General features: G+C 72.7%; 100 protein-coding genes and 2 pseudogenes (1 of these 102 cut by a window edge). 55 read left to right on the top strand and 47 right to left on the bottom strand.

All coding sequences use genetic code 11. From position 1 onward, the window contains the following. The 10 genes from FEF34_RS06635 to FEF34_RS06680 form a co-directional block, all read right to left on the bottom strand. A protein-coding gene (locus FEF34_RS06635) for a cation:proton antiporter (protein ID WP_138052292.1) crosses the window boundary here: on the bottom strand, positions 1-643 show its beginning. Its footprint begins 1,157 nt before the window's first position; only the first 643 of its 1,800 coding nucleotides appear in the window; it begins with the start codon at positions 641-643; its stop codon lies beyond the left edge, outside the window. A 9-nt stretch (positions 644-652) separates the two neighbouring features. Further along, complete coding sequence (locus tag FEF34_RS06640; RefSeq protein ID WP_138052293.1) at positions 653-1,705, bottom strand: cytochrome d ubiquinol oxidase subunit II; 1,053 nt, start codon at positions 1,703-1,705, stop codon at positions 653-655. Further along, positions 1,702-3,207: a cytochrome ubiquinol oxidase subunit I gene (locus tag FEF34_RS06645; protein ID WP_138052294.1), complete on the bottom strand. Its 1,506-nt coding sequence runs from the start codon at positions 3,205-3,207 to the stop codon at positions 1,702-1,704. Before FEF34_RS06645 ends, FEF34_RS06640 begins: the two co-directional genes overlap by 4 nt. A gap of 42 nt (positions 3,208-3,249) precedes the next feature. Then, positions 3,250-4,044: an SDR family oxidoreductase gene (locus FEF34_RS06650; protein WP_138057327.1), complete on the bottom strand. Its 795-nt coding sequence runs from the start codon at positions 4,042-4,044 to the stop codon at positions 3,250-3,252. Between the two features lie 190 nt (positions 4,045-4,234). Then, positions 4,235-5,818 (bottom strand): GMC oxidoreductase, encoded by a 1,584-nt coding sequence (locus FEF34_RS06655; RefSeq protein ID WP_138052295.1) that lies wholly within the window; start codon positions 5,816-5,818, stop codon positions 4,235-4,237. A 169-nt stretch (positions 5,819-5,987) separates the two neighbouring features. After that, a complete protein-coding gene (locus FEF34_RS06660; protein WP_138057328.1) occupies positions 5,988-6,902 on the bottom strand; it encodes a cyclase family protein in 915 nt (304 codons plus the stop codon). A gap of 8 nt (positions 6,903-6,910) precedes the next feature. Beyond that, complete coding sequence (locus FEF34_RS06665; protein ID WP_138052296.1) at positions 6,911-8,302, bottom strand: chloride channel protein; 1,392 nt, start codon at positions 8,300-8,302, stop codon at positions 6,911-6,913. 12 nt (positions 8,303-8,314) lie between these two features. Then, positions 8,315-8,641, bottom strand: a complete 327-nt coding sequence (locus tag FEF34_RS06670) for an SHOCT domain-containing protein (protein WP_138052297.1) — start codon at positions 8,639-8,641, stop codon at positions 8,315-8,317. 110 nt (positions 8,642-8,751) lie between these two features. After that, positions 8,752-9,216 (bottom strand): DUF6325 family protein, encoded by a 465-nt coding sequence (locus FEF34_RS06675; protein WP_171052849.1) that lies wholly within the window; start codon positions 9,214-9,216, stop codon positions 8,752-8,754. 256 nt (positions 9,217-9,472) lie between these two features. Beyond that, complete coding sequence (locus FEF34_RS06680; RefSeq protein WP_138052298.1) at positions 9,473-10,147, bottom strand: GAP family protein; 675 nt, start codon at positions 10,145-10,147, stop codon at positions 9,473-9,475. Between the two features lie 236 nt (positions 10,148-10,383). On the opposite strand from FEF34_RS06680, the gene FEF34_RS06685 reads away from it, so the two are divergent. Continuing rightward, entirely contained in the window at positions 10,384-11,328 is a 945-nt protein-coding gene (locus tag FEF34_RS06685; RefSeq protein WP_138052299.1) for a YhjD/YihY/BrkB family envelope integrity protein, read from the top strand. Positions 11,329-11,522: 194 nt separating this feature from the next. Here the strand turns inward: FEF34_RS06685 and FEF34_RS06690 are convergent, their stop codons facing one another. The 5 genes from FEF34_RS06690 to FEF34_RS06710 all read right to left on the bottom strand — a co-directional run bounded on the left by FEF34_RS06690 (position 11,523) and on the right by FEF34_RS06710 (position 16,495). Next, positions 11,523-12,335 (bottom strand): ATP-binding cassette domain-containing protein, encoded by an 813-nt coding sequence (locus FEF34_RS06690; protein WP_138052300.1) that lies wholly within the window; start codon positions 12,333-12,335, stop codon positions 11,523-11,525. Beyond that, a complete protein-coding gene (locus tag FEF34_RS06695) occupies positions 12,332-13,387 on the bottom strand; it encodes an ABC transporter permease (protein ID WP_138052301.1) in 1,056 nt (351 codons plus the stop codon). The genes FEF34_RS06690 and FEF34_RS06695 overlap by 4 nt, the downstream gene beginning before the upstream one ends. Next, positions 13,384-14,397 (bottom strand): sugar ABC transporter substrate-binding protein, encoded by a 1,014-nt coding sequence (locus FEF34_RS06700; RefSeq protein ID WP_171052850.1) that lies wholly within the window; start codon positions 14,395-14,397, stop codon positions 13,384-13,386. The genes FEF34_RS06695 and FEF34_RS06700 overlap by 4 nt, the downstream gene beginning before the upstream one ends. A 95-nt stretch (positions 14,398-14,492) precedes the next feature. After that, positions 14,493-15,485, bottom strand: a complete 993-nt coding sequence (locus FEF34_RS06705; RefSeq protein ID WP_138052302.1) for a sugar ABC transporter substrate-binding protein — start codon at positions 15,483-15,485, stop codon at positions 14,493-14,495. Positions 15,486-15,775: 290 nt separating this feature from the next. Next, the gene (locus tag FEF34_RS06710; RefSeq protein ID WP_138057331.1) at positions 15,776-16,495 is read right to left on the bottom strand and encodes a GntR family transcriptional regulator; all 720 of its coding nucleotides are present in this window, start codon (positions 16,493-16,495) and stop codon (positions 15,776-15,778) included. 155 nt (positions 16,496-16,650) lie between these two features. On the opposite strand from FEF34_RS06710, the gene FEF34_RS06715 reads away from it, so the two are divergent. Continuing rightward, on the top strand, positions 16,651-17,655 hold the full coding sequence (locus FEF34_RS06715) for a Gfo/Idh/MocA family protein (protein WP_138052303.1): 1,005 nt from the start codon (positions 16,651-16,653) through the stop codon (positions 17,653-17,655). A 22-nt stretch (positions 17,656-17,677) separates the two neighbouring features. Here the strand turns inward: FEF34_RS06715 and FEF34_RS06720 are convergent. Together FEF34_RS06720 and FEF34_RS06725 are read right to left on the bottom strand one after the other, a co-directional pair. After that, positions 17,678-17,842, bottom strand: a pseudogene (locus FEF34_RS06720) (cytochrome P450); the annotation flags it as partial. A 44-nt stretch (positions 17,843-17,886) separates the two neighbouring features. After that, positions 17,887-18,582, bottom strand: coding sequence for a TetR/AcrR family transcriptional regulator (locus FEF34_RS06725; protein WP_138052304.1), 696 nt, complete (start codon positions 18,580-18,582; stop codon positions 17,887-17,889). Positions 18,583-18,721: 139 nt separating this feature from the next. Between FEF34_RS06725 and FEF34_RS06730 the strand changes: the two genes are divergently transcribed. Beyond that, positions 18,722-19,987 carry a saccharopine dehydrogenase family protein gene (locus FEF34_RS06730; protein ID WP_138052305.1) on the top strand — a complete coding sequence of 422 codons (1,266 nt, stop codon included), beginning with the start codon at positions 18,722-18,724 and terminating at the stop codon, positions 19,985-19,987. 66 nt (positions 19,988-20,053) lie between these two features. Here FEF34_RS06730 and FEF34_RS06735 read toward each other — a convergent pair whose 3' ends face one another. Next, positions 20,054-20,935: a YegS/Rv2252/BmrU family lipid kinase gene (locus FEF34_RS06735; protein ID WP_138052306.1), complete on the bottom strand. Its 882-nt coding sequence runs from the start codon at positions 20,933-20,935 to the stop codon at positions 20,054-20,056. A 29-nt stretch (positions 20,936-20,964) separates the two neighbouring features. After that, a complete protein-coding gene (locus FEF34_RS06740; RefSeq protein WP_138052307.1) occupies positions 20,965-22,560 on the bottom strand; it encodes an FAD-binding oxidoreductase in 1,596 nt (531 codons plus the stop codon). 74 nt (positions 22,561-22,634) lie between these two features. Between FEF34_RS06740 and FEF34_RS06745 the strand changes: the two genes are divergently transcribed. From FEF34_RS06745 to FEF34_RS06755, 3 genes are all read left to right on the top strand, one after another. Next, the gene (locus FEF34_RS06745) at positions 22,635-23,234 is read left to right on the top strand and encodes a TetR/AcrR family transcriptional regulator (protein WP_138052308.1); all 600 of its coding nucleotides are present in this window, start codon (positions 22,635-22,637) and stop codon (positions 23,232-23,234) included. Continuing rightward, positions 23,231-24,787: a glycerol-3-phosphate dehydrogenase/oxidase gene (locus FEF34_RS06750; RefSeq protein WP_138052309.1), complete on the top strand. Its 1,557-nt coding sequence runs from the start codon at positions 23,231-23,233 to the stop codon at positions 24,785-24,787. The genes FEF34_RS06745 and FEF34_RS06750 overlap by 4 nt, the downstream gene beginning before the upstream one ends. Before the next feature lie 282 nt (positions 24,788-25,069). Then, positions 25,070-26,260: a DUF418 domain-containing protein gene (locus FEF34_RS06755; RefSeq protein WP_138052310.1), complete on the top strand. Its 1,191-nt coding sequence runs from the start codon at positions 25,070-25,072 to the stop codon at positions 26,258-26,260. A gap of 164 nt (positions 26,261-26,424) precedes the next feature. Here the strand turns inward: FEF34_RS06755 and alc are convergent, their stop codons facing one another. Together alc and allB are read right to left on the bottom strand one after the other, a co-directional pair. Next, positions 26,425-27,546, bottom strand: a complete 1,122-nt coding sequence (alc, locus tag FEF34_RS06760; RefSeq protein ID WP_138052311.1) for an allantoicase — start codon at positions 27,544-27,546, stop codon at positions 26,425-26,427. Between the two features lie 4 nt (positions 27,547-27,550). Beyond that, positions 27,551-28,903, bottom strand: a complete 1,353-nt coding sequence (gene allB / locus FEF34_RS06765) for an allantoinase AllB (RefSeq protein ID WP_138052312.1) — start codon at positions 28,901-28,903, stop codon at positions 27,551-27,553. Between the two features lie 334 nt (positions 28,904-29,237). On the opposite strand from allB, the gene FEF34_RS06770 reads away from it, so the two are divergent. Continuing rightward, the gene (locus FEF34_RS06770; RefSeq protein ID WP_138052313.1) at positions 29,238-30,044 is read left to right on the top strand and encodes an IclR family transcriptional regulator; all 807 of its coding nucleotides are present in this window, start codon (positions 29,238-29,240) and stop codon (positions 30,042-30,044) included. A 200-nt stretch (positions 30,045-30,244) separates the two neighbouring features. On the opposite strand, the gene FEF34_RS06775 is transcribed toward FEF34_RS06770, so the two are convergent. The 3 genes from FEF34_RS06775 to FEF34_RS06785 form a co-directional block, all read right to left on the bottom strand. Continuing rightward, entirely contained in the window at positions 30,245-30,820 is a 576-nt protein-coding gene (locus tag FEF34_RS06775) for a TetR/AcrR family transcriptional regulator (RefSeq protein ID WP_138052314.1), read from the bottom strand. A 152-nt stretch (positions 30,821-30,972) separates the two neighbouring features. Continuing rightward, complete coding sequence (locus FEF34_RS06780) at positions 30,973-31,686, bottom strand: class I SAM-dependent methyltransferase (protein ID WP_138052315.1); 714 nt, start codon at positions 31,684-31,686, stop codon at positions 30,973-30,975. A gap of 139 nt (positions 31,687-31,825) precedes the next feature. Further along, positions 31,826-32,137, bottom strand: a complete 312-nt coding sequence (locus FEF34_RS06785) for a DUF5955 family protein (RefSeq protein WP_171052851.1) — start codon at positions 32,135-32,137, stop codon at positions 31,826-31,828. A 270-nt stretch (positions 32,138-32,407) separates the two neighbouring features. On the opposite strand from FEF34_RS06785, the gene FEF34_RS06790 reads away from it, so the two are divergent. From FEF34_RS06790 to FEF34_RS06800, 3 genes are all read left to right on the top strand, one after another. Next, positions 32,408-33,019, top strand: coding sequence for a nucleotidyltransferase family protein (locus FEF34_RS06790; protein WP_171052852.1), 612 nt, complete (start codon positions 32,408-32,410; stop codon positions 33,017-33,019). 335 nt (positions 33,020-33,354) lie between these two features. After that, the gene (gene aceB, locus FEF34_RS06795) at positions 33,355-34,977 is read left to right on the top strand and encodes a malate synthase A (protein ID WP_138052317.1); all 1,623 of its coding nucleotides are present in this window, start codon (positions 33,355-33,357) and stop codon (positions 34,975-34,977) included. A 145-nt stretch (positions 34,978-35,122) separates the two neighbouring features. Next, positions 35,123-35,728 carry an arsenate reductase/protein-tyrosine-phosphatase family protein gene (locus FEF34_RS06800; protein ID WP_325063622.1) on the top strand — a complete coding sequence of 202 codons (606 nt, stop codon included), beginning with the start codon at positions 35,123-35,125 and terminating at the stop codon, positions 35,726-35,728. Positions 35,729-35,867: 139 nt separating this feature from the next. Here the strand turns inward: FEF34_RS06800 and FEF34_RS06805 are convergent, their stop codons facing one another. Then, positions 35,868-37,685 (bottom strand): DUF4012 domain-containing protein, encoded by a 1,818-nt coding sequence (locus FEF34_RS06805; protein WP_138052318.1) that lies wholly within the window; start codon positions 37,683-37,685, stop codon positions 35,868-35,870. A 42-nt stretch (positions 37,686-37,727) separates the two neighbouring features. Then, positions 37,728-38,324, bottom strand: a pseudogene (locus FEF34_RS06810) (sugar transferase); the annotation flags it as partial. 236 nt (positions 38,325-38,560) lie between these two features. On the opposite strand from FEF34_RS06810, the gene FEF34_RS06815 reads away from it, so the two are divergent. The 9 genes from FEF34_RS06815 to FEF34_RS43625 all read left to right on the top strand — a co-directional run bounded on the left by FEF34_RS06815 (position 38,561) and on the right by FEF34_RS43625 (position 48,988). Beyond that, a complete protein-coding gene (locus FEF34_RS06815) occupies positions 38,561-39,559 on the top strand; it encodes a UDP-glucuronic acid decarboxylase family protein (RefSeq protein WP_234042303.1) in 999 nt (332 codons plus the stop codon). Continuing rightward, positions 39,556-40,482 (top strand): WecB/TagA/CpsF family glycosyltransferase, encoded by a 927-nt coding sequence (locus tag FEF34_RS06820; protein ID WP_138052320.1) that lies wholly within the window; start codon positions 39,556-39,558, stop codon positions 40,480-40,482. Before FEF34_RS06815 ends, FEF34_RS06820 begins: the two co-directional genes overlap by 4 nt. Beyond that, positions 40,479-41,807, top strand: a complete 1,329-nt coding sequence (locus tag FEF34_RS06825; RefSeq protein WP_138052321.1) for a glycosyltransferase family 4 protein — start codon at positions 40,479-40,481, stop codon at positions 41,805-41,807. The genes FEF34_RS06820 and FEF34_RS06825 overlap by 4 nt, the downstream gene beginning before the upstream one ends. 79 nt (positions 41,808-41,886) lie before the next feature. Then, positions 41,887-43,167, top strand: coding sequence for a glycosyltransferase family 4 protein (locus FEF34_RS06830; protein WP_138052322.1), 1,281 nt, complete (start codon positions 41,887-41,889; stop codon positions 43,165-43,167). Next, positions 43,161-44,369 carry a glycosyltransferase family 4 protein gene (locus tag FEF34_RS06835; RefSeq protein ID WP_234042304.1) on the top strand — a complete coding sequence of 403 codons (1,209 nt, stop codon included), beginning with the start codon at positions 43,161-43,163 and terminating at the stop codon, positions 44,367-44,369. Before FEF34_RS06830 ends, FEF34_RS06835 begins: the two co-directional genes overlap by 7 nt. Beyond that, positions 44,356-45,240: an FkbM family methyltransferase gene (locus FEF34_RS06840; protein ID WP_138052323.1), complete on the top strand. Its 885-nt coding sequence runs from the start codon at positions 44,356-44,358 to the stop codon at positions 45,238-45,240. The genes FEF34_RS06835 and FEF34_RS06840 overlap by 14 nt, the downstream gene beginning before the upstream one ends. A gap of 133 nt (positions 45,241-45,373) precedes the next feature. After that, the gene (locus FEF34_RS06845) at positions 45,374-46,216 is read left to right on the top strand and encodes an FkbM family methyltransferase (protein ID WP_138052324.1); all 843 of its coding nucleotides are present in this window, start codon (positions 45,374-45,376) and stop codon (positions 46,214-46,216) included. A 70-nt stretch (positions 46,217-46,286) separates the two neighbouring features. Continuing rightward, on the top strand, positions 46,287-47,366 hold the full coding sequence (locus tag FEF34_RS41075) for a glycosyltransferase family protein (RefSeq protein WP_171052853.1): 1,080 nt from the start codon (positions 46,287-46,289) through the stop codon (positions 47,364-47,366). Next, a complete protein-coding gene (locus tag FEF34_RS43625; protein ID WP_171052854.1) occupies positions 47,357-48,988 on the top strand; it encodes an oligosaccharide flippase family protein in 1,632 nt (543 codons plus the stop codon). Before FEF34_RS41075 ends, FEF34_RS43625 begins: the two co-directional genes overlap by 10 nt. On the opposite strand, the gene FEF34_RS06855 is transcribed toward FEF34_RS43625, so the two are convergent. The 4 genes from FEF34_RS06855 to gmd all read right to left on the bottom strand — a co-directional run bounded on the left by FEF34_RS06855 (position 48,989) and on the right by gmd (position 53,334). Beyond that, complete coding sequence (locus FEF34_RS06855) at positions 48,989-49,747, bottom strand: FkbM family methyltransferase (RefSeq protein WP_138052326.1); 759 nt, start codon at positions 49,745-49,747, stop codon at positions 48,989-48,991. Between the two features lie 49 nt (positions 49,748-49,796). Then, positions 49,797-51,260: an O-antigen ligase family protein gene (locus FEF34_RS06860; protein WP_138052327.1), complete on the bottom strand. Its 1,464-nt coding sequence runs from the start codon at positions 51,258-51,260 to the stop codon at positions 49,797-49,799. A 99-nt stretch (positions 51,261-51,359) separates the two neighbouring features. After that, on the bottom strand, positions 51,360-52,289 hold the full coding sequence (locus FEF34_RS06865; protein WP_234042305.1) for a glycosyltransferase family 2 protein: 930 nt from the start codon (positions 52,287-52,289) through the stop codon (positions 51,360-51,362). 4 nt (positions 52,290-52,293) lie between these two features. Beyond that, positions 52,294-53,334 (bottom strand): GDP-mannose 4,6-dehydratase, encoded by a 1,041-nt coding sequence (gene gmd / locus FEF34_RS06870; RefSeq protein WP_138052328.1) that lies wholly within the window; start codon positions 53,332-53,334, stop codon positions 52,294-52,296. Positions 53,335-53,532: 198 nt separating this feature from the next. Between gmd and FEF34_RS06875 the strand changes: the two genes are divergently transcribed. The 4 genes from FEF34_RS06875 to FEF34_RS06890 all read left to right on the top strand — a co-directional run bounded on the left by FEF34_RS06875 (position 53,533) and on the right by FEF34_RS06890 (position 58,745). Further along, on the top strand, positions 53,533-55,143 hold the full coding sequence (locus FEF34_RS06875; RefSeq protein ID WP_267905191.1) for a polysaccharide biosynthesis tyrosine autokinase: 1,611 nt from the start codon (positions 53,533-53,535) through the stop codon (positions 55,141-55,143). Further along, positions 55,140-56,132, top strand: coding sequence for a GDP-L-fucose synthase family protein (locus FEF34_RS06880; protein WP_138052330.1), 993 nt, complete (start codon positions 55,140-55,142; stop codon positions 56,130-56,132). The genes FEF34_RS06875 and FEF34_RS06880 overlap by 4 nt, the downstream gene beginning before the upstream one ends. Before the next feature lie 683 nt (positions 56,133-56,815). After that, entirely contained in the window at positions 56,816-57,682 is an 867-nt protein-coding gene (locus FEF34_RS06885; protein ID WP_138052331.1) for an LPXTG cell wall anchor domain-containing protein, read from the top strand. 208 nt (positions 57,683-57,890) lie between these two features. Further along, positions 57,891-58,745 (top strand): glutaminyl-peptide cyclotransferase, encoded by an 855-nt coding sequence (locus FEF34_RS06890; protein WP_138052332.1) that lies wholly within the window; start codon positions 57,891-57,893, stop codon positions 58,743-58,745. Here FEF34_RS06890 and FEF34_RS06895 read toward each other — a convergent pair. From FEF34_RS06895 to FEF34_RS06935, 9 genes are all read right to left on the bottom strand, one after another. Continuing rightward, the gene (locus FEF34_RS06895) at positions 58,649-59,059 is read right to left on the bottom strand and encodes a hypothetical protein (RefSeq protein WP_138052333.1); all 411 of its coding nucleotides are present in this window, start codon (positions 59,057-59,059) and stop codon (positions 58,649-58,651) included. The two genes, FEF34_RS06890 and FEF34_RS06895, sit on opposite strands and share 97 nt — an antisense overlap. A 695-nt stretch (positions 59,060-59,754) precedes the next feature. Continuing rightward, positions 59,755-60,102, bottom strand: coding sequence for a SelT/SelW/SelH family protein (locus FEF34_RS06900; protein WP_138052334.1), 348 nt, complete (start codon positions 60,100-60,102; stop codon positions 59,755-59,757). A 9-nt stretch (positions 60,103-60,111) separates the two neighbouring features. Then, complete coding sequence (locus FEF34_RS06905; RefSeq protein WP_138052335.1) at positions 60,112-62,274, bottom strand: hypothetical protein; 2,163 nt, start codon at positions 62,272-62,274, stop codon at positions 60,112-60,114. 695 nt (positions 62,275-62,969) lie between these two features. Then, entirely contained in the window at positions 62,970-64,361 is a 1,392-nt protein-coding gene (locus tag FEF34_RS06910) for an 8-oxoguanine deaminase (protein WP_138052336.1), read from the bottom strand. A gap of 286 nt (positions 64,362-64,647) precedes the next feature. Then, positions 64,648-65,595, bottom strand: coding sequence for a factor-independent urate hydroxylase (gene pucL / locus FEF34_RS06915; RefSeq protein WP_138052337.1), 948 nt, complete (start codon positions 65,593-65,595; stop codon positions 64,648-64,650). 6 nt (positions 65,596-65,601) lie between these two features. Next, positions 65,602-65,991 (bottom strand): hydroxyisourate hydrolase, encoded by a 390-nt coding sequence (gene uraH, locus FEF34_RS06920; RefSeq protein WP_138052338.1) that lies wholly within the window; start codon positions 65,989-65,991, stop codon positions 65,602-65,604. Continuing rightward, complete coding sequence (uraD, locus tag FEF34_RS06925; protein WP_171052855.1) at positions 65,988-66,500, bottom strand: 2-oxo-4-hydroxy-4-carboxy-5-ureidoimidazoline decarboxylase; 513 nt, start codon at positions 66,498-66,500, stop codon at positions 65,988-65,990. Before uraD ends, uraH begins: the two co-directional genes overlap by 4 nt. A gap of 155 nt (positions 66,501-66,655) precedes the next feature. Continuing rightward, the gene (locus FEF34_RS06930) at positions 66,656-67,033 is read right to left on the bottom strand and encodes a helix-turn-helix domain-containing protein (RefSeq protein WP_138052339.1); all 378 of its coding nucleotides are present in this window, start codon (positions 67,031-67,033) and stop codon (positions 66,656-66,658) included. Beyond that, positions 67,030-67,329 carry a hypothetical protein gene (locus tag FEF34_RS06935; RefSeq protein ID WP_138052340.1) on the bottom strand — a complete coding sequence of 100 codons (300 nt, stop codon included), beginning with the start codon at positions 67,327-67,329 and terminating at the stop codon, positions 67,030-67,032. Before FEF34_RS06935 ends, FEF34_RS06930 begins: the two co-directional genes overlap by 4 nt. A 345-nt stretch (positions 67,330-67,674) precedes the next feature. On the opposite strand from FEF34_RS06935, the gene FEF34_RS06940 reads away from it, so the two are divergent. The 15 genes from FEF34_RS06940 to FEF34_RS07010 all read left to right on the top strand — a co-directional run bounded on the left by FEF34_RS06940 (position 67,675) and on the right by FEF34_RS07010 (position 84,729). Next, on the top strand, positions 67,675-68,814 hold the full coding sequence (locus FEF34_RS06940) for an RNA polymerase sigma factor (RefSeq protein WP_138052341.1): 1,140 nt from the start codon (positions 67,675-67,677) through the stop codon (positions 68,812-68,814). Between the two features lie 244 nt (positions 68,815-69,058). After that, positions 69,059-70,009: an ABC transporter ATP-binding protein gene (locus FEF34_RS06945; RefSeq protein ID WP_138057337.1), complete on the top strand. Its 951-nt coding sequence runs from the start codon at positions 69,059-69,061 to the stop codon at positions 70,007-70,009. Then, positions 70,006-70,776 carry an MlaE family ABC transporter permease gene (locus FEF34_RS06950; protein WP_138052342.1) on the top strand — a complete coding sequence of 257 codons (771 nt, stop codon included), beginning with the start codon at positions 70,006-70,008 and terminating at the stop codon, positions 70,774-70,776. Before FEF34_RS06945 ends, FEF34_RS06950 begins: the two co-directional genes overlap by 4 nt. A gap of 2 nt (positions 70,777-70,778) precedes the next feature. After that, a complete protein-coding gene (locus FEF34_RS06955; RefSeq protein ID WP_138052343.1) occupies positions 70,779-71,606 on the top strand; it encodes an MlaE family ABC transporter permease in 828 nt (275 codons plus the stop codon). A 5-nt stretch (positions 71,607-71,611) separates the two neighbouring features. After that, positions 71,612-72,850 (top strand): MCE family protein, encoded by a 1,239-nt coding sequence (locus tag FEF34_RS06960; RefSeq protein ID WP_171052856.1) that lies wholly within the window; start codon positions 71,612-71,614, stop codon positions 72,848-72,850. Then, entirely contained in the window at positions 72,847-73,887 is a 1,041-nt protein-coding gene (locus FEF34_RS06965) for an MCE family protein (RefSeq protein WP_138052345.1), read from the top strand. Before FEF34_RS06960 ends, FEF34_RS06965 begins: the two co-directional genes overlap by 4 nt. A 20-nt stretch (positions 73,888-73,907) precedes the next feature. Further along, on the top strand, positions 73,908-74,888 hold the full coding sequence (locus FEF34_RS06970; RefSeq protein WP_138052346.1) for an MCE family protein: 981 nt from the start codon (positions 73,908-73,910) through the stop codon (positions 74,886-74,888). Between the two features lie 77 nt (positions 74,889-74,965). Then, positions 74,966-76,123, top strand: coding sequence for an MCE family protein (locus FEF34_RS06975; RefSeq protein WP_138052347.1), 1,158 nt, complete (start codon positions 74,966-74,968; stop codon positions 76,121-76,123). Continuing rightward, positions 76,120-77,403 (top strand): MCE family protein, encoded by a 1,284-nt coding sequence (locus FEF34_RS06980; RefSeq protein ID WP_138052348.1) that lies wholly within the window; start codon positions 76,120-76,122, stop codon positions 77,401-77,403. The genes FEF34_RS06975 and FEF34_RS06980 overlap by 4 nt, the downstream gene beginning before the upstream one ends. Further along, complete coding sequence (locus tag FEF34_RS06985; protein WP_138052349.1) at positions 77,400-78,677, top strand: MCE family protein; 1,278 nt, start codon at positions 77,400-77,402, stop codon at positions 78,675-78,677. The genes FEF34_RS06980 and FEF34_RS06985 overlap by 4 nt, the downstream gene beginning before the upstream one ends. Continuing rightward, positions 78,650-79,354: a hypothetical protein gene (locus FEF34_RS06990; RefSeq protein ID WP_325063623.1), complete on the top strand. Its 705-nt coding sequence runs from the start codon at positions 78,650-78,652 to the stop codon at positions 79,352-79,354. Before FEF34_RS06985 ends, FEF34_RS06990 begins: the two co-directional genes overlap by 28 nt. 48 nt (positions 79,355-79,402) lie before the next feature. Further along, positions 79,403-80,269 carry a hypothetical protein gene (locus FEF34_RS06995; RefSeq protein ID WP_138052350.1) on the top strand — a complete coding sequence of 289 codons (867 nt, stop codon included), beginning with the start codon at positions 79,403-79,405 and terminating at the stop codon, positions 80,267-80,269. Positions 80,270-81,111: 842 nt separating this feature from the next. After that, positions 81,112-81,951 carry a TIM barrel protein gene (locus FEF34_RS07000; RefSeq protein ID WP_138052351.1) on the top strand — a complete coding sequence of 280 codons (840 nt, stop codon included), beginning with the start codon at positions 81,112-81,114 and terminating at the stop codon, positions 81,949-81,951. A gap of 59 nt (positions 81,952-82,010) precedes the next feature. Beyond that, positions 82,011-82,928 (top strand): 2-hydroxy-3-oxopropionate reductase, encoded by a 918-nt coding sequence (locus tag FEF34_RS07005; protein ID WP_138052352.1) that lies wholly within the window; start codon positions 82,011-82,013, stop codon positions 82,926-82,928. Positions 82,929-83,265: 337 nt separating this feature from the next. Beyond that, positions 83,266-84,729: a catalase gene (locus FEF34_RS07010; RefSeq protein WP_138052353.1), complete on the top strand. Its 1,464-nt coding sequence runs from the start codon at positions 83,266-83,268 to the stop codon at positions 84,727-84,729. Between the two features lie 634 nt (positions 84,730-85,363). Here the strand turns inward: FEF34_RS07010 and FEF34_RS07020 are convergent. The 4 genes from FEF34_RS07020 to FEF34_RS07035 form a co-directional block, all read right to left on the bottom strand. Next, positions 85,364-86,260: an RNA polymerase sigma-70 factor gene (locus FEF34_RS07020; protein ID WP_138052355.1), complete on the bottom strand. Its 897-nt coding sequence runs from the start codon at positions 86,258-86,260 to the stop codon at positions 85,364-85,366. A 92-nt stretch (positions 86,261-86,352) separates the two neighbouring features. After that, entirely contained in the window at positions 86,353-87,561 is a 1,209-nt protein-coding gene (locus tag FEF34_RS07025) for an NAD(P)/FAD-dependent oxidoreductase (RefSeq protein ID WP_138052356.1), read from the bottom strand. 200 nt (positions 87,562-87,761) lie between these two features. Continuing rightward, complete coding sequence (locus tag FEF34_RS07030) at positions 87,762-90,017, bottom strand: heavy metal translocating P-type ATPase (RefSeq protein ID WP_138052357.1); 2,256 nt, start codon at positions 90,015-90,017, stop codon at positions 87,762-87,764. A 340-nt stretch (positions 90,018-90,357) separates the two neighbouring features. Next, the gene (locus FEF34_RS07035; RefSeq protein ID WP_138052358.1) at positions 90,358-91,647 is read right to left on the bottom strand and encodes an LCP family protein; all 1,290 of its coding nucleotides are present in this window, start codon (positions 91,645-91,647) and stop codon (positions 90,358-90,360) included. A 614-nt stretch (positions 91,648-92,261) separates the two neighbouring features. On the opposite strand from FEF34_RS07035, the gene FEF34_RS07040 reads away from it, so the two are divergent. Both FEF34_RS07040 and FEF34_RS07045 read left to right on the top strand, forming a co-directional pair. Next, on the top strand, positions 92,262-92,771 hold the full coding sequence (locus FEF34_RS07040) for a hypothetical protein (protein ID WP_138052359.1): 510 nt from the start codon (positions 92,262-92,264) through the stop codon (positions 92,769-92,771). A gap of 76 nt (positions 92,772-92,847) precedes the next feature. After that, positions 92,848-94,269: a flotillin family protein gene (locus FEF34_RS07045; protein ID WP_138052360.1), complete on the top strand. Its 1,422-nt coding sequence runs from the start codon at positions 92,848-92,850 to the stop codon at positions 94,267-94,269. A 527-nt stretch (positions 94,270-94,796) separates the two neighbouring features. Here FEF34_RS07045 and FEF34_RS07050 read toward each other — a convergent pair. After that, on the bottom strand, positions 94,797-96,713 hold the full coding sequence (locus tag FEF34_RS07050) for an NAD(P)-binding protein (RefSeq protein ID WP_138057339.1): 1,917 nt from the start codon (positions 96,711-96,713) through the stop codon (positions 94,797-94,799). A gap of 222 nt (positions 96,714-96,935) precedes the next feature. Between FEF34_RS07050 and FEF34_RS07055 the strand changes: the two genes are divergently transcribed. The 4 genes from FEF34_RS07055 to FEF34_RS07070 are packed head-to-tail and all read left to right on the top strand — an operon-like array spanning position 96,936 to position 100,125. Continuing rightward, positions 96,936-98,042 carry an NAD-dependent epimerase/dehydratase family protein gene (locus FEF34_RS07055; RefSeq protein ID WP_138052361.1) on the top strand — a complete coding sequence of 369 codons (1,107 nt, stop codon included), beginning with the start codon at positions 96,936-96,938 and terminating at the stop codon, positions 98,040-98,042. Between the two features lie 54 nt (positions 98,043-98,096). Then, the gene (locus tag FEF34_RS07060; protein WP_407698261.1) at positions 98,097-98,771 is read left to right on the top strand and encodes a glycosyltransferase family 2 protein; all 675 of its coding nucleotides are present in this window, start codon (positions 98,097-98,099) and stop codon (positions 98,769-98,771) included. Continuing rightward, on the top strand, positions 98,768-99,463 hold the full coding sequence (locus FEF34_RS07065) for a TIGR04282 family arsenosugar biosynthesis glycosyltransferase (RefSeq protein ID WP_138052363.1): 696 nt from the start codon (positions 98,768-98,770) through the stop codon (positions 99,461-99,463). Before FEF34_RS07060 ends, FEF34_RS07065 begins: the two co-directional genes overlap by 4 nt. Beyond that, positions 99,460-100,125: a methyltransferase domain-containing protein gene (locus tag FEF34_RS07070; RefSeq protein ID WP_138052364.1), complete on the top strand. Its 666-nt coding sequence runs from the start codon at positions 99,460-99,462 to the stop codon at positions 100,123-100,125. Before FEF34_RS07065 ends, FEF34_RS07070 begins: the two co-directional genes overlap by 4 nt. Here FEF34_RS07070 and FEF34_RS07075 read toward each other — a convergent pair. Further along, the gene (locus tag FEF34_RS07075) at positions 100,107-100,562 is read right to left on the bottom strand and encodes a hypothetical protein (protein ID WP_138052365.1); all 456 of its coding nucleotides are present in this window, start codon (positions 100,560-100,562) and stop codon (positions 100,107-100,109) included. The two genes, FEF34_RS07070 and FEF34_RS07075, sit on opposite strands and share 19 nt — an antisense overlap. Continuing rightward, on the bottom strand, positions 100,562-101,695 hold the full coding sequence (locus FEF34_RS07080; RefSeq protein ID WP_138052366.1) for a molybdopterin-dependent oxidoreductase: 1,134 nt from the start codon (positions 101,693-101,695) through the stop codon (positions 100,562-100,564). Before FEF34_RS07080 ends, FEF34_RS07075 begins: the two co-directional genes overlap by 1 nt. A 113-nt stretch (positions 101,696-101,808) precedes the next feature. Between FEF34_RS07080 and FEF34_RS07085 the strand changes: the two genes are divergently transcribed. Continuing rightward, the gene (locus FEF34_RS07085) at positions 101,809-103,236 is read left to right on the top strand and encodes a glycosyltransferase 87 family protein (protein ID WP_138052367.1); all 1,428 of its coding nucleotides are present in this window, start codon (positions 101,809-101,811) and stop codon (positions 103,234-103,236) included. A 124-nt stretch (positions 103,237-103,360) separates the two neighbouring features. Here FEF34_RS07085 and gcl read toward each other — a convergent pair whose 3' ends face one another. Continuing rightward, entirely contained in the window at positions 103,361-105,148 is a 1,788-nt protein-coding gene (gene gcl, locus FEF34_RS07090) for a glyoxylate carboligase (RefSeq protein ID WP_138052368.1), read from the bottom strand. 271 nt (positions 105,149-105,419) lie between these two features. Between gcl and FEF34_RS07095 the strand changes: the two genes are divergently transcribed. The 10 genes from FEF34_RS07095 (at position 105,420) to FEF34_RS07135 (ending at position 115,194) form a co-directional block, all read left to right on the top strand. Next, positions 105,420-106,349 (top strand): hypothetical protein, encoded by a 930-nt coding sequence (locus tag FEF34_RS07095; protein WP_171052857.1) that lies wholly within the window; start codon positions 105,420-105,422, stop codon positions 106,347-106,349. Between the two features lie 590 nt (positions 106,350-106,939). Beyond that, positions 106,940-107,272 carry a hypothetical protein gene (locus FEF34_RS07100; RefSeq protein ID WP_138052369.1) on the top strand — a complete coding sequence of 111 codons (333 nt, stop codon included), beginning with the start codon at positions 106,940-106,942 and terminating at the stop codon, positions 107,270-107,272. Between the two features lie 23 nt (positions 107,273-107,295). After that, on the top strand, positions 107,296-107,607 hold the full coding sequence (locus tag FEF34_RS07105; RefSeq protein ID WP_138052370.1) for a pore-forming ESAT-6 family protein: 312 nt from the start codon (positions 107,296-107,298) through the stop codon (positions 107,605-107,607). A 48-nt stretch (positions 107,608-107,655) separates the two neighbouring features. Beyond that, the gene (locus FEF34_RS07110) at positions 107,656-108,045 is read left to right on the top strand and encodes a DUF6507 family protein (RefSeq protein ID WP_138052371.1); all 390 of its coding nucleotides are present in this window, start codon (positions 107,656-107,658) and stop codon (positions 108,043-108,045) included. Then, on the top strand, positions 108,042-110,588 hold the full coding sequence (locus tag FEF34_RS07115; protein WP_138052372.1) for a hypothetical protein: 2,547 nt from the start codon (positions 108,042-108,044) through the stop codon (positions 110,586-110,588). Before FEF34_RS07110 ends, FEF34_RS07115 begins: the two co-directional genes overlap by 4 nt. A gap of 12 nt (positions 110,589-110,600) precedes the next feature. Then, a complete protein-coding gene (locus FEF34_RS07120; protein ID WP_138052373.1) occupies positions 110,601-111,470 on the top strand; it encodes an immunity 49 family protein in 870 nt (289 codons plus the stop codon). Between the two features lie 60 nt (positions 111,471-111,530). Next, positions 111,531-111,863 carry a hypothetical protein gene (locus FEF34_RS42650; protein WP_234042307.1) on the top strand — a complete coding sequence of 111 codons (333 nt, stop codon included), beginning with the start codon at positions 111,531-111,533 and terminating at the stop codon, positions 111,861-111,863. Positions 111,864-112,060: 197 nt separating this feature from the next. Continuing rightward, positions 112,061-113,221, top strand: coding sequence for a type VII secretion protein EccCb (eccCb, locus tag FEF34_RS42655; protein WP_267905286.1), 1,161 nt, complete (start codon positions 112,061-112,063; stop codon positions 113,219-113,221). Positions 113,222-113,641: 420 nt separating this feature from the next. Then, positions 113,642-113,797 carry a hypothetical protein gene (locus FEF34_RS42660; RefSeq protein WP_234042308.1) on the top strand — a complete coding sequence of 52 codons (156 nt, stop codon included), beginning with the start codon at positions 113,642-113,644 and terminating at the stop codon, positions 113,795-113,797. Further along, positions 113,794-115,194 carry a DUF6177 family protein gene (locus FEF34_RS07135; protein WP_138052374.1) on the top strand — a complete coding sequence of 467 codons (1,401 nt, stop codon included), beginning with the start codon at positions 113,794-113,796 and terminating at the stop codon, positions 115,192-115,194. The genes FEF34_RS42660 and FEF34_RS07135 overlap by 4 nt, the downstream gene beginning before the upstream one ends. Positions 115,195-115,343: the final 149 nt, after the last annotated feature.

The following is a 115,343-nucleotide window of genomic DNA, read 5'->3' on the forward strand; positions in this document are numbered from 1 at the left end:
GGAGGAGGAACCACAGCGCCGCGGCACCCACCACACCGCCCGCCAGCCCGACCAGCCAGCTGAGCAGGAACTCGCCCGGGTGGAAGCCCCGGCCGAACCGGAAGTCGCCCGCGAGCAGCGAGTGCAGCACGAGCGCGCCGAGGATGGCCCCGACGGGGTCGACGAGCGTCCCCTCCCAGACCAGGATGCGCCGCACCCCGTCCGGAGGCCGCACGTGGTCGAGCAGCGGCCCCACCACCGTCGGTCCGGAGACGACGAGGATGGCGCCCAGCAGCACGGCCACGGGGAAGGGGACGCCGAACAGCACGGGGGCGAGCGCCATGACGGACGCCCAGGTGGCCAGGACGCCGAGCGCCAGGAGCCGGCGCACCACCGAGCGGGTGGCGCCTCCCAGCTGGCGCAGCCGCAGGCCCAGCCCGGCGTCGTAGAGGATCACCGCGACGGAGAGCGAGACGATGGACGAGAAGTTGCCCGGCGCCAGCTTCTCCGGATGGACGACGTCGGTGAGGGCGCCGGCCGTGAAGCCGGCGGGCAGCAGCAGGATCAGCGCCGGGATGCGCATCCTGCTCGCGACGATCTGGGAGCCGACCGCGAGCAGCACGGTCAGGGCGATACCCAGGAGGAACTGGTCGGGGGGAAGCACGAGCGGCCGTCACTCGCTCCCGGCGGGGCTGCCGCCCCCGACCTGCCGGAGGTCGGACTCGGAGAGGGACTCCAGCTCCGCGTGCGTGTCGAGCCAGTAGAGCAGGACGAGCGCCGGCCCGACGAGGAGCACCGCGACGAGAGTGACGACCAGCAGCCACACCAGCGTCGAGGGGGCGCCCGCCGCTTCCTCGACGGTCAGGGAGGTCGGGATGAGGTAGGGGCGCTGGGCGACGCCCCAGGCGATGACGGAGGCGGCGACCACGCCCACGGCGGTGAACCGGGACCAGCGGACGTGTCCCCGCAGGAGCATCAGCGCCGTCGCCACCGTGCAGACCACGGCCACGAGGGCGAGCACCAGCCCGCCTCCCCGGGTGAGCCCGCTCCACAGGTGGGGGGCGTCGCTCGGGACGACGAAGAGCGCGGCCACGCCGAGCACTGCGGCGACGGCCAGGGACGCCAGCGCCCGGCGCCGGAAGTAGCCGACGAGGTCGGGGGCGTCCCAGCGTTCGGCGTCGCAGGAGAGGAACACCGCGCCGAGGAAGGCGGTGGCCGTCACCGTGAGCAGCCCGAAGAAGAAGGACGTGGGATTGGCCCAGGCCTGCGCGGAGGCGACGGTGCCGGGGGCGACCCGGCCGGAGGCGATGCCGCCGACGGCGGCGCCGAGGAAGTAAGGGGTGAGCAGCGAGGAGACGGCGAACATCGCGCCGTACAGCCGCCGCCCGGCCACCCGCTTGATCGGCTTGCGCAGCGCGAAGCCGGCGCCCCGCAGGACCAGGCCGACCGCGGCGAGGGCCAGCGGCAGCCACATCGACGAGAACACCGTCTGGAACAGCACCGGGAATCCGGTCCACATGATGACGAGGACGAAGATCAGCCAGACGTTGTTGACCTCCCACACGGGTGCCATGGCGTGGTCGATCAGCCACCGCGGCCGCTTGCCCCGCTCGGCGCCGCCCGCCGTGAGGTCCCAGAATCCGGCGCCGTAGTCGGTGCCGCCGGCGCAGGCGTAGGCGGCGACGGCGAGCAGCAGCACCAGGGCGACGATGCTTGCTGTCGTCATGGCGTACCGTCCTCCCCCGCCCGGGTCCCGGCGCCGACGGCCGCGCCCGGCACGTCGTCGCGCGGGCCGTAGGGCGTCCCGGTCTCCGGGCCCTCGACCGGGGGCCCCGCCGCCGCGTCCGCGAGCCGCCAGCGGGTGCGCATCTTGAGCAGTACCGCGAGGAAGGAGCCGAAGATGAAGAGGTACACGACGATCACGACGCCGAACATGACCCAGAGGGTGGAGGACCGGGTCGCCGTGACCGCCTCGGCGACCCGCATGTTCTGGTACACGATCCAGGGCTGCCGCCCCACCTCGGTGGTGATCCAGCCGCACTCGACGGCGATGACGGAGGCGACCCCGGCACAGGCGGCGCTGCGGTAGAACCACCGGGACTCCGGGAGCCGTTGGGCCGCGGGCCGCTTCCGTCTGCGCCACACCACCCACGCGTACCAGAGCACGAGGAGCATCATCAGCGAGCCGATGACGACCATGATGTCGAAGGCCCAGTGGGCGATCGTGGCCTGCGTGGGGTTGGGCCGGTCGGAGGCGGGCACGGAGGTGAGGCCGGTGACCTCGGTGTCGGGCCGGAACCCGGCCAGGATGGAGTCGAGTTGGGGGATCTTGATGCCGCCGGTGACGGTGCCGTCCGGGTGGAGGCGGCCGAAGATGTACTCGGGCACATGGGTGTCGGTCTCCCACACCAGTTCCATCGCCGCGAACTTCACCGGCTGCTTGTGGAACACGGAGCGGGCGATGGAGTCGCCGAGCACGAACTGGATCGGCGTGAAGACCGCCGCGACGGTGAACGGGACCGCGAACCCGAGCCGGTGGTAGCGGTCCCTGCGGCCCTTCAGGATCCCCACGGCGTAGACGCCGGCGACGACGTACCCGGCCGTCAGGAACATCGCCACGACGAAGTGCCAGTACTGTGGCCCGAACATCGGCGTGAAGATCGCCTTCCAGACGTCGACGTCCACGGGGTTGCCCGTGGAGTCGAGCCGGAAGCCCCGGGGCGTGTTCATCCAGGAGTTGGCCGCCAGGATGCCGAAGGCCCCCAGGAGGGCGGCGGCCGGCAGCGGCACCCCGAGGAGGAAGTGCGTCCGCGCCGGCAGCCGCCGCCAGCCGTAGAGGTAGATGGCGATGAGGACGGCCTCCAGGAAGAACGCCCATGCCTCGACGCCGAACCCGATGCCGAAGACGTCCCCCCAGCGGCCCATGAGCCCCGGCCAGAGCAGCCCGAACTCGAAGGAGAGCACGGTGCCGGTGACGACGCCGACGGCGAACTGGACGGCCATGACGGCCGACCACCGCCGGGCGAGCAGCAGCGCGGTGGGGTCGTTCCGGCGCAGCCCGCGGTAGTGCATGACCAGTGTGATCAGCGGCAGCGCCACTCCCATGGGCACCAGGATGATGTGGGAGGCGAGCGTGAACGCCATCAGCTCCCGGGCCGGGAGCAGTTGGGCGGGTGCGTCCGCGAGCAGCAGGTGCGCCCCGGCCGGCAGGGGTACCGGATTGTGCATGTGTGCCTTCGGTCGTCGGAGCCCTTCGGGTCGGTCGCGGCGTCAGCCGCCGGTGGCGAACCCGGGGAAGAGGGTCATACCTCCGTCGACGTACAACGTGGTGCCCACCACGTAGTCCATGAGGTCGGAGGCGAGGACGGCGACGGCGTGGGCGATGTCGTCGGGCTCCCCCACCCTGGCGTACGGGATGAGGGTGAGCAGGTCCCGTTCGGCGTCGGGGGTGTCCCAGGCGTCGGTGTTGATGGGGGTCTTGATGGCGCCCGGCGCGACCGCGTTGACCCGGATCTTCTTCGGCGCGAGCTCCTGGGCGAGGGTCTCCATCATCATCTGCACACCGCCCTTGGAGGAGGCGTAGTTGACGTGGCCGGCCCAGGGGATGTCCTGGTGGACCGAGCTCATGCAGACGATCTTCCCGGCGGCGCGCGAGACCTCGGGGACGACGCCGCGCCGCAGGAACTCCTTGACCGCCTCCCGAGCGCACAGGAACTGGCCGGTGAGGTTGACGTCGATGACCTTCTGCCACTGGGCGAGGGTCATGTCGGTGAACGCGGCGTCCCGCTGCAGGCCGGCGTTGGCGACGAGGATGTCGATGGTTCCGAACTCCTCGACCATCCGCCGCGTCATCGCGACGACCTGCTTCTCGTCGGAGACATCGGCCTCGTGGGCGTAGGCGCGCACTCCGGCGGCGGTGATCTCCTTGACGACCGCGTCGGCGGCCTCCTGGCCGGAGACGAAGTTGACGACCACGTCCGCGCCGGCCCGGCCGAGAGCGATCGCCGTCGCCTTCCCGATGCCCGAGTTGGCGCCGGTGACCAGTGCCTTCTGGCCCTTCAGCAGCTGCGGAACCGGGTACGGTGCCGCTCCGGCCTGGGAATTCACGATGCCTCCTGGGAACGTGCCTGCCTGCGGCCCGGGGCCGAGGCGGCGCCGGACGGAACCCGCGCGCAACGCAACCACCGGCGCGGGCCGTCCGGCGGACAGCGCACGGCCGTGTGGGCCGTTGGTGGCCGATGTTCGCCCGGTCGGCTCAGCCGCGGAGCCGCTCGGCCAGGTGGTCCCCGACGCGCAGGGCGTTGGCGATGGCGGTGAGCGAAGGGTTCACCGCGCCGATGCTCGGGAAGAAGCTCGTGTCGACGACGTAGAGGTTGTCGAGGTCGTGGGCCTTGCAGTTGACGTCCAGGGCGGAGCTCGTCGGGTCGTTGCCGAAGCGGACGGTGCCGGCCTGGTGGGCGGTCGCCCCGATGGGCATTCCCTTGTGCAGGTAGATGCTGTGCGGCAGCAGATGGTGCTCGTGCATCCCGAGCCGGCCGAGCATCCCCTGCAGTTTGTGGCGGAGCCGGTTGAGCGCGGTGATGTTGTTCTTCTCGTCGAGCGCGAGGTGGATGCCGCCGTCCCGGTCCAGGGTGACGCGGTTGCCGGGGTCGGGCAGGTCCTCGCCGCACAGCCAGAAGTCGACGGCGTGGTGGGCCAGCACCTCGAAGGGCATCCCGGGCGTCACGGCGCCGGCCCAGCGCGGTGCCTCGCCGTGGATCTGCTCGGCGTCGGACTTGCCGAGCATCTGGATGCCGCCGAGGGGGTACTCCCAGTCGTCCGCGCCCAGGTACCAGTCGTGCAGGGCGAGGGTCTTCTGGAAGCGGGTGTCGTTGGGTTCCTTCGACACCGCCATCAGCGCCATGTTGTTGTGCCGCATGTAGTGACGGCCCACCACGCCCGAGCTGTTGGCGAGCCCGTCCGGGTGCCGGTCGCCGGCCGAGGCCAGCAGCAGAGCCGCGGTGTTGACGGCTCCGCAGGCGACGGCGACGAGGTGGGAGGAGAACCGGGCCTCGGTTCCGTCGGCGAGCTCCGCGACGACCGTGGTGACGCTGCGGCCCGTGGCGTCGGTCTCCAGCCTGGTCACGCGGGCGTCGGTGATCAGGTCCACGTTGGGGTGCTCCAGGGCGGGCTCCACACAGATGACCTGGGCGTCGGACTTGCCACGCACCAGGCAGGGGAAGCCGTCGACCCGGTCGCAGCGGATGCAGACGCTGGAGTGGACGGCCCGGCCGTCGCGGTCCTGGACGAGGTTGACCCCGATGGGCAGGTGGAAGGGGTGCAGTCCCAGCTTCTCCAGGTCGTCGCTCAACCGCTGGATGCGCGGCTCGTGCGCGACGGGCGGGTGGAGGTACTGGCCGCTCACCACACCCTCGGTGGGATCCTCGCCGTGGTTGCCGTGCACGAGGTAGAGATGCTCGGCCTGGGTGTAGTAGGGCTCCAGGTCGTCGTAGTCCAGCGGCCACGCCGGGGACACGCCGCCGTGGTGGCGCAGTACGCCGAAGTCCTCCGGGCGCAGCCGGAAGAGGGCCGCCCCGTAGAACTTGGTGTTGCCGCCGACGTAGTAGTTGACCTCCGGCGGGAAGGTGTTGCCGTACTTGTCGTACCAGAACTCGGGCGCGCGGTACTTGCCCTTGACGAAGACGGCCGTGGAGTCCCAGTTGTCGCGTTCCCGGGGGAGGTAGCCGCCGCGTTCCAGCAGGAGGACGCGGTGCCCGGTGGGGGCGAGGCGATGGGCGAGCGTGCCGCCGCCGGCTCCGGTGCCGATGACGATGACGTCGTAGTGCGGGGATTCGGTCATGGCAGCCACCGTTCTCGCGGTTCCGGGCCTGGGACCGGGAGTCCGGCCCGGGTGCTGGGGTTTCGGGATCGGCGTCGGGGGTCGGGGCCGGGCGACGGCGCCGGGGGTCGGCTGTACGGGCTCCGGGCCGGGGACCGGGTTCGGTGCCGCAGCGGCACGGGACGGGGACTCACAGTACGGCGACCGGGTTGACGGGCGAGCCGGTGGCCCCCGGCAGCCGCAACGGCGCGACGGCGCAGAGGAAGCTCCAGCGGCCCTCCTGTTCGCAGACCGGAGCCAGCTCCTCGAACCGCAGATAGTCCATGAGGTGCATTCCCATGGCGTGGACGGTCAGGACGTGGACGGGGAAACCGACTCCCTCCACGGCGCTCGGTGCGGCGTCGTTGTTCCCGTCGCCGCCGAGCATCGCGACGCGCCGGTCGACGAGGAACTCGACGGCGTCCGGGTGGAGTCCGGCACGTGCCTCCGCGGCTTTCCAGGGACCGAGTTCCCGGCGTCTGAGCCGGTGGCCCACGCGGACGAGCAGCACGTCCCCGGGTCCGGTGCGCACCCCCTGGGCGGCCTCGGCGGCTGCCAGATCGGCGGCGGTGACCTGGTCCCCCGGCTCCAGCCAGGGCACTCCCCGAAGCCGGGGGATGTCCAGGAGCACTCCTCGGCCGACGACGCCGTCGCGCACGACGTCGACGGTGAGCTCGGTGGCGCCTTCCGGGGTCACGCTGTCAGCCGGCACGCCGTTGTACAGGGTCCCGTCGAACAGCACGTGGCACAGCGCGTCGAGATGGCTGTCGGCGTCGCCGTGCACGTTCATCGCAAAGCGGTCGCGGGCGAAGTCCAGTCCGGTGGACGGCCGTCGGCCGGGTTCGGGTGCCGTCATCACGTGGCGGGCGGGCTCCGGGTTGTCGGGGCCGGGCCGGGTGTCCACGGGCGCGCCGAGCGAGACCGTCCGCCCGGTCATGACCTCGCGGGTCGCCGCCACCACCCGGGCCGGGGTGAGGTGGCCCAGCGTGCCGCGCCGGTCCTCCGGTCCGCGCCGCGTCCGCTCGCGGACCCGCTCGCAGAGGGCCCGGAACGCCTCGGCGCCCATGCTCCCGCTCACGGTGCCCCCCGGGCCGCGCCGGCCGTGGCCGCCGGAGCCGACTCCGGGGGCGGCGCACGGTGGGCCCCCGGCAGCAGTTCGGTGGTGACGATCGCGACCACGGCCGCCAGGATCACCACGGGCGTCATGGAGATGCTGCCGAGCAGCAGGGCCACGAGCACCACGCTGCTGACGGGCAGCCGCAGGGCGGCACCGGCCGAGGCGGCCATGCCGGCCGCCATGCCCGGGATCAGGCCGAGACCGGGCAGCGGCGCCAGCAGGACGCCCGTCGCGGCCCCCAGGAACAGCGCCGGGAAGATGGGGCCACCGCGGAGGCTGCCCAGGCACAGCGCGTACGCGAGGCCCTTGAAGGCGAGGACGGCGACGAGCGCCCCGATCCCCCAGGAGGCGGGGTCGGACGCCAGTTGCACCATCGTGCTCTGGCCGGACGAGGCGACGTCGGCCGGCGTCCGGCCGGTGATCCCGGTGTAGAGGGCCGCGCAGGCGCCCGCGCCCAGGGCGAACAGGACGGTGAACGGGACGGGCCGGGTCCGGACGAGACCGGCCGCGAACCGGCCGCCGACCTGGATCATGTGGACCAGCGCTCCGACGACCACGCCGATGAGCAGGGTCCAGCCCACGTCCCCGGCGTCGAGATGCGGGAAGCGCCCGGGCAGCGGCAGCCGGAGGCTGCCCGTCTGCAGCCCGGTCCAGCGGCCGAAGCCGGTGAACACCAGTGAGCCGACGCCGCTCGACAGCAGCGCCGGGAGCATGACCGCGACCAGCCGGGGGCCGCCCACGCCGATGATCTCCATCAGCAGTACGGCGGCGATCACCGGGTTGCCGAGCACCACGGCGATGGCCGCCCCGGCACCGGCGGCGCCCAGCAGTGCGGTGTTCTGGGACGTCGCATCGCCGCGGGCGAGGTTGCGGAACAGCAGCGCGAGACCGCCGCCGAGGGCGATGAGCGGTGCCTCGGGGCCGAGGGTGGCGCCGAGCGGCAGACTCGCGGCGGCGGCGATGACCACGCCGGGCAGGGTCTTGGCCGAGGCACCGCCGGGCTGGAGCCCGTAGGCGGGGACGTGGCCGCCCGCGCCGGGCAGCCGGGTCACGACCAGGCCGACGATCAGACCCGCGACCGGCAGCAGCACCAGCGGCCACCACCACGGCGGGACCGGGCTGCCGAGGAGTGTCTTCGGCACGTGGTCCCACATCAGGCGCTCGAGCTGGTGCAGCGCGACGAGGAACCAGAACGCGATCAGCGAGATCGGGATCCCGATCAGCGCGGAGAACAGCAGAACCCGGCGGTAGGAGGCGCTGAGCAGAAGACCGCGCAGCACGTCGGGCTCCGGCCGGGGGCTCTCGGGCGCGGCGTTCTCCCGCTCCGGCCCGGCCTGCGGCTGCGTCATCGGCGGCGGCCCTCAGCCGAGGACCTTCTGCTTCTCGGCCGCGAACTCCTGCTCGGTGAGCAGGCCCTGGGCCTTGAGTTCGCCGAGTTCCTTGAGCCTGTCGATCTTTCGGCCCATGTCGTCGTCGGGCGGCATCGGCGGGGGCACGGCCGCCTGGGGCGTGCCCGGGGCCGCCTCGGCCGGGGCCGGGGCCTGGGCCTGCTGCTGTTGTTGCTCCTGCTGTTGCTGGTCCTGCTGTGCCCAGCGGCCCGACTGCCGGCGCGACACGCGGTTGGACACCGCCGTGGCGGTGCCGGCGATGGCGGCGGTGCGGACCACGCTGCGGATGAGGCGGGGCATGTCGTCCTCCCGTTCGGGTGAGGCGAAGTCTCCGGTGTGTGACGACCGCGGACGCTGCGGCGGACTGCCCGGGGCCGGACGCGTCCGGCGGCGGCCGTCCGGTGCGCTGCTCAGGCCGCCGTCGTCCCCCGGCCCGACGCGCCCTCGACCTCGTCCAGCGCCGAGAGCAGGGCCTGGACGGGAATCCGCCCTCCCGCCACCAGCTGCGCCCCGCCGCGCCGCATGGCGCGGGCGAGCGGCGCGGCCCAGGTGTTCTCGTACACGAGGACGGCGGCGGAGTTGCCCGGCTCGACGGCCGCGGCGGCCTCTTCGACGTCGTCCCGGCCCAGCAGGCCGGAGGACGCTCCTTCGAAGACGGTCAGGTCGAGTGTCCCGTCGCCGTCCAGGTCGGCGAGTTCCAGGGCCGTGACGGTGCCGTCGGCGTCCTTGCGGACGAACAGCAGGTCGAGAATGCGGATGATCTTCCGGTCGACGAGGTCGACGAGCAGTGGAAGGCCCTCGCCCGTCATGCGGTTGCCGGGGAACTCCACCACCAGGTAGTCGACGGGTCCCATTTCTTCGACGTCATCGCTCATGACCACTCCTTGCGAGCGCATCAGCGGTCCGGGGCGGCTCGCCTGCCGAACGCTCGGCGCGCCCTCGGGGCGCGTCCCGTAAGCCATTGGAGCACTGGCCCGAATGCTTCGCACCTCCGGCCGGGCGGCCGTCGCGGTCGGAGGTGCGGCCGGTACGAGGGGCGTTCGGCCGGCTCCCGCCACCGGGTCCGGCCGGAAGTGCCCGCCTCTCCGTCCGGCGACCGCGGCACCGGGTCTCCACGGCCGACGACTCCCCTCAGGCGGTGAGCTGGTAGATGCTGTTCCCCGTCAGCCACAGGCCCATCACCAGGCAGCCGACGATGATGGCGGGCTCCTGGTGCTCCTGCAGCCAGGTCCGCAGCCGCTTCAGCCGCACCCCCGCCGCCTCGGGCGCGAACACCGTGTACAGCTCGGCCGTGAGCAGACTGGCGGTGGCGAGGATGCAGAACCCGAACAGGGCCGCGTACGACGCGAAGTGGGAGAGGTCCGCGCGCACCACCACGGTCGCGGCGGCCGCGACCAGGCCCCAGGGCTGGAGGAAGACGGCGAGAGCGGCGGCCGACCAGGGGGACATCCGGCCCGAACCGCCGTGCGGGTCGGCCGCGTGTTTGGCCCGGCCCTGCGGCTCGGCGGCCGCCTGGGGCTCCCGCCGCCTGCGCCGGCGGTACTCGCCGTACAGGACCAGCCCGACGCCGATCGCGAGCTTGGCCGCGAGGGCGACGGTGGAGGGCGGCGACCTGGGCGGGGGCGGCTGACCGCCGGTGAACAGCAGCACCACGGCGATCACGGCGACGAGACAGGCCAGCCAGGCCAGGACGAAGACCAGCCCCCGCCAGACGCCCCGGTACGAGGAGAGCACCAGCACGAAGGCCATGATGGGCAGCGGGTCGAGGGTGATGGCGACGGCGATGAGCAGCAAGTCGAGGACCATGACGCTCCCTCCGGCGGGTTCCCGCGCCGTGCGGTTCGCTCGCGTGCCGGGCCCGTACCGCCGGCCGCCCCGCTCGAACGCGGGCCGTGCCCGGCCCGCTCCGTCCATGGTCACCTCCGGTGACGGCCGCCCGCAAACAGAGCGCCGAGGTCCCCCGGGGTTCGGGCGGACACTCCGTCCCGGGATGCCGGTGCGGTCCGGCTCCCGCACTCTTGGTCACAGGGAAGGAGCACGCCATGACCACGCGGCGCCGGGCTCCGGCCTTCCTCCGCCCGTCGTGGTGGTCGGGACACTTCTCGTCGTGGGGAGCCTCCGCGCGGTCGGCGGCCGAACGCACCGAGACCCGCTTCCCCGTCGTCACCCATCTGACGGCTCGTATGATCTCGGTCAACATCCTGGACTCCGCCACCCGGCTGGCCGCGCAGTGCTTCCTCACCGCCGTGCCACTGCTGTTCGTGGTCGGGTCCTTCGCCCCCGAGGCGGTGCGCGATCAGCTGGTCAGCTCGGTGTCGGCGATCTTCGGACTCACCGGGGCCTCGAAGGACCTGCTCGAGCAGGTGTACCGGGCCACGGACGACAACCTCCGCGAGGCCACCGGCGTGATCGGCGCGCTGATGGTGCTGCTGTCCGCGACGGCCTGCAGCCGGGCGATGCAGCGGCTGTGCAAGCGGGCCTGGCTCGTCCCGAGGTCCGGGGTGCGGATCGCTCCCTGGCGCTGGCTGGCGTGGATCGGGGTGTGGCTGTCCGTGCTGCTGATCCAGGGGCCGGTGCGTGAGGGCTTCGGCGTCGGGCTGTGGCTGGCCGTCCCGGTCACCATGCTGTCGCAGATCCTGCTGTGGTGGTGGTCCCAGCACCTGCTGCTGGGCGGGCTCGTCGGGTGGCGGCCGCTGCTGCCCGGCGCGGTGCTGACGGGCTTCGCCGTGACGGCGCTGTTCATCGGCAGCAAGTACTACATGCCCCGCGCCATCGACAAGAGCCTGAGCGAGTACGGGTCGGTCGGCACCGTCTTCACCCTGCTGTCGTGGCTGATCGTGCTGTGTGTCGCGATCGCGCTCGGTGTCACGGCCGGGGCCGTCCTGGCGAGGGAGCCGTGGCTCGCTCGAAGACTCGGCGACGCCGGCCCGAGCTGGACCACGGCCGACGCCGGGTGGCGGCGCGGAAGGGCGGGCGGGGACGACTGACCCGCGGGGCGGCGGGGAGGGGCGGGCGAGGACGACCGACCCGCGGGGCGGCGCGGAAGGGCGGGCGAGGACGACCGACCCGCGGGGAGGCGGGGAGGGGCGGGCCGCGCGGAAGGGCGGTCGGCGCCCGCACCCCGGCGCGCGGGAGCGGGCCGGGCGGGCGGGTGCGGGCCGGGCCGGTGCCCCACGCCCCGTCAGTGCCCCAGGTCGTGCCCTCCGACATGCCGTGGAGCGGGGGCGCGCTCCAGTTCGTGGCGCAGGTCCTCCAGTTCGCTGCCTCCCGCCATCTGCCGGGTCAGCTCGTCCAGGGTGATCTCCGACTTCCTGTGGCTCCCGGCCATCACTCCACGCTTGAGCAGGACGAACCGGTCGCCGACGAGGTAGGCGTGGTGCGGGTTGTGGGTGATCAGGACCACTCCGAGCCCGGCGTCGCGCGCCGCAGCCACGTACTTCAGCACGACCCCGGACTGCTTGACGCCGAGCGCGGCCGTCGGCTCGTCGAGGACGAGGACCTTGGCGCCGAAGTAGACGGCACGGGCGATCGCCACGCACTGCCGCTCGCCGCCGGACAGGGTGCCGATGGGCTGGTCGACGTCGCGCAGGTCGATGCCCATGCGCAGCAGCTCGGCGCGGGTGGTCTCGCGCATGGTGCGGACGTCGAGCCGCCGGAAGGGCCCCTTGCCCCTGGTCGGCTCCGAGCCGAGGAAGAAGTTCCGCCAGACCGGCATCAGCGGGACCACCGCGAGGTCCTGGTAGACCGTGGCGATCCCGCGGTCGAGGGCCTCCCGCGGGGAGCCCAGCGAGGTCTCCTCGCCGTCGATGGCGAAGGTGCCGGAGTCGTGCCGGTGCAGCCCCGCGATGATCTTGATGAGAGTGGACTTGCCGGCGCCGTTGTCGCCGAGGACACAGGTGATCCCGCCCGCGTGGACCTCCAGCGACACGCCTTCCAGCGCACGGATGTTGCCGTAGTACTTGCTGACGTCGTCGAGTTCCACGAGGGCCGTCATGTCGTCGCCTCCGCGCGCTTGCGGACCCATGCGTTCAGCAGGGTCGCCAGGAGCAGCATCGCTCCGAGGAAGAACTTGAACCAGTCCGGGTTCCACTCCGCGTACACGATGCCCTTGCTGGTCATGCCGAAGATGAAGGCTCCGACCGCGGAACCGATCGCCGAACCGTAGCCTCCGGTGATCAGACAGCCGCCGATGACGGCCGCGATGATGTAGATCAGCTCGTTGCCGACGCCCTCGCCGGACTGGACGACGTCGAACGAGAACAGCAGGTGCTGGCCGGAGATCCAGGCGCAGAACGCCACGCCCGTGTACAGCAGGATCTTGGTCCTGGCCACCGGGACGCCGACGGCCCTCGCCGCGCCCGCGCCGCCGCCGACGGCGAAGATCCAGTTGCCGAAGCGGGTGCGCAGCAGGATCCAGGTGGCGAGGGCGACGAGGGCGATCCACCACAGGATGGTCGTCTTGACGTCGACGCCGCCGACGGTGAACGAGGCGAAGACCTTCTTGGCCGCGGGGAAGCCCGCCATGTCGGCGATGGTCTTCGTCGACACGGTGCCGCTGATCAGCTTGGTGAAGCCGAGGTTCATGCCGGTGAGCATCAGGAACGTGCCGAGCGTGATGATGAAGCTCGGCAGTCTCGTGCGCACCAGCATGACGCCGTTGAAGGCGCCGATCGCGAGGGTGACCAGGAGCGACACCAGGGCGCCGACCCACACGTTCGCCGTCATCTGGTAGCTGAACATCGAGGAGACCAGGGCGGAACTGGTCACCAGCACACCGGCGGAGAGGTCGAACTCGCCGCCGATCATCAGCAGGGCGATCGGCACGGCCATGATGCCGATGGTGGATGCCGCGTACAGCACGGTGCTCAGGCTGGAGGCGCGCAGGAAGGTGTCGGCCACGATCGAGAAGAAGAGGAACACGGCTGCCGCGCCGACGACCGAGCCCAGCTCGGGGCGGCCGAGCAGCTTCTTCCACGGCGAGGTGCGCAGCAGCCGCTCGTCCGACGGGCCGGTCCGGTCGTGGGCCGGTGGTGCGGTCGCGGTCATCGGGTCCCCCGCTCCGTGTAGTCCTGCAGTTCGGCGGCGTCCTTCTCGGTGATGATCTGCGGGCCGGTGAGGACGGGCCGTCCGCCGCCGAGCACATCGGCGTTGTAGCGGTAGAGCCACAGCAGATCCACTGCCTCGTAGCCCTGGAGGTACGGCTGCTGGTCGACGGCGAAGCCGAGGTCGCCGGACTTGAGCCCCGCGACGACCTTGGCGTTCAGGTCGAAGGTGTCGATCTCGGCCTCGCTGCCCGCGGTCCGCTTCGCCTGGACGGCGGCGTCGGCGAACGGCGCGCCGAGGGTGACGACCGCGTCGATGGACGGGTCGGTCTGGAGCTTGGCCTCGATGGCCGCCTGGACGTCGGGCATGTTGGTGCCGTCGACGTACAGGTTCTGCAGAGCGCCGCCGAAGGTCTTCCCCGCCCCGGAGCAGCGCTGCTCGTGGCCGACGTTGCCCTGCTCGTGCAGGACGCAGAGCGCCTTCTTCCGCCCGCGCCGGTCGAGTTCCTCGCCGACGGCCTCGCCGGCGACGGTCTCGTCCTGGCCGATGTGGGTGAGGGCCCCGTACGCCTTGGACTCGGCCGAGCCGGAGTTCACGGTGATCACCGGGATCCCGGCCCTGGTGGCCTTGGCGACGACGTCCTTCATGGCGCCGGGCTTGGCGAGCGTGACGATCAGCCCGTCGACCTTCTGGTCGATGTACGTCTGGACCAGCTGTGCCTGCTGCTGCGCCTCGTCGCTGTGGGCGTACAGGAACTTGACGTTGTCCTTCACCGCGGCCTGCTTGGCGCCCCTCTGGACGATGTCCCAGAAGGTGTCGCCGTCTCCCGAGTGGGTGACCATCGCGAACGTCCAGCGCGGTGTGTCGACCGCCGCCCGTCCCTGCGCCTCCGCCGCCCTGCGGGCGTCCTCGGCGCGTTTGCCGCCGGTGGCGCTGCACCCCGCGAGGGAGGCCCCGAGCACCGCCGCCAGCACCGCGCCGATCGCACGTACCCCTGTCCGAACCCTTGCCACGACGCCGTGCCCCTCTTGCTCCGCCTGCTGTACTCCGGCGCAAGTATCCCTGAGCACGATCGACGGCGCGGCCTGCGGGTGGGTGGTGGGGCGGGTCATCGGGTGCCGTCGGCCGTGAGCTTCTCCAGTGCGGGGACGTCCTTCTCCGTCACCAGAGCGGGTCCCGTGAGCACCGGCTTGCCGCCGCCGATGACGTTGCCGTTGGTCTTGTTGAGCCACAGTTCGTCGACGGCGAGGTAACCCTGGAGGTAGGGCTGCTGGTCGACGGCGAAGCCGATCTCCTTGGCCTTGAGTCGCTTGACGACCTCGGCGTTCAGGTCGAAGGTGTCGATCTCGGCCTCGCTGCCGGCGGTCCGTTTCGCCTGCACCGAGGCGGCCGCGAAGGGGGCACCCAGGGTGACGACCGCGTCGATGTCCTGCCCGCTCTGCAGCTTCGCCTCGATGGAGGAGGTGGAGGCGGGCATGTTGGTGCCGTCCACGTTGAGGTTCTCGACGGTGCCCCCGAAGGTCTTCCGCACGCCCGCGCAGCGCTCCTCCAGCGAGACGTTGCCCTGCTCGTGGATGACGCAGACGGCCTTCTTCCTGCCGCGCTTGTTCAGCTCCTCGCCGACGGCCTCGCCGGCGACCGACTCGTCCTGGCCGATGTGGCTGAGCGCGCCGACCTCCTGGGAGAACCGGCCGCCGGAGTTGATCGTGACGACGGGTATCCCGGCGGCGACCGCCTTCCTGACGACGTCCTTGACCGCCTCCGGCTTGGCGAGGGTGACGACGATGCCGTCGACCTTCTGGTCGATGTACGTCTGGACCAGCTGGGCCTGCTCCTTGCCCTCCTTGTTCGCGGCGTACAGGAACTCGACGTTGTCCTTGGCGGCCGCGTCCTTCGCTCCGCGTTGGACGATGTCCCAGAAGGTGTCGCCCTCGCCGGAGTGGGTCACCATGGCGATCTTCAGCCGCTCGGTGGTCGCGGGCTTGCCGCCGGTGCCGCCTTCGGCCTTCTCCTCGGAGCCCTTGCCGCCGGAGCTGCTGCATCCGGCCACGGCGAGTGCGAGTGCGGCGAGCAGGACTGCTGCCGTGCGGGGTGTGCGCATGGTGGGGTCCGCCTTCTCTCCCGGCCGCCCGGTTGCGGCTGGATGAGTTTCTACGGGGGCGGCGCCACCCCGTCAATACTTTGTCCGAACATTCTTACGCGGACCCGCGGCGGCGGAACAGGCCCGGCCGCGCGCCGTCCGGGTACGTCCGGCTGCGTCCGCCACGCCCGTCCGGCTGTCTCCGGCTGTCTCCGGCTGTCTCCGGCGAGCGTCCGCCCGCACGGCACGGAACGCGCGACGACGCGCCGGTACCGGACGTCGAGACGGGGCGAACGCCGCCCGCTGCGGAACTACGGCCGGACGAGGAGCTGGAACTCGAAGGCGTACCGGGAGGCCCGGTAGACGTGCGAGCCGAACTCGACGGCCCGCCCGGTGTCGTCGAACGTCGTCCGCTGCATCGTCAGCAGCGGGGCGCCGACCTCCTCGCCGAGCAGCCGGGCCTCGTCACCGGAGGCGGCGCACGCCCCGACCGACTGCCGGGCGCTGTGCAGGGAGATGCCCGCGTTGCGCATCATCCGGTAGAGCCCCGTGGACTCCAGCTGCTCGGTGTCCAGCGGCAGCAGCCCCGCAGGCAGATGGTTGCTCAGATGGGCCATCGGCTCGCCGTGGGCCGAGCGCAGCCGCTCCACGAGGTGGACGTCGCTGCCCTCCGGCACCCCGAGGGCCGCCGCGACCTGCGCGGTCGCCGGCTCGACGGTGTTGCGCAGGACCCGGGTGGCGGGCCGCTGCCCCGCCGCCTCCAGGTCGTCGTAGAGACTGCTCAGCTCCAGCGGGCGCTTGACCTGGCTGTGCACGACCTGGGTGCCCACGCCCCGGCGGCGCACCAGCAGCCCCTTGTCGACGAGCGACTGGATGGCCTGGCGGACGGTGGGCCGGGACAGCCCGAGCCTGCCCGCCAGCTCGATCTCGTTGCCGAGGAGGCTGCCGGGCGTGAGCGCGCCGTGCTCGATGGCCGCCTCCAGCTGCTGGGACAGCTGGAAGTACAGCGGAACCGGGCTGGCACGGTCCACGCTGAGCTGGAGCCGCGCGGTGGCGTCCGTCGTGTCTCTCGGCTGCTTGGGCACGCTGCGAGGGTAGTCGCAGGGCCTGATGACGGGAAGTTGTGTCGTTCGGTTGTCAGGACAAATGCTTGACAGGGCCCTTGGGCGGCCTCCACCTTTGGGCCATGCGCATCGGACTCATCGGAACCGGACGTATCGGCGCCTTCCATGCGGGCGTCCTCAGCCGTCATCGCGACGTCGGCGCCCTGGTGGTCGCGGACACCGACGCCCAGCGGGCCCGCGAGGTCGCGGCCCGGATCGACGCCACCGCCGCCCCTTCCGTCGACGAGGTCTTCAAGTGGGGCGTGGACGCCGTCGTCATCGCCTCGGCCACCGCCGCCCACGCCGATCTGATCGGCCGGGCCGCACGTGCCGGGCTCCCCGCCTTCTGCGAGAAGCCGATAGCGCTGGACCTGCCGGGGACCCTGGAGGCGCTGCGCGAGGTCGACGGTGCCGGGACCGAACTCCAGCTCGGCTTCATGCGGCGCTTCGACGCCGGGTACGCCAAGGCCCGCGAGCTGGTGCGCTCGGGCCGGCTCGGCCGGCTGCACACGGTACGGGCCGTCACCGCGGACCCGGCCCCGCCGCCCGCCGCGTACCTGCCGCTGTCCGGCGGGCTCTACCGGGACTGCCTGGTCCACGACTTCGACATCCTGCGCTGGATCACCGGACGGGAGGTCGTGGAGGTGTACGCCACCGGCTCCGACGCGGGGCACGCGATGTTCCGCGAGGCGGGCGACGTCGACACCGCGGCGGCCGTGCTGACGCTCGACGACGGAACGCTGGCGTCGGCCACCGCCACGCGCTGCAACGGCGCCGGCTATGACGTCCGTATGGAGCTGTGCGGCGAGGACGACACGGTCGCCGTCGGCCTGGACGACCGTACGCCGATCACCTCCACGGAGCCGCAGGGACCGCCGCCCGCCGACAAGCCGTGGCCGGGCTTCCTGGAGCGCTTCGCCCCCGCCTACGAGGCCGAACTGGACGCCTTCGTCCGTGTCGCCACCGGCGAGCTGGACAACCCGTGCGACGGCCGGGAGGCGCTGGAGGCACTGCGCGTCGCAGAGGCGTGCGAGCTGTCCCGGCGGGAGCGCCGTCCGGTGCGCCTGGAGGAGGTCCCGGGGCTGTGAGCGCGCCTGCGCCGGTCGCCCGTCACCAGACGACGGGCAGCCGGCGCACGCCGCGGATCAGCAGGCCGGGGAGCCGGTCGAGCGGGGCTCCGGCCGGGTCGGGGGCGAGGCCGGGGCAGCGTTCCAGCAGCGTACGGAGCGCGATCCCGGCATCCAGCCGAGCCGGGGGAGCGCCCAGGCAGTAGTGCGGGATCCTGCGGGACGCACGGCGCCTCGCGCCCGCCGGCGCCTTCACCCGAGGCGCGACGCCGCGCTCGCGATCAGCATGTCCAGAGCCGCCGGATACGCGCTGACGTTCATCTCGGCGACGAGGTACCGCGCCGCCTGGGCGATGTGCGGATGCGTCTCCGCGGGCAGCCGAGCGTACGTGGCCTGCCACACCTCCTCGTCCGCCCGGCGCGCCGCCTCCGGCAGGGCGAGCGCCGCCGCGTCCAGCGCGGCGAAGGCGAGCGTCTGGTCGATGAAGCAGTGGTAGATCCGGACGGCCTCGGGCACCGGGAAGCCCGCACGGTGCAGCACGCCGAGGACGGCCTCGTCCGCGGCGATCTCGTGCGCCCGCCCCGAGACGCGGCTGGCCGTGAGCACCGCCGCCTGCGGATGGGCCAGGTACGCGGCATGGATGCGCAACCCCAGCGCACGCAGGTCCGCGGCCCAGTCGCCGGTGGCGCTCCAGCCCCTGAGAGCCCGGCCGATCAGCTCGTCGCCGACGGCGAGGGTCAGCTCGTCCATGCCGCGGAAGTAGCGGTACAGGGTGCTCGGGTCGGCGCCGAGCGCCGCGCCGAGCCGGCGCGCGGTGAGCCCCTCGCCGCCGTGCTCGCGCAGCATCCGCAGTGCCGTCGTCACGATCAGCTGCTCCGAAAGGACCACACCGGACTTCGTCGGGCGGCGGCGTCTGCGCGCCCCCTCCGGAACCACCTTCTTCGGCAACGCCCTTCCCCTTCACCGCGGTTGAAGCCCGCCCGGCCCGGGCCGGGCGTTCTTATGCCAACGCCATTGACGCTATCAGGGGGCGGTGAGTTTCATCAGGGCCCGGAAGATTCCAGCTGAAGAGGGAAGGGAAGAGGACATGCGCATCTTGCTGGTCGGCGCCGGCGGAGTGGGGACAGCAGTCACCCGGATCGCCGCTCGCCGCGATTTCTTCGAGCACATGGTCGTCGCGGACTACGACGAGGACCGGGCCCGGGCCGCCGTGGCCGGTGTCCCCAGAGCGGGCGGAGGGGCCTCGGCCGGGGCGGGCGACGGCACCGGATCCGCCGACGGCCGGTTCACGGCCGCCCGGATCGACGCCTCGGACGAGGCCGCCGTCCGGGAGCTCCTGGAGCGGGAGCGCTGCGACGTGCTGCTCAACGCGACGGACCCCCGGTTCGTCATGCCGCTCTTCCGGGCCTCACTCGCCGCGGGTGCGAACTACCTCGACATGGCGATGTCCCTGTCGCGGCCGCATCCGCAGCGGCCGTACGAGGAGTGCGGCGTGAAGCTCGGCGACGAGCAGTTCTCGCTGGGCGAGGACTGGTCGGACTCCGGCCGGCTCGCCCTCGTCGGCATGGGGGTGGAGCCCGGTCTGTCGGACGTCTTCGCCCGCCACGCGGCGGACGAGCTCTTCGACTCGATCGAGGAGGTCGGCGTCCGGGACGGCGCGAACCTCACGGTGGACGGCTACGACTTCGCGCCCTCGTTCAGCATCTGGACCACGATCGAGGAGTGCCTGAACCCCCCGGTGGTCTTCGAGACCGGTCGCGGATGGTTCACCACACCGCCGTTCAGCGAGCCGGAGGTGTTCGAGTTCCCCGAGGGGATCGGCCCGGTGGAGTGCGTGAACGTGGAGCACGAGGAGGTGCTGCTCATCCCGCGCTGGGTCGACGCCGACCGCGTCACGTTCAAGTACGGCCTCGGCTCCGACTTCATCAACACCCTGCGGGTCCTGCACCAGATCGGCCTGGACCGTACGGAACCGGTCACCGTGCGCGGCGCCGACGGCCCGGCGCGGGTGTCGCCCCGTGACGTCGTCGCGGCCTGCCTGCCGGACCCGGCCACGCTCGGCGACCGGATGCGGGGCAAGACGTGCGCGGGTACGTGGGTGAAGGGCGTCAAGGACGGGCGGCCGCGCGAGGTGTACCTCTACCACGTCGTCGACAACGAGTGGTCGATGAAGGAGTACGGCAGCCAGGCCGTGGTGTGGCAGACGGCGGTCAACCCGGTCGTCGCCCTGGAACTGCTGGCGACGGGGGCGTGGTCCGGAACGGGCATCCTGGGCCCCGAGGCCTTCGAGGCGCGCCCCTTCCTGGATCTGCTGGAGGACTACGGCTCTCCCTGGGGCATGCGCGAGCAGTGACCGGCGTCGCGAGGGGTGGGAGAGCGGCGCGGCCGGGCCACGGGGCACCGGCCGCGCCGCCTCCGCTCAGGCGAGCACGTTCAGCGCGCCCGGCTGCACCCGCACCGTCACCGGCAGCGTCGCGTCGACCTCGCCGTCCGCGCCGTACGGGAGGCCGCGGTCGGCCTCGATGCGGATCTCCCTGCCGCGCAGCACCTCCACCTCGGGGCGATCCAGGTGCGCTCCCGTCTTGAGCTCGTTCATCATCGCGAAGAACAGCCGCTTGGGTGCGTGCCGGATGACGACGACGTCGAGCACGCCGTCGTCGAGGCTGGCCCCGGGGGCGATGTTGCGGCCGAAGCCGTAGTAGCCGGAGTTGGCCGCGACGACGGTGTAGCCGCGCAGCTCGTGGAGCGCCCCGTCCACGGTGATGCGGTACTCGGCGGGCCGCCACGCGGCAACGGCCCGCAGCCCGCCCGCGTAGTAGGAGGCCGCTCCGCGCAGCAGCTTCGAGGTGTTGGCGTGCCGGTTGGCTACGGCGTCGACGCCCGCGTAGACGCTGCCGAGGACGGACACCCCGGCGTGGACCGACGACTCGACCCGGATGGTGTCGACCGCCCGGGGTGATCCGTCGAGCAGTACGGCGGCGAGGGCGGCGGAGTCGGTGGGCAGGCCCAGCGCCCGGGCGAAGTCGTTGCCGCGCCCGGCGGGTACGAGGCCGAGGACCGTGTCGGTGCCGCTGAGGGCGCCCCCGACGCCGCCCGCCATGCCGTCGCCGCCGACGGCGAGCACGACATGCCCCTTGCGTCCGGCTTCCCGCGCCAGCTCCCGGGCGTGTTCCAGGTTGCGGCTGTACTGGGTGTCGAGCCCGGCTCCGGCCTCCCTCAGGAGGCGGGCCAGCGGAAGCAGGGCCGCCGTGCCGCTGGAGCCGCCCGCGGTGGGGTTGACGACGGCGGTGAACTGTCGCATGAATGCGCCTTTCGGAAGGCAGGGGCCGGTCAGCGGACAGGGATGAGCACACCGGGGTTGAGGATCCCGGAGGGGTCGAGCTCGGCCTTGACGGCCTGGAGAACGCGGACACCGACGGGGCCGATCTCCCGGGTGAACCAGTCGCGGTGGTCGGTGCCGACGCCGTGATGATGGCTGATGGTGCCGCCGGCCGCCAGGATCGCGTCGTTGGCCGCCCGCTTCACCGGCGCCCAGTGGGCGACGGGGTCCTCGCCCTGGGCGGAGACGACGGTGAAGTAGAGCGAGGCCCCGTTCTCGTACACGTGCGAGATGTGGCACATGACCAGCGGCGGGGTGCCCGCCTCGGTGAGGGCGCCCGTGAGTGCCTGGCGCACCGCGTCGTAGAGGCCGGGCAGGGCAGACCAGAAGGCGGCGGTCTCCAGGGTCTCGGCGAAGGCGCCGGCGTCGAGGAGCGCGTCGCGCAGGTACGGCGCGTTGTAGCGGCCGTGGGCCCAGCGCTCGCCCGGCTCCTCGCCGACGAACTCGCCGCCGCAGGCGAGCAGGACCTCGCGGGCGCGGGCGCGCCGGTCGGCGGTGTCCTCGGCGGTGCCCTCGTACCCGGCGATCGCCATGCACCCGGCGGGCTGCGGGGCGCCCTCGCCGCCGATCCGGTCGGGCTGGGCGAGTCCGATGAAGGACTCCGTCTCGTCGGACAGCCGGAGCACGGTCGGGCGGGGGCCGTCCTGGGCGAGCCTGCGGAGCGCGGCGGCGCCCGCCTCGAAGGAGGTGAAGCGCCAGCCTTCGTAGACCCGGGTCTGCGGGAGGGGACGGATCCGGACGGTGACCGAGGTGATCACGCCGAGCGCGCCCTCGGAGCCGAGGACCAGTTGGCGCAGGTCCGGGCCGGCGGCCGAGCGGGGGGCGCGGCCGGCCTCCAGGGTGCCCTCGGGGGTGGCGACGGTGACACCGAGGACCATCTCGTCGAAGCGGCCGTAGCCGGCGGAGGCCTGGCCGCTGGAGCGGGCGGCGGCGAATCCCCCGATCGAGGCCCACTCGTAGGACTGGGGGAAGTGGCCCAGGGTGAAGCCCCGTTCGTTGAGCAGTGCCTCGGCGTGGGGCGCACGCAGTCCGGGCTGGAGCACGGCGGTGCGGGAGACCTCGTCGAGGGCGACGAGTCCGTCGAGCCGGCGCAGGTCCAGGGCGACGAATCCGTGCCCGGCCTCGGGGGCGAGACCGCCGACGACGGAGGTGCCGCCGCCGAACGGCACGACGGCCAGGCCGTGTCCGGCACAGGCCCGCAGCACGGCCAGCACCTCGTCGTGGCTCGCGGGCAGCACGACGGCCGCGGGGATGTCGTCCACCTCGCCGGCGCGGATCCGCAGGAGGTCCGGGGTGGACTTGCCGCGGGTGTGGCGGATCCGGGTCTCCGCGTCGGTGCGTACGTGCGCGGTGTCGCCGACGGCGGCGGTGAGCGCCTCGCGGGCGGCTCCGGTCAGCGCGGAGTCCGGGACGGGGATGTCGCCGAGGCCCGCGGGGCCGCTCTCGCGGGGGATGACGCCGAGCAGATCGCGCAGCAGGCCGATCACCGAGTCGGGCAGCGGCGCCGCCTTGGCCGGGTCGCCCCAGCCGCTCCACAACATGTCCACTTCGTCTGCCCTTCACCGTTCGGTTTCGCGGGGCGCGGTGCCACGCGGCCTGCACTGGCATTACACTGTGACAGATGACGCCCATTCGTCACAACCATGCGGACGGAGATGCCGTGCTCGACGCGGCACGCGATTGCATCCTGGCCGTCGGCGTACGCCGGACCACCCTGACCGACGTGGCCCGGCGCGCCGGTGTGTCACGTATGACCCTGTACCGCCGCTGGCCGGACGTGCGGACTCTCGTCGGCGATCTGATGACCCGGGAGTGGATCGCGCTCGCCGTGGGCGCCATGCCCCCGGCCGATACGGGCGGCCCGACCCGGGGCCGGCTGGTCGACGGACTGGTCGACGGGGTCGCGGCCTTCCGCGCGCACCCGCTGTTCCACAAGATCGTCGACGTCGATCCGGAACTGCTGCTGCCGTACGTACTCGACCGCCGCGGTGCCAGCCAGGACGCGCTCCTCGGACTGATCGCCGGCGCCCTCGCGGAGGGCCACGCCGACGGCTCCGTCCGGCGGCTGCACCCCGACCTGCAGGCCCGGTCGCTGCTGCTGGTCGTGCAGTCCTTCGCCATGTCGCTGCGCACGATGACCGAACCGGACGACCCCGAGCTCACCGACGCGGCCTTCCTCGAAGAGCTGCGGACCCTTCTGGAGAGGACCCTCACGCCATGAGCACTCCGAGTCCCGCCTCCTCCCTGAACGCGGCGCGCCGCGCGCGGGAGCTCGCCGCACTCGCCGACGGCGCCGAGGTCGACGTGCTCGTCGTCGGCCTCGGCGCGACGGGCGCCGGGGCGGCCCTCGACGCCGCCGCGCGGGGACTGTCGGTCGCCGCGATCGACGCCCACGACCTCGCCTTCGGCACCTCCCGGTGGAGCTCCAAGCTCATCCACGGCGGACTGCGCTACCTGGCGAGCGCACAGCTGGACGTCGCCCACGAGAGCGCCGTCGAACGCGGCATCCTCATGGAGCGCACCGCGCCGCATCTGGTGCACGCCCAGCCGTTCGTCCTCCCGCTGACGCCGCTGGTCCCTCGCGCCCAGGCCACGCTGGCCCGGGCCGGCTTCCTGGCCGGCGACCTGCTGCGGGTCTCCGCCCGCACCTCGCGGGCGACCCTGCCCGCGCCGCGCACCCTGTCCGCGGTGGAGACCCGCCACATGGCGCCCGCGCTGCGCCCGACCGGGCTGCGCGGCGGGCTGCTGTCCTGGGACGGCCGGCTCACCGACGACGCCCGGCTCGTGACCGCCGTCGCCAGGACCGCGGCCGCGCACGGCGCCCGGATCCTCACCCGGGTACGCGCGCTCTCCCTCGGCGGCTGGGGCGCGGCCGTGCGCGACGAACTGGCCGGCGAGGAACTGCAGATCCGGGCCCGCACGGTGATCAACGCCACCGGGGTCTGGGCGGGCGGACTCGTCGACGACGTACGGCTGCGGCCCTCCCGGGGCACCCATCTGGTGCTCCGCTCCGAGGTCCTCGGCGGCCTGTCGGCCGGTCTGCACATCCCGGTCCCCGGCGAGACCAACCGCTTCGTCCTCGTCCTGCCCCAGGGCGACGGCCGGGTCTACGTGGGACTGACCGACGAGCCGGTCGACGGCGACGTACCCGACGTGCCGGAGGTGCCCGAGACCGACGTCGGCTTCCTCCTCGACGTCCTCGGCTCCGCGCTCGACGTGTCCGTGGACCGTGCGGACGTGGTCGGGGCCTTCGCCGGGCTGCGCCCGCTGCTGGACACCTCCGGCGCCGGAGGTCCTGGACGTACCGCGGACATCTCGCGCAGGCACGCCGTCCTCACCTCGGGGGACGGTGTGATCACCGTCGTCGGCGGCAAGCTCACCACCTACCGGCGGATGGCCCAGGACGCGGTGGACGCCGCGGTCACGGCACGCGGGCTGCCCGCCGGCGGGTGCCGCACGGCCTCGCTGCCGCTGGTCGGCGCCGCCCGTCCGGACGCGCTCGCCGCACTGGAGGCGCCCCGCCGGCTGGTCCGCCGCTACGGGACCGAGGCCCCGGCCGTCCACGCCCTCGGCCTCGCCGACCCCGAGCTGGCCCGGCCCGTCGTCCCCGGCCATCCCGTCACCGGTGCCGAACTCCTGTGGGCCGTACGGCACGAGGGTGCCCTGGACGAGTCCGACCTCCTCGACCGCCGCACCCGGATCGGCCTGGTGCCGCACGACCGGGAGACCGCGCTGGAGGCCGCGCGAGTGGCACTGGCGCCCCGGGTCTGCTGAAACGGCCGCCCCGCCCGCCGGAGCGGTCGGGGCGGCCGGACCACCGGAGGGGTCTCATCTCGCGGTGGCGTCGGGGCTCACCCCGGCCGGACCCCCAAAGACACCGCACGGCGGTCCGGCCGGATCCGCGTACCTCGCCGGGGGCGGCGAGCCCGGACGCGCCGCACCCCGGTCGCGGGCGCCGGGGCGTAGCCGGCACCGCCGCCTCTACATCCTTCGGTGTAGGGGGGATTCGTCATCCGCCACGACGAACCGCCGCGTGACGGCGCGGACGATGAGGACATGACCAAGACTCTGTCCACCCCGGTCGGCGCGCCGGGCTCCTCGGGCGGCCGGCTGGCCCTGCTCGACGTACTGCGCGGAACGGCGATCCTGGGCACGCTGATGACGAACGTGTGGGTCTTCACGGCGCCCGGCGCGGAATGGGCGAGCCTCACGGGCGCCGGTGGCATGCCGGGGTTCACGTCCCTGCCCGACGGCGCCGAGACCCTCTTCCGGCTCGTGGCGGACGGCAAGTTCCTGGCCATGCTGACGATCATCTTCGGTGTCGGGCTCGCCATCCAGTTCGACTCCGCCGCACGGCGCGGGCTGCCCTGGCCGGGCACGTACCGGGGACGGGCGCTGTTCCTCCTCGCCGAGGGCACCGTCCACTTCGTCCTGGTCTTCGCGTGGGACGTCCTCATGGGATACGCGCTCACGGCGCTGCTCGTCGCCCGGCTGCTGACCCGCTCCGACCGGGCCCGCCGCCGGGTGATGTGGTGGGCGGGCGGTCTGCACCTGCTGCTGATGGGCGGGCTGACGGCGGCCCTGGCCGCAGTCGGGGACGACGGCGGCGCAGGGTCCGGCGGGGACGTCCCGCGCGAGGTCGTCGACCTGTACGCGCACGGCGGATACGCGGACCAGATCGCGTTCCGCCTGGAGAACACGGTCGCCCTGCGTCTGGAGCCGATGCTGACGTTCGGTCTCCTGGTCTTCCTGTTCCTGCTGGGCGTACGGCTGTACCGGGCGGGGGCGTTCGGCGCCGACGCGGCCGGACGGCGCATACGTACCCGGATGCTCTGCTGGGGACTGGGACTCGGCGTACCGCTGACCGGCCTGTCCGTACTCGCCGGACCCGACGGCTTCCTGCTCGAGCGCTGCTGCGCCGCCCCCCTGGTGGCGGTCGGCTACATCGGCCTGATCGGCACCGTCGTGGACCGGGTCCGCCGCGAGGGCCTGCTCACGAAGGGGCTCGCCTCGGTCGGGCGGACGGCCCTGTCGGCCTACGTGCTGCAGAACGTCCTGTGCGTGCTCGTCTCGTACGGCATCGGACTCGGCCTCGCGGAACGGCTCGGCGAGTCGGGCCGGCCCTGGTGGGTGATGGGACTGTGGGCGGCGGTGTGCGCGGTGCTGATGGCGGGCTCCGCGGTGTGGCTGCGGCGGTTCCCCAAGGGGCCGCTGGAGTCCCTGCAGAGCCGGATCCTGCGGCGCTGAGAACCGCGCACCACGGGCATCGGCACCGGACGGCACGGGGGCCGCCCGTCACCGCGGACCGCGGGCCAGGCACCGGTGCGGCGGGGGCGGGACGCACCGGTGCCGTCGGAACCGGTGCGTCCCGGGCGGGCCGACGCCGCGGCCGCCCGTCGGGAAGGGCTCCGTCAGCCGCCGAGCTCCCGGTGCCGGGCCGCCAGCGCCGCCGAGCCCTGCTCGGTGAGCGAGCCGAGGAGCCGCAGCCGGGAGAAGCCCCCGTCCGGGAAGATGTCGATGCGGACGTGCGTGCCGACCGCCGGAGTGTCGAGCACGAAGCGGTGGTTGGTGTCGGGCTGGAGACGGGTGCGCGGCAGGAACTCGTTCCACTCGCCGTCCTCGCCCGTCCTGACGGACAGGGCGGCCCAGCCGGCGGAGTTGCCCTTGAGGTACGCGGTGTCGATCTCGACGGCGCGGATCTCGGACTCGGCCACCAGCCGGTACCGGATCCAGTCGTTGCCCCGGTCGCGGCGGCGCGCGGTCTCCCAGCCGTCGTCCATCTTGCGGGAGCGGCCCGGGGTGATGGTGTTGGCGGGCGGCGAGTAGAAGCGGTTCGAGGCGTCCTGCACGGCACCGCCGTTCTCCAGCGCCACGACGTCGAACGTGCCGAGCGTGGTGAGCCACTTCGGGTCCGGGACGACCTCCCCGTACACGCGCAGCCGTGCGATACCGCCGTCGGGGTGCTGGTTGACGCGCAGATGTGTGAAGCGCTGCTCGGCGGTGACCTCGAAGCCGTTGGCGGCGTGACCGCCCACGGGGGTGCGGGGCACCAGGGTCGTCCACTTCACGCCCTCGGAGAGCAGTTCCTCCGGGGTGGGCGCTCCCTCGGCCCCTTCCCAGGTGGTGCCCTCGACGGACACGGCCTGCGGCATGTTGCCGCGGAAGTGCGCGGTGTCGACGACGATGCCGCGGATCACGCCGGGCGCGCCGAGGCGGATCAGCGCCCAGTCGTGGGCGTCGGCCGTCGGCCAGGGCTGCTCGGCCGAGACACCGCGGCGGCGCCGTGTCTCCCAGCCGTCCATGATCTTGCCCTTGTGGCCGAAGTGCTCGGGGTCGAACTCGGCGGGCTCGGGCACCAGCAGGTTCTCCCGCTGGGCGAAGAACTCGTCGTTCGCGGCGATCACTCCCGCGCCGAGCCGGCGGTCGGCCAGGTTCGCGAGACCGGTGAACGGGAAGTCCGCGGTGCGGTAGTCGGCGTACGGGTCGCCGCCCCCGTACGGGTGCGCGTTGCCGGTGAAGGACGGTATCGCCACGGTGTCAGTCGTTCCTTTCGAGCAGCCGGCCGGTGGGCTCGGCGACGGTGCCGTTCTCCACGATCCGCGTGCCGCGCAGCCATGTCGACTTGACGACACCGTGCAGGGTCCTGCCCGCGTAGGCGGTGACCCGGTTGCGGTGGTGGAGTTCGGCGGGGTCGACGGTGAAGGTCTCGTCGGGGGCGAGTACGGCGAAGTCGGCGTCGCGTCCGGCCTCGACGGCCCCCTTCCGCGTGAGGCCGGCGAGCTCCGCCGGGGCGGCGGACATCCAGCGGGCGACGTCCTCCAGGGTGTGGCCGCGCCTGCGGGCCTCGGTCCAGATCGCGGGCAGTCCCAGCTGGAGCGAGGAGATCCCGCCCCAGGCGGAGGCGAAGTCCGGGGTCTTCAGGTCGCCGGTGCACGGCGAGTGGTCGGAGACGACGCAGTCGATCGTGCCGTCGGCGAGCCCCTGCCAGAGCACGTCCTGGTTCCGCGCCTCGCGGATCGGCGGGCAGCACTTGAACTCGGTGGCGCCGTCGGGGACTTCCTCTGCGGTGAGGGTGAGGAAGTGCGGACAGGACTCGACGGTGATCCGTACGCCCTCGGCCTTGGCGGCCGCGATCAGCGGCAGCGCATCGCCGGAGGACAGGTGCAGCACGTGCACCCGGGCGTCCAGGCGCCGGGCCTGGGCGACGAGGTTCGCGATCGCCGTGTTCTCCGCGTCGCGGGGGCGGGAGGCGAGGAAGTCGGCGTACCGGGGGCCCGGCCGCTGGGGCGCGGCCGCCAGGTGGTGCGGGTCCTCGGCGTGGACGATCAGCAGCCCGCCGAAGCCGGCGATCTCGGCCAGGGAGCGGGCGAGCTGCTCCTGGTCGAGCTCGGGGAACTCCTCGACGCCGGACGGGGACAGGAAGCACTTGAAGCCGAAGACGCCGGCGTCGTACAGCGGCCGGAGATCCGCGACGTTGCCGGGGAGCGCCCCGCCCCAGAACCCGGTGTCCACATGCGCCTTGGGCCGCGCCACGTCCTGCTTGACGCGCAGGTTGCCGACCGTGGTCGTGGGTGGGAGGGAGTTCAGCGGCATGTCCAGCAGCGTGGTGATGCCGCCCGCGGCGGCCGCGCGGGTGGCGGTCCAGAAGCCCTCCCACTCGGTGCGGCCGGGATCGTTGACGTGGACGTGGGTGTCGACGAGGCCGGGCAGGACGACGTGGTCGCCGACGTCCTCGAGCCGGGCGCCGGGCGGCACCTCGGCGTCGTGCGGAAGCACCGCCGCGATCCTTCCGGCGGCGACGGCGATCGACGCGGGGCGCGTGCCGCCGGGGGTGACGACCCGTGTCGAGCGCAGCACCAGATCCACGTCCGTGACGTGCGTGTCGGACACCCTGCCCCTCACTTCCGTACCGCGGTGCTTCCGCACAGCGAAATTCAACGAACTGTTGAAGAAGTCTTCCCCTCCGCCCCCGGACAGTCAAGACCTCCCGAGGTCCTCCCGAGTGCGTTCGCAACGATCAGAGGTTTCCACAAAGTGGAACTATAATTTCGACAAGCAGAACGTAGTTATGCACACAGGCAGCACCGCGGGACCATCGGGGATGACCGGCCACACACGGACAAACGCGCCCTGACCCGCATCGACGCCCCCGCGCGGGCGGTGTGCGCCACAGCACCGCCCGGTAGGCTGCTGCCTTGCCCGCCCGCCTGAAAGGACCGTTGACGTGCCGACGTCCAGCGCCAGCACCACCGACGCCGCAAAGCCCGCCGCGAACAGCGGCGGTGTGCAGTCCCTCGAGCGCGCCTTCGACCTGCTCGAGCGGATGGCCGATGCCGGGGGCGAGGTCGGGCTGAGCGAACTCTCCGCGAGCAGCGGGCTCCCGCTGCCCACGATCCACCGGCTCATGCGCACCCTGGTCGCCTGCGGCTACGTCCGCCAGCAGCCGAACCGCCGCTACGCCCTCGGCCCCCGCCTGATCCGCCTCGGCGAGAGCGCGTCCCGGCTGCTCGGCACCTGGGCCCGCCCGTACCTCGCCCGCCTCGTCGAGGAGACCGGCGAGACCGCGAACATGGCACTGCTCGACGGTGACGAGATCGTCTACGTGGCGCAGGTGCCGTCCAAGCACTCGATGCGGATGTTCACCGAGGTCGGGCGCCGGGTGCTGCCGCACTCGACCGGCGTGGGCAAGGCGCTTCTCGCCCACTTCCCGGCGGACGAGGTACGGGCGCTGCTCACCCGCACCGGCATGCCGGCCGCGACGGAGAAGACCATCACCACGCCCGACGGCTTCCTGGAGGCGCTGCAGCAGGTCCGCCGCGCGGGCTACGCCGTCGACGACAACGAGCAGGAGATCGGGGTGCGCTGCCTCGCCGTCCCGGTACCCGACTCCCCCACGGCCGCGGCGATCTCCATCTCCGGCCCGGCGGGCCGGGTGACGGAGGCCGCGACGGAGAAGATCGTCCCGGTCCTCCAGACGGTGGCGAAGGAACTCGCGGAGGCCCTGGCGAACACGTCGGCACCGCGGGAGTAGCGACCGCACGCGACCACGGCGGCACGGGAGCAGGCACCGCACACGACCACGGCGGCACGGGAGCAGGCACCGCACACGACCACCGGCCCGCACCGGCAGAGGCCGCGGAAGCGAGTACCGGCCCGCACCGGCAGAGGCCGCGGAAGCGAGCACCGCAGACGAACAGCCGCCGCACGCGCCCCCGCCGGGCCTGCCGCCTGCTACTCCGCCACGATGCGCTCGACCGCGGCCGTCACCAGTCGCTCCCGCTCCGCCTCCGTGAAGACGTCCGGCAGGGTGAGCTGCTCGACGATCAGCCAGTTCAGAGCGAGGATCAGCAGCTTCACCGCCATCGCGTCGCCGGGAAGGCCCGAGGCCTCGTGGTAGGCGATGTTGGCGTCGACATCGGCCCGGACCCGCTCGGTGAGGACCTCGCGCAGCGCGGGCCGGCGGGTGGCCTCCAGGCGGAGCTCGAGCAGTGCCAGGTAGCCGGTACGGAAGGCGGCGACGCGGCCGACGAGTTCGCGCATCAGCTCCGCGTAGGTCCCCCGGTCGCGCCCGGCCGTCCGCTGGCGGGCGATCGTGGCCTCGTCCGGCTGGAGCCGCTCGTAGACCCGGGCTCCGGCCTGCGTGAGCAGCTCGTCGCGGCTGGCGAAGTAGTTGGACGCGGTGCCCGCGGGGACGGCGGCCTCGCCGTCCACCGCACGGAACGTCAGACCTCGAGCGCCTTCCCTGGCCAGCACCTCGATCGCGGCGTCGACGAGGGCCGCACGCCGCTGGTCGTTACGCCTCACCATCGGCCCACCGCTCCGTCCACAGCACCGCCTTCAGACCACTTCAGTCAGAGTACTACGCGCTGTGGCGAGCGCTGCCCGATGCGGCACCGGGCCACCCCGTCCAGGGCGCCGTCCGCGCGCAGGCCGAGGGCGCGGAACGCGCGCCGGGCCGCTCAGCATCGGCGCCGGGCCACCACCATCGCGCAGCGCGGAGTGCCGTCGGAGCGTCGTCCGAGTCCTTCGAGAGGGGACAACTCCACGTCGAAGCCGACCTGCCGGAGCTCCGCGAGCACCTCACCGATCGGGAACGTGCGGTAGTACATGACGAAGGCGGGCCGCCACACCCGGTTGCGTACGCGCATCACGGCGTCGAAGCCGAGCATCGCCCAGTACGGCAAGGTCCCGAGGTGCGGCGGCGCTCCGACGGGGAACGCGAACACGCCGCCGGGGCGCAGCGCGGAGTGCACCTGGGCGAAGAGTCCGGAACGTTCGCGCGGCAGGAAGTGCCCGAAGGCGCCGAAGCTCACGGCGAGGTCGAAGACCGGGCGGAACGGCAGGGCGCGGGCGTCGGCGCGGACCCAGTCCGCCGCGGGATGGGCCCGGCGGGCCTCACGCAGCATCCCGGCACTGAAGTCGACGCCGACGACCCGCTCCTCGCAGAGTCCGCGCAGCACTCGCGCGCCCGCCCCCGTGCCGCAACAGACGTCCAGCCCGAAGCGGAACGGACCGAACGCCCGCAGCGCGTCGGCGGTCTCGTCGAGAACGCGGTCCGGGGTACGGAACGGGGTCAGGTCGAACTTGGGCGCGAGCAGGTCGTATCCGCGCTCGACCGATGACAGTGCCTGCACGGCGAGTTCGCGGAGGGTGGGGCCCTGGGAGGTGAACATCGACTCCCAGCGTAGTCAGCGCGGGCGCGGGAGAGTCACGGATGCGAGAAAGTCACGGGCGTGGGAAGCCGCGGGCGCGCGACGTCACGCGAGGGACGGTGCCGTCCGCGTGGATACGGAGCCGGCCGTCCGCGCGCACTCAGCCCTTCGGCTCGCCGAACAGTTCCACGGCGTTCCGTACGTTCGTCAGTCCGGCCGCCAGTGCGCTGACCGAGCCGACCGCTCCGGCGACCAGCAGCAGGGACCGGCGGAGCCGCCGGATCTCCGGCACGCCGCTCAGCGCCATCGCGTCCATGGCCGCCAGTTCGTCCTCCGCGATGCCGCGGTCTGCGAACTCGGCCGGATGGCCGGCGAGTTCGCGTCGGAGCCGGGAGACGGCGGCACGCAGCTCCGTCACCCTCGGATCCTCGCCACTCCGTGTCTCCCGCGTCTGCCCCACACTCCGCAACAAAGCCCCCCTCGCACGTCGCTGTGCTGCCCGGTGAACGCCCGCCGGAGGGTGGTCGAACACCTGGGGTCGCGGGCCAGTTAACGCCATTCCGTAAGCGCTCCGCCACTCCGTGGTACGAAATTCAGCTCGACGGGTCCGCTTCCGGCGACCGCGACCCGCACGGCGCCGCACCGGCTGCCGCGCGGTCCGCCCCCCGGTGTCGCGGGGCGGGTCCGTCCGCCGGGCCGGGTCGACACACCACAGCGCCGCCCGATGGGGTAAGCAGGAAGCATGGCTCACACTTCAGACAAGCCGCAGGTCGCGGGGTTGGTGCTGGCAGCGGGCGGAGGACGCCGGCTGGGCGGCCGCCCGAAGGCACTGCTGGAGCACCGAGGACGCCCCCTGGTGGAGAACGCGGTGCGGGTCCTGCGAGCGGGCGGCTGCCGGTCCGTGCACGTGGTGCTGGGCGCGGCGGCGGAGGAGGTGACGAGGCGGGCCGATCTGGCCGGCTGCGTCGTGGCCGTGAACCCGGACTGGGAGGAGGGGATGGGCTCCTCGTTGCGCGTGGGCCTGGCGTCGCTCGCCACGGGGGGCGCGGGACACGACGCGGCCCTGGTGTCGCTGGTGGACCAGCCCGGCATCGGGGCGGCGGCCGTGGCCCGGATCGTGGCGGCGTGCGACTCGCCCTCCGCGCTGGTGTCGGCGGCGTACGACGGACGCCGGGGCCATCCGGTGCTGTTCGGCGCCCGGCACTGGGAGGCCGCGGCGGCGCGCGCCTCGGGCGACCGCGGCGCCAGGGACTACCTGGCGGAGCACGAGACGGAGATCGCGCTCGTCGAATGCGGGGACGTGGCGGAGGCGTACGACATCGACACACCGGAGGATCTGGCGCGCCTCGAGTGAGCCGGACGGGGCCGGGCATCCGGGCCCCGGGACGCCGCGCACCGTCCCGCCGCCCCGGAGGTGCGGAGGCCCGGCGCACGCGCCCCGGCGCGGCGGCGTCGCGTCACGTGAGGAACCTGGCACCGAGCGCCACGATATGTCGACCAGAAGAATCTCGACATCAACAAAACATTGAACTTCCACCATGCGGTAACTACTATCCACTGATCAGAAGCGCCTGACCCGTGAACGGCGCCCTCGGCCGCATCGCAGCAGCCCTGGCACCGAGTGCCACCCCACTGTGCTCCGCAGCCACCCGTACCGCCCGTGAAGCTCGCTGAAGGAAGTGACAGCTCATGTCCGCACCAGCGCCGTCGCCGCTGGCCGTCGTCGAAGCCGAACCACTGCCACGGCAGGAGGAGGTGCTCACCGACGCGGCACTCGCCTTCGTGGCGGAGCTGCACCGGCGGTTCACCCCCCGGCGTGACGAGCTCCTGGCCCGCCGCGCCGAACGCCGCGCCGAGATCGCCCGTACCAGCGCCCTCGACTTCCTCCCGGAGACGGCGCGGATCCGTGAGGACGAGGACTGGAAGGTCGCCCCGGCCCCGGCCGCGCTCGACGACCGCCGCGTGGAGATCACCGGGCCGACCGACCGCAAGATGACCATCAACGCCCTGAACTCCGGGGCGAAGGTCTGGCTCGCCGACTTCGAGGACGCCTCGGCACCCACCTGGGAGAACGTGGTTCTCGGTCAGCTCAACCTCATCGACGCCTACGAGCGCCGCATCGACTTCACGGACCCGCGCTCGGGCAAGTCGTACGCCCTCCGGCCCGCGGAGGAGCTCGCCACGGTCGTGATGCGTCCCCGCGGCTGGCACCTGGACGAGCGCCACGTGCTGGTGGACGGCCGACCGGTCCCCGGCGCGCTGGTCGACTTCGGCCTGTACTTCTTCCACAACGCCCAGCGGCTCATCGGCCTCGGCAAGGGCCCGTACTTCTACCTGCCGAAGACGGAGTCGCACCTGGAGGCCAGGCTCTGGAACGACGTGTTCGTCTTCGCCCAGGACCACGTCGGCATCCCCCAGGGCTCCGTCCGCGCCACCGTCCTGATCGAGACGATCACGGCCGCGTACGAGATGGAGGAGATCCTCTACGAGCTCCGCGACCACGCGTCGGGCCTCAACGCCGGCCGCTGGGACTACCTCTTCTCGATCGTCAAGAACTTCCGCGACGGCGGAACCAAGTTCGTCCTCCCGGACCGCAACGCGGTCACGATGACCGCGCCGTTCATGCGCGCGTACACCGAACTGCTGGTCCGCACGTGCCACAAGCGCGGCGCGCACGCCATCGGAGGCATGGCGGCCTTCATCCCGTCCCGCAAGGACGCCGAGGTCAACAAGGTCGCCTTCGAGAAGGTCAAGGCCGACAAGGACCGTGAGGCCGGTGACGGCTTCGACGGCTCCTGGGTCGCCCACCCGGACCTGGTGCCCATCGCCATGGCCTCCTTCGACGCGGTGCTGGGCGACAGGCCCAACCAGAAGGACCGCCTCCGCGAGGACGTGCACGTCACGGCCGCCGACCTCATCGACATCGCGTCGCTCGACGCGCACCCCACGTACGAGGGTCTGCGCAACGCCGTCCAGGTCGGGATCCGCTACATCGAGGCCTGGCTGCGGGGCCTCGGCGCCGTCGCGATCTTCAACCTGATGGAGGACGCGGCCACGGCCGAGATCTCCCGCTCGCAGATCTGGCAGTGGATCAACGCGGGCGTCCTGTTCGAGAACGGCGAGACGGCGACACCCGAACTGGCCCGCAGGGTCGCCGCCGAGGAACTGGCCGCGATCCGCGCCGAGATCGGCGAGGACGCCTTCGCGGCGGGCAAGTGGCAGCAGGCGCACGACCTGCTGCTGCACGTCTCGCTGGACGCGGACTACGCGGACTTCCTGACCCTGCCCGCGTACGAGCAGCTGGTCGGCTGACCGCACGTCGGTCTCGGCCGGCCGCCCCCGGCACCGCACAGCGCCGGGGGCGGCCTGCCCCCACACCTCCGCCACGCACGGCCGCACAGCGCCACGCCCGGCGAGGCACACGCCGGACGGCCGCGACCGGCACGATAATTCCGCTGTGCTCCCTTCCCCTTCCGCGCCGGCCCCGGAACGGGTGGTCCGGCCCTTTCGCGTTCTCGTCGTCTGCACGGGCAATCTGCACCGCTCGCCGCTGGCGGAACGCCTGCTGAGAGCCAGACTCGCCGCCTCGCCCGGAATGTTCGAGGTGAGCAGTGCCGGAACCGCCGGCACCACCGGCACCCCCATGGACCCTTTCGCCGCGTCCCTCCTGGCCGAGCTCGGAGGCGATCCGCGCGGCGCCTTCGCCCGCCGGCTGACCACGGCCCACGTGGAGGACTCCGACCTCGTCCTGGGCGCCGCTGCGGAACATCGCGAGGCGGTCGTGCGGCTCTCCCCGCTGTGGGCACTACAGCGTGCGTTCACCTTGCGCGAGTTCGCCCGGTTGCTGAGGCCGGAGGACGCCGCGGGCGTCGCGGATCCCGCCGGACGGGCCGCCACGCTGGTCGGCGGAGCCGCGGCACGACGGGGGAACTCGGGCCGGGCGGACGACGACGACGTGGCCGATCCGCACGGGGCGCCCCCGGAGACGGCCCGTGAGGTGGCCCGGCGGATCGCCGAGCCCGTGGAACGCATCGCCGCGGCCGTGCTGGCCGCTCCGCACTGAGCGGGCCCACCCGTGCCGGCCGCCCGCCGCGGGTGGGCCCTCTCGCACGCCGGAGTCCGTACCCGCCGGGCCGCGGACTGCATCAGCCCGACCACCCGCGAGCGCGGCCGACTGCCCGCGCCCCGGGAGGACCGGCGGCTCAGCCGCCGCAGGGGCGGGGCGGCCGCGCCGTGGCCCGCAGGGGCCGGACGAGCTGCTGGTGCAGCAGCGTCGGGGGACGGTCCGAAGGACGTTCCACGAGTTCCAGGACGAGGGTGCGCGTGACGCCGCGGGGCAGCTCCATGTCGACCGTGTAGACCGGGTGGCCGCGCTCGGTCAGCTGGTTCAGCATGGCCGGCCGGCCGTCCACGGTCGCCCTCGCCAGCCGTGCTCCCAAGGTCGCGTAGTACGAGACCAGCAACCGGTTGTCGCCGGGCCGGGTCCCGTAGGGCGGGCGGTCCACCCGCTGGGTGACGTAGGCGGGCAGGCCCGAGCCCGGTGCCCCATTCGTCAGCGACGCGGTCACGGTCACCTCGCGTCCGGCCTCCGTGCAGCGCCCGGCGGTCCAGTCCATGTGCCGGTCCAGGTAGTAGTCGAGTTTGGTGCCGGCCGCGTTGTTGACGACCAGTCCGGCGAACGGGGCGGGGCCGTCGGGCAGGACGCCCCCGAAGGGGTGCGCCGCGAGCTCGCGCTGCTCGGCCGGATGGGCACTCCACACCTTGACCCGCCCTTCCCGCAGCTGGCCCCGCAGCGCCGCGAAGAGCGCGGAGCGTCGCGCCGGGTCGCCGGCACTGCCCAGGAGCACCTCGGATGTGGCGCGGGCGACGTCGAGGAAGTACGCCTTCCGTTCCGCGGTGTCGGGGAAGGCCGCGTAGCTGGTGCGCTCGGTCAGGTCCACCACGTTGGCGGCGGTGACGGCGGTCCCGTCGGGGAGTCTGGCGGGACCGGCGGCGGCGAGCAGCCCCGCCAGGGCGCCGGGATCGAGCGCGAAGGCGCCGTCCAGCCGCTGGCCGCTGTGCTCCCGCCACATGGCGGTCCAGATCCGCGCCGCGTGCGGGAAGTGCGGACTGACGTTGGAGTTGGCCCAGACACCGGTGGGCGCGTGGCGGCCGTACATCGCGGTGTACTCGGCTCCCAGGTCGACGGACGCGCGGACCTTCCCCAGTTCGCTGTCGTTGCCGAAGCGTTCGAATCCCAGGCGGCCGCGGTCCGCGGTGAGGATTGCGAACGCCCCGGGCAGCCCGCCGGTGCCGCGCGCCTCCGCCGTGTTCTCGAAGACCACCAGATACCGTCGCGGGCTCTTCTCTCCGAGCATGGACGGCATCACCCGTGCCGCGGCCGCGGCCTCGACCGTGGCGGGGACGAGGCGGTCGAGCTGGTCGGCGAGCAGGGCCCGTGCCCGGTCCGCGGCCGGCAGCCAGGTGCTCCGGGGCAGGCCGGCCACGTCGGCGCGCACCTCGGAGGCGCTGCGCGATGCCTCGTGGAGGGCGGGGGCGGCACGGCGAAGTGCGGAGAGATCGAGATGACCGCCGTCCGCCCCGGCACCGGCGACGAGTTCGCCGGCGGTGTCCGCGAGGGGCGAGAGCACGTCGCGGGTCAGCCGGTCGGCCGCCTCCGCAGCACCGCGTACGGTGCGGACGGGACCGCCGAGGACGGGCAGGTGCGCCGCGGCGTACCAGGCCGGCCCGGTGGTGAGGCGGTGCGCCCCGGCCGCCCGGTCGGCGGCCTCGCGCACGGCGCCCTCCGGGGTGCTCGTCGCCGGCGCGCCCGCCGCGGCCGTGCCACGCAGCGATTCCAGGCTCCGCTGGGCGGCCAGCAGTTCGTGGCGGGCGAGCACTCCGGTGACGGCGATCCAGACGGCCCCGGCCAGGAGCAGCCCCGCGGCGGCGCACATCGAGGCCGCGGCGGGCCGGCGGCGGCACCAGCGCGCCGCCCTGTCCGCGATGCGGGGCGCGAAGCCGTGTTCCGGACGCGGCATGCGCGTCTCCCTCCGTCGGGCAGCGGTGCGTCGCACGCCGCGTCAGTAGGCGCCGTCGCCGCGCGCGACGGCGGGCAGCGTGCGCACGAGGATCTTCAGGTCCATGCGGATCGACCAGGTGCGCACGTACTCCAGGTCGAGGCGGAGCGCCTCCTCCCAGCCGAGGTCGGACCGTCCGCCGATCTGCCACAGGCCGGTGAGGCCCGGCCGGACCAGCAGCCGGCGCCGGGCCTCCTCGGTGAACGCGGAGTCCCGGATCGGCAGCGGCCGTGGACCGACCAGCGACATCTGCCCCGTCAGCACGTTGACCAGCTGCGGCAGTTCGTCCAGGGACCAGCGGCGCAACCAGCGGCCGGTCGTGGTGACCCGGGGGTCCTCGCGGATCTTGAACAGATGTCCGTCGGACTCGTTCCGGGCGTCGAGCCCGGCCCTCATCCGTTCCGCCCCGACGTGCATGGTGCGGAACTTCAGCACCTCGAACTCCCTGCCGTGGCGGCCCGTGCGCTTCTGCCGGAACAGGACCGGACCCGGGGAGTCCGCCTTCACCGCGACGGCCACCGCGAGGAGCAGCGGCGCGAGCAGGAGGAGCAGGGCGGCGGCCCCGACGACGTCGATGGCCCGTTTGACGGCCGGACGTCCGAGCCCCGGCCGAGCGGGACCGTGACCGGCCGTCACTGCGACGGGTGAGGCCACCCCTCCGTCCTCTTCAACTGAACGAGGGAAAGTTGCCCATCGCGGAGGCATATTCAGTCACCTAACGTCTCGAATGGTCGATAACCGACAAATAGATGCAAACACGATGTCGGGGCAGGCCTCGGCAATGACACATCACCTTGCCGCCGTCGACCCGCGACGTGGCCGTCGAGAGGACCTTCATGCGTGCTGTAGTGACGGGTGGGGCCGGGTTCATCGGCTCCCATCTGTGCGAGCGCCTGCTCGCCGCAGACCACTCCGTGCTGTGCGTGGACAATCTCGTGACGTCCAGCGAGGACACCGTCGCCCATCTGATGGGAGACCCGCGCTTCCGGTTCGACTGCCGGGACGTCACCGCGGGGCTGAGCGTGAGCGGACCGGTGGACGCCGTGTTCCACCTGGCGTCGCCCGCCTCCCCCGCCGACTACCTGAGGCTGCCGCTGGAGACGCTGCGCGTGGGGTCGGCCGGCACCTGGCACGCACTGGACCTGGCCGCCGACAAGGGCGCCCGTTTCCTGCTGACCTCCACCTCCGAGTCGTACGGAGACCCGCAGGTGCACCCGCAGCCGGAGAGCTACTGGGGCCACGTCAACCCGGTGGGCCCGCGCGCGGTGTACGACGAGGCGAAACGCTTCGGCGAGGCCCTGACGATGGCGTACCGCAGGGACCGCGGCGTCGACGCCAAGATCGTGCGCATCTTCAACACCTTCGGGCCCGGGATGCGCCCCGACGACGGCCGGGCGATCCCCACCTTCATCCGCCAGGCCCTGCGGGGGGAGCCGATCACGGTCACCGGGGACGGCAGCCAGACCCGGTCGCTGTGCTACGTGGACGACATCGTCGACGGGCTGATGCGGATGATCGGGAGCAGCCACGGCGGCCCGGTCAACCTCGGCAACCCCCACGAGATCACGATGCTCGAACTGGCCCAGTGGATCAGCAAGCTCACCGAGTCCCCCTCCGAGATCGTGCTGGTGCCCCGGCCGCAGGACGATCCAGAGAAGCGCCGTCCGAGCATCACGCTGGCCCGCGAACTGCTGGACTGGAATCCGACGACACCGGTGGAGCACGGGCTCCGGGAGACCGTCAAGGACTTCCGCCGCCGGATCGACCTCGACGACTTCGGCGCCACGCCCCGCCGGCATCCCGTCACCGTGCTGAACGGCACGGACCGCCGATGACGCCGGTCGGCGACCGGACGGCGACCGGCACAGCGGCCGTTCCCGTGGTCTCGTGCCTCGGCGTCCCCGTCACGGCGCACACCCGTGAGGGCGCGGCCCGCCGGGTGGTGCACCGCGCCCTGCACCTCCGGGACACCCGCGAGGCGCACCGGACGGGAGACGCCGAGGAAGCCGTCGCGCCCGAGGGGAGCGACGTGCACCTGTGCAACGCCTACACCCTCGCCCTCGGCGACAGGGACCCTGACCTGCTCAGGACCCTCCGTCAGGCGTTCCTGAACCTCGCCGACGGACAGCCGGTGGTCTGGGCGAACCAGCTGCTCCACCGGGGCACGGCGCTGCCGCGCAGACGCGTGTACGGACCGGACCTCATGCTGGACGTCCTATCCATGAGCCAGGGCACCGGGCTGCGGCACTATCTGCTGGGTTCCACACCGGAGGTGCTGTCCGCGTTGCAGCGCGAGGTGCGGCGGCGCTTCCCCCGTGCCCTGATCGCCGGCGCCTGTTCCCCGCCGTTCCGGTCGCTGACCGCCCAGGAGCTGCGAGAGCAGGAGGAGGACATCCGCGCCCGTGGGGCCGACATCGTCTGGGTGGGTCTCGGCACTCCCCTGCAGGACCACCGGGCGGCCGAACTCAGTGCCGCGCTGCCCGTGGTGACGGTGGCGGTCGGCGCCGCGTTCGACTTCATCGCGGGCAACAAGCGGCAGGCACCGGCCTGGATGCAGAACGGAGGGCTGGAGTGGATGTTCCGGCTGGCCTGCGAGCCGCGCCGGATGTGGCGGCGCTATCTGTTCGGCAACGCCCGCTTCGTCGGGGGCGTCGTCCGGCAGGCAGCCCTCCGGACGTCTCCGGGGGCATCCGCCCCGACCGGGCGGCCGTCGGACGCCGGGGCGGCGCTCGTCGGCAGGCGGGAGAGGACGCGTTGACGGCTCCGACCGGTGAGGTCCCGGACGTGGACCGCGGGCAGGGCGTCCGCCCGCCCGCCCACGCGCTGCGCATCGTCCTGGTCTCGTACGCGTGCGACCCGAGCCGCGGCACCGAGCCGGGCATGGGCTGGGCGTGGGCCGAGGCACTGGCACGCCGCGGGCACACGGTCGAGCTGCTGACCCGCCCCCACGGCGGCAACACGGAGCACATCGCCCGGCGCATCAGAGCCCTCGGCACGGTGGGGCGGCGGATCCGGACCCATGTCGTGCCCGCCCCGCCACGCCCCTGGTGGGTCCGTCTGCTGCCGGGCTTCCTGCGCGGCCAGGCGCTGGAGTTCGTCCACTACGACGGATGGCAGCGGCACGCCCTCGAACACGCGCGCGCTCATGGGCTCGACGGGGCCGATCTGGTGCACCACGTCTCGTACGGCTCGCTGGTGGGCGGCAGCGCGCTGCGCCGGCTCGGACCGCCGCTGGTGTTCGGCCCCGTGGGCGGTGGGCAGACCGCTCCGCGCAGTCACCGCCGCTGGCTGGGACCGGCGTACTTCCAGGAGGCGGTGAGGGAGTTGCTGTGGGTGCGGGGCATGAGCCTGCGCCAGGCGTGCCGTGCGACGCTCCGCGAGGCCGCTCTGGTCCTGACCACCAATCGCGACACCGCGCTGCGGGCCCGCCGCCTGGGCCGCGCCGACCCGCGTCTGGTCCTGAGCGACGGGGTGCCGGACGAGTTGCTGCGCGAGCCTCCGAAGGAGGGGGCGCTGCGCCCGGAACGCCCGCCGACCGTGCTCTGGGTCGGACGGCTCACCGCCATCAAGGCCCCGGAACTGGCCCTGAGGGCGTTCGCGCTCCTCCTCGCCCGCGTGCCCGGCGCCCGTCTCGCGGTGCTCGGGGACGGTCCGCTCCGTGCGGATCTGGAACGGCTCGCGGCACGGCTCGGTGTCGCCGGCTCCGTGTGCTTCCGGGGACGGCTGACCTGGCAGGAGACCCTCGGCGCGTACGACGACGCTGACGTGCTGCTCTTCACCAGCCTCCGCGACTCCTTCGGGGTGCAGAACCTCGAGGCATGGGCCCGGGGACTGCCGGTGGTGCATCTCGACCACCAGGGGGTCGGGGACTTCTCCGCGCCGGGCTGCGCGGCTCCCGTGCCGCTGGGCGATCCCGTGGACCTGCCGCGCCGCCTCGCCCACGCGCTCGCCGGAGTGCTCGCCGACGAGGAGGCGCTCCACCGCACCGCGGAGGCCGGACCGCGGTGGGCGCGGCAGCACACCTGGTCCTCGAAGGCCGAACTCGCCGAGCGGCTGTACGAATCCGTCCTGAACCGTCGCTGAAGCACCGGCGGCCGTGCCCGCCGACCGGCGAACCGCCCCGCCCACCGCCCGCCCCAACGGAAAGAGAGCAGCAGAGCGCATGCCGGCACAACAGGCACCCCGTCTCCGGACGGGCAGTCCCCCGAGGAACCCGGCGGCCTACCGCGTGGCGCTGGTGCACAGCTTCTACTCCTCCCGCCGGCCGAGCGGCGAGAACGCCGCCGTGCTCGACCAGGCGGAGGCGCTGCGAGCCGCCGGGCACGACGTCACGCTGGTCGCCGCCCACACCGACGCGCTGGAGAGCGAGCGCGGCTACACCCTGCGTGCGGCGGTCAGGGTCGCCACGGGCCGCGGCCGTTCGCCGCTGACGGAACTGCGCCGGCTCGGTCCCGATGTGGTGCACGTGCACAACCTCTTCCCCAACTTCGCCACCGACTGGCTGGACCGCTGGCCCGGCGCCGTGGTCGCCACGCTGCACAACTACCGTCCCGTGTGCGCCGCCGCCACGCTCTTCCGCGACGGGAAGACGTGCACGGCCTGCCCCGACGGCGACCGTTGGACCGGACTGCGGCACGGGTGCTACCGGGGGCGCCGCGGCGCGACGCTCCCCCTCGCCTGGGCCGGCCGGCGCGGCGCGGCGGCCCATCCCCTGCTGCGGCGCGCCCAGCGGCTGGTGATGCTCTCCGAGCGCAGCCGGGACCTGTACCTCAGGTTCGGCGCACCGCCGGAGAAGCTCGCCCTGGTACCCAACTTCGTCGGCCTCGGCGGTCCGGCCGCTCCGGAGGACCGCACCACGTCGGCGTCGGGGACGGACCGGGCGGCGGCGTCGGGGGCGGCGGCGCGGTGGGTGTACGCGGGCCGGCTGAGCGAGGAGAAGGGCATCCTGCCGCTGCTCCGGAGCTGGCCGGAGAACGAACCCCTCGATGTGATCGGCTCGGGCCCCCTGGAGTCCGCCTGCCGGGAGGCCGCGCCCGGCGGCGTCCGGCTGCTCGGCGCCCTGCCGCGCCGGGAGATCACCGCCCGGCTGCCGCGGTACACGGGTCTCGTCTTCCCCAGCGTCTGCCCCGAGTCCGCCACCGCCCTGGTCTGCCAGGAGGCGCTGGCGGCAGGAGTGCCCGTGCTCGCCCTCGCCGGATCGGCGGCGGCGGACAGTGTGCGCGGGGACGGTACGGGCGCGGTCTACGACGGCCCCGGCGAACTGCCGCACGCCCTCGCGACGGCACGCGAGCGTTTCCCCCGGCTGCGTGAGCACTGCCGCCGGGTGCACGCCGAGCGGTACAGCGCCCGGTCCTGGACGGCCGCCATGGAGGCCGTCTACGCACAGGCCCTCGCTCACCCGCCGGGCCCTCGCCCGGCGGGCGTCGCGGAGCGGGCGTGCTGACCGCCGGGGGCACCCGGCGCCGCGTGGCCGTGGTGCAGCCGTACGTCCCCGGCTACCGCACGTCCTTCTTCGACCGACTGCACGCCCGGCTGGCCTTCGAGGGCGTGGACCTGGAAGTACTCCACGGGCCGGCGCCCCCGCACCAGGCCGCACGAGGGGACGCCGCCTCCTGCTGCTGCGCGAGCGAGGTCCCCGTCCGGCGCCTGTCCCTGCCCGGCGGGCGGTCGCTGCACTGGCGCCGGGTGCGGCGCCGGGCGGCTTCCGCCGACCTCGTCGTACTGGAGCAGGCGCTGCACAACCTGGAGGCGTACCCCCTGCTGCTGCGGTCGGCGGGACGGCCGGCCGACAGCGCCCCCGGAGTGGCCTTCTGGGGACACGGCCGGACCTACACCAAGCCGCCGAACCGCCTGGAGACCGCGGCGAAGAGCGCGCTGACCCGGCTGGGATCCTGGTTCTTCGCCTACACCGAGGGCGGGGCGGCTCATGTCGCCTCGCGCGGCTTCCCCCGCGACCGGATCACCGTGGTACGCAACTCCGTCGACACCGGGGAACTCGCGGCCGCGCGCGCCCGGGCCGCGCTGCCGGGGACGGCGGAGTCGACCGAGGCCGCGCTGCTGCGGAGACGGTACGGCCTGACCGGGGGACGCACCGCGCTGTACCTCGGCGGGCTGGACGCGCCCAAGCGGATCCCGTTCCTGCTGGACTGCGCCGACCGCATCGCCGCCGAACTCCCGGGCTTCAGGCTGCTGGTGGCGGGCGACGGCGCGGACCGGCACCTGGTCGACGCCGCCGCCTCCCGACCCGGCGGCCCGGTGATCGCGGTGGGTCACACCGGCGGGACGGGTACCGCACCGCTCGGGGCGGTCAGCGACGTCATGCTGATGCCGGGGCGGGTCGGACTCTGCGCGGTGGACTCCTTCGCCCTGCGCACGCCCGTCGTCACGACGGACTGGCCCTGGCACGCTCCCGAGTTCGAGTACCTGGCCGACGGCCGCAACGCGCTGGTCACCCCCGACGACCCCGCGGCGTACGCCGGCGCCGTGACCGCGCTGCTGCGCGACCCCGCACGACTGGAGGCCCTCCGTACCGCGTGCGGGGACGACGTTCCCGCGTACACGACGGAGGGCATGGCGGCGCGCTTCTGCGACGGGCTGCTGAAGGCGATGGAACGACACCAAAGGAATCCTCATGCAGGTACATGAAGCCGGCCTCCTCGGCCGGACCGCCAAGGCCGCGGCACCCCGGCTGTGCCGGCTGGCGAGCAGCCGGCGGATCCGGCAGGGGACCCGTCTGCTGGAGATCTACCTGGAGATCCTCCAGGGACGGGGCGCCGGGACCGGCTGGGACCTTCACGGCGAGATCGTCGCGGCGCGACGCTGCCTCCGGGGGGTCGAAGCCCCGGTGGTCTTCGACGTCGGGGCGAACCACGGTCAGTGGTCGACGGGGCTGCACTCGGCACTCGGCACACGGAACGCCCGCTACTTCCTCTTCGAACCACAGCCGGCGTGCCGGCCGGCGCTCGCCAGGGCCCGGGTGCCGAACCAGGTGGTCGTTCCCGCGGCCGTGAGCGACGAGGAGGGCTCTGCGACGATCTTCGCAGACGCCCCGGGCTCGGGCGTGGCATCCGTCCACCGGCGCCGCGACTCCTACTTCGGTGACATGACCGCCCATCAGGAGAAGGTGCCGGTCACCACCATCGACCGGGAGGTCGAGCGGTGGGGGGTCGAGCGGATCGACCTGCTGAAGCTCGACATCGAGGGGGCGGAGTTCCAGGCCCTGCGCGGAGCGGCCGGCAGCCTCCGGGACCACAGGGTGACGACCATCGCCTTCGAGTTCGGTTCGGCGAACGTCTACTCCCGCACCTTCTTCCGCGACTTCTGGGACCTCCTCACCCCGCTCGGCTACCGTCTGTGGAGGATCTGCCCCGGAGGCGTCCTGTTGCCCGTGCCGGCGTACACCGAGGAACTCGAGCACTTCCGCGGGGTGAGCAACTACCTCGCGTCCCTGGGAACGCCGGAGTCCCGCCCGCCGCGCATGCCCGCCGGCAGGAAACCGGCGTCCGTCGCCGGGTGAGCTCCGGCCGGGTGCCGCGGGGAATCCGCCGCGCACCACGCCACTGGTGCCGAGGAGTGAAGCGGCGGGCAACAACACCGACACTTCGGCGTTGGCCGCGGATCTCCGCGGCCGCTGCCGTACGTTGAGCCGCGTGACAGTGCACGACACCTTGCGTAGTGCCCGCGATTCGCTGTTCCGGTTCCCCGGTGTGCAACGGGCCGTCCGACTCGCCACGATGCGCGGCTGCGTGCCGAACGCCGTCTGGAAGCGCCTGCACCCCACCGGCGTGTGGACGCTGCGCGCTCCGGACGGCAGCGGGTTCCACTATGCCAGCGACGCCGACGACATCCTGGCCCGCAGCCTCGTCTGGACGAACATGCGCCACTGGGAGGAGACCACCCACCCGGTCTTCTTCGACCTCGCCCGCAGTGCCAGAGGGTTCGTGGACGTCGGCGCCTTCTCCGGCATCTACACCCTGCTGGCCTGCCGGGCCAACCCACGGCTCCGCGCGGTCGCCGTCGAACCCAACCCCGCCGCGATGCGCAAGCTGCGCCGCAACATCGAGGTCAACCGTCTCCAGGACCGGGTCGTCCTGGTCGAGAAGGCACTCTCCGGCGCACCCGGCCGGGCACTCCTCGGGATCCCGTCCGACACCACCGCCGCCTCCCTGCTCGCGGCAGAACCCGCGAACGACACGGTGGAGGTCGAGGTCACCACCGGGGACGAAGCGATCGGGGACGTCCCGGTCGATCTGGTGAAGATCGACGTGGAGGGGCTGGAACCCGAGGTGCTGGGCGGCATGAGCCGCACGATCTCGGCCCACCGTCCGACCATCATCGCCGAGTGTCTCGACGGAGCCGCCCTGGAGAGGCTGCGCGGAACGGTCCTGGAACTCGGCTACCGCCGGATCCGGCACCTCGGGAAGCGCGGGGTGGCGCCGGCCCCGCCCGGGTTCGTCCCACCGCCCCGCTACGCCAACTTCCTTGTCGACTGACGTTCCCGGGCCGGCCGAGGACGCCGTCGGAGGCCCGGGGCGACACTGAGCCGGGACGCGAGGAGCAGCAGTGAGTGCACCGGTGGTACTGCACCTCAACAACGAGCCCGAGCTGACCCGGCGCAGCCGGTTCACCGGCGCCTTCCGGAGACTGCAGGCCGAAGGGCACCTCGGACACGTGCCCGCCGCGCCACGGGCCGCGCTGCTCCACGGCGGACGCCGGGCCGCACTCGACTCGCTGGAGAACGCGGTCCTCGGCTCCCGTCCCGACGTCGTCTTCGTCCAGTCCCCGCACGGATTTCCCTTCTCCTACGAGGAGATCGCCCGGCTGCTGCGGCTGGCGGGCTCGCCACTGGTCGTCTACCAGGAGGGCGACGCGTGGGGCGGCAACAAGCGGCTGCCCGAGTCCAGCCGCTCGTGGCTCCGGGTGGCGGACACCGTGTTCAGTGTCGCCGGGGGCGCGCAGTTGGCCATGCTCCAGCGCATCGCGCGGAAGCCGGTGCGCTACGTGCCGCACACACTGCCGCTGGACTGCTTTCCCGAGCAGGACCGGCCGGCTCCTCCCGGCGACGCCGCCGTGTTCGACGTGGTGACCATCGGCAACAGCGTGGTGCGGGCCCGGGTGCTCCCGCGTCTGCCGGGCGCCGGCGAGCGGGTCCGGGTCGTCCGCGGGCTGGGTCGACTGGGCTGCCGGCTCGGTGTGTTCGGATCGGGGTGGCACGGTCCCCATGCCCGGGGTCCGCTGCCCTTCGAACGGCAGATCGCCGTCCTCCGCTCCGCGCGTATGAGCGTGGGATGGGACCACTACGGGCGCTACCCCGGGTACTTCTCCGACCGGCTGCCGATCTCCGGGGCCGCGGGACGCGTCCACGTCAGCCAGCGCAGACCGGGCATGGAATGGCTGCCCGGCCCGCGGGACGGCCTCCATCTCATGCGCTCTCCCCGGGACGTCGTGGAGCGGGTGGCGGAGTTGCTGCACGAGGAACAGCACGAGCTGGACTCCGCCGGGGAAAGGCTTCGCCGCTGGGTGAGCTCACGCCTGACCGACCTTCACTCCGTCCAGTTCATGCTGGGCGCGTTCCTGCCACTGCCGTCGCCCCCCGCCGACCCGTGGCAGCGGATCGCCGCCGGGGAGGGCGAGTGGGGGTGAGCACCGGCGGCGATCCTGCGGGAGGGGCACGTTCCGGGAAGGAGACCGCCTCCCCCGGTGAGCACCCGCACTCCCACACGGTCGTCACCGGCACTCTCTGGAACTACGCGGCGGCCGTCGTGGCGGCCTTCCTCCAGCTCGGCTACACGGCCTACACCGGACGGGCCGTCAGCGCCGCCGCCTTCGGGGCCTTCGCCTCCGCCCTGTCCATCACCCAGCTGCTGGGCTACTTCGCCAACGCCGGGCTCGCCACGACCGTGCTGCGTTCGCGCGAGCTGACGCGCGGCCTGCTCATGGCGACGGTCCGCCTGGGCCTGCTGAGCGGCCTCCTGTGCTTCGCCGTGGTGGAAGCGACGGCCCCGCTCTGGGCGGAGCTGTGGAACGCCCCCGAGACGACGGGGCTGTTGCGCGTGCTGGGCCTCCAGTTCCTGGTCCTCCCCGTGGGTGCGGTGAGCGCGGCCGGCCTGCGGAGGCTGCAGGCCCAACGGGCCGCGGTCCTGGTCGAGACCGGGGCGCTGGCGGCGGGGCTGCTCGCGGGAAGCCTGCTCCTGGCGGCCGGCTGGAACCCGCTGGGCCTCGCCGTCACCTCGGTGACCACCCAGCTGGGCATCGCGGTCCTCGCCGGCGCCATGGTCACCCGGCGGCTGCCGCCGGCGGGCGGCAGGTCCGCCGAACGGCCGGTCAGGTATCGCGAACTCGTCGGCTCATCGGGATTCCTCGCCGGACACCAGCTCGCCCAGTACACGACGAACACCGTGCCCCTGTGGGCGGCCGGCACGATCCTCGGTCCGGTGGCGGCTGGCTACTACTCGCGGGCGACACTGTTCACCGGACTGCTCCTCACCACGCTCGCGGCCGGCCTGACCCGGGTCACGACCCCCGCCCTCACCAGAGTGCGTGCCGAGGTCGTGGGGCGGCCCCCGGGGGCGCGCGCCCCCCGGGGCGGGGAGGAGCCCGCCGTCCGCCGTGCGGCGACGGACGTCCTGCTCGCGGCCTCCGCCCTGTCGTTCCTCCCGTTCGCGTTCCTCGCCGGCACCGGGCCCGGCGCGCTGCAACTGCTCCTGGGACCGGGCTGGACCGAGGCGGCCCGGCTGGTGCCCCCGCTCTGCGCCTTCTCCGCCGTCGCCGTCGTGTACGCGGTCGGCCTCTCCGTGGACACGGTGTGCGGCTCTCTCCGCCGGATGGCGGCCGCCCAGACCGCGGCGGCCGCCACGACACTCGCCGGGGCGCTGGTGGCCGCCTCCCGACACAGCCTCACCACGCTGGCCCTGGCCGCCTTCGCGGGTCAGCTGAGCGGTCTCGCGGTGCAGATGTGGAAGTGGCGGGGCGGCCGTGTCGTCGAGGCACGGCGCCTGTGGGGCGGCCACGCAGTGCACGCGGCGCTGGGACTGGCGGCGTACGCGGCGGGAGTGGCCCTGTCCCGGACGGCCGCCGACCGCCCCTGCCCGGCCCTCCTGCTGGTACTGCCGGCCGGCGCGCTCTTCGTGGCGTTCTGCCGCCCCCTGCGCACCCGGCTGCCGCTCCACCGGGTGGCGGCCGGCCGTGGCCTGCTCCCCCTGCGGCTGCCCTTCCGGGTACGCGGCCCTCGACGCGAGGGGGTCACCCGGCCGCAGGCACAGTGATCAGTCCCGGGTGCCGGTCGGACCGGATCGCGTCGCGGGTTCGCGGAGGAACACCGCGTCGCACTGGAGCATCTGGCCCGTCCGGCGATCGGTGAACCCCGGCACCACGGCCATGAGGGTCAGGCCGTAGCGCCGCTGCGCCGTGTCCATCACCTCGTGCAGCAGGGGGCCGCCCTCGTACAGGGGGACGCAGGACGCCTCCAGTTGCAGACCGCAGCAACGGCGCGCGAGGTCCTCGGCTCCTCGCAACACGGCTTCCTCGTACCCCTGGACGTCCAGCTTGACGAAGACGCGGTCGTCGGGACCCGCCAGTTGCGGCCACAGGTCGTCCAGGCGGTACTGCTCGGCCTCCTGGCGGCCCACGTAGCGGGAGTCCGGGCACGCTTCGGCATGTCGGGACAGCATCGGCAGTACGGAGCTGCTCAGTCCGTTGTTCCCGGCCACGTTCAGGGTGACGGTGGCCCGCCTGTCGCCGAGGGCGTGCGGGAGCGCGGTCCACAGGGGGTCCGCGTCCGCCCGGCTGCGAAGGGCCTCGAACGCCGCGCGCAGCGGCTCGAAGGACACGATGCGCCCCCGGTACCCGAACCGCCGCAGGCCGAGTCCGTACTGACCGCGGTTCGCTCCCACGTCGAGCACCACGTCGGCGCCGGAATGACGGAGCAGTTGCACGGCGCGGTAGTCGTGGGAGCACTCCGGAAACCGGTTCACGTCGAGGCCGAGACGCTGGACGGCTTTCCGGGCCCGGTGGAGAAGAGTCACTTGCCCATTGTGGTCGGATCATGTCGGATTTGTCACCGATGGCGGCGTTCTACACGCCGTGCCCTTTCGGATGCCCGCCGGTCTTCGACAGGATGCCGTCCTCCCGCTCCCTGACGACGGGTCGGGCCGGAGGCACCGGTCGAGGCACGGGTGCCGCGAGGTCGGGAACGCCGGGCGACGGCGTCCGCGGGGGCCCGCCGGCCGTTCGGACCCGCGCCTGCCACAGGCAGAACCCGAGCAGCACCGCCTGCTCGGGAAAGGCCGAGTAGGACACGAACAGCACCAACTGGCCGACCATCACGACGCGGAGGGCCACGGTCGCGGCGCCGGCGCGCGCGAGCCGTCGCCAGGTCTGGAAGTAGACGACGAGCAGCGCCAGCAGACCCACAAGTCCGAGGCGCAGCATGATGTGCAGGTAGTAGTCGTGCGGGGACACCGTGACGAGCCCGCCCCCGATGAACCGCTCGTAGCCGGACCCGAAGGGCGCTCCGACCAGCCACTGGACGAGGGTTCGCGGCGCGTCCAGCAGGTCCTGCCAGCCGAGCACCCGCCAGGCGAAGGTGCTTCGGGTGCCTTGTGTCTCCTCGAACGAGTCCGCGAGGGAGCCGCCGATCGCACCGAAGGCGCCGACGGCGTAGAGCAGGGCCGTGAGGGAGAGCACGAGCGCTCCCGCACCGGCCGACACGAAGCGCTGTCCGCCGCGCGCGGGCCGCAGCACCCACCAGGCCAGCCCCATCATCGCGGTGGCCGCCCAGACCGTCCGGTGCTGGAGCAGGACCACGACGAGGAGGAACAGGAAGGCGGTCAGATGTCTCCCGTTCACTCGCCGAGCACCCGCCGGACCGGTGTGGTGCGGGCCACCGGGGGCCGGCGTGTCTGCGGGTGCGCGGAAGAACAGCAGCATCGCGGCCTGGGCCAGGACCAGCGCCGCGGCGGCGGGCACCGGCCGGGAGTCCACCGTCACACCGTCGACGGCGAGATGCGCGTTCGCCGCGTGCAGTCCGCGGTCCGCCCAGCCCGCCGCACTGAGCAGCGCGTACGCAGCCGCGGTGGCCAGCCAGGCCCGGGGGACGACCCGGCTCAGCGAGGCGCTCAGCGGTGCGGTGGCCAGATACAGGGTGATGGCGAGGAAGTGCCAGAAATAGACCCGGGAGTCGTTGCCCGCGGCCTGCAGTCCGAAGGCGGCCGCCCCCCGGAGGGTGGACCAGGTGGTGAGGGCGAGCATGGCGAGCAGGGCCGCCGATCCGGCGTGGGAGGCCAGGTTGCGGCGGGGCACACGCGCCATGGCGACGGCGATCGCGCACACGTCCAGGACGTCGGTCGGGTAGACGCGTACGCCGATGTCGAGGGCTGCCGTCTGCCCACCGACGACGACGATCCAGACCTGGGTGCCCAGCAGCAGCCCGATCGCGATCCCGCAGTGCCGGGCGAAGACCCACAGCAGCAGCCCCACGAGCGGAAGCGCCATGAGCAGCACCAGCAGGGTCTGCGGGTCAACGGGAAGGAGTCGCACCGTGATCCGTTCTGGGACGTGGGAAACGCGCTGGGGGTGGACCGGGTCCCTGCGGCCGGCGGTACGGTCGGCCTTCCGCCGGGCCGCGTTGCCGGTCGTTCAGGAGTCCGCGCGGAGGGACGCGTGCCGGCGCCGCGGCAGGGCTCCCGGCCGGCGCACGGTGGACCGCAGGACGGTCTTCACGTACGGGGAGCAGAAGACCAGCGGGGCCCAGGGGCCGAGGTGCCGGCGGCAGTACCGCCACCAGGGCGCCGGCGGCTGCTCCCGTACGGAGGCGAGCCGCCGCAGCGCGGTGCGCGCGTCGAGGCCGGGTTCGGCCGAGGTTCCCCCGACGGCGCCGGAGTTGTCGTCGCAGGTGCCCACGTGACCCGGTGCCAGCAGCAGCGGGATGCCGGCCCGGCGGGCACGGAGCCCGTAGTCGTGGTCGCCCATGCGGTGTGGGAAGGCGGGGTCGAGGTCGCCCAGCACGCGCCGGGCCGGGGCCGTGACCAGCACCGCGTTGCCGTTGCAGGTGTCGCACGGCGTGGCCTGCCGGGCGTCCGGTTCGACGCGCTCCAGGGCCGGGGGGCGCAGGGGTGGCCGGACGAGGCGGTAGCCGCTGTAGGTGGTGCGGGTTCCGTCGCCGGAGCGCGTGGCGCCGACGGCCACGGCCGGGCGGTCGAGGGGTGCGGCGGTGCGCAGCAGTGCGGCGAGGGCTCCCCTGTCGAGGACCACGTCGTCGTTGAGCCAGAGCACATGGGCCGCGGGGTCGGCACGGGTGGCGGCGATCCTGGTGCCGGTGCCCCAGAAGACGTCCGGGCCGACCGTCACCACATCGGTGCCGGGGAAGGCGGCCCGCACCTCGTCGGCGGTGCCGTCGGCGCTGCCGGCGTCGACGAGGTGGACGGTGCAGCGGGTGCCGGCCGGAAGGCCGGTCTGGGCGTGCACCGAGGAGATGGCCGCGAGCGTCCTGTCCCGGCGGTTGTGACAGGTCATCAGGACGGCGACGCCGCGCGGGGCGCCCCCGGGCGGAATGCGATCGGCGTGCACCGGGTCACCGCGCGGCCGGGGCGGGGACGGCGGAGGGCACGGCCCGGTCTCCCGATGCGAGGCCGTTCCGGAGGAGATTGAGCTCCGCGTCGACCATCAAACGGGCCAGTTCGGGGGCGCGCACGGTGGCGCGCCATCCGAGCCGCGTCTCCGCCTTGGAGGCGTCGCCGATCAGGTGGTCGACCTCGGTCGGGCGCAGATAGCGCTCGTCGAAACGCACGTGGTCGCGCCAGTCGAGGCCGACGTGGGCGAAACACTGGTCGACGAACTCGCGCACGCTGTGGCTGGTGCCCGTGGCGATCACGTAGTCGTCCGGCTGGTCCTGCTGCAGCATCAGCCACATGGCCTCGACGTACTCGGCGGCGTAGCCCCAGTCGCGGCGGGCGTCGAGGTTGCCGAGGTGGACCACGTCCTGCAGGCCGGCCTTGATCCGGGCGGCGGCCACGGCCACCTTCCGGGTCACGAACGTGGGGCCGCGGCGCGGGGACTCGTGGTTGAAAAGGATGCCGTTGACGGCGTGGAGACCGTACGCCTCGCGGTAGTTGCGGGTGACCCAGTACGCGTACACCTTCGCGGCCCCGTAGGGCGAGCGGGGATGGAAGGTCGTGCTCTCGTCCTGCGGCGGTGGGGCCGCGCCGAACATCTCCGAGCTGGACGCCTGGTAGAACCGGCAGGGCAGGCCGGTCCTCCTGATGGCCTCCAGCAGCCGGGTGGTGCCCAGCCCCGTGGTGTCACCGGTGAACTCGGGCTCGTCGAACGACACCCGCACATGCGACTGGGCGGCGAGGTGGTAGACCTCGTCCGGCTGCACCTGCTCCAGCAGGCCCGTCATCCGCGTTCCGTCGGTGAGGTCGCCGTAGTGCAGGAAGAGGCGCGCCTCCGGGTCGTGCGGGTCGCGGTAGAGGTGCTCGATGCGTTCGGTGTTGAAGGTGGAGGCGCGGCGGACGATTCCGTGCACCCGGTAGCCCTTCTCCAGCAGCAGTTCGGCGAGGTAGGAGCCGTCCTGGCCCGTGATGCCGGTGATGAGTGCCGTTCTGGCGGTCACACGCGCTCCTTGGCTGATGAGGTTTCACGAAGCGACGGAAGGCTCCCTTGCAGGTAGGCGCCCCGGCACCCCACCAGTGTAGGGAACAATTACTGCATTTCTTATGCAATGTGGCGTTATGTCGTATTTCGCCCCTTTCGCCGTAAGGTGGCACCACCCCACCCAGCCCTTCACCGGATCCGATCGGGGACGGACACCTTGGACCTTCGCGACTACCTACGAGTCCTCTCTCGCCGCTGGCGCGCCATCACCGCGCTGACCCTGCTCGGCACGGCGGCCGGCGTGCTCCTCACGTACACGGCCATCCCCGAATACCGGGCCACCTCCAAGCTCTTCGTCTCGCTGCATGGCGGCACCGACGCGGACACCGCGCAGCTCGCCCAGGGCAATCTCTTCACCCAGGCCCGTGTGCGTTCGTACGCCGAAGTGGCGACGAGCCCCCTGGTGACCCGGCACGTCGTGAAGCAGCTGAAGCTGAAGATGTCACCGGCCGCGCTGAGCAGCAAGATCAGCGCGACCGCCCAGCCCGACACGGTGCTGCTCCAGCTCACCGTCACCGACACCGGTGCGGCACGGGCGGCGCGCATCAGCAACGCAGTCGCCGAACGGTTCACCGAGGTGATCCGCGGTCTCGAGCGCCCGATCGACGCCGATTCGTCGCCGGTGCGGCTGAGCATCACCGAGCCGGCCTCCGTGCCCGGCACGCCCTTCTCGCCGCGGCCGGCCACGAACATCGCACTCGGGCTCCTGGCCGGGCTGATCCTCGGGGCCGGCTTCGCCCTGGCGAGGGAGACCCTGGACTCGTCGGTCCGCACGTCCAAGGCGCTGACCGACGCTCTGGCCGGCTTCGGCGGACCGCCCGTGCTCGGCAGCATCGTGCACGACCCCCAGGCGACCAGCCGGCCGGTGGCGCTCCGCGACGACATGCACGGGCTGCGCGCCGAGGGCTTCCGGCGGCTGCGCACCTGTCTGCAGTTCGTGGACGTGGACCGGCCGCCGAAGGTGATCGCGGTGACCAGCCCGCTGTCCGGCGAGGGCAAGACCAGTGTCGCGGTGAACCTCGCCGCGACACTGGCCGAGACCGGAGCCTCGGTGTGCCTGGTCGACACCGACCTGCGCCGTCCCTCCACCGCCCGGACCCTGGGCCTGATCAGGGACGCCGGGCTCACCACCGCGCTGATCGGCCGGGCCGAGGTGCAGCAACTGCTGCAGTCCGCGGGATCCTTCTCCGTACTGACCAGCGGCGCGGTGCCGCCGAACCCCACCGAGCTGCTCGGCAGCGCGCAGCTGAAGTCCGTACTCCGCAGTCTCGCCGAGAAGTTCGACCACGTCGTGGTGGACACCGCTCCGGTGCTCCCCGTCGCGGACGCCTCCGTGATCGCCTCCGAGGTGGACGGCTACCTCCTGGTCGTCCGGGCCTCCCGAACCAGCCGCGACCAGGTCGCGGAGGCTCTGCGCGCCCTGCGGCACGTGGGTGCCTCCGTGGTCGGCACGGTCCTCAACATGGCCTCGCCGAAGGAGGACCGCGGTGCCCACGGGTACGCCTACGAATACCGGCCGCAGTGCCACACGACCGGCCGGTTCGCCCGCCTGGCCCGGCTCGCCCGCATCTCCCGTCCGGGCCGGACCGGGCGCCCGTCCCGCCTGGCCAGGATCGCGCGGGCCGTCAGGCGCAGGCGGTCCCCCGGCACCGCCCCGGCCCTGCCGACTCCCGGCGGGGGGCCCGACGCCCGGCTCGCCGCCCCGGTGAGGGCGCTCGCCGAAGAGGCGCCGCGCCCGGTGGCAGTCGAACGGAGCGTGCAGTCATGACCGCCGTGCTGTCGGAACCGTACGGGGCCGTCCGCCGTCCCCTGGACCGCTCGGCCCGGGTGCTCGTGGCCGGACGCCGTGGACTCGTCGGTTCGGCGATGTGGCGGCATCTGTCGCGGGAGGGCTTCACCGGCCTGATGGGGCCCGGTTCCGCGGAACTGGACCTGCGCGAGCGCCGTGAGGTCTTCGACTGGTTCGCCTCCGCCCGACCGGACGTGGTGGTACTCGCCGCCGCCCGCGTGGGCGGGATCAGGGCCAACTCCACCCGGCCCGCCGACTTCATCTCCGACAACCTCCGGATCCAGGTCAATGTGCTGGACGCCGCGCTGGAGCACGGGGTCGAGCGGCTGCTGTTCCTGGGGTCCAGCTGCATCTACCCCAAGCTCGCCGAACAGCCCGTCCGGGAGGACGCGCTCCTCACGGGCCCGCTGGAACCGACCAACGACGCCTACGCCATCGCCAAGATCGCCGGGATCCAGCAGGTCCGGTCGGTACGGCGCCAGCACGGCCTGCCGTGGATCTGCGCCATGCCGACCAATCTGTACGGCCCCGGGGACAACTTCCATCCCGAGCACTCTCATGTGCTGCCGTCGCTGATCCGCCGCTTCGACGAGGCCCGCAGGGAGGGAGCACCACGGGTCGTGAACTGGGGCTCCGGAACGCCGCGCCGGGAATTCCTGCACGTGGACGATCTGGCCCGGGCCTGCCTCCACCTGCTCGAGCACTACGACGCGGACGGCCCCGTCAACATCGGCACCGGAACGGACCTGACCATCCGGGAGGCGGCGGAGCAGGTGGCGGAGGTCGTCGGCTACCGCGGAACCCTCGAATGGGACCCGGGGCAGCCCGACGGGACCCCGCGCAAGCTGCTGGACATCTCCCGGATCACCGCGCTCGGCTGGGAACCGAGGATCGGCCTGCGTGACGGCCTCGCCGACACCTACGCCTGGTATGCGGACCACCTCGGCTCCGGCGTGCTGCGGCTCTGATCGACCACGGCGTCCGGTCCCGCCGGCCCCGGCCGGACCGGACGCTCGTCCCCGGGCTCACGTCCCCGGGCCCGGATCTCCGAACCCGAGGCCATGGACGCGCGGCCCGGACGAACGCTCCCGAGGCCATGGACGCGCGGCCCGGACGAGCGCTCCCGAGGCTCGTTCCCGGTTCGGATCTTCTGACGCACGGCCGGGGCCCGCGTTCCCGAACGCACTCCTCCGCTCGTGACGGCGACCCTTCAGGTCCATCCGAGTGCCGCTCGTACACCGTCCTGCCGAACACCGTGGTGCGCCTGTTTCGGATAGGCCGGTTCATGTCTACGGATCGAAGCGCTTGACCTTCTCGAACAGCCTGACGGAGTACGACCACAAGTGCCGGTGGAGGCGGTGCGGAGGGCACGCGAGTGTCTGCTTTGGACATACCCATGCGAACGAAGGACGGCGAGCAGTAGGCGCCGGAGCGCCGGCGCCACACAGGCCCGGTCCGGTGCCGCTGGGCGTCCGGTGGTCGGGCAAAGCTGTCGCCTGCCGCGTGGTCGTCCCCCGGTTGCCGCCGCGGTGGCCACGGCCCGCCGCGGGTGCGGCAAACAACCTGTCCTGCAACGCGGTTCGAACCTCTCTTTCGAAAAGCAATAACGATCACCACTCGTCAAGCGTCTTCCACTAAGGAGCCCGAAACCATGCCCAGACGCTCCGTACGGCGGCTCGTCGTGGCCGCCGCTGCCGCAGGCCTTGTTGCCGCGGCCCCGTTGATCGCGGCCCAGCCGGCATTCGCGCAGTACCCGCCCGCCCCCAATCTGACCGTCGAGGACGTGGACCTGGTCCTGGAGCTCGGCCAGGTCGTCGACTTCCTCGGGCGGGGTTTCCAGCCGAACGAGCAGACCACCGGTCGTCTCGTGCCGGTAGGCGGCGGAGGCGGCGCCGGCGGTGCTGCCGCGCTGGGCCGCTCCGCAGCGGTCCCCCGGACCTTCACGGCAGCCGACCCCAAGCCCAGCCCGTCCACGAGCCCCACCATGTCGGTCGGCGGCGGTGACGACCGGCCCATCGTGACGGTCGGTACGTGGACAGCCGACGGGAGCGGCGTCGTGGACGCGACGTTCACCGTTCCCGAGGGAACGCGGGAAGGCGCCTACTACTTCCAGCTGGCCGGCGCGGAGTCCGAGCTCGTCCTCACCGTTCGGGTGACCATCGACGCAGACGGCGACGGCGACGGCGACGACGACGACGACCACGGACGCCCCGGCGACGGTGACGACGACCACGGACGCCCCGGCAGCGGGGACGACGACCACGGACGCCACGACGGCGGGGGCCACGACGGCCGCGACGGCAACGGTCACGACGACCACGACGGCCGCGACGGCCGCGGTCACGACGACCACGACGACGACGGGGACGACGACAAGGACTCGGGACCCTCGCTGGCCGACACCGGCTCGTCCGACGGAACGGTCGCACTGCTGACCGCGACCGGCGGTCTGCTGCTGCTCGGCGGCGGCGCGCTGGTCGTCGCGAAGCGCCGGCGCAACGGCTCCCAGCGGGGTTGACGGACAGCCACCGGCACAACGGCACCACCGCGGTACGGGAGAGCTCCCGGCAGCGCCTCGCTGTCCGGGGGCTCTCCCGTGTCCGGAGACCGCGGCCCGGGACCGCCGCACAGGATCGCGGCGGGGAGTGCGGCATGGGGGCGAATCCCCCGGTGAGCCGGTGGAGGGACAGCGGCGACGGCTGCGGCGTCGTGCGAGGGTGCGGGGCATGCGCGTCGCTTTCGTGACCCCCGTGGTCATCCTGGCCCTCGCCGCCGGGGCCCTCGCACCCTCCTGTACGGCGGGCGGCGGTGCCGGCGGGCGGGATCCGGCGCAGGTCCGGGCGGCGACACCGGTCGAGCGTCTGCGAGTCGAGGTCGTCGGGACCCTGCCGCACGACCCGGGGGCATTCACCCAGGGCCTGGAGATGGCCCGCGGCGCACTCTACGAGAGCACGGGTGTCTCCGGCCGTTCGACGATCGGATGGGGCCCGCCGGGTGCCGCGCCCACCCGGCGTGCGCGACTGCCGGCGCCGCTGTTCGGTGAGGGGATCACCGTCGTGGGGCGGACCCTGTGGCAGCTCACCTGGCGCGACGGTGTCGCGATCGAGCGCGACGCAAGGACTCTCGCCGAGCTCCGCCGGGTTCCGTACGACGGCGAGGGCTGGGGAGTGTGCCACCAGCCGCGCCGCGGCCGCCTGGTGACGAGCGACGGCTCCGCCCGCCTCGTCTTCCGGGACCCCGGGACCCTCGGGAGGAAGGGCTCGGTCGTCGTCACCCTCGGCGGGCGGCGGGTGGACCGGCTCAACGAACTGGAGTGCGTCGGCGACCTCGTGTACGCCAACGTCTGGCCCACCGACCGGATCGTGCGGATCGACGCCCGCACCGGCCGTGTGACGGGGGAGATCTCCGCTAACGGCCTGATCGGCGCGGCCGAGCGGCGGCACGCGGACGCCCTCAACGGGATCGCGGCCGTCCCGGGAACCGATCAGTTCCTGCTGACCGGCAAGTGGTGGCCGACGACGTTCCGGGTGCGGTTCGTGCCCGCCCCGCACACTTCCGGCGCCGCACGGCGGAGTCCCTGAGCCGGATTCCGGCAGATGTCGTTCCACGTGTTCCGGCGGCCGTCGGCGGGTGTGTCGATGTCGGTCATGCGCGTGGCCGCCGGGAAGGACGTGACCTTCGTGCCGGCGCGGTGGACCTCGTAGCCGCCGACACCGGTGTCGTCCGTGGAGTGCTCCCACATGACGTGCACGGAGGTCGCGCTGCTCGCCTGGACGGTGACGCCGCTCCGCACGGAGGGACTGCGGGTGTCCGCGGCCCCGGCGCCACCGCCGCATGCCGCGACGAGCAGCACACGCGCACACGTCAGCACGGGGAAGAACAGGGGGCGTCGCACCGGGCTGCCTCCGTCCGCCGGGCATTGGTCCAGACCTGTATCGCACAGTCCGGCCGCGCCCGGCAAGAAGGCGGAGGGCACGGACGGGGGCGGACGGAGATGCCCGGGAGTCAGAAGGGAGAGCCGCCCCAGGGGTCCTGGCGTTCGCCGTGTCCCAGCGCACAGTCCGGCCGCGCCCGGCAAGAGGGCGGAGGGCACGGACGGGGGCGGACGGAGATGCCCGGGAGTCAGAAGGGAGAGCCGCCCCAGGGGTCCTGGCGTTCGCCGTGTCCCAGCGCACAGTCCGGCCGCGCCCGGCAAGAGGGCGGAGGGCACGGACGGGGGCGGACGGAGATGCCCGGGAGTCAGAAGGGAGAGCCGCCCCAGGGGTCCTGGCGTTCGCCGTGTCCCAGCGCACAGTCCGGCCGCGCCCGGCAAGAGGGCGGAGGGCACGGACGGGGGCGGACGGAGATGCCCGGGAGTCAGAAGGGAGAGCCGCCCCAGGGGTCCTGGCGTTCGCCGTGTCCCAGCGCACAGTCCGGCCGCGCCCGGCAAGAGGGCGGAGGGCACGGACGGGGGCGGACGGAGATGCCCGGGAGTCAGAAGGGAGAGCCGCCCCAGGGGTCCTGGCGTTCGCCGTGTCCCAGCGCACAGTCCGGCCGCGCCCGGCAAGAGGGCGGAGGGCACGGACGGGGGCGGACGGAGATGCCCGGGAGTCAGGAGGGAGAGCCGCCCCCGGGGTCCTGGCGTTCGCCGTGTCCCAGCGTCCTGCCGGGCGCGACCAGGTCCCTGACGACCCGCTTCACGGCGGTCGGCTCGGGGAAGCCCTGCTCACGGCGGTCCCAGACGACCTCTCCGTCGACCCGCACGACGAACACGCCCCCGATGCCCGGCTTCAGCGCCACCTCGGTGAGCTCGGTGCGGTCGAAGGTGCCGAGGAGTTCCTGGGCCAGCCATGCCGCGCGGGGCAGCCAGCGGCACTGGGTGCAGTACTCGATCTGCAGCCGGTGGCCTGCCGTTTCCCGCTCCGGCCCGGGTTCCGGCACCTCGTCTGCCGCGGACATCCGGCGCCCTCACCTTCCCGTGCCGCGGCGGCGCGCCGCGGACCGCTTCACCGTCGCCCTCGCCGTCTTCGCGGCGTGCGCCGCCAAGTCTGCCACCCTGCCGTCCGGGTGGCGTCCCCGCAGGTCCTCCAGGACGCGGGCCGCGCCCGCCGGGTCGCTCTCCGCCAGTGCCGTCAGCAGGGACGGGGCGCCGCCCGGCCAGCCGGCGGCGGCCTCGTCGAAGGCGTCGACCAGTGCGGTGGGTGCGGGCTCGGGGGCGCGGTCCGCGTCGGCGGCGGCCACGAAGGTCCGCATGTCCGCCGCCCAGCAGGCGTCCAGTTCCTCCAGCAGGAACGTGGCCCGCGCGGTGAGGGGCACGAGGCCCTCGTCCGCCGGTTCGCCCCGGGAGTGGAGGAGTCGGTGGGCGTGGGCGCCGGTGACGGGGTCGGTGAGCGCGGCCCGCAGGGGTCCGTCGGGGATGTACGCCCGGTCCAGCCGCTCGAACAGAGCCGTCGTCAGTGTGCGGTGGAAGTCGGCGGACTTGGCCGCGGAGGCGGCGTCCAGCAGCTCGCTCCACGCCGCGTCGGTGGCGCCACGGGCCGTCGTCCACGCGGTGACCGCCGCGGCGGCGACGGCCGGCGGCCAGTGCTGGACGGCGGCGATGGTGCGTGCCGCGTCCCAAGTGACGAGCTCGTGCTCGTCGGGGGCGGCGACGTGGCCCACGGCGAGGACGTGGCGGACGACGGCATTGCCGAGCGGGGTGAGACCGTAGGTGTCGCCGGTGCGGAAGACACAGCCGGTACGGGTCAGTGCGTCGACCACCGCGGCGAGCGCGCGGGCCGGGCCGTCGACCGCCGCGCGGTCGTCCTCGGTGAGACCGGGGATGCCGAGCAGTCCGGACAGTTCGGCGAGCGGCGGCGTCTCGTACCCGGTCGGGGCCGAGGCGGGGACGACGGCCGGGGCGTCCTCCAGGTCGGGCGGGACGGTCAGGTCGGTGTGGCCCGACGCCTTGCGGGCCACGGACTCGGGGGTGCCGCCCCGCGCGTACAGGCCGTAGAGGACGTGCGCGGCGTCGAGTGCGTACTCCTCGTCGGCGGCGCGGTCCGGGTCGGAGCCGGCGGCGATGCGCTCCACGACGGCGGCGAGGACGTCGGCGCCGAGTTCGACGAGTTCCTGCGGCGTGCCGCCGGTCCAGACGGCCTCGGCCGGTCCGGGGAAGCCGCACTGCTCGGCCAGGTCGTGGACGTCGGCGCTCCCGGCCGCCAGCGCCGCGGGCAGCGGGGCCGCGTGCAGCAGCGTCCGGATCTCACCGGGGCCGGGCACGGCGGCGGGCGGGGGCAGCGGAGTGGCGGAGTCGCCGTGGTGGTCGAGGTGTTCGTCGAGGAAGCGGTCGGCGAGGACGGCGTGCGGCAGGGCCTCGGGCCCGGGGGCGAGGCCCTCGTACGGTCCCGAGAGCGCCTCGGCGAGGCCCGCCGCCGTCCAGCGGTCGGTCAGGGCCACCGCCAGCGCCTCCAGTTCGGACGTGAGCGCCTCCTCGGGGCGGGCGGCCTCCAGGGCGGGAGTCGCGGGCAGTAGCGGCCCCGCCGGTGAGGGTCCTTCGACGTCGTGGGCGAAGGCGGCCAGCAGGGCGTCGGTGAGCCGGATGCGGGCCGCGAAGGTGGCCGCGGTGACGTCCGAGCGGTGCAGGGGTTCGGGGAGCCCCGGCCGCTCAGCGTGGGGTGCCGAGTCGAGCGCGGCGAGCCAGGCGCGTACCGCCTCGGGGTCGTCCGCCTCGACGCCGTCCGCCCGCAGCAGCGACGCGTACCAGCGGGGCCAGGTCAGATTGCGGGGGTCTCCCAGGGCCCGGACGAACTCCGGTACGGCTTCGCCGGCCGCGGTGAGGACGCGCGCGTGGCGCTTGGCGTTCAGCCGGCCCGCGTCGCGTACGCGGTCCGCAAGCGCGGTGAGCACGGACGGGACGGCGGCGGCCTCGTCCGGGCTCGCCCACAGCAGCAGCGGCAGGTCCTCGACGAGGACCCGGCGCACCAGCTCGGGCGTCGGCTCGGGTACGCCCGCGCGGCGGTCCGCGCCGTGCAGCGCCAGCAGGGTCAGTACCGCGTCCGCGGGGCGGGGCGGCAGAGCGGTCTTCCGCTCCGTCTCCGCCCAGGCGAGGAATGCGTCGAGGCCGGTGTTCAGGGCAGTGGTACGGGTCACCTGGGGAGCGTATGGGCGTTCACCGGGGCAGAGGGGCTTGCCCGTGCGGAGGATGGCCCGATCGGGCGAGGGACGGCCGCCGGAGCGCGGCGCGCGCGTTCCCCCGTACGGGCCGCACGCCGTACGGGGGACCGCACCCGGCCCGCGGGCTCCGGGACACGCCCGGCCCGCGCGGCCTCGCCGGTACGGGCCCTACCGGACCCGCACGGCTCCCGACGTGGTCCGGCACGCCGGGAGGTCTGCACCGTCATGACGGCCATGTGCCGGAAGCCGCTGGTGAACGTCCCCAAGGGCGGGAGCGTCCCGTCGACCGGTGCTTGCGGTCCGCCTCGCCCGGGCGCGCCGGATAGCCGGATCGCCGGGGCGGGATGCCGCCGGTCGTCGGGCGCGGCGTCTGCCGCTTCGCGGAACCGTGACTCGGCTGCCGCGGGCAGTTCCTCCGATCGGATGACGCGTCGCTCCGACGTGGGTGCCGGGGAGGGCAGAGGTGGTGCGTGATTCAGGTGTTGTGGGTGGTGCTGTGATGTGCGCCCGTGGGGAAGTGCCGGGGACGCAGACACGAGAGAGTTCACCGTCGCCGGGAGGTGTGCGCCGTGTTGTCGGCGCACAACCTCCCGGCGGCGGCTGCCGCGGACCCCGCTCGGGTCCGCGGCCGCCGGCCGAGGGCCGTCCCCCTCGACCGGACTACCGGGGTGTCAGGCCTGCGCGGCGATCCGCGCGAGGCGCTGGGCCTCGTCCCGCGTGGAGCGGGCGATGGCGTCCTCGTCGGCCCTGAGCAGCCGGCCGTTCTCGACGACCGGTTCACCGCCGACGAGGGAGAGCGTGACCGGGGCCGCCGCACCGAGGACGAGGGCGGCCACCGGGTCGGCGATGGAGGCGTGGGCGAGGGTGTCCAGCTTCCACAGGACCAGGTCGGCCAGCTTGCCCGGCTCCAGGGAGCCGATCTGCGAGGCGCGGCCGAGGACCCGCGCGCCGCCGTAGGTGCCCAGGCGCAGCGCCTGACGCGCATTCAGCGCGGCTTCGCGGTGCACCGGGTTGAGGCGGTTGACGAGCAGCGCGTTGCGCAGTTCGGTGTGCAGTTCGCCGGACTCGTTGGACGCGGTGCCGTCGACACCGAGGCCGACGGGGACACCGGCCTTCAGCATGTCGGGTACGCGGGCGATGCCGGCGGCGAGCCGGGCGTTGGACGAGGGGCAGTGGGCGACACCGGTCTTCGTCCGGGCGAACGCCTCGATGTCGGAGTCGTTCATGTGGACGCAGTGCGCCATCCACACGTCCTCGCCGAGCCAGCCGGTCGACTCGAAGTAGTCGGTCGGGCCCATGCCGAAGAGCTCATGGCAGAACTTCTCCTCCTCCACGGTCTCGCTGCCGTGGGTGTGGAGCCGTACGCCCTTGCGGCGGGCCAGCTCGGCGCCCTGCTTGAGCAGTTCGGTGGAGACCGAGAACGGGGAGCAGGGGGCGACCGCGATCTGCGTCATCGCGTCGAAGGAGGCGTCGTGGTGTGCGTCGATGGTCTCCTCGGTGGCGGCCAGGGCGCCCTCGAGGGTCTCGACGGCGAAGTCCGGCGGCAGACCGCCGTCCTTCTCGCTGCGGTCCATGGAGCCCCGGGCCAGGGTGAACCGGACACCCATCTCGGACGCGGCCCGGATGATGGCGCCGGAGAGGTCGCCGGACCCCTTCGGGAAGACGTAGTGGTGGTCCATCGCGGTGGTGACGCCGCCGCGGGCCATCATCGCCAGGGAGCCCTGCGCGGCGGAGTACGCCATCTGCTCGTCGATGCGGGCCCAGGTCGGGTAGAGCGCGACGAGCCAGTCGAACAGGTTGTGGTCGGTGGCGAGGCCGCGGGTGATCCACTGGTAGAAGTGGTGGTGCGTGTTGACCAGGCCGGGGGTGGCGAGGTGGCCGGTGCCGTCGACGCGTCGGACCACGTTCTCCAGGTTCTCGGGAGCCCTGCCCGGACCGACCGACTCGATGCGGTTGCCGGCGACGACGATGTGGCCGGAGGCGTACTCGGTGTCGTCGGCGTCCACGGTCGCGATCGAGCAGTTCTCGATGACGATGCGCGGGGCTGCTGCCGATGCTGCCATGGCGGTGCGTCCTTTGACTTTCGGTGGCGGTGCGGGCACGGCAGGACCCTGGAGGATTTGAGTGCCACGGCCCGGGGGCCGTGGGTGCCGAAAGGATGGGAGGACCGGGTGGGCGGGACCCGCGCGGGCGTGTCCGCCCCACGTGCACGTGTCAAGGAAACCACCTGTCCCTCATGTCCGGTACTGCCCGGTCCGGCCGGGCGGACGGACGAGCCGCGGCCGGTCCCGTCCGACGGGCGGCTCCCCGACCGCCGCGTCCGTGTCGACGGGGCGGCCGGGACGGCGGTCAGAGGTTGGTCAGGTCGACCGGGATCCGCGCCTCGGCGCCGTCCCGCAGGACCGTCGCCTCGATGAGCCCGTAGGGCCGGTCGGCGGCGAAGTAGACCTCGTTGTCGTTCTTGAGCCCGAACGGCTCCAGGTCGACGAGGAAGTGGTGCTTGTTCGGCAGGGAGAAGCGGACCTCGTCGATCTCCGCGCGGTTGTTGATGATGCGCGCGCCCATCTGGTACAGCGTCTGCTGCAGCGAGAGGGAGTAGGTCTCGGCGAAGGCGTGGAGCATGTGCTTCTTCACCTGCTCGTAGGACTTGTCCCAGTTGGGCGCCTTCTGCTCGTCGTCGGTCCAGTTGAACCGCCAGCGGCCGGAGACCTCCGTGGCCAGGATGCGGTCGTACGCCTCCCGGAGGGTCGTGTACTTGTCCTTGACGTAGCCCCAGAACTCGGAGTTCGTCGAGTTCATCACGACCAGGTCCTTCAGCCCGGAGACGACCTCCCACGACTTGCCGTCGTAGGTGATCTGGGTGACGCGGGTCTCCTGGCCCTGGCGGACGAAGGAGTGCCTGACCTCGTCGGCGCCGATGAACTTGGAGTTGGCGTCGGAGGTCGCGATGCGCTCCCAGGCGTACTCCTCGATGCGGATGCGCGCGCGGTGGATCGGCTCCTGCGAGGTCACGAAGTGGCGGGCGAGGTGGATGCCGAACTGCTCGGCGGACTCGATGCCGTGCTCCTTGGCGAACGCGTACACCGTGTTCTTGGTGGTGTCGGTCGGGAGGACGTTGGCGTTCGAACCGGAGTAGTGGACGTCCTCCATGTCGCCGGAGAGCGCGACCGAGACGTTCAGGTCCTTGATGTGGTGGGTGTCGCCGTCCCGCGTGATCTTCACGACGCGGTTCTCGGCCTTGCCGTACTGGTTCTGTCCCAGGAGTACGGGGCGGCCGGGTCGGGATGTGGCTGTCATTGTCTGCTAGCTCCCTCGGTAAACGGAGTAGCCGAACGGGTTGAGCAGCAGCGGTACGTGGTAGTGCTCGCCCGGCACGACGGCGAACGTGATCGCCACCTCCGGGAAGAACGCACCGCTGTCCCGATTCGCGGGGGCGTCCTGCTGGGCCTCGGCTTGCTTCTTCGCGAAGTACGACTCGGTCTCGAAGTCGAGCCGTACGTGGGTCGTGCCCTCCGGCAGCGCCGGCAGGTCCTTGCACCGGCCGTCCGCGTCGGTCGCGGATCCGCCGAGTGCCGTCCACCCGCCGCCGGAACCCTCGCGGGCCGACAGGGAGACGGCGACGCCCTCGGCGGGGCGGCCCCTGCTGGTGTCCAGGATGTGGGTGGACACGGACGCCGTTGTCTCGGTGCTCATGCGCTCTCTTCCTCCACGAGACGGGTGAGCCGGATCCGGTTGATCTTCCCCAGTTCGGTGCGGACGATCTCCCGCTCCTGCTCGGGCGAGTGGTCGATCCGCTCCCGGACGGCGTCCCTCATCTGCTCACCGGTACGGCCGGTGGCACAGATCAGGAAGACATGGCCGAACTTGTCCTGGTAGGCCAGGTTGAGTTCGAGCATTTCGGCCCTGAGCTCCTCGGAGGCACCGGCCATCCCGCTCTGCTCGCGGGAGGAGGTCGGGTCCCCGGGCTTCGGCCGGCCGATCGGCGGGTGCCCCGCCATCGCCTCGGCCAGGTCCTCGGCGGTCAGCTCCGCCATGGCGGCGTCGCTGGCGGCGAAGAGGGCCTCGACGGTGGCGTAGGGGCGGCGGGCGAGGAGTTCGCCGCCCCAGGCCGAGCTGGCGCACACCTCGTGCAGCACGGCCTGGGCCTCGCTGTCCGTCGAGGTGTTGAACCGGGTGAGGCCCGGTACGGAAGTCGAAGTCACGGGAGCCTCCGTGGCTGTTCTGCAAGGTGCGTCGGACGGGCTGCGGATAGCTAACGCCTTCCCCGGACAGCCCGTCAACACTTTGTTGAAATTTCCTGGGCGGAAAAGCCGCCGTCCCGACATATGGACGGCGGCCGTGTACGTGCAGTGCCCGGTCACTCACTCCGGGCGGCGTTCTCCCGGTTCAGGTAGTTGTAGACGGTGAACCGGCTGACCCCGAGCGCGCTCGCCACCGTCTCCACCCCGTGCCGTACGGAGAAGGCTCCGCGCGCCTCCAGCGTCCGCACGACCGACTGCTTCGCCTTGCGGTCGAGGGCCGACAGCGGCATGCCGTGGCGGCGCTCCATGGCGGCCAGGATGTGGTCCAGCGAGTCGGACAGCTGCGGCAGCCGGACGGCCAGCACCTCGGCACCGTCCCAGGAGAGGACGACATCGTCCGGCTGGGCCTGGTCGGGGCGGAGTATCTCCGCGCCCATCGCGTCCACCAGCGGTCTCACCGCTTCGACCAGAGGGTGGTCTCCGGGCTCGGTCACTGCTCCCCCTCCTCGTCCTCGTCCGCGCCATCGCGGACCGCCGGGGCGGCGTCCTGCTCCCCGATCACGTTGACCTGCAGCGAGACCCGGGTGGCGCCTGCCCCCAGTGCCCGGCGCAACAGCGAGTCGACCGCGGTGAGCACGGCGTCCGCCCCGCCCTCGGCCGTGTTGCCGAAGGGGCCCACGTCCACGGCGTCCAGGTGGGCCGCCTGGATGACCTCGCGGGCGACCAGCGCATGGACCGGGGCCTCGTCGAGGTCGAACGGTTCCGTCGTGAACTCCACTCGCAATCGCATGCCCCAACGTTAAGCCCGCGCACCCGGGCGCCCTCGGGCGGTGCGGGAAACGCGATCGCCTCGGCGCGAGGGCCGCCGGCCGCGGCGGCGGCTGCTCCGGTGCCGCCGGCGGGCGAGCGCGAGCCGGCGGGAGGGTGCCGCCGCACGTCGCCCGCGCCGGTTGCCGCGCCCCCTTCCCCGACGCGTCCCGGGCCGCGGCGGAACGCCCACCGGCACGGATCCGCTGGTGGGCAACGGTCGGGACTCGATGCGCGCCGCCCCCTCCACAAGCCCCGATACCCGGCGGTAATGTCGCCCCGCGCCGGGCAAGGACGGGACCGGCGGGGCGAGCGCGAAGGGGCCCTCATGGCGACCGAGACGCACACAGCCCATTCGGGCGGACCGCATGACGGGTCGGCCCATTCGGGCGGACCGCATGAGGGGTCGGCGGGCGGCGGGCCCGACGAGCGGGCGGCGCAGGAGCGCTGGCAGCGCGCCTGGAGCCATCGCGAGGACCTGCTCAGGGTGGCGCGTCGGCGGTCGATGAGCCCGGAGGACGCCGAGGACGCCGTGCACGAGGCGATGCTGCGGGCGGCCGAGAACCCCCACCTCGACGACGAGCGGCTGGGGGCGTGGCTGACGACGGTGACGATGCGGCTGTGCGTCGACCGGCACCGGCAGGTCAGCCGGGAGGCGGAGGTGAACAGCAGCCCCCGGCTGGTGGCGCCGCGGCCCGCGCCGCTCGACGAGGTCGTGTGCGACCGGGCCGAGGCCAGGTGGCTGGCCGTGCGCAGCGGAGAGCTGCCCGCACGGCAGGCGGAGGCCCTGCGGCTGAAGTCCGAGGACCTCGACGTCGGGGAGGTCGCCCGGGAGATGGGGCTGAGCTACCGGACGGTGGAATCACTGCTGGCCCGGGCCCGGCGAACGCTGCGGGCGTCGCTCGCGGGCACGCTGGGACTGGTGCTGTGGCTGCTGGGGCGCAGACCCCGGACGGGGAGCCACGCTCATCTGGTGGTCGCGGCGTCGACCGCGGCGACGCTGGCGGTCGCCGGTTTCGTCGTGCCGTACGCCGACGACGGGGACGGGCCGGAACGCCGGCCCGCCACCTCCGAGACCGCCGAGGAGTGGCCGGCGGGCGACGACCGGGGCCGGGGCGCCGACGGGCCGGCTCCCTCCGCCGGCCCTGCGGCGGCTCCCTCCGCGGGTGCGACGCGGACACCCGGCGGCAGCCGGTCCGTGCCGCTGCTCCTGCCGGACCCGGCGCTGCCCTCGCTGCCGCCGGTGCCCCCGCCCGCGGTGCCGTCGGTACCGGACGTGCCCGGGGCGCCGGAGGTCGCCGGGATCCCGGCGCTGCCCGACCTGACGGCGGCCGAGGACACCGCCGTCCGCGACGCACCCGCCCTGCCGCGGACCGCCGTCTCCGTGGACCCCGCGCCGGGCGGTTCCGGTCCGTCCCGCACCGCACCGCCCGCCCCGTCGGCCCCGGAGGACACACCCACACCCTGAGCCCCGAATACACACCCCCACCCACGCCCTCGGGCCCCGGGCGCGCACCCGCCCACGCCGATCCGCACCGGCCGCACGGCACGCGCACCGGACCCGACCGAGCAGACACCCTCCCGTTGCACCGGTGTAACCGACCGCCCCGGCCGACCCCCGCCGAAAAAAGTCGGTCCTCTCCGCGACGGACGCCCAGCCCCTCCCCGTAGAGCAGGTGTCGGAGCTGCTCAACGGCTGGAGGGTGTACCGGATGGGTGTCGAGATCCGAGTGGAGGGGCTGACCAAGTCCTTCGGCCGCCAGGTCATCTGGCAGGACGTGTCGCTGACGCTGCCCGCCGGGGAGATCTCGGTCATGCTCGGCCCCTCGGGCACGGGGAAGTCGGTGTTCCTCAAGACCCTCGTCGGGCTGCTCAGACCCGACCGCGGGTCGGTGCGGATCGCGGACCGGGACATCACCCGGCTCCGCGAGCACGACCTGTACGAGGTGCGGAAGCTGTTCGGCGTCCTCTTCCAGGACGGCGCGCTGTTCGGGTCGATGAACCTGTACGACAACATCGCCTTCCCGCTGCGCGAGCACACCCGCCGGTCCGAGGCGGAGATCCGGCGGACCGTCCTCGAGAAGATGGAGATGGTCGGTCTGATCGGCGCCGAGGAGAAGCTGCCCGGCGAGATCTCGGGAGGGATGCGCAAGCGCGCCGGGCTGGCGCGCGCCCTGGTGCTCGACCCGGAGATCATCCTGTTCGACGAGCCGGACTCGGGACTCGACCCGGTGCGGGTGGCCTATCTCAACCAGCTGATCGTCGACCTCAACGCGCAGATCGACGCCACCTTCCTCATCGTCACCCATGACATCGCCTCCGCCCGGCAGGTCCCGGACAACATCGGTCTGCTGTTCCGGCGGGAGCTGGTGGTGTTCGGGCCTCGCGAGCGGCTGCTGAACAGTGGCGAGCCCGTCGTACGGCAGTTCCTCCACGGCAGGATGCAGGGGCCGATCGGGATGGCGGAGGAGAAGGACGCCGCCCAGGTCGAGCTGGAACTCGCGCAGCTGGACCGGGGCGCGGCGGCCGGCGACGGCGGCGGCGCCCGGGTGGTCACTCCCCGCCTGCTTCCGAGCCCCGGCATCACCCGCCCGCCCCGCTGGGAGGCCATCGCACGGCGCGAGGCGGAACGGCACAGCCGCGAGGAGGTGTCGGGGACGTGAGCCTCTCCCCCACCGGAGCCCTGCGGCACTCCGGCAGCCTGTTCGCGTTGGCCCTGGACGTCCTGAGGACGCTCCCCCGGCGGCCTTTCCAGGTACGGGAGTTCATCCAGCAGGCCTGGTTCATCGCCAGTGTGACGATCCTGCCGACGGCTCTGGTGTCCATCCCCTTCGGCGCGGTCATCGCGCTGCAGATCGGCAGTCTGACCCGGCAGCTCGGCGCCCAGTCCTTCTCGGGCGCCGCCTCGGTGCTCGCCGTGCTGAGGGAGGCGTCGCCGATCGTGACGGCGCTGCTGATCGCGGGCGCCGGTGGCACCGCGATCTGCGCGGACCTCGGCGCGCGCAGGATCCGCGAGGAGATCGACGCGATGCAGGTGCTGGGCATCGACCCGATCCACCGCCTGGTCGTTCCCCGGGTGCTGGCGTCGATGGTCGTCGCGGTGCTGCTCAACGGCCTGGTGTCGGTGGTCGGGGTCGCGGGCGGCTACTTCTTCAACGTCGTCCTGCAGAACGGCACTCCCGGGGCCTATCTGGCCTCGTTCACCACGCTCGCCCAGCTGTCCGACCTGTGGGCGGCCGAGCTGAAGGCCCTGGTGTTCGGGGCGATCGCGGCGATCGTCGCCTCGTACAAGGGGCTGACGGCCAAGGGCGGCCCGAAGGGCGTGGGCGACGCGGTGAACCAGTCGGTGGTCATCACCTTCATGTTGCTGTTCGTCACGAACTTCGTGATGACCGCCGTGTACTTCCAAGTCGTTCCGCAGAAGGGCTGACCGTGGCGCTGATCGACCGTCTCGTGGGACGACCGCTGCGTTCCCTGGAGGAGCTGGGCGCCCAGCTGTCCTTCTACGGGCGCTCGCTGGCCTGGACCGGACGCACCCTCCGCCGTTACAAGAAGGAGGTCCTGCGGCTGCTGGCCGAGGTCAGCTTCGGCCGCGGCGCGCTCGCCGTCGTCGGCGGGACCGTGGGCGTGATCGCGTTCCTGTCCTTCTTCACCGGCACCGAGGTGGGCCTCCAGGGGTACGCGGCCCTCAACCAGCTGGGCACCTCCAACTTCGTCGCGTTCCTCTCCGCCTACTTCAACACGCGGGAGATCGCCCCGCTGGTGGCGGGGCTGGCGCTGTCCGCGACCGTCGGGGCCGGCTTCACCGCCCAGCTCGGAGCGATGCGGATCAGCGAGGAGACCGACGCGCTGGAGGTGATGGGCGTCCCGTCGCTGCCGTTCCTGGTGACGACCCGGATGATCGCCGGGTTCGTCGCCGTCGTCCCGCTCTACGTGGTCGGGCTGCTGTCCTCGTACTTCGCCGCCCGGACGATCACGACCGGCTACCACGGCCAGTCGGCCGGCACCTACGACCACTACTTCCAGCAGTACCTGCCGCCGGTCGACGTGCTGTGGTCGTTCGGCAAGGTGATCGTCTTCGCCGTCGTGATCATCCTGGTGCACTGCTACTACGGCTACCACGCGAGCGGCGGTCCGGCCGGGGTCGGTGTCGCGGTCGGCCGAGCGGTGCGCACCTCGATCGTCGCCGTCAACGTCCTGGACTTCTTCCTCAGCCTGGCGATCTGGGGCGCCAGCACGACCGTACGGATTGCGGGGTAGTGCCGATGCGCGTCCGACTGCGGATCCACGGAATCGTCTTCATCGCCGTGCTCGCCCTGCTGCTGTCGCTGTCCGTGGCCGTGTACCGGAAGGCGTTCACGCCCGTCGTCAGGGTCACGCTGGAGACCGGCACCCTCGGCAACCAGCTGGAGCCGCAGGCCGATGTGAAACTGCGCGGACTGCTGGTCGGCGAGGTGCGCGGGGTACGGGCCGACGGGAAGAAGGCGACGCTCGACCTCGCCCTGGACCCGGATCACGTCTCCCGCATCCCGGCCGACGTCCGGGCCCGGCTGCTGCCCAAGACGCTGTTCGGCGAGAAGTACGTCGACCTGGTGGTCCCCGGCAGCCCTCCGGCGCGGGCGATCCGCGCCGGGGACGTCATCACTCAGGACCGCACCGCGGCCGGTATGGAGGTGCAGCAGCTGATGAACGACCTGCTGCCGCTGCTGCGCACGGTCCGCCCCGCCGAACTCAACGCCACTCTCTCGGCGTTCTCCACCGCGCTGGAGGGCCGCGGCGACCGGATCGGCGACAACCTGACCCGGGTCGAGGGCTATCTGCGCCGGCTCAACCCCCATCTGCCGTCGCTGCAGGAGGACATCTCGCGGTTCGCGGACGTCGCCGAGGTGTACGGGGACGCCGCGCCGGACCTGATGGGGATCCTGCGCAACACCCTCACCACCAGCCGGACCATCGTGGAGAAACGGGAGCAGCTGGCCGCCCTGTTCACCTCGACGGCCGGGGTCGCGGGCACCGCGGACGCGTTCCTCGACGCGAACGGGGAGCGGCTGATCACCCTGGGCCGTGTCTCGCGGCCCACGCTGGCGCTGTTCGCCCGCTACTCGCCCGAGTACCCCTGCCTGCTCGACGGTCTGGTGAGGCAGGAGGCCGCGTCGGAACAGACCTTCAGAGGCGGAAAGATGCACATCACCCTCGAGTTCGTCCACCCCCGGCCGGGGTACCGGCCGGGGGAGGAACCCCGCTGGGGGGAGCGCTCGGGCCCCGACTGCCAGGGCATGCCCCGGCCGCGGGTCCCGGCACCGGACGTGAGGCTGGACGACGGCACCGCCCGGGTCGGGCCGGCCGGCTCGGCGGGAGGGCAGGTGTCCGCGACCGGGGCCGAGCAGCGTGCCGTCGGATCGCTCGTGGCACCCGTCCTGGGCGTACCCGCGGACGAGGTGCCCGCGGTGGCCACCCTGCTGTTCGGGCCGATGGCCCGCGGGACGGCGGTGAGCGTCGCATGAGGGCCGCGTCCCTGCGGCGGGCCGGGGAGACCGCCTCGCCGCTGATCAAGTTCGGTCTCTTCGCGGTGGTGACGGTGCTCGCGACGGCGCTGCTCGCCACCACCATCGCCACCGTCTCCTTCACCCCGGAGCACACCTACCGGGCGGTGTTCAGCGACGTCACCGGTCTGGAGGAGGGCGACGACATCCGCGTCGCCGGCGTGCGGGTGGGCGAGGTCCGGGAGATCGGCATCAGGGACCGGACGCTGGCGGAGGTCACGTTCACGGTGGCCGAGAAGCGCCCGCTGCTCACCGGCACGGGCGCCGTCATCCGCTACCGCAATCTGGTCGGCTCGCGGTACATCGCGCTGACGGAGGGCCCGGGCGACGGCACGACGCTGCCGCCGGGGAGCCGGATCCCCCTCTCCCGCACCCGGCCCGCGCTCGATCTGAACGCTCTGCTGGGCGGGTTCAAACCGCTCTTCGCCGCGCTCAGCCCGAAGGACGTGAACCGGCTCGCCACCGGGATCGTCAGGACGCTCCAGGGCGAGGGCGGCACCGTGAACAGCCTGCTCGCGCACACCGCTTCGCTCACCAGCACCCTCGCCGACCGCGACGAGCTGATCGGCTCGGTGATCGACAACCTCAACACGGTGCTGGCGACCCTCGACAGGCGCGGTGCCCGGTTCTCCGGGCTGGTCAAGCAGCTCCAGCGGGTGGTCTCGGGTCTCTCCGCCGACCGCAGGCCGATCGGCGAGTCGCTGGTGAACATCAACGGCCTGACGGAGGCCACGGCCGGCCTGCTGGAGGACGCCCGCCCGCCGCTGCGCGACGACATCGCGGAGCTGCGGGAGCTGACCGGGACGCTGAACGACAACGAGAAGACCGTGGAGGGCGTGCTGAAACGGCTGCCGGGCAAGCTCGACAAGCTCACGAGGACCGCCTCGTACGGGTCGTGGTTCAACTTCTACCTCTGCGACTTCGACGGCCGAGTGGTGCTGCCGAGGACCCGGGTCATCACCCCCGAACTCCACGTCGCCCGGGCGAGGTGCGCATGAAGGGACGACGGAGGACACGCATGATCCCGTTCCGGGACCGGAACCCCGTGACGATCGGCGCGGCCGGCCTCACCACGTTCGCGCTGCTGGCCGTCGCCGCGTTCAACGCCGACGACCTGCCGCTGATCGGCGACGGCGAGACCTACAGCGCCGCGTTCTCGGAGGCCGGCGGGCTCAAGAGCGGAGACGAGGTCCGGGTCGCCGGGGTGAAGGTGGGCAAGGTCGACGAGGTGGACCTGGACGGGGACCACGTCAAGGTGGTCTTCCGGGTCAGGGGGGAGCCGGCCCTCGGCACCCGGACCGGTGCGGCCATCCGCGTCAAGACGATCCTGGGCGCCAAGTACCTGGCCCTGAGGCCCGAGGGCCCGGGGCGGCTGAGGCCGGGCAGCGAGATCCCGCTGAAACGGACCACGCCCGCCTATGACGTCGTGACGGCCTTCAGCGATCTGACCACCACCACCGAGAAGGTCGACACCGAGCGGCTGGCCGCGGCCCTGGAGACGATCTCCACCACCTTCGAGGACTCCCCCGCCGAGGTGCGGGAGTCCGTGAAGGGCCTCTCGCGGATCTCCCGCACGGTCGCCTCCCGCGACCGGGCGCTGCGGGAACTGCTCGACCACGCGGGCGGGGTGAGCGCGGTCCTCGCCGAGCGCTCCCGCGAGTTCTCCGCCCTGGTCAAGGACGGAGACGCGCTGTTCCAGGAGATCTCCCGGCGGCGGGCGGCGATCCACGCCCTGCTCAAGAGCTCCGCCGCGCTCGGGATCCAGCTGTCGGGGCTGGTCGAGGACAACGCCAGGGAGATCGGGCCCGCGCTGAAGGGCCTGAACCAGGTCGTCGGCATGCTCGAACGCAACCAGGCCGCCCTCGACCGCAGCGTGCGGTTGCTCGCGCCGTACGTGCGCGTCTTCGCCAACACCCTCGGCAACGGCCGCTGGTTCGACAGCTACATCCAGAACCTGGTCGCCGCTCCGGTGGTCCCGCGGACGGGAGGTCCCTCGTGAAAGCGTCCCTGTCACGCGTACGTGTACCGCGCGTACGTGCGCCCCGCATAGGGCTGTCACGCCTACGTCCGCCGCGTATGCGTGTGCCGCGCATACGACCGCCGCACACGCCGCTGCTGCGCGGTGCGGCACTGGCGACCGCCCTCGCGCTGGTCGCGGCGTGCGCGGTGGCGCTGTGGCCGCGCACGGACCCGGTCCGCGTCACCGCGTACTTCCCGCGGACCGTCGGCATCTACCCGGGCTCGGACGTCCGGGTGCTCGGGGTCCGGATCGGCGAGGTCGCGGAGATCACGCCGGAGGGCCGCCGGGTGCGGGTGGTCCTCGAGTACGACGCCGGGCGGAAGGTGCCCGCCGGGGCCCGGGCCGCGATCATCAACTCGTCCGTGGTCAGCGACCGTTACGTACAGCTGCTGCCCGTGTACCGGGGCGGCCCGGTGCTGCGCGGCGGGGACGTCATCCCCGAACGGCGCACGGCCGTACCGGTGGAGCTGGACCGGGTCTTCGACAGTCTGCACACGACCTCGGAGGCGCTCGGTCCGCGCGGCGCCAACGGCGACGGCGCGCTGTCGCGGCTGCTGGGCGTGAGCGCGGACAACCTCCAGGGGCAGGGCGGTGCGATCCACCGGTCCGTGGAGGACCTCTCCCGGGCGGTGACGACCCTGTCCGACGGACGGCGGGACCTGTTCTCGACCGTCCGCAACCTCCAGGTGTTCACGGCGGCGCTGGCCGCCGACGACAAGAACGTGCGGTCCTTCAACGACAGCCTCGCGAAGGTGGCCGGACAGCTCGCCGCGGAGCGCAAGGACCTCGCTGCGGCGCTGCGGCACCTGGGCGCGGCCCTCGCCGACGTCTCCGACTTCGTCCGGGCGAACAAGCGGTCGCTGACGGAGAACGTGGAGGGGCTGAGCAAGGTCACCAAGGTGCTGGTCACCCAGCGCGCCGCGCTCGCGGAGCTGCTGGAGGTCGCCCCGGCCGGGCTGTCCAACCTGCAGAACGCCTACAACCCGTCCGCGGGAACCCTCGACACCCGCAACAACCCGGACCAGCCGCAGGACCCTGCCGCACTGCTCTGCTCGCTGCTGCGGACGACCGGGGAGGCCAGGGCCGAGGACTGCGCTGACCTGCGGAAGCTGTTCGACTCCCTGCCGGAGCTCGGGCCGGCCGGCACCCGGGCCGTGTCCGGGACGGGCCGGGTCGACCGGACGCTCGGCGGAATCCTGGGGGCCCGCGCATGAGGACGCTGCGCACGGGGACGGCGGCCTGGGCGGCGGCCGGTTCGCTGCTGCTGACGGGCTGTGAGTTCAGCGGTCTGCACGACGTCGGACTGCCCGGCGGTGCCGCGGCCGACGGCAACGCCTACCGGGTGACCGTCGAGTTCAGGGACGTGCTCGACCTGGTGCCCCAGTCGGCGGTGAAGGTGAACGACGTCACCGTCGGCGCGGTCGAGAAGGTCGAACTGGACGGCTGGCACGCCCGGGTCCGGCTGCGCGTCGCGGACTCGGCGGCACTGCCCGCCAACGCGATCGCCGAGCTGCGGCAGACCAGCATGCTCGGCGAGAAATACGTGGCGCTGTCCGCGCCCGTGGACGCCGCCCCGGCGGGCCGGCTGAAGGACGGCGCCCGGATCCCGCTGTCCCGCAGCGGCCGCAATCCGGAGGTCGAGGAGGTGCTGTCCGCGCTGTCCGCGCTGCTCAACGGCGGCGGGGTCGCCCAGCTGAAGACCATCACCACCGAGCTCAACAAGGCCTTGGAGGGCCGGGAGAACCGGGTCAGGTCCCTGCTGACGGAGCTGGACACCTTCATCGGCGGTCTCGACGGCCGGCGCAGGGAGATCGTCCGGGCGCTGGCCGGCATCGACCGGCTCGCCAAGCGGCTGGCACAGGAGAAGAAGACGATCGCGGGGGCCCTCGACACGGTGCCCCCGGCGCTGAAGGTCCTGGCCGACCAGCGGCGAAGCCTGACAGCCATGCTCACGTCGCTGTCGAAACTGGGCAGGACCGGCAGCCGTGTGATCAACGCGTCGCGGGACGACACCGTGGCCAACCTGAAGAGCCTGCGGCCGATCCTGGAGCAGCTCAACGCGGCGGGAGCCGATCTGCCCAACGCCCTTGAACTGCTGACGACGTATCCGTTCCCGCGCAACGCCGTCGACGCGATCCACGGCGACTACGTCAATCTGAAGATCACCGCCGATCTCGACCTCGCCTCGGTCTACGGCAATCTCGCCGACGGGCCGTCGCGGCCCGGCGGTGGCGGACCGGACCGGCCCGGGCTGCCCGGCGTACCGGATCCGCCGGAACTCCCCGGTGTCCCGGACGTCCCCGGTGTCCCGGAGTCCACCACCCTGCCGGACGGACCCGGCGGGCCCGCCGTTCCGCCGCCGCCCGGCGGCGGACTGTGCCCGCCGGTGTGCGCGGGCAGTCAGGCGTCGTACGGGGGCGACAACGGCGGCGGACGTCCGCCGGGGATCGATCTCGCACTCGCGGAGCTGATGCTGAAGGGGATGCAGCCGTGATCACACGAACGGTCAGGATCCAGCTCGCGGCCTTCGCCGCGGTCACCGCGGTCGGTGTGTCGTACGTCGGGGCCCGCTATACGGGCCTGGTGGACGCCGTCCTCGACCGCGGCTACACCGTACGGGCCGACCTCGCCGACTCGGGCGGCGTCTTCCGGGGCGCGGAGGTCACCTACCGGGGCGTGCCCGTGGGCCGCGTCGGGGAGCTGGGGCTGACCGGGCGGGACGGCGTCTCGGTGGACCTGGACATCGAGGACGGTGCCCGGATCCCGGCGGACACCGTGGCGGTCGTGGCGAACCGTTCGGCGGTCGGCGAGCAGTACGTCGACCTGCAGCCCCGCAGCACGGGCGGCCCGTACCTCCGCGAGGGCGACGTCATCGCCCGCGCCGACACCCGGGTGCCGCTGCCCACCACCGACGTCGTCCTGAGCCTGGACCGGCTGGTGAACTCCGTCGGCAGGGAGGACCTGCGGATCACGGTCGACGAACTCGGCAAGGCGTTCGCGGGCACCGGTCCGGAGCTGAGCAGACTGGTGGACTCCGGCAACAGCCTGGTCGAGTCGGCGTCCGAGTCGCTGCCGCAGACGATCGCCCTGATCGAGGACTCCCGGAAGGTGCTCGGCACCCAGGCCGAACAGGGCTCGGCCATCCGGTCCTTCTCACGGGACCTCGCGGCGCTCACCGCGGAGCTGAAGTCCTCCGACGGTGACATCCGCCGACTCGTCGGCTCCGGAGCGCCCGCCGCACAGGAGGTCGACTCGCTGCTGTCGGAGACCCGGCCGCATCTGCCCGTGCTGCTGGGAAACCTGATCAGCGGCGGCCAGATCACGGTGGCCCGGCTGCCCGGTGTGGAACAGGCCCTGGTCACCTTCCCCGTGGTGGTGGCGGGCAGTTGGACGGTGATCCCCGGGGACGGCACCACCCACTTCGGGATGGTGGCGAACGCCGACGACCCGCCGGCGTGCCGGCAGGGCTACGGCACCCAGCGGCGCGACCCCTCGGACACCCGGGAGCGGCCCGCGAACACGGCGGCGCGCTGCACGGCCCCGCGCGGCGGACCCACCTCGGTCCGCGGTGCGCAGAACGCACCCGGCCCGTCGGGGCGTTCCGGCGGCGGCGCGGACCCGGCCGCGTACGTCGCCCCCTATGACCCGGAGACCGGCACGGCCGCCGGCCCGGACGGAACGCTCGTCGAGATCGGCTCGACGGGCGGCGAACGGAGCGTGTTCGGAAAGGAGTCATGGCAATGGCTGCTCGTGGGACCGATGGCATGACGGACATGGCGGCGGAGGGCGCGGGCGGCGGGCACGGCGGGCAACGCGCCTCCACTCCGACGACAGGGGGCGCGGACGCGGGCCCGGCGACCGGCACGGCGGCCTCGGGCCGCGGGGCGGGCGACGTGCGACCGGGGCGCGTACCGGGAGCCGTCCGGGCGCTCGGCCGGCTCGCGTCAGGGGCGGTCGCGGCCGCCCGGCGCGGCAGGGCGGTGCCCGCCGTGCTCGCGGTGGCCACCGTCGTCACGACGGCCCTCTCCCTGTGGCTCGGCCACCGGGTGCACGAACAGCGTGCCGGCGAGGAGCGCCGCCAGGACATCCTGGCCGCGGCCCGCCGGTCGGCGCTGAACTTCACCTCGCTCGACTACCGGCACTACGAGCGGGACAGCGCGAACGTCCTCAAGGGCGCGACCGGCGACTTCAAGGAGCAGTTCGCAGCGCAGACCGCGGAGCTGACCAGGCTCGTCGCCGCGAACAAGTCGGTCTCCCAGGGGCAGGTGCTGGAGGCCGGCATCGCCCGTGCCGACGAACGCACCGCCCGGGTGCTGGTCGTCGCCGACAGCAAGGTGACGAACTCGGCCGCCCCGGAAGGCCAGTCCCGTACCTACCGGCTCCAGCTCGACCTCGTGCTCGAAGGCGGCCGCTGGCTGACGTCGAACGTCGAGTTCGTCGGCTGACCCGCGCCCGCCGTCGCGCCAGTACGCCCCACAGTGAGGAGAATCCCCGTGGCGAACACGACGACCCGCGGCCGTGGCGCTGGCTCCCCCGGCCGGCGCTCGATGACCGCCGCGGCCCGGGCGGCGGCCAAGCGTGCCGGACAGGCTCGGCAGACCGGGGGCGGCCGGCGGACGGCGCCCGGCGCGGACACCCCCGGCCGGCCCGCCGACGGCTCCGGCGCCGTGGTGTCCGGACGGACCCTGCGCGCCGAGGACCCTCCGGCCGCGGGCACCGAACCCGACTGGGAGGCACCCGACTGGGAGGAGCGGGAGCGGGAGGAGCCGGAGCCGGAGCCGGGCGCGGGGCCCTCGGCCGCCGCCCCGGCCGGGGAGGACGGAGAGGACGGCGGCCCGGAGGGCCGGCGGTCCCCGCGGCGCAGGCTGCCGGTCCGCGCGGTACTGGCCGTGCTGACCGTCGCCGGGCTGGTCGCGGCGGCCGTCCTGGGCACGGCGTACGCGCGCGGCCGGCAGGCCGACGAAGGACGCACCGGCGCTCTGGCGGCGGCGCGGAAGGCGGCGCCGGCCGTGCTCTCGTACGACCACCGGCATCTGGACCGGGACTTCGCCGCCGCCCGCGGCCATCTCACCGGGCCCTTCCTGGAGGAGTACCGCAGGACGACGGCGAAGGTCGTGGCGCCCACCGCGAAGAAGTACCAGGGGGTGGTCACGGCCTCGGTGGTGACGCCGCCCGGCGGCGGCAGCCCCGCCGCCTCGGTGGTCTCGGCGTCGCCGGACCGGGCCGTGGTCCTGCTGTTCGTCAACCAGGTGACGCGCAGTACCCGGGTCGACGGGCCCCGGGTGGATCTGAACCGGGTCCGGATGGAGCTGACCCGCACCTCCGGCGGCTGGAAGGTCAGCGCGGTCGACGCGCTGTAGCGCCGCCGGGAGGGCCCCTGCGCCTCCCGGGTGGACGGGGGACGGCCGTGCAGGCCGCCCCGGTCCACCCGGGAGGCCTTTTCGTGCTACCCGGCCGGGCCCGGGCGCTCATGCCCGTCCCGCGCACCCGGGCGCCCTCGGGCGGTGCGGGAAATACGACCGCCTCGGCGCGAGTCCGCCGCCCGCGGCGGCGGCAGCCCGGCTGCCTCGGTGGTCTCGGCGTCGCCGGACCGGGCTCCGCACACCCCCGCCTCGCCCACCCCGTCCCCGTCCGGGGCGGACTCACTTCGTCCACCCGGACGCGCTTCCGCCGCCTTCACGCCCTCCGCCCCCGTCCGCCCCGGGCACATCTCCGCCGCAGGTCGCCCCACATCCGAGCCCCGCACACGGCTTCCCGTCCCGCCCACCCCGGGGCGTCTTCCGTGCTGCCATGGGACGCCGTATCGCGCCCGCCCCACCCGGCCCCGGGCCGCCGAGGACCGGAAGCGTCCGTATGTCGGTCGGATTGCGGCCCGGTCTTGGCGGACGCACTTCGTCCACCCGGACGCGCTTCCGCCGCCTTCACGCCCTCCGCCCCCGTCCGCCCCGGGCACATCTCCGCCGCAGGTCGCCCCACATCCGAGCCCCGCACACGGCTTCCCGTCCCGCCCACCCCGGGGCGTCTTCCATGCTGCCGTGGGACGCCGTATCGCGCCCGCCCCACCCGGCCCCGGGCCGCCGAGGACGGGAAGCGTCCGCATGTCGGTCGGATTGCGGCCCGGTCTTGACAGCTCTCCCCCACGCCAGGCAATCTTCCATTAAGCAGAAATGAGTTTCCGCAATACGGAAGGAGCGCCCCCCTCATGGGATACACGGACCAGCGCTTCGATGTGAACCTCTCGATCCTCTTCACGGAACTCCCGCTGCTGGAGCGCCCCGCGGCCGCCGCCGCGGCGGGCTTCACGGCGGTCGAGCTGTGGTGGCCCTGGATCGACACCCCCACGCCCGACCAGAGCGAACTGGACGAGCTGAGGCAGGCTCTCGAGAACTCCGGCACCCGGCTGGTGGGCCTGAACTTCTACGCCGGCCGGCTTCCGGGCCCGGACCGCGGCGCCCTCTCCGTGCCCGGTGAGGAGTCGGACCGCTTCCGCGCCAACATCGACGTGGCCGCGGACTTCGCCGCCTCGGTCGGCTGCAAGGCGCTCAACGCCCTCTACGGCAACCGGGTCGAGGGCGTGGATCCGGCGGTACAGGACGAACTCGCCCTGGAGAACCTGGTGACGGCGGCCCGCGCGGCCGACCGGGTGGGCGCGATCCTGCTGATCGAGACCCTGAACAAGCCGGAGTCCCCGCTCTACCCGCTGGTGAGCGCGCCCTCCGCGATCGAGGTCGTGGACAGGGTCAACGCCGCCACCGGCCTCGGCAACGCCAAGTTCCTGCTCGACATCTACCACCTGTCGATGAACGGCGAGGACGTCGCGGCCGTCATCGACGCGTACGCGGCGAAGACCGGCCATGTGCAGATCGCGGACAGCCCGGGCCGCGGCGCGCCGGGCACCGGCTCCCTGCCGCTCGAGGAGCTGCTCGACCGGCTGAGGAAGGCCGGCTACGACGGCTGGATCGGCCTGGAGTACAAGGCCGGCGACCGTCCGAGCGCCCGGTCCTTCGACTGGCTCCCCGAGAGCGCCCGGCCCGCGCACTGACCTCCGGCCCGCCGTCCGCCGACTCCCTTTCGTACCACCGCTTCAAGAGAGGCACCCCGATGAGCACCCTCGCAGACTCCTCCCGCCCCAACCTGCCCACGATCGCGTGGATCGGCCTCGGCATCATGGGCTCACCCATGTCCGAGAACCTGATCAAGGCGGGCTACCAGGTGACCGGCTTCACCCTGGAGCAGGAGAAGCTGGACCGGCTCACGGCCGCCGGCGGCACCGCCGCCGCCTCGATCGCCGAGGCCGTCGGGGACGCCGACGTCGTGATCACCATGGTCCCCGCCTCGCCGCAGGTGGAGGCCATCGCGTACGGTCCGGACGGGATCCTGGAGAACGCGAAGCGCGGCGCCCTGCTGATCGACATGTCCTCGATCACCCCGCAGACCTCCGTCGACCTGGCGGCGAACGCCGCCGACAAGGGAATCCGCGTCCTGGACGCCCCGGTCTCGGGCGGCGAGGCCGGTGCCGTCGAGGCGGTACTGTCGATCATGGTCGGCGGCGAGCAGGACGCCTTCGACGAGGCCCGACCGATCCTCGAGGCCCTGGGCAGGACGATCGTCCTGTGCGGTCCGCACGGCTCCGGCCAGACGGTGAAGGCCGCCAACCAGCTGATCGTCGCCGTCAACATCCAGGCCTGCGCCGAGGCCGTCGTCTTCCTCGAGAAGTCCGGCGTGGACCTGCGAGCGGCCCTGGACGTCCTCAACGGCGGACTGGCCGGCTCCACCGTCCTGACCCGCAAGAAGGACAACTTCCTCGACCGCGACTTCAGGCCGGGCTTCCGCATCGACCTCCACCACAAGGACATGGGCATCGTCACCGACGCCGCCCGCAACGTCGGTGCCGCACTGCCGGTCGGGGCCGTCGTCGCCCAGCTGGTCGCCTCCCTGCGCGCCCAGGGCGACGGGGGCCTGGACCACTCAGCGCTGCTCCGCGCGGTCGAGCGCCTGTCCGGCTCACCGGTCGCCTGACCCGGCCGCCGGCGAGGCGCTCGCCGCGCACCCGCCCGGCGCCCGGCACCCTCCCGCCGGGCCGCCCGGGCCGGCGGGCACCACGTCCACCCGGGTCCACTCCCGAGGCGGCCGTCCACCTCGCTCCAGCCCGGGGCACCCCGCCCCCGGGGGTCGACGTCGACCCCCCTCAGACATCCGGGCCGTGGCCGCGCTGACACCTGTCCTGTCGCGCCCAAGCGCAGCCACGGCCCGGATTCACACCCCTGACTTCAACAAACTGTTGACGTTTTCCCGGACGCGTACATACGCTCCTGGCACCTCAGCAGCTCCCGCACGGAAGGCCGCCCTCCCACCCATGACGCAGCGCGTGCTTACGACCGAGTCCGGCGCTCCGGTCGCCGACAACCAGAACTCCGCCACCGCCGGCGTCGGTGGCCCGCTCCTCCTCCAGGACCAGCACCTGCTGGAGAAGCTCGCCCGCTTCAACCGCGAGCGCATCCCGGAGCGAGTCGTCCACGCACGCGGCTCCGGCGCGTACGGCTACTTCGAGGTGACCGACGACGTCAGCGGCTTCACCCGGGCCGGTTTCCTGGACGCGATCGGCAAGCGCACCGAGGTCTTCCTGCGCTTCTCCACCGTCGCCGACTCGCTCGGCGGCGCGGACGCCGTCCGCGACCCGCGGGGCTTCGCGGTGAAGTTCTACACCGAGGAGGGCAACTACGACCTCGTCGGCAACAACACCCCGGTGTTCTTCATCAAGGACCCGGTCAAGTTCCCGGACTTCATCCACTCCCAGAAGCGCGACCCGTTCACCGGGAAGCAGGAGCCGGACAACGTCTGGGACTTCTGGGCCCATGCTCCGGAGGCCACCCACCAGATCACCTGGCTGATGGGCGACCGCGGCATCCCGGCCTCGTACCGCCACATGAACGGCTACGGGTCGCACACCTACCAGTGGACGAACGCCGAGGGCGAGGCCTTCTTCGTCAAGTACCACTTCAAGACGAACCAGGGCATCCGCTGCCTGAGCGGCGAGCAGGCCGCCGAGGTCGTGGGCACGGACCCCAACTCGCACCAGACGGACCTGCTCCAGGCGATCGAGCGGGGTGTGAACCCGTCCTGGACGCTGTACGTCCAGATCATGCCCGCGGCCGAGGCGGCGGACTACCGCTTCAACCCGTTCGACCTCACCAAGGTGTGGCCGCACGCCGACTACCCGCTGCAGCGCGTCGGCCGGCTGGTCCTCGACCGCAACCCGGACAACGTCTTCGCCGAGGTCGAGCAGGCGGCGTTCTCGCCGAACAACTTCGTGCCGGGCATCGGGCCTTCGCCCGACAAGATGCTCCAGGGCCGCCTCTTCGCCTATGCGGACGCCCACCGCTACCGTCTCGGCGTCAACCACACACAGCTTCCGGTGAACGCGCCGAAGGCCGTTCCGGGCGGTGCCGACAACTACGGCCGGGACGGGCTCATGGCCACCCGCAACGGCTCCCGCCACGACAAGAACTACGAGCCCAACTCGTACGCGGGCCCGGTCCAGTCGGACGCCGCCCTGTCGGCCCCGCTGGCCCTCCACGGCCACACCGGCACGCACGCCGCACCGCAGCACGCCAAGGACGACGACTTCCACCAGGCCGGTGAGCTCTACCGCCTGATGTCGGAGGAGGAGAAGTCGCGTCTGGTCGCGAACATCGCCGGCGGCCTGTCCCAGGTCTCCCGCGACGACGTGATCGAGAAGAACCTCGCCCACTTCCACGCGGCCGACCCGGACTACGGCAGGCGTGTGCAGGAGGCGGTCACCGCCCTGCGCGAGGACTGAGACTCCGCTCCCCCGACCGACCCCGCGGCGATCACAACGGCCGCGGCAGCGGTCGGGGGTGCCGAGACCGAGACCGCGTACGCATGCAGACCGGGAGGTTCCGCGTGCGTGCGCCGTCCGGACCGCCGGCCCGGATGAGGGGTGGCCGACGGCGAGGACACGGTGCCGGCCGCACGGCCGGCGCCTGCCGGAGGACCGCGGCGGCGTGCGAGCCGGTGCGGTGGTACGGGCCGACCCGGCCCCCTTCCAGACCTGAGGGAGGGGCCGGCGGGAAAGCCCATCGCCCCGCCGCGGTCCTGGCGCGACCCTGCCGGACTCCGCGGCGCCCGGACGCCGACTCCCTGCGGCTGCGGCTGCGGCTGCGGCTGCGGCTGCGGCTACGGCTACGGCTACGGCTACGGCTACGGCTACGGCTACGGCTGCGGGAGATCGTTCCACTCATCCGGCTCCGTGAGCCCTGTGAGCCCCCTGAACCCCGCCCGGCGGCGCGAACGTCCTGTCGCGCCAGCCTCGCACCGTCGGGCGGCAACCACCCGCATGGGCCGGGCGCGCAGCGCGGCTTGCGCCGTCGCCGACATGGCCCCCGTCACCCGGGACCGGATCCCGCAGGTGAGGCGACGGGGGCCGTCGGTGCTCAGCGAAGGGTGAGCGGGGTCGGGGATGTGACGTGGGACAGCTTCTCGGGGTTGCGGACGTAGTAGAGGCCGGTGATGCGGCCGTCCTCGGTGCCGACCGCCATGACGCCGTCGATCTCGCCGTCCAGACGGACGAGGAGTGCCGGGTTGCCGTTGACCACCGTCGGTTCGGCGGTGATCGCGCCTTCGACCTTGGAGATGCCGCCGGCGAACATTCGGGCCACCCGCTCCGCGCCGGTGACCGGCCGCAGCGCGGCGTGCTTGATGCCGCCCCCGTCGCTGATCAGGACGACCTGGGGTGCGAGCACCTCGAGGAGGGCCTGCGGGTCCCCGGTTTCGACGGCGCGCCGGAAAGACTCCAGGACCGCTCGGCACTCGTTCGAGGAGACCACCCGGCGGGGGCGCCGGGAATCGACGTGCCGGCGGGCGCGGTGGGCGATCTGGCGGACGGCTGCCGGGCTCCTGTCGACGGCGGCCGCGATCTCGTCGTAGCCGACGTCGAAGACCTCGCGCAGCACGAAGACGGCCCGCTCGGTCGGCGACAACGTCTCCAGGACGAGCATCAGCGCCATGGACACGCTCTCGGCGAGCTCGACGTCCTCGGCCACGTCCGGCGCGGTGAGCAGCGGTTCGGGAAGCCAGGGGCCGACGTACGCCTCCCGGTGGCGCTTGATGGTGCGCAGCCGGTTGAGCGCCTGGCGCGTGGTGATCCGGACCAGCAAGGCGCGCTGGTCGCGCACCTGCCCCCGGTCGGCCTTGGCCCATTGCAGCCAGGTCTCCTGGAGGACGTCCTCGGCGTCGGCCGCCGATCCGAGTACCTCGTAGGCGACGGTGAAGAGCAGGTTGCGGTGGGCGAGGAAGGCCTCGGTCGCCGGTTCGGTGGCGTCGTCGCTCAACCCTCCCCCCTTCCCCTCGTCCTTCGCGGTCGGCCGTGGCGGCAGACCGCGTTCGTGTGCGTGCACAGCAAGATCCTCCCAGCGCCCACCGGTCAGACTGCCCGATCGGCCGAGGCCGGTTCCTCGGCGGGGTGGGCGCGCAGCAGTTCCCGGCGCTTGGCGACGCCTCCCGGCATACGGTGCAGGCGGTACGAACCGGGCTTCCGCGCCTCTCCGGACAGGTGCTGGGGGATCTTCCTGCAGACCAGTTCCTTGATCCTGGCGCCCGGGCCCGCCCCGATGTGCAGCCACACCGCGGCGTCGGACCGGTTGGCGAACTGGTAGATGCCCGCGCTCCGGCCCAGGCTGATGCACTGGGCGTAGAAGCCCTGGTGGAGGTGGTCCGGCTGCTCCCCCGCGAGCCGGCTGAGCAGTGTGTCGGCGGCCCGCGCGCCCAGCGGTGACGCATTCAGGCAGCTCATCCGCAGCGCCTGGCCGGACGGTGCCGCCGAGTCCCCGGCCGCGACGATGCGCGCGTCGTCCACGCTCGTCAGCGTCTCGTCCGTGAGCAGACGGCCCACGGCGTCGGTGCTCAGCCCGCTGCGCGCGGCCAGGTCGGGGACGCCGAAGCCGACGGTCCAGACGGTGACCTCGCTCGGCAGCTCACGACCGTCGGCGAGCCGCACGGCATGGCGGGTCACCCCCGTCACCTTCGCACCGGAGCCGTCGACGACCGTCACACCGAGCTCGGCCAGCCGCTTCGCGACCGAGCGCCGGCCCCGCGTGTGCAGGTACGGGCCGAGAACGCCGCCGCAGACCAGCGTCACCCGGCGCCCCCGCTCCGCCAGTTCGGCGGCGGTCTCGATGCCCGTGGGACCGGCGCCGACCACCGTCACCGGGGCCGTCGCGGGCGTGGCGTCGAGCACCGCACGCAGCCGCTGCGCCTCCTCCAGGGTGGCGAGCGGGCGGGCGAACTCGACTGCCCCGGGCACGCTCGGCTCGGCGCTGCCACTGCCCACGGCGTAGATCAGGTAGTCGTAGTCGAGCGTGCCGCCGGACGCGAGCGTCACGCTGCGCTCGGCCGCGTCGATCCGGGTCACGGTGTCGACCACCAGCCGGACGCGCCCGGCCAGGACGTCCCGGTACGCGACGACCGCGTCGTCGGACCCGCCCACCAGCTGGTGCAGGCGGACCCGGTGGACAAGGTCCGGACGCGGGTTGATCAGCGTCACGGTCACGTCGTCGCGCATCGTCATCCGATTCGCGGCCATGACGCCCGCGTATCCGCCACCGATCACGACCACGTGCGAGTTCCCCGTCATGATTCCTCCTCCGGTTCCGGGTGTTCGGCCTTAAGTCACCGCATCGCCGACCGTTGTGACGGGATGTGATTCAGATCACTTCACCGGCTCGGCGGGAGCCGCGTCCGCACCCTCTCGCCGGTGCGGTTAGGCCGCGGTTCCGGGTCCCCGCAGGACTCCCGCTGACGGCACGCGTCAGGACACGCCGTCCCCCCGCTCCCTCAGTCCGCCGGACGGAAGCCCCTCAGGCGCAGGCTGTTGCCGACGACGAAGACCGAGGAGAAGGCCATCGCCGCGCCCGCGATCATCGGGTTCAGCAGGCCCGCCGCGGCCAGCGGAAGCGAGGCGACGTTGTAGGCGAAGGCCCAGAAGAGGTTGCCCTTGATCGTGCCGAGCGTCCTGCGCGACAGCCGGATCGCGTCCGCCGCCGCCCCAAGGTCGCCGCGCACCAGAGTCAGGTCCCCCGCCTCGATGGCGGCGTCGGTTCCGGTGCCCATCGCCAGGCCGAGATCGGCCTGGGCGAGCGCGGCCGCGTCGTTGACCCCGTCGCCGACCATGGCCACCGTCCGGCCCTCCTCCTGCAGACGCCGCACCACGTCGACCTTGTCCTCGGGCATGACCTCGGCGACCACCCGCTCGATGCCGAGCTCCGACCCGACCGCCTCGGCGACGGCCTTGTTGTCACCGGTCAGCAGGATCGGCGTCAGCCCGAGGGCCCGCAGTCGCCGCACCGCCTCGGCGCTCGTCGGCCTCACCGCGTCGGCGACCTCCAGGACCGCCCGCGCCTCGCCGTCCCAGGCCACGGTGATCGCGGTCCGGCCAGCGGCCTCCGCCTCCGTCCTGGCCTGGTCCAGCTCGGCCGGGAGCGCGATGGCCCACTCGGCGAGAAGCCGTTCGCGGCCGACGAGGACGGCGTGCCCGGCGACGACGCCCTGCACGCCGAGGCCGGGGAGGTTCACGAAGTCCTCGGCCGCCGGGAGCGCCCCGACCCGCTCGGCCGCCCCGGTCGCCACGGCCTGGGCGATGGGGTGCTCGGAGGCGTGCTCCAGCGCCCCGGCCAGCCGCAGGGCCTCGGTCTCGTCGGTCCCCTCCGCGGTGTGGACGCCGAGGAGGGTCATCCTCCCGGTGGTCACCGTGCCGGTCTTGTCGAGGACGATCGTGTCGGCCCTGCGCGTGTTCTCCAGGACCTCGGGCCCCTTGATCAGGATGCCGAGCTGGGCGCCGCGCCCCGTGCCCACCATGAGCGCGGTGGGCGTGGCGAGTCCCAGCGCACAGGGGCAGGCGATGATCAGGACGGCGACCGCGGCCGTGAACGCCGCCGTCCACCCCGCCCCGCTGCCGAGCCAGAAGCCGAGCGTGCCCAGGGCCAGGACCATGACGGCGGGCACGAACACGGCGGAGATCCGGTCGGCCAGCCGCTGCGCCGCGGCCTTGCCGTTCTGCGCGTCCTCGACCAGCTTCGCCATCCGCGCCAGCTGGGTGTCCGCGCCGACCCGGCGGGCCTCGACGACGAGCCGACCGCCGGCGTTGAGGGTGGCTCCGGTGACGGGGTCGCCGACGGACACCTCCACGGGTACGGACTCGCCGGTGAGCATGGACACGTCCACGGCGGAGGAGCCTTCGACGACGGTGCCGTCGGTGGCGATCTTCTCGCCCGGGCGCACCAGGAAGCGGTCGCCGACGGCCAGTTCCGCGACGGGGACCAGCTGTTCCCCGCCGGCGCGCAGCACGGTCACGTCCTTCGCGCCGAGTTCCATCAGAGCCTTCAGCGCGGCGCCGGCCCGGCGCTTGGAGCGGGCTTCGAAGTACCGGCCGGCCAGGATGAACGCGGTCACGCCGGCGGCGGCTTCGAGGTAGATGTTGCCCGCGCCGTCGGTGCGGGCGATGGTCAGCTCGAAGCCGTGGGTCATGCCCGGCTCGCCCGCGGTGCCGAAGAACAGGGCCCACAGCGACCACAGGAACGCCGCCGAGGTGCCGACCGAGACGAGCGTGTCCATGGTGGCGGCCCCGTGCCGGGCGTTGGTGAGGGCCGCTCGGTGGAACGGCCAGGCCGCGTACGTCACCACGGGCCCGGCCAGGGCGAGCGAGAGCCACTGCCAGTACTGGATCTGCAGGGCCGGGACCATCGCCATGGCGATGACGGGCACCGACAGCACCACCGCGGTGATCAGCCGCTGCCGCAGCGGCCGCAACCCGTCCTCCGCCCCCGTCCCGGCGTCACCGGGTTCGGCGCGGGTGCGGGGCGGCGGGGGCTCGATCGCGGTGTAGCCGGTCGCCTCGACGGTGGCGATGAGATCGCGGACGGAGACCTCGTCGCCGCGGTAGGAGATCTTCGCCTTCTCGGTGGCGTAGTTGACCGTGGCCTCCACACCGTCCATGCGGTTGAGCTTCTTCTCGACACGGGCGGCGCACGAGGCGCAGGTCATGCCGCCGATCGCGAGTTCGACCTCGGCGGTGCCGTGGACCGTGGCAGTCATCCCTGCTCCTGGGCTCGTGGATGGGGCGGGGCCGGCCGCCGGCGGGGCTCCCCTCGTCCGGCGCCCGATCCTCCTGGAGACTATACCCCCTAGGGGTACATCTCGACGTCGACGCCATACATACCCCCTCCCCGTATCCGGCCGCAAGCGACGTTTCCACGACGGGGACGCCCCGAAGCTCGCCGTCGCCTTCCGGGATCTGCTCGGCCACGGGCGTCCGCATCCCGCGCCCGCCGACGGCGTCCGGAGTACCCCGGGCGGCACGGGCGCTACGGCTGTGGGGCGCGAGGTGCGGGTTGCCGTACGGGGTGCTCTCGGATCGGCCGCGGTGGGCCGCGGCTCAGGGCATGCCGGTGAAGTCACCCCCCACCGTCAGGGTGACCATGCCCTCCGGCGCGTCGGCACTCTCCGCCACGGTTGTCCCCGGCAGCCGGGAGGCCAGGGCGCGGGCCTGCTCTCCGAGCCCCGCCGGATGGGTCACGGAGGTCCGGGCCGCCGCGGACGCGTTGCCGGTTCCGGTGACGGTGAATCCGGCCCGGCGCAGCGACTGGGCGGCCTCCCAGGCGAGACCCGGTGTGCCGGTGCCGTTGAGCACCCGTACGCGGACGCTGCTCGCGTACAGGGGCTTCTCTCCGGCGGCCGCGACGGTCTCCTTGCGGACCTCCCGGTCCCGGGCGAGTGCCGCGAACAGATCGGCGGCCGCCGGGTACTGCCAGACGACGTTCGCCGTGTCGGACGGCACGTCCATGCTGCGGGGGTAGTTGGGCACGGTCACGAACGTCAGCCGGCCGGGTGGGATCGCCTTGAGCCGGGAGACGAGACCGTACAGGGGCTGGATCCCGGCGAGCGCCTTGTCCGTGGTGAGCGACTTGGTGGCGGAGTCCAGCAGCCCGTACATCGCGCCGGGGCTGGTCAGCTTCTGCTGCGCCCGGTCGGCCAGGGCACGCATGAACTCCTGCTGCCGGCCGATGCGTCCGAGGTCGGAACCGTCGCCGACGCCGTAGCGGGCGCGTACATAGCCGAGGGCGTCCTCGTCCCGCACGGTCTGGCAGCCGGCGGGGATGTCGAGGCGGGCCTTCTCGTCACGGATCGCGGCGGTGGGGCAGACCTCCATCCCGTCGAGGGCGTTGACCATGCCCTTGAACCCCTGGAAGTCCACCGACATGAAGTGGTCGATGCGCAGTCCGGTGCTCTGCTCGACCGTCTTGATCGCGCAGGCGGCGGCGCCCGCGACCTCCCCGCCGGTGCCCCCGATCGCGAACGCCTCGTTGATCTTGGCGTGGTGGGGGCTCGAGGTGCTGCCGTCGCCGCGGTCGCACGCCGGCACCTTCACCCACGAGTCGCGGGGGAAGGACACCACGGTCGCCCACTTCCGGCTCGCCGCGAGGTGGAGGACCATCAGCGTGTCGGACCGCATGGTGGTCGAACCACTGCCGTACCGGGCATTGGCCCCGGCCCGCGAGTCGGAACCGACCACGAGGATGTTCTTGGAGCCGGGACTCGTGCTGGGCGGGCGGTCGTCTCCGATCTTGTTGTCCACGTCCGCGGAACGGATGTTGCCCTGCAGGTCCCGGTAGACCCAGACGCCGGCGGCCGTGGCGGCGGCGAGCAGCACCGCGAGTGCCGCCACGCCCCTCGGCGTCCTCCGGCCGCGCCGGGCAGGGCCGCGGGCCGGACCCCACCGGCTCCGCCCGTCGGTCCCACCCGGCAGGCCCCGTCCCGTCGTCCCCGGGGGCTGCCGGGTCGTGGCGGAAGGCCGGGTTGACGCCCGGGGCCGCGTTCTCGCAGGAGGTGGCGTTCTCTCCGGGGGCTGCCCGGGCGCATCGCTCACGTCGAAGTTCCTCCACTGCCCGGGCGGATCGGCGCCCGCCCGTCGTCGGGACGCGCTGTCGTCGGACGGCAAGGTCCAAGCACTCTACGTCCGGGTAGAAGGCATCGGGCCGCGACGACACCCGGGCCGCGCGAGGCGTGTGGGGCGCGGGGCCGGCGGCCACCCCCTCCGCGACCGTCCGTACGGAGCAGGGCGACGCGGCGCCCGGCCGGGACCGGCGCCGGGAACGCAGACGCCGGGAACGGCAGCGGCCCACCCGTGTGGCCGCACATCGCCGGTCGGGCCGCGGCAGCATGGCGAGGCACGGCATCAGGAAGTCGTAAAGACTGCCGTGACACGGCAATGAATTCCGCTCGGTGTGCATGGGACGATGCGTCCATCGGGGCGTTCAAAGGTCAGGGGGTGTGCTGGTCATGGGTTTGTTTCTCGGTCTCGGCATCGTGGGCATCGTCCTGCTGGCGCTCTCACTCGTCCTCGACGGGGTGCTGGAAGGTTTCCTCGGCGGGGTGCTGGACGGCCTGTTCGACGGCTGGCTCTCGCTTCCGGTGATCGCCGGCTTCGTCTCGATGCTCGGGTTCACCGGCGCGATCGTGCTGGGCACGACGGGCCTGGGCCCGACCGCCGCCACGGTGGCGGGAGTTCTCGCCGGCCTGCTCGCGGCACGGCTGACCTGGCGGCTCAGCCGCGCGCTCATGCGGGACAGGAGCGCCGCAGCCCCGCGGGGCGAGGACCTCCTCGGCACCGGAGGTTCCGTGGTGACGGCCATCCCGGCCGGCGGCTACGGCGAGGTGCTGCTGCGCGTGGCCGGTCAGCCCGTGAAGTTCGCCGCCAGGTCGGCCACGCCCGTCCAGCGCGGCGCGGAGGTCTGGGTGGAGGCCGCCCTGTCGGCCACCTCCGTCCTCGTACGCCCCGTCGAGCGCTGACGTTCCGTCCCGGCGCCCGTCCCGTTCGACATTCGACAACTGATCTGCCGCCCTCCGGGAGGCAGGGGGGAGCACCATGAGTCCAGTCGTCATCGCCGTGGTGGGAGTCGCCGTACTCCTCGTCCTGCTGGCCCTCGTCGTGATCACGCGATACAAGGTCGCAGGCCCCAGTGAGGCGTTCATCATCACCGGCCGGCGCGGCAAGAAGGCCACCGATCCCGAGACCGGGCGGATCTTCACCGACAACAGCGGCCAGAAGGTCGTCGTCGGCGGTGGCGTGTTCGTCGTGCCGTTCGTGCAGCAGAGGTTCATCCTCGACCTCTCCAGCAGGCACATCCCCGTCGCCGTCCGGGGCGCGGTCACGCTGCGCGGTATCAAGGCCAACCTGGAGGGCGTGGCGATCGTCAAGGTCGGCGGGAGCGAGGACTCGATCCGGGCCGCCGCCCAGCGCTTCCTCGTCCAGCAGGACGGGATCGTCGGCTTCACCCAGGAGGTGCTCTCCGGCGCGCTGCGCTCCATCGTCGGCCGGATGTCGGTGGAGGACATCATCCGGGACCGGGCCGCCTTCGCCGGCCAGGTCGCGGAGGAGGCCGAGGCCAGCCTCTCGGGACAGGGCCTCGTGCTGGACGCGTTCCAGATCCAGGACATCACCACCGAGGGCTCCTACCTCGAGGACCTCGGACGCCCGGAGGCGGCGCGGGCCAAGCAGGAGGCCGACATCGCCGAGGCGGTGGCCCGGCGGGCCTCGGAGCAGGCGCGACTGAAGGCAGAGGAGGAGATCGCCGTCGCGCAGCGGACGTTCGCCCTCAAGCAGGCCGAGATCAAGGCGGAGACGGACGAGGCGGCCGCGAAGGCCGCCGCGGCCGGGCCGCTCGCCGAGGCCGACCGGCAGCAGGAGATCCTCAGCCAGCAGGAGAAGGTCGCGGAACGCCGGGCGGCCCTGACCGACAGGGAACTCGACACCCAGGTCCGCAAGCCCGCCGACGCGGCCCGGTACCAGGCCGAGCAGGAGGCCGAGGCGCGTCGTGTCGCCCTGGTGAAGGAGGCCGAGGCCGACGCCCAGCGCGCCCGTCTGACCGGTGAGGGCGAGAAGGCGCACCGCGCGGCGCTCGCCGACGCGGTCCGTATCGAGGGCGAGGCGGAGGCCGCAGCGATCGCCGCCAGGGGGTCGGCCGAGGCGGAGGCCATGCAGAAGAAGGCCGACGCCTTCGAGCGGTACGGCGACGCCGCGGTGCTGCAGATGCTCGTCGAGGTACTGCCGCAGGTGGTCGGCAAGGCTGCCGAACCGCTCGGCGCGATCGACAAGATGACCGTCATCTCCACCGACGGCGCCGGCAAGCTGCCGCGAGCCGTGGCGGACAACGTCGCCCAGGGCCTGGAGCTCCTGGGTTCCACCACGGGGGTCGACCTCGCCGAGCTGCTGCGGGGCATCACGCAGAAGGGCCCGAAGCCGGAGCCCGGCAAGGCCGTGGAGAACGGTCCGGTGCCGATCGCCTGAGCAGGGGCCATCGGCCGGCGGGAGGGCGGGCCGGGTCCTCGGGACGAGGGGCGGGAACGTCCGCCGGAGGTGGCGAGGACGCCACGCACCGGGAGCGGCGGACCGCGCCGGGCAGCCCAGAGGGGTATGCCCGGCGCGGTCCGCCGCTGTTCGGCGAGCACCCCGGCACCGGCAGGCGGTCTTCGGCGAGCGGCACCCCGGCACGCACCGGTAGGGGCTCCTCACGCGGGCTCGCCCGGCGCGGCACACGCCCGTCGGCAAGCACGCCCGGCCCTCTCGGGATCTGTCGGTGGCGCTTCCGCGGGGAGCAGCGCCGTTCGGGCCTCCGTCAGGCGGCGGGCGTTACGTCCTCCGGTGGGCGGGTGGCGGGTGCTCAGCCCGCCGATGAGCGGGAGTTCCGCTTCGGGGGCGTGTACGCCCCGGGTGCGGCCCGGACCGTCGGCCGGCCGACGAGCGCGCCCACCAGGCACCGTCTCCCCGCCGACGAGCACGCCCGCCGGCCGCCGTCTCCCCCTCGGCGGACGCGGCTACCGGGCCCGGGGCCCGAGTAGTTCCGCCAGACCACGGCGAGTGGCGGCGACGACCACGCGGTCACCGGGGCGCAGCAGGTGTCCGGGGTGGAGGTCGAAGAGCAGACCGGAGGTGTGGTGCGTCCCGTCGTCGGGCGGGGCGGCGGAGAGGTCCGGAAGCCGGTCGCCCGGCGCCGTCATGTCCAGGGCGAGCACCCGCCATCTGCCCGGACTGACCGCTTCTGCGATCGTGTGGCCCTCCAGCTGCGGCAGGTCGGCCACTTCGAGTGCGGCGAAGAGGAGCACCCGTCGCTCGACGGAGACGGCTCCGAGCACCTGACGGCCCATCATGGCACCGGCGAAGGCGGGGGCGGAGAGCGACGTCACGCTTCTGCTGCGGGTGAGCGCCCCGGGATGGGCGGCACGCAGCGTCCGGTAGACGGCGGTGGCGAAGTCGTCGTCGTACAGCCGGAGCGCCACCCGGAGGTCGGGGGCGATCGAGCGGGCGTACAGGGCGGCTTCGAGATTGGTGGTGTCGGAGCTGGTGAGGGCCAGCAGCGCGCGCGCCCGGTGGGTCCTGGCGGCCTCGAGCACGCCCTCCTGGGTGACGTCCCCGATGATCACGGGCACGCGCAGCCGGCGGGCGAGGGCCACGCCACGGGCTTCGGGGTCGTTCTCGACGCAGACGACGGGCGTGCCGAGTTCATGCAGCCGGCCGAGGACACGGGTGCCGACCTTGCCGAGGCCCAGCAGGACGACATGCCCGGCCAGACCTCGTGGGGGCCGGCGCAGGGCGGTCGCCGAGCGGAAGGAGCTGAGCGCCTCCAGCACGGCGGCGACGAGCAGGGGCAGCAGCAGGAGCCCCACGAGCCCGGTCAGCAGCTGCAGGACCTGGCGGTCGGGCTCCTCGCCGACCGCGGGGTCGTTGATGGAGAAGAGGTCGAGGAGCGTGATGTAGGCGGCGTGGAGCGGGTGGCCGCCGGCGGTGACCCAGGACGCGACGGCCAGGGCGGTGACGGCCGCGCCGACGCCCGCGAACGACCAGCGCACTCGACGGGAGAAGAGCTCCCGGAACGGCAGTGCGGGGCCGCTCAGACGGCTGCCGTGCCCGGGCTCCGGGCCGGTGACGGCTTCGAGCACGATCCTCCCGCGGCCGGACGCCGCGGCCACGGCGGCGTCGTCGGGCAGCAGGAGCGGTCCGTCGGAACCGCTGTCGTCGGATCCCTCCACGCCGGCGGGGTCGCTGCTGGTGGAGGACAGCAGCGCCAGCGTGCACAGCCCCTGGTCCGCGGTCCCGCCGCGTCCCGGCGGGAGCCTCTCGGCGGTGCGCAGGAGCAGCCCGCCGGCCGGGACGATCTTGCTGGTTCCGGTGACGGCGGTCGCGGCGAGCGCCGGAGCGGCGGTGTCGGCGTCCGACAGTACGGTGGTGGACGAGTCTATGTCGTCGGCGTCCATCCCGGGTACGGCGAGGGCGGCCGCCTGGTCGAGCAGTTCCTCCAGGTGCTGGCCGAGCTTGCGGTTGTAGAGGCGGATGACCAGACGCAGACGGGGGTTCAGCCGGCGGGCCGTGAGCGCGGCGCGGATGTTGGTCTCGTCGTCCTCGTGCACCAGGGCGAGCGCCTGCGCGGTCTCGACCCCGGCGTCCCGGAGCGCGACGTCGTCGGGATCGTCCGTCTCCCTCACGGTCACGGACATCTCCTCCGGACGGCCGGCTCCACCGTTCACGGCGGCACGGCTCGCTCCCGTACGGACGATGCCCGCCGACACCCTGCCGAGGAGGGCGAGGGCCCGGCCGCCCGACGGGGCGTCCACGTCGGCGGGCGGGCTCGTGGACGAGCGGCTGGGCGGGACGAGGAGCGTGACCTGCTGCCGGTAGACGTCGCGGAGTTCGGCGGCGAGCCGATGGGCGAGGGCGTCGTCACCGCTGACGAGCATGTGGCCCGCGGCGGGCCGCGACTGCTGAGGAATGGGATGCACATGCCATACATTGCCGTGCCGTCCCCCTGCGGCGCACCTCAACACGGCCGCGGGTCGGGGCCGTTGGCCTGCCGAAAGCGTCCCTGCGCGGGTCGGCTCGGCGGAGGAGGTCGTGACGGAAGTCTTACGTCCTGGCGTGGCAGCGGGCAGGCGGCGGAGACGGACCCTAGCGTCGGCGGCATGCGCGTACTCGTCACAGGAGGCGCCGGCTTCATCGGCGCGCACATCGTCTCGGCACTCATCGGGCGGGGCCACGAACCGGTGGTCCTGGACGCCTTGCTGCCCACCGCCCACCACGGGCCTCCGGCCCCGCCGGAGTCCGGGTTCGTCCATGGCGACGTCCGCGACACGACGGTTCTCTCCGCGGTCCTGCACGGCGTGGACGCGATCTGCCACCAGGCGGCGATGGTGGGGCTCGGCAAGGACTTCGCCGATGCGCCCGGCTATGTGAGCTGCAACGACCTGGGGACGGCGACGCTCCTCGCCGCGGCGGCGGAGGCGCGGGTGCGTCAGGTGGTGCTCGCCGGTTCGATGGTCGTGTACGGGGAGGGGCGTTACGCATGCCCCCGCCACGGGGTGGTGCGGCCGGGTCCCAGGTCGGCGGCCGATCTGGCGGCGGGGCGGTTCGAACCGCCGTGCCCGCGGTGCGGCGCGGAACTGGTCCCCGGTCTCGTCGACGAGGACGCCCCGTGCGACCCGCGCAACGTGTACGCCGTGACGAAGCTGGCGCAGGAGCACCTCACGGCCGCCTGGGCACGTGCGACGGACGGCCGGGCCGTGTCTCTCCGCTACCACAACGTCTACGGGCCGGGGATGCCCCGGGACACCCCGTATGCGGGGGTGGCCTCCTTCTTCCGGTCGGCGCTGGCCCGGGGCGAGGCGCCCCGCGTGTTCGAGGACGGTGGACAGCGAAGGGACTTCGTCCACGTCCGGGACGTCGCCGAGGCGAACGTCGCGGCCCTGGAGGCGGTCGCGGAACGGGAGGCGGGCGTTCTCACCGCGTACAACACGGGCAGCGGGGAGCCCCACACCGTCGGCGAGATGGCCGCGGCGCTGGCGACCGCGTGCGGCGGGCCCGATCCGGTCGTCACCGGCGAGTTCAGGCTGGGCGACGTCCGGCACATCACGGCGGACTCGCGCCGGCTGCGGCGCGACCTCGGCTGGTCGTCCTGCACGGGGTTCCGCGAAGGCATGGCCGAGTTCGCCCGTGCGGCGCAGCGCGCACCCGGCGCCGCACAGACCGCCGGCAGGGCGGCGCGGTACGGCACGGCTGCTCACGGAGGATGACGTCCGCGTTTCGTAAGGGGTCGATGTCCGCTTTGTTCGCCGCTGATTCGTACGGTGAAAGTCGTGACCACTGACGTCGTACTTCCCTGTCTGAACGAGGCCGGGGCGCTGCCCTGGGTCCTCGAACGCGTCCCTGCCGGATGGCGCGCCATCGTCGTCGACAACGGCTCCACTGACGGCTCCGCCGGAATCGCCCGGGAGTTGGGGGCGACCGTCGTACGCGAGGAACGGCGCGGGTTCGGGGCGGCCTGCCACGCGGGACTGCTGGCCGCGGAGGCGGACATCGTGTGCTTCTGCGACTGCGACGCGTCCCTGGATCCCGGACTCCTCGTCCCCTTCGCCCGTGCCGTGGCGGAAGGCGAGGCCGACCTGGTGCTGGGGCGGCGACGGCCCGCCGGCCGGGGGGCCTTCCCGGCGCACGCCCGCGCGGGGAACCTCGCGCTGTCCTGGATGCTGCGCCGGCGGACCGGCCTCGGGCTCCACGATCTGGGTCCGCTCCGGGCGGCGCGCCGCGAGGGGCTGCTGGGGCTGGGGCTGACGGACCGTCGCAGCGGCTATCCACTGCAGATGGTGGTGCGGGCCGCGGACGCCGGCTGGCGGGTGCGGGAGGAGGACGTGCCCTACCTGCCCCGGACCGGGAAGTCGAAGGTGACCGGAACCTGGCGGGGCACCTGGCAGGCGGTGCACGACATGCGCCGGGTGCTGGGCGAGGCCGGTGGTGCGCGGTGACCACGCTTCTCGTCATCGCCAAGGAACCGGTAGCCGGCCGGGTGAAGACGCGGCTGTGCCCTCCGTTCAGCCCGGCTCAGGCGGCGCTGCTCGCCGAGGCCGCGCTCGCCGACACCCTCGCGGTGGTCGCCGGACTTCCCGCGGAGCGGCGTGTGCTCGTCCTGGACGGGACGGCCCGCGACTGGCTGCCGTCGGGCTTCGACGTGGTGCCCCAGGGCGCGGGCCGGCTCGACGAGCGGCTGGCCGCGGCGTTCTCCCTGTGTGCGGGCCCGGCGCTGCTGGTCGGGATGGACACCCCGCAACTCTCTGCGGACCTCCTCGCCCCCGCGCTCGCGCCGCGGGCGTGGCACGAGCACGACGCCTGGTTCGGGCCCGCGGCCGACGGCGGGTTCTGGGCGCTGGGACTGGCCGCACCGGACCCGGAACTGCTGCGCGGAGTACCGATGTCCGTGCCCGGGACCGGGGCCGCGCAGCGCCACCGGCTGGTCGGCGCCGGACTGCGCGTGGGCGAACTGCCGACCCTGCGCGACGTGGACACCGCCGCGGACGCGCGGCTGGTGGCCCGGGAGGCGGCGGGAAGCCGGTTCGCGGCCGTGTACGCACGGCTGGTCCCGGCCTCCGCCGCACCGGACCGCGCGGACCGGTCCCGCACGCGGCCCGGGGACGGTCCTTCGCCGGCGGGTCCGCGATGACGGCGACCGCGTGGCGCGCCGACCCCTACACGGACGCACTGCGCACGGGCCGCGGGCCGCTCTTCCTGCGCCGTCGCGACGGATGGCTCCTGCCCCTGGAGGTGGAGCGCTGGTGCGAGGGACCGGACTCCGCCGACCTGACCGTGCTGAGCCGGTGCCACGGCCCCGTGCTGGACATCGGCTGCGGTCCCGGACGGCTCGTCGTCGCACTCGAGGCGAGGGGACACCGCGTACTCGGGATCGACGTGAGTCCGGAGGCGGTGGCCCGTACCGTCCGGGCGGGCGGGACGGCCCTGCTCCGGTCGGTCTTCGAACCGGTGCCCGACGAGGGCCGCTGGGGAACGGCGCTGCTGATCGACGGCAACGTCGGCATCGGCGGAGACCCGGCCGCGCTCATGCGCCGCGTGTCCGAGGTCACCGCGCCCGGAGCGGTGCTGATAGCCGAGACCTCCGCGGACGACGAGGACGCCGACGAACGCGTCGAGGTCACCGTCGTCAACGGCAGAGGGGAACGCGGGGCCCCGTTCCCCTGGGCACGCCTCGGGGCCCGCGCCCTGTGCGCGCACGCGGCGGGAGCCGGCTGGACCCCGGCCGGGCAGTGGACGGCGGCCGGGCGCAGCTTCGTCGAACTGCGCGGCCCCGCTCAGCGTCGCGGGGCCTGACGCCGCCGACTGCCGTCGTCCTCGGTGCGCCGCGGCCCGCGGTGAAGCCGCCGGACGAGGAGGACCAGGCCGGCGGCACCGGCAACCGCTCCCAGCACGATCACCAGGTTCCGTCCGTAGGGCAGCGGCAGCGCGGACGGGTTGGGCGGAGCGCCGGGACGGAGCAGCAGCGGCAGCGTGATCAGCACGAGCGAGCCGCCCACGACGAGCGCCCCCCGCACCACACCCCGAGCGGGCAGGGCCGCGACCAGCATTCCCACGCCGAGGACCAGCGGAGCGAGCACCGCGTCGTGCAGGACGAGCGCTCCCGCCAGCCACACCACCGCTCCCCAGGCGTCGCGGGCGGAGAGGAGCAGCCCCGTGCCCACGGCCATGAGCGCCACCCCCAGACCTCCGGCGGCGTACCGGAGCAGCGCGGCACCTCCACGCCGGGCCATCACAGGACCTCCAGCCGGGTGACCCATTTAGTCTGCAGGACACCGGGGCGGTTCGGGGCGATGATCCGTGCCGGGAAACCGTGGTCGGCCGACAGCACCTGGCCGTTGAGGGTCAGGGCCAGGAGTGTCAGCGGGTCGTGGGCGTACTCGCGGCCCATCTCCATCACGCGGTAGGCGCCGCGCACCTCCATCGAGACCACGCGCAGCCCCGCGTCCCCGGAGGCGCCCGCGCGCTCCAGGAGGTCCCGGACGCGTACGCCTCCCCAGTGCGCCGAGGCGCTCCATCCCTCGACGCAGGCGATCGGCAGTACGGCCTCGGCCTGCGGAAGTGCCCGCAGTTCGTCCAGGGTGAGCGTGTAGCGGCGCGGCCCCAGCACCTCCAGGCGCCAGTCCGCGACCTTCGCGGCGGTGACGCCCGCCGCGGCGGCCGTCCGGTTCACCGGCAGCCCCTGCGGGCCGATCCCGGGATGTCTCGGTGCCAGCAGATCCAGTCTCTTCAGCGGAGTGAACGCCTGACCCACGGTGGTCAGGGTCACGGCGGTGACCGCCGCGCCGACGGCCACCAGCAGCGACCTGCGGTCCGGTGCGTCCTCCGGCGGCAGCGTGAGCGTGCCGGGCGACCTGCGACTCCAGTGGTCCCTGATCTCGGGCGCCTTGACGGCCACGTGCAGCAGCACGGCGCCGGCGACCAGCCAGGCGACGGCGAAGTGGACCGGTACGAACGAGAACGGCCACGGATACCACTCGACGATGTTCAGCAGCCCGGTGAACAACTGGAACACGGCCGCGGCGACCAGGACCCCCACCGAGAGCCGTTCCAGGCCGTGCTTCACGGAACGCACCGGAGGCCACACCCACAGCCGCGGGTACACCGCCCACAGCTTCGCCAGGAGCAGCGGGATGGCCGCCAGGCCGGAGGCGACATGGAGGCCCTGGGTCAGCCGGTAGCCCCACACCGGGCGCGGCGGCAGCTCGTTCGCGAGCCATCCGGGCGGATGCTGCAGGTAGTGGCTGATGAGGCCGGTGAGGAAGCACACGGCGATCGCCGCGCCCAGCCAGCGGCCGATCGCCGTGGCCGTTCGCGCGTCGTGGAGTCTGCCGGAGAAGGACGGTGGCCGAAGTCGCGTTCTCATGTATCCATGAGACCGCCGGAACGGCCCGATCGGCGGCTCGGACACCTTACGAAACGCGGACGGCGCATCCGGTATACCGTTCCGGCACCCGCGGCGCTGCCAGGCTGGGCGCCATGCCCAGCCGCCGCACCACCGTGACCGTCCTGCTCCTCGCCGGCCTCGTCGCCGTACTCGTCGGCACCGTGCGCGCGGACGACTACTACTCCGCCCCGGGGCGTCTGTCGCTCTGGTACGCGGCCGCCTGGCTGCTCTTCGCGGCAGGTCTGTGGGCGCTGCGGAAGGCCCCGGACCGGACCGCGGTGGTGCTCGTCATGGCCGGCGCGGTCGCCGTCGCTGCGACGGGCCTCGTCGCACCGCCGCGCACCAGCACCGACTCCTACCGGTACGCCTGGGACGGCCGGGTGCAGGCGGCCGGGATCTCTCCGTACGACCACGTCCCCGCGGCCCCCGAACTCGTCCCGCTGCGCGACGCCTGGCTCTTTCCCGAGGGGCGCGCCGCCTGCGCCGGACCCGACCGGGCGACCGTGGGCGACGGCGTGTGCACCCGGATCAACCGGCCCCGGGTCAACACCGTCTACCCGCCCGTCGCGGAGGGCTACTTCCTCCTGGTCGAGACCCTGTCCCCCGAGGGCACGCGGCACAAACCGCTGCAGACCGGCGGGGCACTGCTCTCGGTCGCCACCGCGGCCGCGCTGCTGCTGGTGCTGCGTCGCCGCGGTGCGGCGCCGTGGAGAGCGGCCTACTGGGCCTGGTGCCCGGCGGTGCCCGTCGAGGCCGTGAACAACGCCCACGTCGACGTCCTCGGCGTGCTCTTCTCCGTCGCCGCCCTGGCCGCCGTCGTCCGGCACCGAGCGGCGGGCGGGGCCCTGCTGGGCGTGGCCGTCGCGGCGAAGCTGCTGCCCGCCGTACTGATCCCGGGCGCGCTGTCCGGCGTGCGGCGCGCCCGGGACGCCCTGGCCGTGCTGCTGCCGGCGGCCGGCGTCGTCGCCGTGCTCTACCTGCCGTACGTGCTGGCGTCGCGGGGCTCGGTCCTCGGTTTCCTCAGCGGCTACGTCCGCGAGGAGGGTTACGACGACGCCTCCGCCAGGAACCGCTATGCGCTGCTGCGTCTGGTCCTGCCGGACGACTGGACTCTGCCGGTCGTGGTGGTGGCGATGCTCGCCGTCGTGGCGTACGTGGTCCTGCGCGGGGACCCGGAACGGCCGTGGAGCGGTGCCCTGGTGGTCACGGGGACCGCCTTCCTGCTCCTGACACCCGGCTATTCCTGGTACGCCCTGCTCCTCGTCGCCCTGGTCGCCCTCGACGGCCGCTGGGAATGGCTCGGCATCGCCGTCGCCGGAGCGGCGAAGTACGTCACCGGCCCCGCCTTCCCCGGGCACGGCGACACCGTGGGCACCATCGCCTACGCGACGGCGGCAGCGGCGGTCCTCGCCGGGTGGGTGCTGCGCAGACGGGCCGGCCGCGGCCGGCCGCAAGGGACACGTCGGGCCGGGCCTCCGGCTTCCGCGAGGCCTTCGGGAAACGCCGGGATCAGCGCCTGAACCGGCGTGCGCACACCCCCTGACGGACGGTCGGGCATCCGCCCGGCCGCGGACACCACGGCGTGACGGAGGGGCCGGTCCGCACCACGGCGGACCGGCCCCCGCGGTACCCGGGGCGGCCGGGTCAGCTCTTCAGCGGCACGATCGCGGTGGGCGCGTGGCCCGGCTCGGTCGCGATCTCCTCGAACTCGGTGACGTCGCTGATGTCCGCGGTCCGGCTCATCGCGATGTTGGTGACCCGTTCCAGGATCGCCTCGACGACGACCGGCACCCGGTGCTCGGCGGCGAGCTTCCTGGCCTGCTCGAAGGCCGCGCCGAGTTCGCTGGGGTCGGTGACGCGGATCGCCTTGCAGCCCAGCCCCTCGGCGACCTTGACGTGGTCGACGCCGTAGACGCCCAGCTCCGGGGAGTTGATGTTCTCGAACTCCAGGTTGACCTGGAAGTCGATGTCCAGGCCGAGCTGCGCCTGGCGGATCAGGCCCAGGTAGGAGTTGTTCACGAGGACGTGGACGTACGGGATCCTGTGCTGCGCGCCGACCGCCAGTTCCTCGATGAGGAACTGGAAGTCGTAGTCGCCGGAGAGGGCGACGACCGGGGTGTCGGGGTCGGCGGTGGCCGCGCCCAGGGCGGCCGGAATGGTCCAGCCGAGCGGGCCCGCCTGACCGCAGTTGATCCAGTGACGCGGCCGGTAGACGTGCAGCATCTGGGCGCCGGCGATCTGGGAGAGGCCGATGGTGGTGACGTAGCGCGTCTCCGGGCCGAAGGCCTTGTTCATCTCCTCGTAGACGCGCTGCGGCTTCATGGGGATGTCGTCGAAGTGCGTACGGCGCTGCAGGGTGGCCTTGCGCTCCTGCGTGGAGGCGGCCCAGTCGGAGCGGTCGGGCAGCCTTCCTGCCGCCTTCAGCTCCCTGGCGACCTCGACGAACAGCTGCAGCGCGGCCCCGGCGTCCGAGGTGATGCCGTAGTCGGGGGCGAAGATCTTGCCGATCTGGGTGGGCTCGATGTCGACGTGGACGAACTTCCGGCCGCGGGTGTAGACGTCGAGCTTGTAGCCGGTGTGGCGGTTGGCCCAGCGGTTGCCGATGCCGAGGACGAAGTCGGACTCCAGGAAGTTCGCGTTCCCGTAGCGGTGGGAGGTCTGCAGACCGACCATGCCGGCGTTGAGCTCGTGGTCGTCCGGGATGGTCCCCCACCCCATCAGGGTCGGGATGACCGGGGTGCCGGTGATCTCGGCGAACTCGACGAGCAGGTCGGAGGCGTCGGCGTTGATGATGCCGCCGCCGGCGACGATCAGCGGACGCTCGGCCTCCAGGAGGAAGGAGAGCGCCTTCTCGATCTGGGCGCGGGTCGCGGCGGGCTTCCAGACCGGAAGCGGCTCGTACGTCTCGGGGTCGAACTCGATCTCGGTGAGCTGGACGTCGATGGGCAGGTCGATGAGGACCGGGCCGGGACGGCCGGAGCGCATCAGGTGGAAGGCCTGCTGGAAGACGCCGGGGACCTGCGCGGCCTCCAGGACGGTCGTGGCGGCCTTGGTGACCGGCTTGGCGATCGACGCGATGTCGACGGCCTGGAAGTCCTCCTTGTGGATCACGCTCGTCGGCGCCTGGCCGGTGATGCACAGGATCGGAATCGAGTCACCGATGGCGGAGTAGAGCCCAGTGATCATGTCGGTGCCGGCGGGACCCGACGTGCCGATGCAGACACCGATGTTGCCCGGCTCGGCGCGGGTGTAGCCCTCGGCCATGTGCGAGGCGCCCTCGACGTGGCGGGCGAGGGTGTGGTCGATGCCGCCACCCTCCTTGAGGGCCTTGTAGAAGGGGTTGATCGCCGCGCCCGGCACACCGAACGCGTGGCTGACGCCTTCACGCTTGAGGATCTCAACGGCCGCTCGGGCGGCGGTCATACGGGGCATGGAGTGCTCCTGCTTCGGCCTGGCGGATCGGGCTCTGTCGCGCCACCTGAGAGCGTCGATTCCGTGCTGGTTCCCTGATCGTCTTCCGCAGCCTCACGGCTTTTCCGTAATGCGGAAGTCATCTTCTACTATTCGGAAGTAATGTAAGCGGCATGCCGGACCGCGTCAAGGGAAGGGCGGGCCGCCGATGGCCGAACTCCCTCCCCATGGGGTCGCGGTTGGTGGACGATGGAGCACGAGGCGTGCCCGGAAGCGCCGGAGGGGGACGGACATGGGAGATCACGTACCGGTGCGCTGCCCGGTGTGCCGCCGCTCGCACACGTTCGCGTCGCCCGTCTATCCCTGTGCCTGCGGGGCTCCGCTGGCACCGCCCCTGCTGCGGGGGGCACCGGCCGAGCCGATCCGCCACCGCACCTGGACCGACGACTGGGTCACCGTGCGCTGTCTGGCGTGCGGGCGACAGGACCAGTGGCCGCAGCCGGAGCTCGGCTGCCCCTGCGGCACGGTGCTGCGGATCCCCGTACGACCGGTGACCGCCACGCCGGAGCCGTCGGAGGGCGCGGCCGCGGCGCACCGCACCACGACCGCCGCCTCGGGCGCCGGCGGCACCTTCGCGGCCTCCGGGACCGGCGGGCCGGGTGGGGCGGGCGGCCCGGACGGACCCGGCGCCTCCGGCGTCTTCGCTTCCCGGGATTCCGGCCATACGGACCAGGCCGGTCCGGTCGTCCCGCCCGGGGAGGCCCCGCTGCCCTCCGGCTCCGCGGAAGAGACGGCGGAGGACCTCCCCCTGCCCGTGCCGCCGCACACCGCTCCGGAGCTCCGTCCCGCGTTCCGCCCGGTCACGATCCGCACGGCACGCGACGCCGTCACGGCCGCTGCCCTGTATCTGCGCTGGCTGGGTTTCCAGCAGGTCGTGCAGCCCGAGGAGCGGACCACGTCCGGGATCGATCTGCGCGCGCAGGGACTGGTCGCCCAGGTGGACCCGACCACCCGGCCCGTCACCCTGCGCGCGGTGGAGCTCCTCTGGCTGAACGGGCTGAACTCCTCCGCCAGGAGCGTCGTCTTCTCACTCGCGGGCTACTCGGCGGACGCCCGCGCACGAGCGGACGATCTCGGAGTCCCCCTGTTCGTCATGGATCTCACGGGCGCGCCCGAGCCGGTGAACGGTCCGGCGAAGGACCTGATCTCCACGGGCGCCTGACCGGGCGGCCGGACGCTGGGCCGACCGGCTCGGGGCGCTGGGCAAGGCACTGGACGGCGGCGCCAGGTACGGGCCGACTTCCGAGTGGCCGCCGAGGTGCGGCTGTCCGACCACCCTCGTTCCAGGGCGGTATCCGCGGAGCCGTGGTCATGCGTAACGGCGGGGGCTGGCACTATTCCCCGACGTGGAAGCGGAACATCCACGACAGCACTGTGGCCTGCAACGATCGTCACCGGCTCGGCCGCCCCGTCCCGGCCTCCTCAACAGACGCCTCGGCCATCGCCTCGGCCACCGTCTTCCGCTGACCATCAGGCACGACACCCGCTCCCACTCCCCCTCCATCCGCACGGTCGACTCGGCGATCCCACTTCGGGTCTGCGGCAACCGCAGATGCTCTCGAGGGAAGGACCATGCCTCCTCGTACGCCTCATGGCATAGATCACGTCACCTGTCCCAGTCGCGTTGCGCCTGCAACGCTCCATGGGAGAGAATGTTCGGCGCGCTGTGACAGCTGGTGCACACGGGACCGTTGTGACGTTGAACAACTGAACTGTGGTGGTGTGCGACATGATTGATACGGGGGCGGGTGCGTGAAGTTCGACATGGGGTCGACGACCCTGGTGACTCTCGGCAAGAGCACGATCGGGTCAAGTGACGATCTGGGCACGTTGATCCAGTGGCTGATCGCTGCCGCGGAGCCGCTGGAGGGGAAGTTCAACGGTGCGGGAAAGGCCGCGTTCGACTCGTTCAAGATTCGTGCGGACGAGATCACCGATGCCTTGAACGGTTCGCTGAGCTCGATCCTGGGCGGTCAGGCGGGCATGGACGAGGCCTTCGGCAGCGGTGACGTGGAGCAGGAGGACAACGCCAACAAGAACATGGGCGCCGCCAACTTCGACGCCGCCCGGTTCGGCGCACGCTAACGCAACGAGGGGGACTCTTCGGGATGGGACAGAACCAGGACCGCCGCTCCTACGACACCGGCGCCTCCACCGACGTGCAGGGAAGCTTGCAGACCGTGATCGGGAACCTGGAGCGGGTGCTCGGTGACCGTGACCGGGCGGTGAAGGCCGCGATGGCCGACTACCAGGCCGACGGCGTGTCGGACGAGTACCACGGCAAGGAAGTCCGCTGGAACCGCGCAGCCAACGAGGTCCGCAACATCATCCGGTTGGTGCGCACCACGCTGGAGCAGAACGACAGCACCGCGCAGACCACGTTGGCCAGGGCCCGTGCGGCGGTCGACAGCATCGGCTGACCGGCACTGCGGTAGCGGCAAGGTCTGGGTTGCAACAGGGGGATCGGCATGCCTGCGTGGGACATCTCGTCGTCCGGTGTCGAGTTCGTGACGTCGCTCGTGAAGGACGCGATGGACGATGTGGCCGAGGACGTCAAGTCGTACGGGACGAACGTGGAGAGCGCGGCGGCGTCGGCCGGCACGATCAGCGGCGCGGACGGCGGAGCCGGGCCGACCGGTGCGATCGGGGCAGCGCTGGCGCTGTTCGTGGAGAGGACCGCGGCGGACGTGACGTTCCTCGGGGCGCGGGCGGCCAAGTCGGTGAACGGAGCCCGTGAGGCCACCGCGTACTACGTCCTCGGGGATCTGGACATGGCCGCCACCAGTCAGCACAAGGCCCTTGCCGCCCCGAAGGTCGATCTGCCGGGTGCCGGTGGCAAGCAGGGCGGTGGCAGGTGATCGAGCCGTCCGGCATCTCGCAGTTCACCGGCGATCTGGACCAGTTGGAGAAGGACGTCTCCGGGCTGCGCAGCGACGCCATCGGGATCCGTAACGGCGGCAAGGACGTGCACTCCCGCTTCCAGTCTCTGGAGGCCTTCTACACGGCGCCGGAAGCGGACGACCTGTTCGCCACGACGCGGCCGGTGATGGACAAGGCCGACTCCTTCGCCGCGAAGCTGGAGACGGTCGCCGACGCGCTGGACACGTTCTCCGTGGAGGCGCGCCCGCTCGCCCAGCGCCTGGCCCGGTTGAAGTCGGATGCGATCACGTTCGTCGACGGCGTCCAGGGCGACGACGAGTGGACATACGACGAGGGCAAGATCCAGCGCCATCAGGAGCTCATGGACGGCGTGGCCGCCGCGGAGAGCGCATTCCGTGAGGCCGAGCGCAGGGCCGCCACCAAGATCTCGGCGATCGTGGGCGGGCCCGAGTTCGTGGTCGACGACGGCAGTCACACGTCGAACAGCGAGACCGTGATGTACGGCTACGACGCCGACACACTCAAACAGGCCAAGGAACTGCCCTGGGGAACACCGGAAAGCGAGTCCCACCACGCGTGGGAAGTCGGCTACTGGGCCAAGAGCTTCTTCTGGGACGGCCTGGTCATCGACAACATCGTGGGCGGCATCAAGGGACTGGGCACCCTGGTCGGCTGGAACGGCTCGGATGCGGCCGGGGACGCCTGGAGCCACCTCGGCGACATCGTCAGCGGCATCGGCCAATACACCATCACCCCGTACGACGCGTTCATGGACTGGGCGATCGGCCCGGACGAGGAGAGCGCCACCGAGATCCGGCAGAAGCAGGCCGCCAAGGACTTCGGCAAGTCCCTGGTCGCCTGGGACATGTGGGGCGAGAACCCCGCCCGCGCCTCCGCGACCGTCGTCTTCAACGTCCTCACACTCGGCGCCGGCCCGCTGGCCGCCGCCTCCAAGGGCGGCAAGGCCGGCGCGGGAGCGAAGACCGCTGCCACCGCGGCCAAGATCGGCGAGTACATCGATCCGGTCACGGCAGGTCTCAAAGTGTCCGGGAAGGCCGTCAGCGCTCTTCCCAAGATCTCGGACGTGACGGCGAACATTCGAACCGGCATCACCGCCGCAGGTGACTCACAACGCCTCAACAGCGTGCTGGAACTCGACGACGGCTCCAAAGTCATCGTCGAGGACGGACAGTTCATCCCCGTCGACAAGCACGGCAACGTCATCAGTGACACACCACGCCAGGAAGCGTCGGCGGGTGCGCGCACCACACCGGAGCGGACTCCGGCGAGGGAGCACGAGCTCGCCGGTGTCGGCGCGAGCTCCCGGACGCCCGGGGCCACCGCTCACGCGGGGGACACCCTCCCGCACCCGGCCGGTCATGCGACATCCTCGAGCGGCAGCAGCGGGGACACTGCCCACAGGACAGGCGAAGCACCCGGCAGAGTCGGAGCCGCACACGCCGTCGGCACTGAGACGCCCAGGTCCGGTGCCGGGCCGAACACCAACGGCCATGGCGGCACGGACTCTGGCGCCCACGGAGGTAGCCGCCTGCATGACCTCGGTCGGACCGGTGACGACGCCATGGGCGACACGGGCCACGTTGGCGACGAGGCCGTCCCGCCCGCGAACCACGCCGACGAGGGTACCGGGAGCAGTGGCGGAGAGCGGGAACTGACCGCCGCAGAGCGGAAGCAGATCCAGGACGAGCACATCCGGAAGGCCAACGACCCCGACAAGACCTGGTTCAAGAAGTACTACGACAAGCGTGGCCACCGCTCGGACAAGTCAGCGACGGAGAACGGCGTCGAGCTGCCCATCCTGGCCAAGGACTCCAATGACAACTGGATCTCCAAGTACGACCTGCCGAGCGGACCTTCCGAGGTCAGGTTCGGTCGGACGCCCTTCCGGCCAGACACTGTCGATCCCGCGCATCTCGAGCACCTCAACGATGTGGCGAAGAACCGCAAAGTTGGCGCAGCCCTCACCAACGCGGAAAGGGCATTCGAGAAAAACCCGTCCACCTCGACGAAGGACGTCCTCGAAACCGCGCAGCGCGCCTACCACCAGCAGCTCGGTGATGTGCCCAACAACAGCAAAATGGGCGAGCGACTCGGCGAAGACGCGGCCCGGTATCACGTCGTACCCGAGGGGTTCCCTGAACCCGAGTGGGTCCCGCTTCCGAAGACGCCCAACGGCGCCGACATGTTCGACCAGCTGTACAAGCTCGGCGACGGGAACTACCTCATCGTCGAGGCGAAAGCTCCAAAGGGCGATCTCGAATGGCGCAAGGGTGCTGGCGCGGCCAAGGGCATAATGGTCAAACAGGGCACCAAGGAGTACGTCCAGACGATCATCGCCCAGATGCAGAGTCGCGCCGGACGTTCTCCGACGGACGGTCGGATCGCACTGGAACTCCTCAAGGCGATGAAGGCCAAGAAACTACAGTACGTCCTGGTGAAGGCCAATGAGAACACGGGATCGTACGCTGGTGCCGTGTTGGAACACTTCAAGATCACCTAGAGGAGAGGGCAAGTGGTCACGAGCATCCCCCGCCACGACTACCCCACGGACAGCGCGGCAGAGGGCCTGGCGGTGCTCAAGGAGACCGCGAGCTGGGTACTCGGAGAGCTTGAAGAGCCGGACGACATCGGACGGGCTCAGGCCCTCGATACGAGCCTGACCCTGGCGCAGTCACACTGCGCCGTGGACCCCACCGCAACAAAGTTCGATACCTGGGAGGCGTGGGTCACGGCCATGCAGGTCGGCTCCGCCCTGTTCGCCTCGGCCACCGCAGCCGAGGGTCCCGTGCCGTGCCGTATCGAGGTAGGCGGCGAGGTGAGGGATCTCCCTGCGACCGGGCCTCAGCCCTACCTGCACGCAGGAGCCTGGATCACTTCGTTCTATCTGGCCGCGATCTGCCGGGAGAATCAACGCGCGGAGGAGTTGGCGCGGGTACCTGTCTCGTTTCTCCGCGAGTCGGGCGCTGTGTTCGACGAGTACGTCTATGCGTGGGTGGAGACCCTGCAGAGCTTCTGGTTCGGCCGCGAGGACACGTGGGACAAGCTGGTCACCGCGGTGAACGGCACCGACCCCGAGGTCGCGCGGGTCGCCGACAAGGAGCTAATGCTGAAGATCCTGTATCCGCCGCTCGAGCTCTTCCACCGCTACCTGCGCCGGGACGCCGCACAGTTCAACGCGGCCATGGTCGACGCTCTCACCTGGCACAAGGAGTACTGGTCCGGTAATGAGTCACGCGCCATGAGCAGCGACGGCCTGGTCGCCCTCGGCCCACTCGCCATCGCCTGCATGGCCCGCGACGCCGACATGCCCATCGAGGTCGAATCCGAGTACCTGCCCAAGGAGCTTCTGGAATTCGGCTGGGCCGGCGAGGTCGACACCTGAGCGCAAGCTGGGCTTCATCGTGACAAAAGGCATTCCCTACAAGGCAGGTGACAGGTAGCTGTGGCTGCCCAGGATTACGACAGTCAACTGCTGGAGTCGGTGTCGGTACGGCGCCGTCGGTTGCGGGATGCCCTGGTGTTCGGCGCCCAGCGGCAGCGGCGGTCGCTGGACGAGCGGTTGGGGAAGGTGTTCGCCGGGGTGGTGATCGCGGCCGTTCTGTGTGCCGGATGCGTGGGCTGGTCGTTCGTATCGAGGGCGGCAAGCTCAAGGGCCTGGACACGTACCTCTCGTACCGACTGGGTCTTCGCACCTTCTCCGCCGACGAATCACGCACCGTACTGGACAGCACGGACGCCTTCCACCTGCCGCCGCTGCCGGGCTTCGGCTACCTGAAGGTCGACACCTCGACGTACGAGCGCTTCAAGGCAGGGTACGTCTCCGGCGCCTACCGCGGTCCCACACTCCGCAAGGAAGACAAGGACAGCGAACCACTCGCCTGGCCCTACCCGACGTTCAACACACTCGACGCGCCACAGACGGACGCACCAGAGGAACCCGCCGCCACCAAACGGGAGACCGGGCCCACCGTCATGTCCGTGATGGTCGGCCAACTCGCCACCGCCGCCCCTCCCGTGCGCCGCATCTGGCTACCGCCCCTGCCGAACACCGTCACCCTCGACACCGCCGCCGGGCCTCTCCAGGCCGACACCAAAGGCCTCCGTCTCACCCGCCGCGACGCCCCGATGCGCATCCCCCTGGGCATCCTGGACGACCCGGCAAAACAGTGGCAGCAGCCATGGCTGCTCGATCTCACCGTCGCGGGCGGCCACACGGCCGTCATCGGCGGCCCCCAGTCCGGCAAGACCACCCTGCTGCGCACCCTCGCCCTCTCCCTGGCCCTCACACACACCCCGTACGACGTCGCCGTCTACGGCCTGGACCTGGTCGGTGGCGGACTGTCCGCCCTGGCCGGGCTACCGAACGTCGGCGGGATCGCCGGGCGCGCCGACCACGAACGAGCCGCCCGCACAGTGGCCGAGGTACGCGCCATGCTGGCCGAGCGCGAGGAACTCTTCCGCGAACACGGCATCGACTCCGTGGACCAGCTGCGCCACCTGCGTGCCAAGGGCCGGCTGCCGCAGCTCGGCTCCACCGACATCGTGCTACTCATCGACGGATTCGGCGCCCTGCGCGACGAGTTCGCCGACCTCGACGACGCCGTAGCCGACCTGCTCAAGCGCGGCGGCGGGTACGGGATCCACATCGTCTCCGCCATGCTGCGCTGGAACGACGTCCGCATCGCCACCCAGTCCATGTTCGGCACCCGCGTCGAACTCCGCCTCAACGACCCGGCCGACTCGTCCATCGACCGCAAACTGTCCGAGACCCTCTCCGCAGACACCCCCGGCCGAGTCCTGACCGACACCAAGCTCTTCGCACAGGTCGCACTGCCCCGCATCGACAGCAATCCGCACACAGGCGACCTCGCAGCCACCCTCGAGCGGACCGCCCGCACGATCCGCGCCAGCTGGCACGGCGACCTTGCCGCCCCGATCCGGGTACTCCCCACACGGCTCCCCGCGGCGAAACTCCCGCCCCTGACCACAGAGCCCAAGAAAACCCCCATCGGCGTGGACCAGGACACGCTCGCCCCCGTCCTGCTGGACCTGTTCGAGACCGAGCAGCACCTGCTGATCCTGGGCGACAACGAGTGCGGCAAGACCAACCTGCTGAAGCTCATCGCCGCCTAGCTCACCGCTCGCTACGCGGACGACCAGCTGGTCTTCGGCATCTTCGACCCACGCCGAGGCCTGCGCGGCGCCGTTCCCGAACCCTACCGCGGCGGCTACGCCCACAACGCGAATCTGGCCACCGCTCTGGCCAGCGGCATCGCCACCGAACTGGAGAAACGCCTGCCCGAGACGGCGGACCCGGACGCGCTCACCACCGAACCCGCCTTCACCGGCCCGCGGATCGTCATCCTCGTCGACGACTACGACATCCTCACCACCGCAGGCCAGCAGCCCCTGGCCCCGTTCCTGCCGTACGTCTCCTCGGCCCAGGACATCGGCCTGCACTTCGTCATCACCCGCCGCGTCGCCGGATCCTCCCGCGCCCTGTACGAACCACTGCTGACCACCCTGCGCGAAACCGGCACCGCAGCCCTCGTCATGACCGGCGACCGCACCGAAGGCCAGCTCTTCCCCGGCCTCTACGCCTCCACGCAGCCACCCGGCCGCGGCACCCTGGTCCGCCGCGGCCGCCCCCACCAGCTCATCCAGACCGCCCTCGCAGACGCAGCAGAAGAAGAGACCGAGCAGTCGTGACCAAGGACGTCATCGCCCTCACACCGAAGATGCCGGACCTGCGCACGCTTCTCGCTGGCCTCTACGCAGGCGGCCCCGACCTCGGCGTGAACACCCTGGCCGACGGCGCCGTCATCCAGCTCTGCGCCCCCGACGGCCGTCCCCTGGTCTCCGTCGAAGCCCCCCTCCTCATCCAGATACCCGGCGAAACGACCCGCCTCCTCGGCCCCGGCCTCCCGGACAGCCCGGTCTGGTGGACCGAGGCCCGCGCCTCCACCGCCGTCGCGGAGGGCGGGCAGCTGGCGGGCTCCTTCGCCGGACGCCTCGCCACCGTCCTCAACGGATCGGTCTGGCCCCCGGAAGCTGCCTCCACCGACGTCGTCCCACTCAACTCCGACATCACCGCGATCCCCGCCCCGCCCACGTCAGCCCCGGCTGTGGACGTCCTCACCGCCAAGACGGCCGTGGTCATCCAAGACCGACCCGTCGTCGCCATGACCAGCTGGCTCTCCGACGCCCTGCGCGCAACCACCGGCAACGAACGCGCCCTGCAGATCGTCACACCACCGACCACCCGCCTCACCCTGCCCACCCGTACCGCGCTACGCGGCCACCCCAACCGCTGGGTCATCCACGACCCCGACTACGGCTACTACGACGGCCTCTCCGGCGCCGCACTGCACTGGCACGGCGGCACCTTCACGACCACCCTCGACGAGAACGACTCGGCCTGCGTCGCCGAAACCTTCAAGACCGCCACCAGCACCGGCGAACGCCAGCTCATCCTCTCCCTGCACACCCGGCACCCCGCCGACGAAGACCTCATCCTCGGCCGCGCCCTGGAAACCGCCTGGCAAACCCTCACCGGTGCTCCACCCGCCGGCTGGAGCACCGCCGAACCCGTCAACCTCCCCTGGTCCACCCGCCAGCTGACCGACCTCGCCCGCAACCGGGCCCCCCGGCCGACCTGGCTGATCGCCATCGGCCACCCCGACCACCCAGCCCTGGCCACCATCAGCGTCACCCGCACCCTCGCCGGCATCGAGGAAGACATCACCCTCACCCTCGGCTACGGCCAAGACGAGACGCCACCCCTCGACACGCTCGAGCCCCTCGCCAAGGCCCTGACCACAGAGCACGGCCTGTCCACCATGCTCACCTCACTCCGGGCCGCCCGCCAAGACCTGACCGTGCCCCCGCACTTCGAAACTCCCCCCATTCCCGTCTCCTTCACGCTGGGCACCGAAGCGATCAAGGACATCGGCCTCACCCACGCCCTCCACCCACCCCTCAACCTCACCCCCGTCCGACTCGGCCCCGTCGGCGAGCCATCCCTCCACTACCCGCTCGGCGACGGCACCGACGCCCATGCCTGGACCACGCTCCAGCAACTCAACCGGCACCTGAGAAGAGCATGAGCAGCCCAGGGCGTCGGCGTGAGAAGCCGTATCTCAACTGATCTTGGAACGTGTGGGGCGAACAGGGGTCCTGGATGGGTGGTCTTCCGGTGGTACGCGCATGAAGGCAGGGCCTCTCGGTAGCTCGGGGACGCGACCGGGATCGTCGT

The organism is Streptomyces marianii, from assembly GCF_005795905.1.
Taxonomy (GTDB): domain Bacteria; phylum Actinomycetota; class Actinomycetes; order Streptomycetales; family Streptomycetaceae; genus Streptomyces; species Streptomyces marianii.

Coding starts and splice junctions, on each gene's coding strand:
- FEF34_RS06640 (WP_138052293.1), bottom strand. CDS start 1,705: ATGACGACAGCAAGCATCGTCGCCCTGGTGCTGCTGCTCGCCGTCGCC.
- FEF34_RS06645 (WP_138052294.1), bottom strand. CDS start 3,207: ATGCACAATCCGGTACCCCTGCCGGCCGGGGCGCACCTGCTGCTCGCG.
- FEF34_RS06655 (WP_138052295.1), bottom strand. CDS start 5,818: ATGACCGAATCCCCGCACTACGACGTCATCGTCATCGGCACCGGAGCC.
- FEF34_RS06660 (WP_138057328.1), bottom strand. CDS start 6,902: ATGGGCGCCGAGGCGTTCCGGGCCCTCTGCGAGCGGGTCCGCGAGCGG.
- FEF34_RS06665 (WP_138052296.1), bottom strand. CDS start 8,302: ATGACGCAGCCGCAGGCCGGGCCGGAGCGGGAGAACGCCGCGCCCGAG.
- FEF34_RS06670 (WP_138052297.1), bottom strand. CDS start 8,641: ATGCCCCGCCTCATCCGCAGCGTGGTCCGCACCGCCGCCATCGCCGGC.
- FEF34_RS06675 (WP_171052849.1), bottom strand. CDS start 9,216: ATGAGCGATGACGTCGAAGAAATGGGACCCGTCGACTACCTGGTGGTG.
- FEF34_RS06680 (WP_138052298.1), bottom strand. CDS start 10,147: ATGGTCCTCGACTTGCTGCTCATCGCCGTCGCCATCACCCTCGACCCG.
- FEF34_RS06685 (WP_138052299.1), top strand. CDS start 10,384: ATGACCACGCGGCGCCGGGCTCCGGCCTTCCTCCGCCCGTCGTGGTGG.
- FEF34_RS06690 (WP_138052300.1), bottom strand. CDS start 12,335: ATGACGGCCCTCGTGGAACTCGACGACGTCAGCAAGTACTACGGCAAC.
- FEF34_RS06695 (WP_138052301.1), bottom strand. CDS start 13,387: ATGACCGCGACCGCACCACCGGCCCACGACCGGACCGGCCCGTCGGAC.
- FEF34_RS06705 (WP_138052302.1), bottom strand. CDS start 15,485: ATGCGCACACCCCGCACGGCAGCAGTCCTGCTCGCCGCACTCGCACTC.
- FEF34_RS06715 (WP_138052303.1), top strand. CDS start 16,651: ATGCGCATCGGACTCATCGGAACCGGACGTATCGGCGCCTTCCATGCG.
- FEF34_RS06730 (WP_138052305.1), top strand. CDS start 18,722: ATGCGCATCTTGCTGGTCGGCGCCGGCGGAGTGGGGACAGCAGTCACC.
- FEF34_RS06735 (WP_138052306.1), bottom strand. CDS start 20,935: ATGCGACAGTTCACCGCCGTCGTCAACCCCACCGCGGGCGGCTCCAGC.
- FEF34_RS06745 (WP_138052308.1), top strand. CDS start 22,635: ATGACGCCCATTCGTCACAACCATGCGGACGGAGATGCCGTGCTCGAC.
- FEF34_RS06750 (WP_138052309.1), top strand. CDS start 23,231: ATGAGCACTCCGAGTCCCGCCTCCTCCCTGAACGCGGCGCGCCGCGCG.
- FEF34_RS06755 (WP_138052310.1), top strand. CDS start 25,070: ATGACCAAGACTCTGTCCACCCCGGTCGGCGCGCCGGGCTCCTCGGGC.
- FEF34_RS06775 (WP_138052314.1), bottom strand. CDS start 30,820: ATGGTGAGGCGTAACGACCAGCGGCGTGCGGCCCTCGTCGACGCCGCG.
- FEF34_RS06780 (WP_138052315.1), bottom strand. CDS start 31,686: ATGTTCACCTCCCAGGGCCCCACCCTCCGCGAACTCGCCGTGCAGGCA.
- FEF34_RS06790 (WP_171052852.1), top strand. CDS start 32,408: ATGGCTCACACTTCAGACAAGCCGCAGGTCGCGGGGTTGGTGCTGGCA.
- aceB (WP_138052317.1), top strand. CDS start 33,355: ATGTCCGCACCAGCGCCGTCGCCGCTGGCCGTCGTCGAAGCCGAACCA.
- FEF34_RS06805 (WP_138052318.1), bottom strand. CDS start 37,685: ATGCCGCGTCCGGAACACGGCTTCGCGCCCCGCATCGCGGACAGGGCG.
- FEF34_RS06815 (WP_234042303.1), top strand. CDS start 38,561: ATGCGTGCTGTAGTGACGGGTGGGGCCGGGTTCATCGGCTCCCATCTG.
- FEF34_RS06820 (WP_138052320.1), top strand. CDS start 39,556: ATGACGCCGGTCGGCGACCGGACGGCGACCGGCACAGCGGCCGTTCCC.
- FEF34_RS06830 (WP_138052322.1), top strand. CDS start 41,887: ATGCCGGCACAACAGGCACCCCGTCTCCGGACGGGCAGTCCCCCGAGG.
- FEF34_RS06840 (WP_138052323.1), top strand. CDS start 44,356: ATGCAGGTACATGAAGCCGGCCTCCTCGGCCGGACCGCCAAGGCCGCG.
- FEF34_RS06880 (WP_138052330.1), top strand. CDS start 55,140: ATGACCGCCGTGCTGTCGGAACCGTACGGGGCCGTCCGCCGTCCCCTG.
- FEF34_RS06885 (WP_138052331.1), top strand. CDS start 56,816: ATGCCCAGACGCTCCGTACGGCGGCTCGTCGTGGCCGCCGCTGCCGCA.
- FEF34_RS06890 (WP_138052332.1), top strand. CDS start 57,891: ATGCGCGTCGCTTTCGTGACCCCCGTGGTCATCCTGGCCCTCGCCGCC.
- FEF34_RS06900 (WP_138052334.1), bottom strand. CDS start 60,102: ATGTCCGCGGCAGACGAGGTGCCGGAACCCGGGCCGGAGCGGGAAACG.
- FEF34_RS06910 (WP_138052336.1), bottom strand. CDS start 64,361: ATGGCAGCATCGGCAGCAGCCCCGCGCATCGTCATCGAGAACTGCTCG.
- pucL (WP_138052337.1), bottom strand. CDS start 65,595: ATGACAGCCACATCCCGACCCGGCCGCCCCGTACTCCTGGGACAGAAC.
- uraH (WP_138052338.1), bottom strand. CDS start 65,991: ATGAGCACCGAGACAACGGCGTCCGTGTCCACCCACATCCTGGACACC.
- FEF34_RS06935 (WP_138052340.1), bottom strand. CDS start 67,329: ATGCGATTGCGAGTGGAGTTCACGACGGAACCGTTCGACCTCGACGAG.
- FEF34_RS06940 (WP_138052341.1), top strand. CDS start 67,675: ATGGCGACCGAGACGCACACAGCCCATTCGGGCGGACCGCATGACGGG.
- FEF34_RS06945 (WP_138057337.1), top strand. CDS start 69,059: ATGGGTGTCGAGATCCGAGTGGAGGGGCTGACCAAGTCCTTCGGCCGC.
- FEF34_RS06960 (WP_171052856.1), top strand. CDS start 71,612: ATGCGCGTCCGACTGCGGATCCACGGAATCGTCTTCATCGCCGTGCTC.
- FEF34_RS06965 (WP_138052345.1), top strand. CDS start 72,847: ATGAGGGCCGCGTCCCTGCGGCGGGCCGGGGAGACCGCCTCGCCGCTG.
- FEF34_RS06970 (WP_138052346.1), top strand. CDS start 73,908: ATGATCCCGTTCCGGGACCGGAACCCCGTGACGATCGGCGCGGCCGGC.
- FEF34_RS06975 (WP_138052347.1), top strand. CDS start 74,966: ATGCGTGTGCCGCGCATACGACCGCCGCACACGCCGCTGCTGCGCGGT.
- FEF34_RS06980 (WP_138052348.1), top strand. CDS start 76,120: ATGAGGACGCTGCGCACGGGGACGGCGGCCTGGGCGGCGGCCGGTTCG.
- FEF34_RS06990 (WP_325063623.1), top strand. CDS start 78,650: ATGGCTGCTCGTGGGACCGATGGCATGACGGACATGGCGGCGGAGGGC.
- FEF34_RS07000 (WP_138052351.1), top strand. CDS start 81,112: ATGGGATACACGGACCAGCGCTTCGATGTGAACCTCTCGATCCTCTTC.
- FEF34_RS07005 (WP_138052352.1), top strand. CDS start 82,011: ATGAGCACCCTCGCAGACTCCTCCCGCCCCAACCTGCCCACGATCGCG.
- FEF34_RS07010 (WP_138052353.1), top strand. CDS start 83,266: ATGACGCAGCGCGTGCTTACGACCGAGTCCGGCGCTCCGGTCGCCGAC.
- FEF34_RS07025 (WP_138052356.1), bottom strand. CDS start 87,561: ATGACGGGGAACTCGCACGTGGTCGTGATCGGTGGCGGATACGCGGGC.
- FEF34_RS07030 (WP_138052357.1), bottom strand. CDS start 90,017: ATGACTGCCACGGTCCACGGCACCGCCGAGGTCGAACTCGCGATCGGC.
- FEF34_RS07040 (WP_138052359.1), top strand. CDS start 92,262: ATGGGTTTGTTTCTCGGTCTCGGCATCGTGGGCATCGTCCTGCTGGCG.
- FEF34_RS07045 (WP_138052360.1), top strand. CDS start 92,848: ATGAGTCCAGTCGTCATCGCCGTGGTGGGAGTCGCCGTACTCCTCGTC.
- FEF34_RS07050 (WP_138057339.1), bottom strand. CDS start 96,713: ATGCTCGTCAGCGGTGACGACGCCCTCGCCCATCGGCTCGCCGCCGAA.
- FEF34_RS07055 (WP_138052361.1), top strand. CDS start 96,936: ATGCGCGTACTCGTCACAGGAGGCGCCGGCTTCATCGGCGCGCACATC.
- FEF34_RS07070 (WP_138052364.1), top strand. CDS start 99,460: ATGACGGCGACCGCGTGGCGCGCCGACCCCTACACGGACGCACTGCGC.
- FEF34_RS07075 (WP_138052365.1), bottom strand. CDS start 100,562: ATGGCCCGGCGTGGAGGTGCCGCGCTGCTCCGGTACGCCGCCGGAGGT.
- FEF34_RS07080 (WP_138052366.1), bottom strand. CDS start 101,695: ATGAGAACGCGACTTCGGCCACCGTCCTTCTCCGGCAGACTCCACGAC.
- FEF34_RS07085 (WP_138052367.1), top strand. CDS start 101,809: ATGCCCAGCCGCCGCACCACCGTGACCGTCCTGCTCCTCGCCGGCCTC.
- gcl (WP_138052368.1), bottom strand. CDS start 105,148: ATGCCCCGTATGACCGCCGCCCGAGCGGCCGTTGAGATCCTCAAGCGT.
- FEF34_RS07095 (WP_171052857.1), top strand. CDS start 105,420: ATGGGAGATCACGTACCGGTGCGCTGCCCGGTGTGCCGCCGCTCGCAC.
- FEF34_RS07105 (WP_138052370.1), top strand. CDS start 107,296: ATGGGACAGAACCAGGACCGCCGCTCCTACGACACCGGCGCCTCCACC.
- FEF34_RS07110 (WP_138052371.1), top strand. CDS start 107,656: ATGCCTGCGTGGGACATCTCGTCGTCCGGTGTCGAGTTCGTGACGTCG.
- eccCb (WP_267905286.1), top strand. CDS start 112,061: ATGTCCGTGATGGTCGGCCAACTCGCCACCGCCGCCCCTCCCGTGCGC.
- FEF34_RS42660 (WP_234042308.1), top strand. CDS start 113,642: ATGACCGGCGACCGCACCGAAGGCCAGCTCTTCCCCGGCCTCTACGCC.